This window comes from Dyella terrae, from assembly GCF_022394535.1.
Taxonomy (GTDB): Bacteria; Pseudomonadota; Gammaproteobacteria; order Xanthomonadales; family Rhodanobacteraceae; genus Dyella.
Map to the genome: position 1 here is coordinate 919,836 of NZ_CP089414.1, position 115,343 is coordinate 1,035,178.

The window sequence follows — 115,343 nt, forward strand, 5'->3', positions numbered from 1 at the left end:
CGGACGCGCGGCGAACCAGCCATTGGCCGAGGCGACTTTGATACCGCCGATAGCTGCGCCATTGCCCGGCGCACGATCCAACACCGCCTCGATCTTTTCGCCGGCAAGCTGCGTGCTCTTCACCTGGTCGGGCGACAGCTTCGAAAGCCTGGCCTTCTGCTCAGGGTTGGCCGGCGCGTCAACGCGTTCGGATACCGGGCGGCCCAACTCGTGGGTCATCTCGCGATACAGCTCGCCCGGATCCTTGCCCGCGCGCGCAGCGATTTCCGCCGACATCAGCGCCGAGGCGATACCGTCCTTGTCGGTGCTCCACACGCCACCATCGCGACGCAAGAAGGACGCGCCCGCGCTTTCTTCGCCGCCAAAGCCGAGCGATCCGTCGAACAAACCGTCAACGAACCACTTGAAGCCCACCGGCACTTCGTAAAGGCGGCGGCCGAGCCGCTTCGCCACCCGATCGATCAGTGCGGAGCTGACCAGCGTCTTACCCACGGCGGCGTCGCTGCGCCACTGTGGGCGATGGCGGAACAGGTAATCCACCAGCACGGAAAGATAGTGATTGGGCAGCAGCAGCCCTGTGCTGCGCGTGACGATGCCGTGGCGGTCATGGTCGGTGTCGCAGGCGAAGGCCACGTCGTAGCTGTCCTTCAGACCGATCAGGCGCTGCATGGCGTACGAGGACGAAGGATCCATGCGGATCTTGCCGTCCCAGTCGACGCTCATGAAACGAAAGGTGGGATCCACCACGTCGCTGACCACCGTCAGGTCGATGCCGTAGCGTTCGGCGATCGGCGCCCAGTAATGCACGCCGGAGCCGCCGAGCGGATCGACGCCAAGATGCACACCGCTGGCACGGATCGCATCGAAGTCGATCACGTTTGCCAGATCGGAAACATAGGCGTCGAGATAGTCATGCTCGTGCGTGGTCGATGCACGCAGTGCCTCGGCCAGTGGCACACGACGCACGTCGCGCAAGCCGCCTTCGATCAACGCGTTCGCGCGCTTCTGCACCCAGCCTGTGATGTCCGTATCCGCCGGACCGCCATTGGGCGGGTTGTACTTGAAGCCGCCGCCATCGGGCGGATTGTGGGAGGGCGTCACCACGATGCCATCGGCCAGCCCGCTCGTGCGGCCGCGGTTGTAAGTGAGAATGGCGTGCGAGATCGCCGGTGTCGGCGTGTATTCGCCACCCTTGGAAACCATGGTGTGCACGCCGTTCGCGGCAAGCACTTCCAGCGAGCTTTCCAGCGCGGGTTGCGACAGCGCATGTGTGTCGATGCCGATGAACAGCGGGCCGTCGATACCCTTCCCTGCGCGGTATTCGCAGATGGCCTGGGTAATGGCCAGCACATGCCATTCGTTGAAGCTGTGATCGAACGAACTGCCGCGATGGCCGGACGTGCCGAAGGCCACGCGCTGGCTGGGCACGCCCACATCAGGGCGCAGATCGATGTAAGCGCCACGCAGTCGGGCAACGTCCACCAACTGGGCTTCGGGAGCCGACTTGCCGGCCAGTGAACTGAGGCGACTGCTCATCGGCGCGCCCCGTCCCGGACGACAGAAACAGGCTGGCTCAAGCGGTAAGACGTGGTCATGCGAAAACGCATCCTGAGTCTGCAGAAAGACCCGCATTGACCCTCGCCACACGGCTACGTGTCAATACCGCAAGCGTTTTGCGGTGTGGATATCAGGTGAAATGTGGACTGCAAGGGCGGCCATCGTTCAGCGCAATTGGCTGTCCTTGCTGCCACGGCGGTTATACCCGCTGAATGCGTCTTCCTGGTCGTGCGTGGTTTGGCAGTTGACGCACAGGCGCACGCCCGGCACCGCCTGACGCCGCGCTTCCGGGATCGCTGCGTCGCACTCTTCGCAATGAGTAAGCCCGGGGCCTTTCTGCAGACGGCTGCGTGCACGCTTCACCGCATCTTCCACGGTCGCGTCGATCTGATCCTGCACGGCGCCGTCGCCGGCCCAACCTGTTGCCATGGCTGCCACCTCCCATACTTGCCGTGACCCCGCCAGGGTGCCACCGGCTAAATGTAGGGCCGCAAAGGCTTTTTTCCACCCCTTGGGGCAGTAGAGGCTATCCGCGGTTCAGAACCGTTTGCGCAGGAAGTAGCGTGCGCCACCCACCGGATGGTCCGGAATTTCGCCGAATACGGTGTAACCCAGCTTCTCGTAGAAACCGCGCGCCTGGAACGCAAAGGTGTCGAGCCATGCCCCCACACAACCACGCTCCCGGGCGATCTGCTCGCCGCGCTGCATGAGCGCCGTGCCGACATCCTGGCCACGCATGGATTCCGGGACGGCGAGGAGATCGACGTGCAGCCAGTCGAGCGCGGTTTCGCCCCACAGGCCGCCAACCGTATAGCCATGCTCGTCGCGCAGCGCGATCACCAGCGGCCGGATGTCCAGCGTGGGTACCTTACTCTGGTTATAGGCCAGCAAGGGAGCGGCAATGGCGTCGCGATCGGCGGCATCAGGCTCATCGATGCTGTGCAGGTGCCAGGACATCAACGCGCGGCGTCCGGCGTGGTCGATGCCTGTGGCGGCACTGCCGTGGACCCGTTGATCTCGGCCACGTCGCTGCTGCCATCGAAACCACCACCCAGGGCCTCGATCAGGCGGATGGAAATGTCGGTCTGCTGGCTCTCCAGCAGGGCAAGGCGCTGCTGTGCCACCAGCAACTGCTGGCGGCTGGTGAGTGGCGTCAGCGGACCCCGCAGACCGCCCTGATAGGCCTTCAACGCATCGTCCCAGCTCTTCTGGGCGTCATCCACGGAGCGCTTCTCCAGCACGATCTGCTGACGGACGGAGTTGAGCGCGGAGACCTGATCGGAGACGTCGTTGAGCGCACTGATCAGCAGGCCGTTGTAGCGAGCCACCATGGCGTCGTAGCCCGCGTCCGCTGCTGCCAGGTTCGCACGGCGACGGCCACCATCGAAGATCGGCAGGCTCAGCGCCGGGCCAAACGCGTACTGCCGCGCCTGCAGCGAGAGCACATTGGTGCTCGCGCCTACGGCGATCAGCCCGGCCATGGCCGAAACGCTGATGTTCGGCAGGAATTCCTTCTTGGCGGATTTGACCTCTTTGCTGGATGCTTCGATTTCCCAGCGCGCCGCCACCAGGTCTGCACGGCGACCGAGCAGATCCACCGGCAGCTTGTCGGGCAGCACGGCCGGGCCGTGGTCAGCCATATGCGGACGCTCGATGGCGAGACCGCGATCCGGCCCCTGCCCCAACAGCACCGACAGGCTGCTGCGCGCAGCATCGATAGCACGGTCAGCAGCCACCTTCTGCTGCTCGGCACCCGCCAACTGCGAGTCAGCGAGATGTTCCTGCTGCGGCGTGTCGAGGCCGCCCTTCACCAGCTTGCGCGTGACATCAAGGGTGCGGCTGGAGCGCTCGAGTTCAGCGTCGGCCACGTCTTTCTCGGCAAACGCATAGCTCAGCTGCACATAGGCGCGAGCCACGTTCACCGACAACTCGATGCGTGCGGCGTAAGCATCGATCTCGGCCGCGCGGCTGCGGCCCAACGCGCCTTCCCAGGCGGCTCGCTTGCCGCCCCACAGGTCGAGATCCCATGAGAAATCCGCGGTGAGCGATTTGCTCCAGGCGAACTTGCCGAGCACATACTCGGGATAGAGCGGGTTCTTCTTCGACAGGTCGGCGCCGGTGATTGATGCATCAAAACCCGCCTGCGGCTTGCGGCTGGCGTTGACGCTGTCGGCGATAGCCTGTGCTTGCCGTGCGCGCGCCTGCGCCTGGTCCAGGCTGGGGTTGTTCTTCAGTGCCTCTTCAATCAGCGCGGTGAGCTGCGGATCGCCATAGCCCACCCACCAATCCTGCTTCGGCCACGCGGTGGGGCTGAGTTGCACATCGGCCAGGCTGCGCTCGGATTTCAGGTTGCCCGGGTCGGTCATGGTGCCCGTGGTATGCAGGCCGCGACTGGTCGCGCAACCGGCAAGGACGAGGCTGAGCGCAATGGCGGCAGGAAGGGCAATGGAACGCATGGCGGGATATCCGGAAAAGAAGACGCAGAAGTGCGCGGCGCTCGTTGCGGAGAACATCGCGCAACGGACGCGAGCGCTCACTTATATGCCGATTATATCGCTGCGTCTCAAGGGTGCGTAGCGCGGTTTCGCGCGAAAACACCGCCACCAGGCCTCTACTTTTGTCCAATTGCCAGCGCCCTGGCGAGCACGCTCGCACTTGGCGACGCGGCCCTGCCCGCTTAACCTCAAGGGCCGCCCACGATGCTCGCCATTGCCGAGCCCCGCCACATGTCACGCAAGGAACCCACGCGCATGCCCAAAGTTTCGTCTGCCAGCATTGTTTCGACGGATAGCCATTACCTTCATCACATCGAAGCCGGCCATTTCAAACTCGATACCGACGAACCCGTGAAACTCGGCGGGAAAGGCACGGGCCCAGCGCCATTCGACTACTACCTGGCATCACTCGCCGCGTGCACGGCGATCACCCTGCGCATGTATGCCGAGCGCAAGGGCTGGGAGCTTGGCGAGTTCCGTGCGGAGCTCCAGCTCGATCGCGACGATGAGGGACGCTTGCACGTCATGCGCACACTGCACGCCACCGGCCCGTTGACGGACGGACAATGGGATCGCCTGCTGGAGATCGTCGCCAATACACCGGTCACCAAGGCGATGCGCGAAGGCGTGGACATTGCCAGCCGTCGCGGCGACATCTCTCCATCGACCTGAATCGAAAGCACGGAGCGAAATGCAGTCCAATGGCTAGCCCAAGGTGGACGTGCACCGGTAGGTAAGCCGACACCCGACCCGGAGCAAGTGGCGGCGATGCGCGAACACACCGCATCGCCCGTACAATCTCCTGCCCACGTGAGTACAAAGGGTCACGGTCATCATGGGGAAGGTAGTCATGCGGGAAGCTTTAGCGCCACGCACCTGGGGCCGCCATGTGGCTGTTTGCCTCGGCTACGCCCTCACCTACGCGCTGCTAGGCCGCATTTTTGTTTCTCACTGGAACCTACCTACCGGCCTGCGTGTGGCCTGCCTGTTGCTGTTCCCTTATCGCTATTGGCCCGCATTGCTGGTCGGCGAATGCATTCCGGTGGGCTATCAGGCTTGGCATGGCGTCGGCGAGTTCGGCTGGCGCTGGTTCGCGCTGGCCACCCTACCTCCCGTTTTGCCGCTGATGGCCATGACTGCCTGGGTTCGTCGACATGCACGCCTGCTGTTGGATCGTCACCAGATCAATATGCCGATGCTGCTCGGCCTGATTCTCGCCAGCGCCGTGTTAATCGCGCTTGATGATGTCCTGGTGGCCATGGCAGTGCAGATGCCGGCGGGACAGCCAGCTCCGGTGCTCGATGCGCAGACGATCTTCGGCTACTTCATGAGCAATTACCTCGGTGCGCTGGCCATTGCGCCAGCGGCCATCGCTCTCGTTCTCGCCTTGGCGGACCATGCCACGGAAACGCCACGGTGGCGCAACCGGCTCGCCAAGGATGCCGCTGTCGGCGTGCTCATCCCGCTGCTGGTGTTGATGGGGCTGGTCTTCAGCAGCCAAGGCGACAGCATGCAAATATTCCGCATCGCCATGTTCCTTCCCGTAGTGTGGCTCACCTCCCGCCATGGCTGGCAAGGTGCCGCGATAGGCGGCACGCTGGCCAGCGTGGCCGTCACCATGACCTCATCCATTGTGCGTGATCCGGCGGTGATTCAAGCGCAAGCGCTCATCGCTTTCGCCATTACCACGCTGCTCATGCTCGGTTCGCGCATTGTGCAGCAGGCGCAGGTGAACCAGCCTGACCAAACGGATGCCTTGCGCGGCTTCCAGCTGGCCCAGCAAGGGCTATATCTCGAAGAACTTCGATTGCGCCAAGCCGCCGATACCCTCGAACATATCGGCCACACCATTCGCGAGAACCACAGCCGCCTGCTCGGCCGACTTCGGCATGTATTGCCGTCCAACGAAGAACGCACTTACGCGCGACAGGTAGCCCAGGCCCAACATGAAATGCACCGACTAGCCAATGCACTGTATCCGCGCGGATGGCGCGAGCGCGGCGTGCCTGCGACGTTGCGCGAGGGCCCTTTCGCGCAGGCCATCCATATGGCGGGCGCCACATATGCCTGCGAACTCTCGGGCCGCGGCTTGAGCCAGCTCGCGCCCGACGTGCATATGGCGCTTTACCGGCTGGCCTGTGAGGTGCTGGTCCACGTGCTCTCGCGTGGCCCTATGCAGGATATCCAATTACGCCTGCGCGGCGGCCACACCCATGGGCGGCGCTGGGTCGTCATGCGACTCGAGGGAAGGCGCGCGTCGTCCCAGGCGCCGATGCCGGACCGGGATCCCATCCATGCCGTCGACAACGAACCCTGGAAACAGGCCATGACCTTGCTCGGCGCGAGTGGGCTGGGCATTTCATCGATCCGCGACCGCACGCACATCTATGGTGGTGACGTGCATGTTCGCGACCTCGATCCACTGGTCAGCGTGACGCTGCTGCTGCACGACTCCTTGCGGGGCTCACCAGCAAACCGGGGCGCCTCCCGCTAGAGGTGCCGCGCCGGATCGGTGCCGTGATTGTCCATGGCCATCACGAGGCCATAACGCAGCGAAAAGTGGCCACGCCCCACTAACGCATCGATTGAAATAGCGGCGCCTCTACACATCACGCCCTCCCTTGCCTTCCTGAACGGAAGGCCGCTCGCCCACAGGGCGGCCTAAACCCTCTCGCATCCACCCGCATCGGACTCGCTGTATGCGTGACGGCTGGTCGCGCCCCTACCTGTCGAGGCATGGATGAAATACGCATTGATCGTGCTGTGCTGGATGTCCTGCCTACTGGGCATGCCGGCCCTTGCCCAACCCGCCCCGGGTGACATGAACGTGCACTGGGATCCCGGTGCCGCCGATTGCCAGACGCGCCCACCGAAACCGCTGCAGGTGCACCGCTACGACCAGAACACCTACATCCTGCGAGAGAGCCTTTGCCAGACTTACGAAGGGCCCTTCATCTACCTGCTCATCGGCTCGTCGCGTGCGCTGCTCATCGATACCGGCGACGTGACGGACGCCAGCAAAATGCCGCTAGCATCGACCGTATTGGGGCTGCTCCCTGTCACAAACGGCAAGCGCCTCCCGTTGCTCATTGCCCACACGCATGGCCATCTGGACCACCGCAGCGGCGACGGCCAGTTTGCCAGCGCGCCTGACGTTGCCATTGTCGGTACCGACTTGCCGCACGTCATTGATGGCTTCGGCTTTCGCGATTGGCCCAACGACATCGCGCACATTGATCTGGGCAACCGCACGGTCGACGTGATCGCAACGCCCGGCCACTACCCATCACACGTATCGTTCTACGACAACAGCACCGGCCTGGCATTTACTGGCGACTTCCTGCTGCCGGGCCGTCTGATCATCGACGACACCGACGCGGATCGCGCCAGTGCCTTGCGCATCAATCAGTTTCTGCACGATCGCCCCGTCACCTATGTGCTCGGCGGCCACGTCGAACTCGACCGAAGCGGACAGGCTGAACCCATGGGTTCGACCTGGCATCCAGATGAAGCGCCACTCGCGCTCGGCAAGGAGGACCTTGCACAACTTCCGCAGGTACTCGCGGCGTTCAACGGGTTCTACAGCCAGTCCGGCCGTTTCGTCATGTACAGCCAGACACGCATGCTGCAAGTGGCAGGCACGATCGCCATTCTTCTCCTGATCGTCATCGCCCTCTCCCTACGCTGGTGGTTCAGACGCCGACGCCACGCCCGTGCCGGTCACCTTTGAATCTTTCCAACGGAGCGCTTCATGCACCCTTCGCTTCCTGCGACGATGACGGAGATCCACATCAGCACGCCAGGCGCGCCCGATGTGCTGCAACCGATACAGGTGCCCGTACCTGCGCCGAAGCCCGGTGAAGTGTTGATCCACGTACGCGCGGCCGGGGTGAATCGCCCTGACGTGCTGCAACGCGAAGGCAACTACCCCATTCCGCCCGGTGCCAACCCGATTCCCGGCCTGGAAGTTGCCGGCACCGTCGCAGCAGTCGGCGACGGTGTCACCGCACACGCCATCGGTGAAGACGTCTGCGCGCTCACCAATGGCGGAGGCTATGCCGAGTACTGCGTCGTGCCTGCCGGGCAAGTGCTGCCGATCCCCAGGGGCGTTTCCACGCAGCAGGCGGCAGCCATTCCAGAAACGTTTTTCACCGTATGGGCCAACCTGTTTCAACTGGGGCGCGCTCGCCATGGGGAGGTGACGCTCATACATGGAGGCACCAGCGGTATCGGCACCACCGCGCTGATGCTTTGCCGAGAGTTCGGCATACGTGCGTTCGCCACCGCGGGTGGCCAGGAGAAATGCGACGCGATTCGCGAACTGGGCGGCGAGCCGATCAACTACCGGCAAGAGTCGTTTGCGGAGGTGGTGCTGGCGCGTACCGAAGGGCGTGGCGCCGATGTCATCCTCGACATCATGGGCGCGCCATATTTCTCGGACAACCTCACCACACTGGCGCGGGACGGTCGCTTGCTGCTGATCGGCTTCCTGGGCGGCGGCATGGCCGAGCACGTCAACCTTCACGCGATTATGGCCAAGCGCGCCGTTGTCACTGGGTCGGCCATGCGTCCTCGGTCGTCCCAGGAGAAGGCCAGCATCGCGGCATCACTCAGGGAGCATGTGTGGCCGGTACTGGCAGAAGGGCGCTGCCTGCCACTGATTAACGCCACTTATCCGCTGCTACGCGCCGCCGATGCTCATCGGCACATGGAGAGCAGCCAGCACATTGGCAAGATCGTGCTTACCCTCTAGCGAGACACCACCCCTTCGCTCAGTAAACCGCGTCCGGCTGCCGATCCGAAGGAAACGGCGTATGCCCATGCATGGTTTCCAGCCATTCGTCCATCTGGCGGCGGGCTTCGCGAATTTGCATTTCCCCGGTCGGATGCCGGCGCAACTGCGCGCGCAGCACTTCGACTTCCTGCTGCAGCAGCGCATTCTGCTCGATCAGCTCGTCGCAGGCGCGACTCAGCAGGTCGTTATCGCGATCCCATTCCATGAAGGCACCGCCTTGTCCCGGGAGGGAAAACTACGTTGCCCGCCACGCCGTTAACGCGTCGTGACACTTTGGCTAAGACTTTCGCGTCGCCATGAGTCGGCACCCCGGCCGGTACAGAACAAGCCCGCCCTGGGCGCTTTCCGGGCCCACCCCATGGGCATGAATGCCATCACATGGGACCACCTACCGGCCCGATTCGATGCCCCTCAACCTCGCCGCTCAGTGGCACACCAGTACGGGTATGTCACAGCTCAGCATGACCTTGTGCGGCACGCTGCCCAGGAGCATGCGCTCCACGCCGTCATGGCCGCGCGACCGCATCACGATGAGATCGCAATGGTGTTTCGCCGCTGCCGCCACAATGGCCACGTACGGGCGAAGGTCACAGGCGATCTCGGTTTCGCATCGCACATGGGCCGCGTCGGCGCGTTTGACCACTTCATCAAGGAACGCTTGCGCCCGCACCTTGGCAGCGTCGGAATAACAGGGCTTGTGCTGCAACAACTCCGACATGAAGGACACCGTGGAAAGTGGCGGCAGCACATGAACGCCAAAAACCGTGGCGCCCAGCGCCGCGGCTAACTGAATGCCGGTGTCGACCGCCTTCAGTGCGGATTCGGAACCATCGACCGGCAGAAGGATGTTCTTGAACATGACCTGGCCTCCCGTGATTTCCCGGCTCCAAGTTTAGTCCCGCGGCGTTTGCGTGACGTGCACGCCTGCCATGCGGCGGATTGCCGCCAAGCCGCCGTTCCACCGGGCCACGCCCTAAGCTGGTAAGCGCACGCTCCGTGACGGGCGCTGCACGGCAGCGGCGTCACGCTGGCTTTCGGCGTCCATGAACGCCCTCTTTCGCCGCGTCTGCGGCTACCAGCGAGGAACCCATGTTCAAACACATCCTCATCCCCATCGATGGCTCCGACGTCTCCCTGCGCGCCGCGAAAACCGGCATCGAGCAGGCCGTACTAACCAAGGGGAAAGTCACCGCGATCCACGTGATCTCGCCGTTCCAGACCATCGCCTATATGGGCGCCATCCTGGCTGCCACCGAGTTTGCCTACGACGAAGAAGCCAAGGCCAACGGCCAGCGTTATCTCGAGCAGGTGAAGGGGCTGGCAGAAGCGGCTGGCGTGCCATTCGAGGGCGTCGCCGAATTCGGCGACCAGCCTTACGAAACGATCGTGCAAGCCTGCAAGGACAAACAGGCCGACCTTATCGTGATGGGCTCGAACGGCTGGCGCGGCATGACACGCCTGCTATTGGGCAGCGAAACGCACAAGGTGCTGCTGCGCGCCAACGTGCCCGTGCTCGTCTGCCACTGACCGAGCTTCGCGCCGCATCCTGCATGCGATCGGTGCCGCGATGGATGTCGCGGCACCGACACTCAGCTTCACAGACTCAGTTTCAGATCCGCCACATACGTCCGTTGCGGAAACGGGTGGTACAGGTAGTACTTCTCGTTGTTGATGTTGTCGATGCCGAACGAAGCCGCCAGATGGTCGTTGATCTGGTAGTGCGCGCGCACGTCGAACACGGTGAACTTGTCGAAGGCACCGAACACGTGCGGCGTGTTGTCGGTGTTGTCCAGCGTCGAGTACTGCCTCCCGCTGTAACGCCCGGCTAGCGTGAATGCCCATGCGGCGTCGGGCCGGTATGTCGCTACAGCCGTCGCGCGCCAACGCGGAACATAGGGAGCGTGCTTGCCTTCCGAAATGGTGCCCGCGGTGCTCGCGAAGCTATCGTTCGAGAGGATGGTCGAGTCCACGAAGGTCACGCTGCCGGATAGCTCCAACCCCTGGATCAGCACGTTGTCCTTCTGCGCCACCAGCTCGATGCCGCGATTGCGCAGCTTGCCCACGTTCATCACATAGGTCACCGGCACCGCCACGTTGGGCAGGGTCGATGTCTGCGAGATCAACGCATTCTTCGTGTTTTCCTGGAACAGCGACAGGCGCAGCATGCCTTGGTCAATCGCGTGCTCCACGGCCAGTTCACCGCTGCGCGCGGTTTCAGGCTTCAGGTCGGGATTGGGCACACTGTAGGTCGAGCCGGTTTGCACCAACTGGTACAGCTCACCCACCGTCGGGAAACGGATGGCCTTGGCCAGCGAACTGGTGATGCGCCAATCGGCTGCGACGTTCCATTGCAGGGTGGCCTTGGGCGAAAAGCCATTCGCCTTTTCCACTGGCTGCTGCACGCCGGTTTTACCGCTGAAGTTGTAGCCGTCGCTGGCCTTCCACCATTCGTAGCGGCCGCCCCATGTCAGCAGCCAGTTCGGCGCGAAGTGCCATGCATCCTGTAGCCACAAGGCCTGCGTCTGCGTCTTGCCGCGGCCGGTCGAGTACAGCGCGGTGAGGGTATCCGGATCCTGCCAATCGCTCAGATTGGTGGTCGGGTTGTTGAGCTTGTACTCGTCCGCATGTGCGCCGATGGACACCTCATGCGCCCCGTCATACCCCTGCGGACGCCAGATACCCGTGGCATCGACCGTGGACCACCGCGTGCCGCCGTAGCTCGCCAATCGGCCATTGGTGGTCAGCCCCGTCCCGGTGGTTACGCCGGCCGGCTGCCATTGGTTATCCCTGAGAAAGTCGTAGTGCGTCACCACGAACGATGCGTCGTAGTTACCCTTGGTATCCGACTTCACCGACAAGCCTTGCATCAGGTGGTCCGCGCTGAGCTGATAGACATTGCTGGCAAAGCCCGCCACCTTGCCGTAAGTCGGATGGCCGGCCGTGTCCGTCAGGTAGGTGTCCGTGCTCGACTGGCCGTGGTTGTGCCAGTAGCCCACCAAATAGGTCGCCTTCCATTGCGGAGTGATGTCGTAAGTGAACTCGCCATTGAGGTCCAGCATGCTCGTGTGCAGCAAGCCACCCGCGCCATAGACGTTCGCCACCTGCCCCAACTTGTTCAGCGCCGGAATGGTGCCGCCGGTGCCGGCAGGCGTTGCACTGCCAGTGATAATGGACAGCGGCTGGCTGAAGCTGTTCATCGCGTTGGCGCCGAAGAACCAGCCGAAGTTGCCGCTGCGCCCGCCCGCCGTGAGGCTCGTCTGGCTGGTGCTGTAGTTGCCGTGCGTGCCGTACAGATCGAAGGACTGCACCGCCTCCGTCTGCTTGATGGTCACCTCGGTCTTATCAGGCATGCGCGTGACAATGTGCATCACGCCGCCCATCGAGTTGCCCGCGTAGGCAGCAGAGAACGGGCCGTACATCATGTCGATGTGGTCGATGGCCTCCGGTGAGGTCATGCCCCAGCGCGGCGCACCGATGGTGTTGTTGTTAGCGATCAACGCCGAGATCGGGATGTCGTCGACATAGACCAGCGTGCGCGCACTGGAGTTGACACCCCACGTGCGGGTAGCCAGCACCGGTTGGGTGTCACCGTAGTTGCGCTTGCGCACGAACAGGCTCGGCAGGTACTTCGCCGCATCCTCCACATCCACGGCATTGATCGTGGCTTCGACGCGCTCGGCAGGCACCGAGGCCAGGGTTGCCGGAAAACCTGGCGCCACCAGTTTCTGCGTGGCAGCGGACACCTTGACCGCACCCAGACTGGTGACCTTTTTGTCCGGCGCTGTCTGATCCGGCGAATCACTGGGACCCGATTGAGCCATGACAATAGAGGAAGCAAGCAGCGTGAGCGGCAATCCAAGGGCCGCTCCGCGCATGAAGGAAAAGCGCATGACATGAATTCCATGATGTCCCGCGACGCGGCGCGGGACTGAGGCACAGGCAAGCACGGGCATACGGGCGTGTCGCCACACCCGTCCCCTGTCTTGCCATCCATTCGGGTGGCGTCGCAGGACGCGCGCCACTCCGCTAGACCGTTATCCCAGCAGGACGAACGGTGGCCCTCGCGGATTCGCGCTTAGTAATGGCTGCGCATGCCACGGCGCCATGGCGCGCATGTCCGGCGTAACGGCCGGTAGAGGAGCAGCAAGAAGAAGGGCGACGACTCCGCCCGAAAGCAGCGGCGTATGCGCCAGCATGGCGCAGTAGCCGCACTGATCCATGTGCAGCGACGGATCGCTGGGCATATCCGGCATGCCAGGCATGGGCATACCAGCCATGTCGGCATGATCGTCGCCATGGTTGGCGCACCAAGCCCCTGCATCTACAGAAACCAAGGCCGGGAGCACACGCGAAACGGTCGGCGCAGCCACGAGCAGCCACATGGCGGCAAGAGCCAGCCATGCAACAAAGCGTCGTGATGTCCTGCGTCGAATCAAGCCTTTCCCCAACCCTTGAGTGGGCTCCAGACATGATCGCACGATCGATAACATCAGGGTACGGGTTGACGGGTGCGGCGTTGCGTCGCCCGCGACCATTACTAGCGAGTTGCCGCGCCCCTCAATGCGCCTCGCAACGCGAAGCATCGAACCCGACGGTCTTCGACGCATGGTCGTAAATCAGCCGATACCGGCCGATCAAATCGGCCCCGAGCAGCATGGCCGGCTCACCATGGAAATCATCCGCCAACATGGGCAGGTCCACGACCTGGGCCGTGGCGTTGGTGAGCGTAAGGCCAGCAAACCGCACCTCGCCCACGGGACCGGTGCGCGGCACCCGCTTGTTCCCGCTCGTGCCGTAGATCGCCGTGTCGTCGTGAAATGTCGACGAGGCGACATCGATGCCCGCCTTGCTCGCAAAACCCGGCGTCAGGCGAGTTTGCCGCGACCCCGAATCGAGCACGGCGATACCTTGAGCGCCGTTCACTGTCACGGGCAACGTCAGCAGTGTGGTGCCTTCGTCGACACCGGCGTGCACGACGTGTGCACCGCCGAGAATCTTCTGCACATCCGTAGGCGTGGGATAGATTGTGACCTGGCGGCACGGAAAGTCGAAAACGACCACGGCCTTGTCCATGAAGTCGTTGCCAAGCACACCTGCCTGTTGACCGCCGTCCTTCCGATCAGGAAGACCGAACGCTTCCGCGCCGTGATAGTGCAAACCGCCGAGTGACACATCGTCAATGCGAAACATCGACACCTTCGCCGACCCGGTCTGCCCGGATAGATCCTGCTCCTTGCCTGCGACCTTGGGCAGGCGCGCCTCATCGGCAAACCACTGGTACACAGCCGGTCCATCAGCACCGGTATCGAGAATGAAGGGATACGGCCCCTTGCCGTTGACGTAGACCGGTACCGTGTCGTGCCCGTTGGGCGATGCACTCAGGGCGACCTGAGGATCAACGGAGCGATCCGCGGAGCGTGCTTGCACACCGCAAACGCTTGTCACGGCCATCGACCACACGCCCAGCGACATCAAGAGGCGACGCATGTATGAACTCCTTCCTGGCGGATGAGAACGGGCGATCTTTTCCTCGTGTGCGCAAGACTGCACATCACAAGGAACGAATCACAACGTTCCACGACGAGCACCGAATGGCGTCCGTCGGACGCGCCAATGTCGCAACGTTTCCGTGTGCGACACAGTGCCGGAAGGAATGGCCTTAGCGGGCTCGCATGCTCAGCTCGACATCATCACCGAACGGCGTGGAGAGATAGCCGTTGGCCGGTGCACGCACATAGGCGAGGTATTCGGGACTGTAGTCGGCATTGTCGGCGACGATGTAGGCACCCGGCCGCAAGCGGCTTTCCAGCAGATGCAGGATCTCGGGGTAAAGCGCCTTGGCGCCGTCTAGCAAAAGCAAGTCAATGTGCTCGGGCAAGTCGACTGCCAAGGTCTGCAACGCATCGCCCTCGCGGATCTCCACCAAGTCGGCAAGGCCGCCCGCCACAAGGTTCTCGCGAGCACGCTTTACCTTGGACGACTCGAACTCGGTCGTGATCAATCGGCCGCCACCGTTGTCGCGCAGCGCCGCCGCCATATGCAAGGTAGAGATACCGAACGACGTGCCGAACTCCACGATGGTTTGAGCGCGACCACCACGCCCCAGCATGTAGAGCAACACACCCGTCTCGCGCGACACAGCCAGCGGCAAGTCTTTCAAGTGTGCATAGAAAGCGCGGTAATCCGTCTTGCTTCGCATAAGGCGCGAGCGCTCTTCGGACGAAAGCTCGGCCACGGCAGGAATCGCTGCCGGCGAAGTCGCGTCAGCCTCGTCGAACAGGCGATCCAACAGCGAAGCCAAGGGCGCATGGGTAAGCGTTGTCATGTAAATCTCCAATAAAAAGTGCGTTTGTCTGGGTGCCGGACTAGAATGCGACGAATTCATCGCGTTTCCTATTCGCATTACGTGGTGCCCATGAACAGTCGCCAGAACTCCCGCCTTTCCACGAGAAAAAAGCCCGTACAGGCTCGTTCGACCGAGCTCGTCGCAGCCATTCTTGAGGCGGCTGCTCAGGTTTTGGCCAAGGAAGGCGCGCACCGCTTCACCACCGCACGCGTCGCAGAGAAAGCCGGCGTCAGCGTCGGCTCGCTGTACCAATACTTTCCCAATAAGGCAGCCATCCTGTTTCGCCTGCAGAGCGACGAATGGCGAGAGACCACGGGCCTGCTGCGCGACATTCTCGAGGACGTGCGCAAGTCGCCGCTCGACCGGCTGCGCACCCTGGTTCACACCTTCATCCACTCCGAATGCGAGGAAGCACGTATGCGCACGGCGCTTAACGACGCCGCCCCGCTCTATCGCGACGCGCCTGAGGCACGCGAGGCCAAGGCTTCGGGAAGCGGCATCATCAACCGCTTTATGCAGGAGGTACTACCCAGAGCGCCAGAGTCGACTCAGGCGCTGGCCAGCGACCTGATTACCAGGACGCTCGGTGCTGCCGGCAAGGAATTCTCGGAACAGCCGCGCACGAAAAGCGAGATCGACGCGTACTCGGAAGCCATGGCGGCCATGTTCTGTGCCTACCTCAAGAGCCTCGACCGAAGCTTGAAGTAAGCACCGCGCCACTCAGGCGCCCTTCTCTGCTTTTGTCCGGCTGCGCGCTGGCGCATTCTTCTTCAGGTGTGCGCGGTTGTAAGCGATGGCGGCACGCACGAGCGCCTTCAATGCGGGCTTGTCGATCGAATCACCCTCGTGCCAATCAATCGCGCGCCACTTGCCGCCATCAAGCCCGGCATTGAACAGCCCGGCGGGATCTTCAAGCTGGGCACCATGCATAAAGGTGATCTTCACCTTTTCCTTGTGCGCATTGGCTACGGCAATCATGCCGTCGCACGACCAGACCGGGCTGCCCATCCACTTCCATTCCTCGATTACCGCCTTATCGGCGGCAAGGATGGTCTCGCGAAGACCTGTCAGGGTCTTGCCGCGCCAATCCTCGATACCCTCAATTAGCTGATCAATGCGTTCTGACGGATTCACCGGATCGATACTCCTGGCATTCAAGCGCAAAAATGTCACAGTCGAGCCAGCCTATACTGCGCGCGATTGGATACCAGATACAAATCCGCCACGGAACAAATGGATCAGCGGGATCGACGCGGGAGACACCGTCGTGATTCCAGGCATCGACGGAACACAGCATCAGCTGCCCACCGGATGCGAACCCGGCACCTCGGGATTTCGCATGCCATTCCTGGCACGGACGCCTATCATGCATAGGCGGATCGATCATCAAGGAAGCGACCACATGACAACGCCATCCCGGAACGACTGGCGACCGCTGCGGAACTGGGAAAAGGTGGCGGTCAGCGTGGTTGCCACGGTGGTGCTCGCGTGGGCGCTGGTTCAAACCTATCAAACGGCTGTCTTCCTCGCTCGATGCAGCCGTACGACGGGCGTGATTATCGAGAACTCCGGGCATCCACTCATACTCTTCACAACGGAGGCCGGCGCGTCCGTTCAGTTCGTCCAGAATGGCGGCGCGGTGGGCAAGCCCGGTGCGCCGATGCCGGTTGCCTATGATCCGAGCGATCCGATGGGCTCGGCGCGCGCGGATACGTTCTTCGCACTATGGGGCTCGATACTCGGGGTTCTACCCATCGGCCTGGGTTGCCTTGCCGTGGTGTTTCTTGGCGGTGAAATCAAAACAACAGGCAGATTTGGTTGATCGCAGCCGGCGAGAAAGCACCCGGCTTAGGCCATGCTCGACACATCACCTTCAACCGCATATACCCGCGCACGACCCTGCTGCTTGGCCTGATAGAGCGCCTTATCCGCTTGCTCAACGAATGCAGCAACCGACAACTCACCGTGTGGCACCGCGCTGATCACGCCGATGGATACGGTTACCTGGCCATCAATGCCACCGACGTGAGGTATGCGGAGCGCGCGTATGGCGCTGTCTATCCGACGCACTAGCTCCGTCGCTTCCTGCAAGCCCGTTGCCGGAAAGATACCAATGAACTCCTCGCCACCCATGCGCCCGGCGAAATCACCGGGGCGCTGCAAGGATGATTGAATGGCCTGCGCCACGCTGCGCAGGCAATCATCGCCCGCCAGATGACCGTAGGTATCGTTGAATGCCTTGAAGTAATCGATGTCCACGACGGCCACAGCCAGCGGCAAGGCCTCACGTTTGCAGCGTCGAAACTCATCTTCCGAACGCGCGTCGACCTGCCGTTTGTTCAGGGATGCCCGTCAGGCCATCCACCCATGCCAGTTGGCGAAGCATGTCCGCCTGATGCTTCAGTGTGAGATGGGCGCGCACTCGGTTACGCGTCGTCTTGGCATTGATCGGCTTGGTGATGAAATCCACGGCGCCAACGTCCCAGCAGGCTCCTTCTTCCTCGGGCTCATTGAGCGACGTCACGAAGATCACCGGAATGTCCGCAGTCGCCGGGTTGCCCTTCAGTGTGCGGCAGACATCCAGGCCACTCAGCGCGGGCATGACGACGTCCAACAGAACCAGATCGGGCTGCGAGGCCTCGCAAAACGCGATGGCATCCGCCCCGTTCGTGGCCATAAAGACGTCGTGGTCGCCCGAGAAGATCTGATGCAATGCGCGAATATTCACTGGCTGATCATCAACGATGAGCAGCTTTGGCCTGGCCATGGCGACGACTGGCCGAGGTTGAGTCGAACCGAAGATGTCATTCATGGGGGCGATCCTTGTTCTCCGCCTCAAGCAATGCATTGCAGATACGTAAGCCGGTCTTCAAGTCCAGCATCGACATGGCATCGTCCAACTGCTGCCGGATATCCGGGTGCGCTGAAGTAAGCTGACCTCGCATCCCTTCGTAATGATCGACGGCGAGCATGTTCGACGCTGCCAAGAGCTCCGCAAATTGGATAAGTGCCTGGCGATCCAGTGTCTGGTCAACGGGCGATTCCCTGGGCTCGGCACGCTCACGCGAGACCCCTCGGATCGACGTCAAGGTGCGTTCGGCCAACTCCCTCAAGTGATCCAGGACACCACTCTCGTTCCACGAGGGCGACTCGGCCAATGCCTCGCGCTCATAGGAGCCCGCAATGGCAGACAGGCGATTGGCTCCGATGGTTGCCGCCGCCCCTTTCAAGGCATGCAGAACCCTGACGGCCTCTTTGGCATCGTTGTTCTTCAGCGCAGCGGCAATATCAGTGAGGGCATCTTGCATCGAACGTTCAAAGCTTTTCAGCGCGGCCTGATAAGACACCTGGCGCCCACCGAAGCGCGCAAGCGCCCCCGCATCGTCGAGGTCTGCATCAACCCAACCTTTCGTCGCCTGCTTCGGCTTGGGCGCAGCAGCCGCGGCCGCGACCAACTCGCGGCCTTTCGTCCAATGAAGAATCGTGCTGACCAGCACGTCGATATCGAATGGCTTACCCAAGTGGTCATTCATGCCGGCCTCAAGGCAGGCAAGGCGATCCGTTTCCAGCACATTGGCCGTCATGGCAATGATAGGTAGCGTCTCCATGCCGGGCGTGCCCCGTATGTGCCGGGTCGCGGTAAAGCCGTCCATCACCGGCATCTGGATATCCATCAGCACGACGTCATACAGATGCACATCCCCCTCGAGCATCTTGAGCGCATCCAGGCCGCTGCTCGCGACATCGACGTCGGCGCCTTCAAATTCCAGTAGCTCCTTCGCGACCTGTTGATTGGTTGCGTTGTCTTCGACAACCAGGATGCTCAGCCCCTCCAGGCGGCCACGCAATTGCTCCCGCCAGCTAGTGTCATGCTGCGCTGCCAGCGCCGGTGTACGGGAGGCCAACGCGTCGGCCACTGCATCGAGCAGCATGGATGACGTCACGGGCTTAACCAGGAAGCCATCCATCACGATGCTTGCCGAGGACATCTGCTGTGCCACCGCCTCGCGTTCGTGCATCGTCACCATCACGATTAATGGGCACTGGTTAGGCGGGCAAATGTCACGGATACGGCGACCTGCTTCCCAACCGTCCATGCCAGGCATCGACCAGTCCATCAGGATTACGTCGTAGATCATGACCTGATCGCCACTGCCAGCCACTTGCCGCAGGGCCTCCGCACCGTTGGCGACGGCATCGCATTGCCATCCAAGCGATGTGGCGATCTCGGCAAGAATGGTGCGCGCACTGGCGTTATCGTCGACCACCAACACCTTGAGTTCGCGTAGCTGCCCAATGACTTCCGCCGATACGCTAACCGGCCGTTCCGTCGTCTGGACGTCCACATTGAAATAAAAGCGGCTACCCACGCCAAGCTGACTCTCGACCTGCAGCTGGCCGCCCATCATTTCGACAAGGCGGCGGCAAATGGCCAAACCGAGCCCACTGCCGCCGAAGCGACGGGTGGTCGACGCCTCGGCTTGCGAGAACCCTTCGAAAATGGACGAAAGCTTTTTGTCGGCGATACCGATGCCGGTGTCCTGGACTTCGAAATGCACACCGACACTACCACCCGTTCGGCGCACCAATCTGGCCTGAAGCCGTACCTCGCCGACCTCGGTGAATTTGACCGCATTACCGGCGAGGTTGATGAGCACCTGCTGCAAGCGCAACGAGTCACCTACCAGCCAGCTCGGGATACCCGGATCGATATCGAAAACCACCTCGATATCCTTGTGACCAACATTCGCGCTGACGATGACGGCAATCTCCCTCAACAACTTGTCGAGGTCGAACTCATGCATCTCCAACGTCAAACGCCCTGCCTCGATCTTGGAGAAATCGAGAATGTCGTTGAGCAAGGCCAGTAGTGTTGTGGCGGCCGTTTCGGTCTTTTGCGTGTAGTCCCGCTGCTTGATATCCAGGGACGTCTTCTGAAGCAACTGCAACATGCCAAGGATGGCATTCATCGGCGTGCGGATTTCGTGACTCATATTCGCGAGGAAGTCACTCTTCGCCTGACTGGCCGCCTCGGCTGCAGCAATGGCATTCACCATGACCGCCTCGGCCAGCCGCTGGTCAGTGGTGTCTTCGACGATAGACCAGATATACGGTTTGTCGTCGATACGGAGCGTCACACCGTTCAGGCGGACCGGCACCCGGTGGCCGTCCTTGCGTATGTAATGCTTGTCATACGGTCCGTACCGCCCCGTCTGCTCCAGCACAGCGATGATGTTCTGCTCCTGCGACAAGTACTCCGACGGGGTCAGGCGCCAGTAGTCCATGTCCATGAGCTCTGCGTCGCTATAACCGGTCAGGTTCCGATACGACTGATTGAACTCGACCAGCTTGCCTGACTCATCCGTCAACGCGATACCCAAAGGGGAAAGCTCAAACAGGCCGCGCAGTTTGCGCTGGTTAACGGCCAGCGCATTTTCGCGCCGCTTCAGTTCCTCCAGGCTGGCCGCCACGCCGAGGTAACCCTCGATCGAGCCGTCCTCGCGCCGCATGGCGCTGATGTTGAGAAGCACCGGAAGGCGCTTACCGCTTTTCTTCACAAAGGTCCATTCGTGGACATCGGGTGCATGCTGCGCCTTGGCGATCAGCACCTCGAAGCCCGCGCGAACCGGGCGGCCAAGTTCCGCCTCCAACTCCTCGGCACGAAGAATGATCTCCGTGTCGTCATGAAACTGCAGAGGCGACCCCTTGCCAACCAACTCGCGTGCGCTGTAGCCGAGCATCGCCTCGGCTGCCGGATTGACCAGAGTGATCTCCCCCTGGACATCCGTGGCAAAGATGGCAAAACCCGCGTTCGACAGGATCGCCTTGTGCAACGAGGAGACCGCTTTCAATTCCTTGGTGCGTTGCTGAACTTGCTGCTCCAGCGTGGCGTTGAGTTCACGCACCTGGCGCTCGGCGGCTTTGCGATCGGTAATGTTGCGCAGCGTAGTGGCCACGCCGACCACCTGTTGCCGCTCGTCGCGAATCGGGGACGCGGAAATTTCGACATACAGCGTCGAGCCATCACGGTGTCGCCGCACGGATTCACCGACCGCTACGCTCTCGCCCGTGGAAGCCCGCCGCAGGATGTCCTTGTCCTCGTCCAGGTACCGTCTTGGCACGATGAGGTCCGCAAGGGACTTGCCCATGACATCCTCAGCGTCATGGCCGAAATGACGCGTAGCCCCGCGATTCCACTCGATGATGGTGCCATCGAGCGCCGTGCCGATGATGGCGTCGTGCGAGTCTTCGACGATGGTGGCCAGTCGCGCCCGCTGCGCCAGCGAGCGCCGCCGCCGCGACGTGGTGTACGCCACCAGCGCCGCGATCACCGCGAGCAAAGCACCACCCAACCCCATCCACACCGTCTGCTCCACCGGGTCCGGCAGCCCCAAGCCCTCGATGAAATCCGGGTTGGGCGCAATGGCCAGACGCCACGTGCGGCCATATATCGAGATGTCGCGGGTGATCTCGTGATCTGCCTGGCCGCGGGCTCGCGTTGGCGTCGAGGTGAACACGCTTTCCGCATCACCGCCACCGGACACGTCGGCGATATTGAGCGACATGCCAGGATAGGAGCGCGCAAAGGTCGCCAGGATCTCGTCGGTGACCAGGGGCGTATAGACCCAGCCGACCAGGTCCGCATCCCGCTGAGCGAGCGGCGGCGTTTGCGACGCTCGATAGATCGGCAGCAGGAACAAGGCCCCGCGATTCTCGGCCCCGGTGGCCTGCACCAGCGTGATAGGCCCGGTGAGGGTCGCGCGCGCGGATGCCATGGAACTCAATGCGGCCGTCCGTCGATTGGGATCGGACGCAATGTCGAGCCCGATCGCCGCTTCGTTGGACGGCTCCGGCTCGATGTACTGAATGATGAATCGGTCGCCCGTCGTGGTGGTCAATTCACGAACATGAAAAGGCGCGTGACGGTCCAGCTGCGCCCTGGCCACGAATCGGGTGAGGTCGCCCTCGCGCACCCTGACGATGTAGCCAAAACCGCGCGAACCTGGAAACTCGGTATCGAAGTCCCGCGACTGCATGGCTCGCGAAAACGTGTCGTGGCTGACATCACTGAAGCCCGCCGCGATGATCGCCGCGCGAACGCCCCGAAGGCCGTAGTCGTAGAGGCGAAACCGCCCCTCCAAATCCCGGGATATCTGATCGGCGGTGAGATTCAACCGCTGCTCGACCGCACGGTGGTTCCTGGCTAACAGTTGCCAACACGCAGCCGCAGTGATGCCCCACGACAGCACCAGTACGGCTGCCGACCAGAATATTGGGCCAAGTTTCCGAGTCACCCTTCCCCCTGCCAGGGCCACCCGCCCCGGGCCAATGCAGGCGCGCATTATGACGCGCTGCCGTGTCCGGGTTCCATGAAGAAAATCTACCTTTGAACCACCCTCTAATCGGCGACCCGGCAGGCACCGCAGGAGCCTGCGCGTGAACAACCGGCCGTGTGAAACCGGCCTCGGTCAGAGGAGGCCTCCGGCACACCTACTCGGCGTTATGGGCCTGGAACTCGTCAAGGTGTCGCTGCAAGTGCGCCTGGTGCAGGCTCGTAATGGTGGCCATGCACCACACGCTATGCGGAACGGAGCGCAGCATCAGCGCCCAGTTCTCCTCATCATTCCGGTAAAACCAATGTCCTGCCTCGCCGTCCCAGGACGACGCCCCCGTCTTCTGCTGAAGCTCCAGCATCAACGCCTTCGCCTTGCCCATGCGATCGAACACCACGCCATAGTTCTGGTAATCGTTGAAGACCAAGCCAGGCTCGCCGAAAAGCGTTTGCAGGCGTTCCTTCAGTTCCTCAATGTTCTCGACACGCATGGGTTCCCTCCCACAGTCAGGTGGCTTCTGACAGGATCTTATCGGGCGTTGCCCTCAAGAGCGACAGGCCGTTGCATGGCGATGTACTGCCAAAACCCTGATTGCTCGCACCCTGCTGACATGATGTTGTCAGCAGCACATCGCCAGACTGGCATTACTTCATCTACTGGAAACGTCACCATGACCGCATCGGATATCACCTTCTACGCTACCGGTGCAGCTTTCGGCATGCCGGAAACCAGCCCGTTCGTGATCAAGACCGAAGTGCAGTTGAAGATGGCCGGCCTGGCCTATCGCAAGGAATTCACCATTCCGCCAAATGCGCCACGAAGCAAAGTGCCTTATGTCGAAGATGAGGGGCATGTCGTGACAGATTCAACCCACATTCGCACGCATATCGAGCACAAGTACCACGTGGATCTGGATGCTGGCCTGGATGCGCGCCAACGTGCGGAGTCATGGGCGATTGAGCGGATGATGGAAGACCATCTTTACTGGGCCATGGTGTGGTTCCGCTGGGTCGATACGGGCAATTTCGCCAAGGGCCCTGCACATTTCGCCGACCGGGCACCTGAGTCGATGCGCGCTCAAATCCGCGAGGAGATGCAGGCGCGCAAGGTCGGTGAACTGCATAGCCACGGGCTGGGTCGGCATACGCCAGAACAGATCGCCGAACTCGGCAAACGCTCGCTCGACGCGCTAGCCACCCTGCTTGGCGACAAACCGTACTTGTTCGGCGAAAAGCCCCATGCCGCAGACGCCATAGCGTTTGGTGTGGTCGCCTCGGTGCTTACGCCGTTCTTCGAGACCCCGTTGCGCTGGGCCGCGGAAAGCCATCCGAATCTGGTCGCTTATGCCGCACGCATGATGCATCGCTACTACCCCGAGCACGAGTGGGAAGTCCCTGCGCAGTCCACCGCGGCTTGAGTCGTTAACCTCTGGAGTTCTGCGGACATGGGGCGTCATCGCTCCATCTCCGGGTTTGGGTCAATCCAGGGCGTATAATGAGCGGTTACCTTTTCCGGGCACGCTCATGGCACTCAATGCCACCATCTATAAAGTCGAGCTACAGATCAGCAACATGGATCGGCATTACTACGCCACCCATGCATTGACGCTGGCGCGACATCCGTCGGAGACGGAGGCGCGCCTGATGGTGCGCCTGCTCGCGTTCGCGCTGTACGCCGACGAGATCGAGCAGTGGATCGAAGTAGGCCAGCCGGACGAAGCACGCATCCGCAAGGCCTGCGGCCGGGCACGGCAAGTGGCGGTGATCAACTACGGCGGCCGCAGTGCGGATATCTGGTGGAACAAGGCGGCCAGCTCGCTCGGCCGCAGCAAGAACCTCGCCGTACTCGACATTCCCGAAGCCACGGTGCAACAACTGACCACCCTGCTCAATCGCGGCATGCGCTTGCAGTGCCTGATCCAGGACGGCGAAATTCAGCTGATGGATGGGGAGACCACGGTCACGGTACAACCGCTTGCCCGTCTCGGCGAATACGCTGCGGCTTGATGACTGGACGACCTGATCGTCGACTAATCACAGGAGCAACGACCTGGGCGGCATGCTCCTCACCTTCAAACTCGCCCTGGCCGCCCGAACCGACCTCCTGCACAGAATCGACTGGCCGTACATGCCGAAGCTGAGCGAGCCGTGGCACGGCCAGTTTCTTTGACGAACCTCAGGGCGCTTAAGCACACCTCAAGCGCCCCGCGGACATCGACCTTGCGTCTACCTTACGGCAGCGTCAGACCGATCGGGTTCGACTTCATCGTCGCCGACAGGGCCGGGAACGGGTCGACGCCGGACATGGTTTTCACATCATCCACAGACACCACCGCACACGTGTAGTTGTCCGCGTTGGTGCAGAGGAATGCTGCCGCACCTACGCCCGGCTCGTACACCGCCTTCCAGGTGTAGGCCGGCACGGCCACGTTGTCCTTGCCAATGGTCGGAATGGTCGTCGGGTCAAAGGCAGGGCCCGTCACTACGTACACCTCGCCCTGCTGGGTCGCGATATTGCGTACGTAGTTCTCGATCTTTTCCCATTCACCCGCATTCAGCTTATGCAGCTGCGGCACCACGTTGGCCATCGAGAACGTTTCGCCCTCGGAGGTCAGCGTCGACGCATCGCCAGCCGGCGTCATGTGGCCGCGGTCGTAGCCGCTGTTGGTGTAGTCCGACGACTGCGAACGATCCGCCGTCGGAATGCCGGTTTCCTGATGCCAGGAACCACTACGGCTGATCGAATTGGCGCCAGCAATCTGCGCGGCGGTCAAATGCTCCGCCGAATACAGCGGCCCCTTGGTCACGCCTGACGCGAAGAGCACGTACTCGGTATGGCACACCTCCGTCGTGCGACTCAGCAACGACGCATCCAGCGTGGGCGCAGAGCCCGCGATGAAGAAGTTGGGACACGTCGTGCCGGCAAACGCACCGCCAGACACGAAGAAACAGACCGCAAGCAGCCAAGAGCCAAAGCGTGGCATGGTGTTCCCCGTCAATATGTGGTTCGCAGGAACCTACTGACGACGGATGTCAGGTCTATGACTTTGCGGTTATGACTGGAATAACTTGCGATTCCTGTGAATCGGATCGCATTTGCCTTGCACCTGGCGTGCAGAAAGGTAGTCAGAGAAGCACGAGCAACCCATCCGCTTGGCACGCTTACATCAGCGCCTCCTTTGGCAACACAAAGGTAAAGCCATCAGCCTCCAACTTGGTCAGCAGCGTATCGAGAGCAGCCGCCGTGCCTTTGCGCTCATGCATCAGGAGGATCGACATGTCCTTCGTCTCTTCAAGACTGAACTGGGCGATCTTCTCTGGCTTGCGATACATATAGTCGTAACTGCTGGCATTCCAGAACACCTGCTGCACGCCCGCCGCGCTGGACGCTTGGGCAACGATCGCCGACGAATGCCCGAACGGCGGCCGGAAAAAGTAAGGGCGTCGCCCCGTGACGCTGGCGATGCGCTCATTGCACGCATCAATCTGATGCAGGGCCTGTTCGTAAGGCAGCGCACTCACGTGCTGATGATCGAGCGTGTGATTGCCGATCAGATGGCCCTCGCGCAACATTTTTCCGAGCGCCGGCGCGGTGTCGCCGTTGATCTTGTTGCAGACGAGGAAAAAAATGGCATGCGCATGATGCTTGCGCAGAATGGCAAGGAACTGACTATCCATGACGTCACCGGCGGGGCCGTCATCGAAAGTCAGCACGGCAAACTTCCGATGGTTTACCCAGTTGCTGAATTGATGCCATGCCGGATAACTCGGCGCGGCGATACCGGTGTGCTTCTCGTTAAGCACAAAGTATGTCGGCGGTGGCGTCCGCAATGCGGCCATCACGAAAACCGTCAGCGCCACGACAGCACTCAACGCCAGCCCGCCGCCGCAGCGGAGTAACGTGTACAGACCTGATCGATACTGAAGTGCCAGAACGTAGTCGAACAAGCGGCCAAACAGCCCGCGAACCCAGAGCGTGGCGGGGCTTTCCACCAGGTCGTAAGTCAACAGTAGCTTCAGTCCTTCCATGGTGCGGATTCTCGTTCGAATGGGCGCATCGTTCCGTGATGCGTACCTGCAGATACTGTGCCAGTGAGTCTCGGAGGCACGAAGCTATCGCGAGACTTTCATTGTGAAATCGCAGCGACCATCGAGAGCCTCGCATTGCCCCCCCAGCGTCGCTGCACGACGCGTGTTGCCACGTCCCCACCCGTACACGCATGCGCTTTTTTGTCACTAAATGACTCAATCGAGCGCCGTGCTCGGGTGAAGCATAGAGCGCTGTCCAGCCATGGGTCAAAAGGTAAAAACAGAAAACGTTGAGATGGCTAGATTTCGATAGCCAGCCGAAAGGTAGCGATGCGCTGGTCACTTCCTTTGGCGTTTTTCAGCAGAACTTGATTCTCGGTCCAGTTCAACAAAGAGCTCGCATGCGATTCTCGTTGAGTGATCGTGCGGCCCTAAGCTCCGCATTAATGCGCTACATCCGCGCCACTGCGACGCACCTTGCCGGCGCGTGCCTCGACAGCCTGCATCAGCTCTGGCAAACGCCCCGCCATAAAAATCGCCTCTGTTACGACAAACAACGGGCCAATCACCAACCCCATCAGGTCGTCCACGAAAGCAGGCTTGCGGCCTTCCCAGTAGTGCCCCACGAACTGAAAAACCCAGCCGACCACGAAGCCGCCAATACCGATGCCAAGCCAAACGGGCCCAGGTAGCCGAGCCGCCCACGCACCAAACCAGGCTGCAAGTGCTAGCAGTGCCGTCATCAGCAACCCAAGCCCCCGGCTAAGCCGCAGGTAGTAAAGCGCCATGAGGGCCACTACCACGATGACCGGAGACAGCGGGAAGCCCGCCACGGCGAACACCGGGCGCGAGAGCAGTACCGCCACGGCCACTACGATCATCGGGATACCCACGAAGTGCGTGGCGATATTGCGCGAGTCGCGGTGGTAAGCCGCATAAGAAACCAACTGGTCTTCGAGTGATTTCATAAGGACTCTCCAGAGACGGTGCTGCCATTGTCCCGGGGTGACATCGCGCCTTGTGTCGGGTAAACGACATAAGACCCACGCTAGCCGGATGAATCCACAGGAGACACCATGCCCAACGCGCAACCACTCAGGGACGACTGGGAACGCACGGTGCGCTCGGGCGCCTGGTTCGCCGCCCTGCCCGTCGAGTTTGCCACAGCACTGCTTGCTGATGCCCGGCCACTAGTCCTCGCCTCCGGCCAGCGGCTCTTCGCACGTGGCGACGCGCCGGACGGCATTTACTGCGTGTTGCGGGGCGTCGTTCGCATCACCGGCATCACGCAAGGCGGTCACGAGGCCTTGCTCGCCATGCTCGAAGCGCCGCAGTGGTTCGGGGAGATCGCCCTGTTTGACGGCGCACCGCGCACGCACGATGCCTGGGCGGAGGGCGAATGCGAACTTCTCCGCATCCCCCAGGAATCCGTGTTGAATGCCGTCGCGCGCCTTCCACAAGGCTGGCGGGAGTTGGGTCGCCTGCTCACCCAAAAACTGCGCATGACCTTCCTGGCCGTCGAGGAAATCACTCTGCTGCCAGCCACGCCTCGCGTAGCCGCCCGACTCATCACCATCGCCAGTGGCTACGGCACGTGGTCTGACCGCAGCAAACGGATCATTGGCGTATCGCAGGAGCAGCTCGGACTCATGCTGTCGCTATCACGGCAAACGGTGAATCAGTCCCTGCGGGAGCTTGAGGTGCTTGGAGCAATCCAGCGGAATCGAGGTGCGATTGAGATTCTGGATATTGAGAAGCTCCGGCAAGCGCGTGAGCACGCTGCGTAACCAACGCGCTGTTCCACGAAACCACCGAGAACATTGGCGCGCACTTGATCAAAGCAGGCCTCACGCACCGACAGGCCGTCGTGCTTATGAGCACCGTCTACATGTTTACGCTGAGCTTCGTAGTGGAAGAACAAGCCGTGTTCCCGCGCCCCGGCGAACGATCGCCCGACTACGACATCGAAGAACGCAAAAAGCAACTTGATGCCGCCAAGTTGCCCTTCATGCGGAAGGCCGGTCCGGTGCTGTTCGATCAGTTTGACCGACGATACAAAGAGAGCATGAAGCTCATTATTGCGGGCGCCGTAGCAACGACGCGCACCACGTGATCATTCAGGCAGAAAGTCGCCTTGCCGCCCTGCATCGTCATATCAGTTTGCGATAAAACCAGGGGTTGTACCGGATGCTGAAAAGCATCCTTTTGTGCATGCTTTTGTTCTTTTTGTAAGCGCGGCTCGCAAGAAACGCATCTTCGCGCTTGCCGGACGTTATCGAATCAATCCGCGATACCGGCGCCCGATAGCCCGCGCCGTGATGGTACACAAGGTCAGCATAGATGCCGTACCACAAGGGGTGTGGATTGCGCTTGTTTGACCGCAACATGGCGCGCCACGGTATCTGGCGAGCGGTCAGATTGTTGAACAGAGCGCCACCCGTGTCGGCCACCTCTGCCCCATGACTATTGGTGTAGGAAGCCACGGACCAGTCCCCGCTTATCTTCTTCCAGAGGCCAACGGTAGTCGCCGCAAAAGATGGATGTGGATGATCGTCCCCGCCATTCTCCAAACGCTGCACCGCCACGAACGGATGCGTCCGCAGCGCTTCCGTCAAAAATTGAGCGACAGGTGCAATAGGAAAGGCATCGCCATCGAGGAAAACAAGGATGTCGTTATCATCTGCCTCGTTGCAAACCAACTGGGCAAGATAGTTCAACTTGTCGGCGTGATTCTGCCCACTGGAGCTCTGCGGCGCATAGCTGCTCTCCAGGTGGAAATCCTTCCTCTTCCGCGACGGTGGCACGCATGCGAACACTTTGTAATCGGCGTCGATATTCTTCTTCAAGAAGAACAGCTGCGGCCTGATCCATCGTTCGGTCCTGTAGTGGACGGTGCAGATGTAGATGGACGGCTTAGTCATCGCGAATGAACCAGGGCGTTACTCAGGGTTGTTGGGTGATGCTGGTCGAGTAGATGCCTTCTTGGCCACTCTCATGTCCAGGTACCACGAAGCAAGAACGATTGGCGCATCGCCCCGTTGACGCAAGAAATGACGGGACCCGCCTCATCAGGTCAGCGTGGCGCACAAAGGGGGCTTTCGCGCCCCTTGCCAGGCATCAGGAAAATAGCCCCATTAAAACCGTGCGCGGGGCGCCGCCACCCCGGAACGGAATACCATAGAGGGCGTGAGGCAGGAGTCACCGCCCGTTGTACAGCAGGGGCAACGATGGCACGGTTTTCATCGACAGGAGAATCCCATGACGCAGCGTCCCTTTGCGATTGCCCTTTGCGTGCTTCTCATTTCGTCGGCACTTCCGCATGAGGCGCAGGCCGCTTCATACAAAAAAACGTACTGCGGCGACGCGGAATTCGTCACGAACGACGGCGCCAGTGACGACGGCGGGAGTATCTACCCCCACCTCCACTGTGACAGCCGCTGGATCACATTCTCCAAGAGTGACAACAACCAAAAGAACTTCTTGAATGGCACTACGTTTCTGAAAGAACAGGCGATACAAGCCTGCCAAGACGAGGCCGTTCAACTGCCCATCAAGCAAGCCATCAACAAAATTTGCTCTGACAACGGCCAGGACTGCGCGGCGGCTTGCACGTAACCATCGGGAAACGGCGGTGCTCGGCATCACCTGAACAGCCCCGGGAAACACTTCCCGGGGCTGCTTTCGTACTCAGAGCTTCCAAACAAAACCGCCGCGGAAACCACTCTCCACGACGTGATGCCCCAACTGGCCGCTGTACGCGAGTGTGACACTGGCGTCGCGGGCAATCGGTACCGACAGCCCCGTATCCAGCACCTTCGTATTGCGGGCGAGCGGCACACCGTCAACCGCGAAGGCGTCGCCTCCGGCAAGGCTCATCCGGGCTGCCGGGCTGATCGACTGGATAGTCCAGGGGAATGATGCCATCGGGGGCAGCTCTGCGACGGGCCAGCCTTCGGCTGTCCAAATTCGTTCCTGACGAATTTGTCGAACCAGTGGGTTCTCACCCAGTCGCTCAATCAGAAACGAAAACGCCCCCATATTGGGGGCGTTTTCGTTTCTGGCGGAGAGAGTGGGATTCGAACCCACGGTAGGCTTACACCTACGGCAGTTTTCAAGACTGCTGCCTTAAACCACTCGGCCATCTCTCCTTGTTTGGTTGTTTTCCATCCAATGGCTTTCGCTACTGGATTCCGGCCTTCGCCGGAATGACAAGATCTGAATCTTATCAGGAATGACTCGCCGTTCCCCGCCCTTTCTTCGACAAGGCAAACACCGCCCACAACATGATGCCCACCGGAACCGCTGCGCCGACCAGCGGAAGCAGCAGTACCGGCGAGCGGATGACCATGGGTACCAACTGGGTGGCAGCGGCGAAGGTGATGATGCCGAAGCGCAGTGCGCGGCTTTGCCGGGCGAACCAGAAGGCGCCGATGACCAGCACAGTGGCGAGGATGCTGAGCACCAGATCCACCGTGGGCATGGGGAACATGGTGATCAGCCCCAGGCGCGTGAGCAGCTCGGTGGCGAGGATGGTCAGCAGCGTGTAGCTGGCAGTGAGTTCAACCTTATCCCAGCGCGTGCTGCTCATGGTCATGGCCTCAGGCTAGCTGTTCTTGGCCGCGCAGGTACGGGCGCAGCACGTCGGGCACGGTGATGGTGCCGTCGGCGTTCTGGTAGTTCTCCATCACGGCGACCAGGGTGCGGCCTACGGCCAGGCCGGAGCCGTTCAAGGTGTGCACCAGCTCCGGCTTGCCGGTGGCGGGGTTGCGCCAGCGGGCCTGCATGCGGCGGGCCTGGAAGTCACCGCAGTTGGAGCACGAAGAGATCTCGCGGTAGGTGTTCTGGCTGGGCAGCCACACTTCCAGGTCGTAGGTCTTGATGGCGGAGAAGCCCATGTCGCCGGTGCACAGCAGCACTTTGCGGTACGGCAGCTGGAGTAGCTGCAGCACCTTTTCGGCGTGGCTGACCATTTCTTCCAGCTGAGCATGCGGTTGATCAGGCGTGGCGATCTGCACCATTTCGACTTTCTCGAACTGGTGCTGACGGATCATGCCGCGCGTGTCGCGGCCGTAGCTGCCGGCTTCGGCGCGGAAGCACATGCTGTGCGCGGTGAGGCGCATGGGTAGTGCGTCGGCTTCGACGATGCTGTCGGCGACGAGGTTGGTCAGCGCGACTTCCGCGGTGGGGATGAGATAGCGCTTCGCCTCATTGACCTCGGTGGAGAACAGGTCGTCCTCGAACTTGGGCAACTGGCCGGTGCCCTTCATCGTTTCCGCGTTGACGATCAGCGGCACGTTGCACTCGAGGTAGCCATGCTCGCCGGTCTGCAGGTCGAGCATGAACTGCGCGAGCCCGCGGTGCAGGTGCGCCAGTTGGCCGCGCAGCACGGTGAAACGTGCGCCGGAAAGCTTGGCGCCGTCGTCGGCATCGAGCCAGCCATGGCGGGCGCCGAGGTCGACGTGGTCTTTCACATCGAAGTCGAACGTGCGCGGTGTACCCCAGCGCAGCTGTTCGGCGTTCTGCGTTTCGTCGCTGCCCAGCGGCACGGACTCATGCGGGATGTTGGGAACGCCCAGCGTGATGTCGGCCAGCTTGGCCTGCACGTCGGCCAGCGCTTGTTCGTTGGCCTTGAGCTTGTCGCCGATGCCGGCAACTTCGGCCATCAACGGGGCGACGTCTTCGCCCTTGGCCTTGGCCTGGCCGATAGCCTTGGACCGCGTGTTGCGCAGGTTTTGTAGCTCCTGCGTCTCGGTAGACAGCTGCTTGCGCTGGCTTTCCAGCGACTCGATGGAGGCCACGTCGAGTTCGTAGCCACGGGCCTCCTTGAGGCGCGCAGCGGTTTCGGCCAAGCGCGAGCGCAGCAGTGCGGGGTCCAGCATGTCGGGTCCAGATAAATGACTTGGAACCTTGGATTATCACCGCGGCAACGCCGGAGGGGCAATGCGGCGCGTGCTCAGACCCCGGAGCATGCCTGCCGCGCAGAAATATGGCAGGCGCTCCGCTTGGAGCAACGCCTTAGGCGGCAGCCCAGGCCACGGCATCCGCGCCGGCCGGCAGCCGCATGGAGCTGGCGGGATCGGTCACCGCACGCCATACGGCCTCGGCCACGTCAGTCGCATAGGTCACCGGGTCGGTCGACTGCGCCCAGCCATTCATGACGCCCTGGGCCAGGCCGACGTACGCCTCAGGGAAACCCGCACTCATGCGGGACCGCGCGTTATCGCCAAAGCGCGTCCCGGGCGCCCGCCCGGGCAGCACCAGCCGAACCCGGATGCCAAAAGGCTCCAGCTCCAACGCCAGCGACTCGGTGAACGCATTCACCGCGGCCTTGCTGGCGGTGTACACGGACAACAGGTGCAAAGGCCTCAGCGTGACCGTGGAGGTAACGTTGACGATGACGCCATTCGCCCGCTCTCGAAACTGCGGCAATACCGCCTGCGTCATGGCGATGGTGCCCAAGGTGTTCGTCTCGAACAGCTCGCGCACGGCGTCCATGGAGGTGCCCTCCAGTGCGTTGAGCAACCCGATGCCAGCATTGTTGACGAGCGCGTCGATGGGGCCGGCGGCGTCGATAAGCCGGCGAATACTTTGCGGATCGGTCACGTCGAGCGGCAACACATGGAGGCGCTCGGAAGGTGGCAGCAGGTCTTCGCGCGGCGTGCGCATGGTCGCGATGACATTCCAGCCGCGATCAAGGAAATCGCGGGCGATCTCAAGGCCAAAACCGGACGAGCAGCCGGTGATCAGGATGGTTTTCACAGAGACTCCAGGCGTGGGGTGAAGAGGAACTGTCCCCACGATAGGCGCCAGCATCCGGACTCACTACCATCGAAAGTCCATCTTTTGTTGGCTATAGTCCAGCAATGACTGACCCGCTCTCGGAAATCGTCACCCTGCTCCAGCCAGAGGCTGCGTTCTCCAAGATCTCCAGCGCTGCCGGCCCTTGGCAGGTGCGCCGCGTCGAGGCTGGGCGGCCGTTCTATGGCGTGATTCTGGAGGGCGCATGCCGCCTCGCCATTGAAGGGCGTGAACCGCTGATTCTCGAAGCGGGGGATTTCCTGCTGATCCCGGCCTCCTCTGGCTTTGCCATGTCGAGCAAATCGCCACCGGCACGCGACGTCGACTCCGTACCGACAATGCTGCCCGGCGGCGAGTACCGGCTCGGCCACCCGGATGGTCCGCCAGACGTTCGCATGCTGGTGGGCTATTGCACGTTTGGATCGCCGGATGCCGCGTTGCTGGTGTCGCTGCTACCGAAACTCGTACATGTTCGCGGCCAGCAACGGCTATCCACGCTGGTGCAACTGGTAATCGAGGAATCACGCACGCAACGCCCTGCCCGCAAGGTCATTCTTTCGCGGCTGCTAGAGGTATTGCTGATCGAGGCCTTGCGATCCACCACAGGCACGACGGCCTCGCCGGGTCTATTGAACGGACTCGCCGATGCGCGACTCGCCGCCGCGATACGGTGCATGCACGAAAGCCCGACCCGCGCATGGACGGTGGCCCAACTGGCGAAGGAAGCGGCGCTGTCGCGCTCGGCGTTCTTCGAGCGCTTCAGCCGTGCCGTAGGCATGCCACCGATGGAGTACCTGCTCGCATGGCGCATGGCGCTCGCGAAACGCCTGCTGCAGCGCGATGGTGTAGGCATCGCCGACGTAGCGGAGCGTATCGGCTACAGCTCGGCGAGTACCTTCAGCGTGGCGTTTACCCGGCACGTCGGCTTGCCACCGGCGCGGTACGCGCGGGAGCACACGGCGGCGCGCGAGTGAACTCGCGACACCGGCCGAGCGATCAATCACCTGTGATTCAAAGCGTGCGCCGCTTGCTCCGCCCCAACCACCACGCCATCACCGCCCCAGCTAGCAACCAGCCAATAACCTGCTCCACCAGCGCCGCCACCGTGAAGTTGGTAGGAAACATGTACCAATTCCAGTACGGCACCATGGTGCTGAGCCAGGCAAACACGCTGGCAGCCAACGCAATGCTCAAGCGAGTCATAAAGCTAAACGCAGCCAACCCCATGACAAAGGCGAGCATCAAGGCCGACAAGGTGTCCGAGGCCCATTCCCGGGGCAACCGGCCGCTCATGTCGGACAGGTCGTCACCCTGCGGCATATAGACCATAAAGGCATAAGGCGATGCTTTGGCCTTGGCCGAATAGGCCGCCATAACCGTCTTGTCACCCATCTTGGCGGGGTCAATCGAGGGCAGAAGGAACACGCCCGCTTGCTCGCCCAGGCCGGGCCGCAAGCTGGCAAGAACAGTGTCTTCTGCTACCGGTTGGCGCATGCCAATGTCGCCCAGGCCCAGCGCCATGTGCGCTACGGCGCCCCAGATGAACATCACGATGCCACCCATCAATGCTGCAACGAGTACTCGCATGACCGTGCCTCCCCGTGATTGATTGTGCGCGGCGATGACTCTATGCCCGTCGTGAAGCGAGCCGCAAGTTGGGCAAAAGGACTAACCCCCGTCCCGCCGTGCTCCATGAAAGGCTAGTGCATCAGCGCGAACGGTCACGACGGAAAGCGGCCATCAAGTCACGTCGAAAAATCCAGGCGAAAGTCGACTGCATGACCACTTGAATACCAAGAAACATCTTCAGGCCGACCCAGAAATCTGCGACAAACCAATACGCAAATGCCGGCGCCAAAGACATAAGCGCCATACGCGACGCGACATACCGATATGCCGAAAGTGGCCCCATCAACTCGCCTCACCATCCATTACTGATTAACGCGACCTTCTACGTATAGGCAAACATGCTTGCCAGAGTTGAACGGGCTGATAGCCACTACCGCTTACGCTCCCGCGCCTCACGACGCGCTTCGCGCAGACTCAGCAGCTTCTCGCGCAGCTGCAGCTCCAGCCCGCGCTCCACTGGCTCGTAGAACACGGTGCCATCGATCGCATCGGGCAGCAGTTGCTGGTCGAGTGCCACGCCGCCTTCGTTGTCGTGGTCGTACTGGTAGCCCTGCCCGTAGCCCAGCCCTTTCATGAGCTTGGTCGGTGCGTTGCGCAGGTGCATGGGCACGTCCAGCGTGCCGGTCTGTTGCACCACAGCGCGGGCGGCGTTGTAGGCCTTGTAGGCGGCGTTGCTCTTGGGTGCGATGGCCAGCCAGATGGCGAGCTGGGCCAGTCCGAGTTCGCCTTCGGGGCTGCCGAGGCGTTCGTAGGTGTCCCATGCGTCTAGTGCCATGCGCCAGGCGCGAGGCTCGGCGAGGCCCACGTCTTCTACGGCCATGCGTGTCATGCGGCGGGCGAGGTAGAGCGGGTCCACGCCACCATCAAGCATGCGGGTGAGCCAGTACACGGCGGCATCCGGATCGGATGAGCGCACGGATTTGTGCAGTGCCGAGATTTGGTCGTAGAACTGCTCGCCACCCTTGTCGAAGCGACGCGTGCGGTCGGCCAGTACCTGCGTGAGCGTGGTTTCGTCGATGCGATGGTTCTCGGCCAGCTCAGAGGCAATTTCCAGCAGGGTGAGGGCGCGGCGCACGTCGCCGTCCGCGGCCTGCGCGATCAGCTTGAGCGACTCGTCGGCCACTTCCAACTGCATGTCGCCAAGGCCACGCTCGCTGTCTTCCAATGCGCGCTTGAGCGCCACGGCGATGTCGTCCACCGTTACTGACTCCAGCACGTGCACGCGGCAGCGGGAGAGCAAAGCGGAGTTGAGTTCGAACGAGGGGTTTTCGGTGGTGGCGCCGATGAAGATGATTACGCCGCGCTCGATGTGCGGCAGAAAAGCATCTTGCTGCGCCTTGTTGAAGCGATGCACCTCGTCCACGAACAGCACGGTGCGGCGACCCTGTGCGAAGTTCACCTCGGCTTCGACCAGCGCCTTGCGCACATCGGGCAGACCCGATAGCACGGCGGAAATGGCGCGGAAATCGGCATCCGCATAGCGCGCCACCAGCAGGGCTAGCGTGGTCTTGCCGCAACCGGGCGGGCCCCACAGGATCATCGAATGCACGCGACCGGCTTCCAGCGCGCGGCGCAGCGCCTTGCCGGGAGCCAGCACGCGTTGCTGGCCCACGATTTCATCCAGGGTGCGTGGCCGCATGCGTTCGGCCAGGGGCTTTAGATCGTCGGACTCGGTAAACAGGCCCGGCGCGTCGAACATATCGCTGCGTGACATGCTGCGCATGATAGGGCATTGGGCCGGCGGGCGGCTCATTCGCGCCCTGCTCTGTAAGCACCAGGGCGCCTGGAAAGAGCCGTCATTCCCGCGAAAGCGGGAATCCAGTGCCTTCGGTTTTTGCCGGACTGAAAGCCGCTGGATTCCCGCTTTCGCGGGAATGACGAGCAAAAAAGTTCTCAGCGTTCCATCAGGACTTGGGTTCGTCCCGCTGCCCCTGCCGCAAGAGGCTGAAGGCCATGGCCGCCACACCCAGCGCACCCAGTGCCAACACTACCCACAGCAAGGGCTTGGTCCAGTCGTAGGGCACCTTGGGCGCTTCCAGTGCCGAGGGGCCGGCTTCATCCGCGCGCGCGCCCAGCTCAGCCAGCGCAGGCTGCCAGTCGTCGCTGTTGGTGCTGCGCAGACGGCTCAACGCCTCATCCACGGGATACTCGCCACGCCGTGCCGAGTAGCTGCCGGCCAGCAAGCGGAACGGCGCATTGCCCTCGGGAATGAACACGTACTGAGGCGGCAGCCAGCCCACGCTGAGGGCTGGCGCACCGGACAGTGGCGTGTCGCTGTGCACGCGGATGCGCCGGGTGCTGGATGGCTGATCCATGTTGGCGGTGTCTTCGCCACCCTTGCCGCCCGTGCGCACCAAATTGAGCGAGGTCACTTCCGACCACGTCTGGTCGCCGTTGTCCTGAATCACATGCACGGTTGCCGCGTTGTTGCCCGCAGGCAGGGTGAGCTTGAACGAGATCAACGGCAGCTCGGCCGGTAGCTCGTATACATAATCACCCGACACCTGCCCGTTTTGCTTCGGCTCCAACCATTGCAATTGCGATGCACGATCGGCGACCGCATCGGTATAGCTACCAACCAGCTTGACGGTGGGTGCATGGCCCGCACCCCAGTCCACTTGGCCGTCACTCAGGTGTACACGGAAATAGCGCTCCGGTTCGCTGCTGGTGGCGTCGATCTTCAGTTGCTCGACCTGATCCTGGTCGCCATGCACGCGGGTCAGGCCCACGTCGCTGGCAAGCATGCTCCACTGCCGCAGATCGTTGCTGCCCTCGACGGTGACGTGGATCTGGAAATCTTCCTGCAGGGTCGACGGGTCCAGTTCGATGCTGTCGATATTCGCGGCCCGGCCAGCATCGATCAGCCAACTGTCCGGGTGCTGTGCGGTGGCGCCGCGATCGTCCTGACTGATGACGATGCCACCGTTGGCGTTGCGCTCCACCTTCACGCTGTCGCTGTTGTTGGCGGTAGCAACCGGCACGGGCAGCAGGCGCGCCGTGGTTTCGAAATCGTGCTTGGCCGGCGGTGACGGCGGCATCGGTGCGAATGGCACGGGTTTGCCCGCCGCATTCACCACGATCACATCGTGCAGGTGGGCCGTTTGACTGGCCGCCGCGTACACCTGCGGCCCCAGCACCACCCGATAGGCCTCGCTGGTGGTTTTCGTGTCGAGCGGAAACGCATAGGCGTATTCCACATTGGTATCCGCCTGGGCAGCAGCCACGGGCAGCATCAAGGCCAGCCCAATCCAACGAACATCAAGGCGCATGCCCGGTTTCCTCCATAGACGATGAACGGCGCGGCGGAGCCGGCGCCAGGTATCCAATGACACTGCACAGCAGGCCGAATGCGATAAACGAGCCGATGCCAAACAGATTGCCCAGCTGACGGCGGTCGACCAGAATCAGCTTGGCCAGCACCACGCCCATGATGATGGCGCCAGCCAGCCAAAATAGACGATGGCCGCGCCGCGATCCCCACACCCAGGCAAACAGGCCCAGCACACTCCACACCACCGTGAGCGACATCTGCGCGAGGCTTGAATCCGCCAGATCGGCGTTCCACGCCACGCCGCCCAGCTGATGCACCGCGCGCAGGGTGAAACTGGTAACCAGTGCCAGCACGATGGAGCCAAGCACCGGACCACGCGCATGCCGGAGCACGGCGGGCAGCGACGGATCGGTGATCCAAGCGGCGAACATCGCAGCGATGGCCAGCAACAGCAACTCCACCGGGTTCAACAGCGGCACGTAGCGCAGCGGCGCAGCATCGCCATCCATGAACAAGGCGAATACACCCGCCAAACCCAGTGCAATCAGCAGCGAATACTTCAGCGGCGGCAACCAGCGCGACAGGCTCTGCGTCATAGGTGGCGCTATCAGGCGCGGACGCCAGTGCGCCGCGACAAATGCCAGCAGCAACGATGTCAGGCTCAGAGCAGCGACCCAGCTGCCGGACAACCAGCGCAGACGATCCAGCGCCACCGCCACGCCAAATCCAGCCAGCAGGACCCAGCGCCACAACCACATCCATTGCGCTGCCGGGCCAGCCCACTCCGCGGAACGTACGCATAGCAGCGTGCGCCAGCCAAGCACGGCAGCTGCGATTACCGCCAACAGGTTCCAGCCGTGCCAGGGTTGCTGGTGGTTGCCGACGACGAGCGCAATGAGCACCAGCATGCACGCCATGAAGGCCACCGGAGTCCACCGCAGCGCAAAGCCCAGTTCCTGCGAACTGCGATACCTGGAAGCTTCCGCTGCACCCCAGGCCGTGACGGCAAGCCATGCGAACCACGCGGCGAACATGTTTGCGTCCGGCACGAAGTTCGAGATTTCTTCCGCGCAGGCAACCACCCACCACAGCATGCCCCAGGCATACAGAACGACCGAAAGCACACGATGCAACACGCGCCCATTGCCCAACCGCGCGAACAGGCCAGCACTGGCGAAGCCCGCGATCACCAGCATCAGCGCACTGATGCATTCGCGGTTGAGCACCGGCCATGCGACGTGAACACCGCCGTGCATGCCGCGATCCACCAACAGTGCGCATGCCGCGAACACTTGCAACGCAATGCCGCTCCACGTTGCCAGCCAGCGCTGCTGACGCAGGCCCAGCCAGATCAAGCCCGCGCCTTCGAGCGCAAAAATGCTGCCAGTGACATCGGCGCTCAGCGCCAACGGCACGGTAAGTGTCGCCAGGGCCACGGCGAGAATCGCCCAGGTGTCGCGGATCAGGCGCATGCCCGGCTGGTGACGGGACAGATAGGCCACGCCCACATAGACCGACGCAGCAACCAAGGTGGAGATGGCCAATGCCTGGCCATCCCATTTCAGCAACGCGCCCTGTAGCAGAAGGCTGATCAGCGGATTGCCGAACATCAGGCAGCCGTCGATCACCAGTCGCCGATCGACAGGCGCGCGCACCACGTGCAGCCACGGTATGAACAGGTAGAACAGGAAGTTGAGGATCAGGAACGGCTCAGTGCTGGCGAACAAGCTGTGGTCGTAGCGCAGCACGCCCCACGCGCTGCCCACGGCAAACGTAGCGATAAAGCCCAGCAGGTTGAGTACGCGCCACGAGCGCTTCCAGGCAATGCCGAGAATGGCGAGGTTCAGCACTGCGTAATAGCTAAACAACGCCACATGGCTGCCATTGCCGGTGGACACCAGGATGGGCGCGGCAAAGCCCGCGATCAAACCCAGTACGGCCAGCGCCAACGCATCCTGCATGACTGCCAACACGCCAATGCCGGCAACCAGCACCACAAGCACCCCAAACGCTGCGCTCGCGGGCAACAAGTCATAGAGGCGGAAGGCGGCAAATACCGTCATCACCAGCACGCCGATGGAACCACCCTGCAGGGACAAAGCGAACACACGCCGCGATTCGCGCTTGTGCCAGCCAAAGAACAGGCCACCCGTGGCAGCCAGCGCCACCATGGATACACGCAGAGCCACCGGCACGTGCAGCATGCCGGCATCGGACGCGTACTTGAGCAGTGCAGCCACGCCGGCAAACAACACCAGCATGCCGATCTTCACCGGCACATTGCCTTCGGTGAACCAGCCCCACACACGCTGCATCAGGCGGTCGAAGCCGGAGGGCTGACGCGGCATGGCGGGCGCCGGTGGCGCGATCGGCCGCGGCGCGGGTTCCAAGGACGGTACCGGTGGCGGAACCTCCACGTCCTGGACGGGCGGACGCGACACCGCCGCGACCGGCGGCGCCACGGGCGGCACTGGCTCGTGCAGCGCCTCGCGGGCCTCCTGGGCGGTCATCCATGGCCGCTCGGCGGGTGCCTGCTCCGGCTGAGCGGCCGGGACAGGCTGTGCCGGCTTGGCCGCCGTCAGTTGCTGGCGGATGCGCCCCAGCTCACGGGACAGCTCCATCTGCCTGCCCCAGAGCAGTCCTACCGCCGCACCACCCACGATGCCGGCCAGGCTGGCTGATGACACCAGCCCGCCCAGCACCGCACCAATCACCATCCATAGAAAGATCATGCCTGTCCATCTCCGCCCACCAGGGGGCGTTACACCCCAAGTGTGCCATGGCCGACTAGGCGCCAAGACGCGAGGGACGCATGCTACGGGCGATGTACGTCACGACTATCAGATATTTCCTACATTTGACGCCGTTCCGCACGCTGTTCCATCCAGTCATACAGCACAGGAAGCAGCAACAAGGTGAGCAGGGTGGAGGTGATCAGGCCACCCACCACCACCGTAGCCAGGGGCCGCTGGGTTTCCGCGCCTACGCCACTGGAGAGCAGCATAGGCACCAGCCCCAGGATGGCCACGCTGGCCGTCATCAATACCGGCCGCAGGCGCAAGGCCGTGCCACGCACCACCGCGTCACGCACGCCCATGCCTTTGGCGCGCTGCTCGTTGAGGAAGCTCACCAGCACGATGCCGTTGAGCATCGCCACGCCAAACACGGCGATAAAGCCAATCGCCGAGGGCACGGACAGGTACTGCCCCGTGACTGCCAACGCCACGATGCCGCCAATGGTGGCGAACGGCACATTGGCGAGGATAAGCGCCGCGTACTTCATCGAGTTAAACGCCGTATAGAGCAGGATAAAGATGAAGAAGATGGTGGCCGGCACGATCAATGACAGGCGCTTCAATGCGCGCTGCTGGTTCTCGAAGGCCCCACCCCACTCGGTGTAGTAGCCGGTGGGCAGCTTTACTTTCTGCGCGATGGCTGCGTTTGCCTCCCGCACGAAGCCGTCGATATCGCGGCCGCGCACGTCCATCTGGATCACCGCATAGCGCTGCAACTGTTCGCGACGGATGAAGGAATACCCTTCGGCCTCTGTCACCTCGGCCACCTGCGAGAGTTGCACGATGGCGCCACCCGGTGATTGGATGGGAATGCGCTGGATGGCCTGCATGGAGCGCTTGTCCGCATCGTCCAGACGCACCGCGATGTCGAAACGCTTCACGCCATCGATCAGCGTGGTGACGGGCTCCCCGCCGATACCGTTGCGCACCACGGTGAGCACGTCATCCGCATTCAGGCCGTAACGCGCCAGCGCCTCGCGATCCACACGGATGCGTATCTGTGGCTTGCCCAGGTTGGCTTCCAGCGCCAGATCCGCTACCCCGGGCACGCCACCCAGCACGTCCTTGATGCGTGCACTCTGGCGATCGAGCTCGCCTAGGTCGTCGCCATAGAGCTTGAGCGCCAGCGTGGCGCGCACGCCCGAGATCAGCTCTTCGATACGCATCTGGATCGGCTGGGTGTAGCTCACTACGGCCGTTGGCAAAGCATCGGACAGTTCACGCTGCATGTCCGTCTCGATGCTCTCCAGCGTTTGCCCCTTGCGCCACTGCTCGCGCGGCTTCAGTGGCGTATACACCTCCATATAGTTCACATCCGCCGTCTCGCCCTTCTCGGCACGGCCGATCATGGCCAGCGTGGTATCCACCTCCGGGAACGACGCCTTGATGCGCTCGGCAACCTGTCGCGAGATCTCGATGGACTCGTCGAGCGACGCGGAAGGAATGGAGGTGATGCGCCACATGATGGCGCCCTCCTTGAGATTGGGCATGAACTCTTTGCCCAGGAACGGGAACAGCGCAAGGCTGCCGAGCAGAGCGCCGCCCGCTATGCCCAACACCAGCCCGCGCCGCCGCAGCGACCAGGCCAGCACGGTGCCATAGAGTTTCTTTCAGGAAAGCCACGAGCCACGTGTCACGCTCTTCCTTCGGCTTGAGCACCAGTGCGGCAAGCACGGGGATCAGCGTCAAGGCGAGCAGCAGCGAACCGGCCATGGCGAAGCTGATGTTGAACGCCATCGGTTTGAACATCTTGCCCTCCAGCCCTTGCAGGCTGAACAGGGGCAGGAACACCACGATGATGATGACGATGGCGAACGTGATAGGCGTGGCCACTTCGCGCGCCGCCGCCAGTACGGCAGCGTTGCGATCTACCGGCAGGCCGTGCGCCTTACGCTCGGCCATGATGCGGAAGGCGTTTTCCACCATTACCACGGCGCCGTCCACCATCATGCCGATGCCGATAGCGAGGCCTGCCAGCGACATCAGGTTGGCCGACAGCCCCGCCTGCTCCATGCAGATAAAAGCAATCAGCATGGCCAGCGGCAAGGCAACGACCACCACCAGCGCGCTGCGGAATTCGCCAAGGAACAGGAACAGCACAATGGCGACAAGGATGGAGCCTTCCACCAGCGCACGCACGGCCGTACCCACCGCCTTATTCACCAGGTCGGTGCGCTCATACACCGGCTTGACCACCACGCCCTCCGGCAACGCTTGCCGCACGGTGTCCAGCTTGGCCTTTACCGCATCGACCACGCTTTTCGCATTTTCGCCGATGCGCGCCAACGCCTGCCCCATCACCACTTCTTTGCCATCGCGGGTGACAGCACCTGTGCGTGGCGCACCGGCTTCTTCCACCGTGGCCACGTCACGTATGTAGACCGGCGTGCCGTCCTCGGTCTTCAGCACGATCTGGCCGATGTCGCGGGCGTTCTGCACCAACCCCAGTCCGCGCACGAGGTATTGCTCGCGCCCCACGTCGACGAAATTGCCGCCAACCTGAGCGTTATTGGCCTGCAAGGCCTCAATGACGTTCTTGAAGCCCAATCCATGCGCGATCAGCTTCATCGAATCGATGCGCACCTGATACTGCTTCTCTTGACCGCCCCACGAGGTGACGTCATCCACACCGGGTGCGGTGCGCAGCATCAGGCGGATGGACCAATCCTGCAGGGTGCGCAGTGCACGGTCATCAGGGGCGCCTTTCAATGCATCGTCAGCGCGCTCCACCGTGTACCAGAACACCTGTCCCAGGCCCGAGGTGTTCGGCCCCATCTCCGGTTTGCCATAGCCGGCAGGCAACCGGTCCCCCACCTGCTGTAGGCGTTCATTGACCAGTTGGCGCGCAAAGTAGATGTCCATGTCGTCGCTGAAATACACGGAGACATAGGACAGGCCAAACAGGCTCACCGAGCGCACTTCTTCCACCTTGGGCAAGCCGGCCAGCGCCGACTCCACCGGCGTGGTGAGCAGTTGCTCCACGTCCTCGGCGGCAAGGCCCGCCGCTTCGGTATAGACATTCACCTGCACCGGCGTCACGTCAGGAAAGGCGTCGATGGGCAGCTTGCGCACGGCTTGGTAACCGAGCACACCAACAACGAGAAACGCGATGATGACAAGCAGCTTGTAACGCAGCGAGAGTTCGACAAGACGTGCGAGCATCATTCTTCTCCCAACTGCGAGCGCAGCAACCGCGCCTTGAGTGCAAAGGCGCCCTTGCTCACATAGGAGGCACCGGGCTTCAGGCCCTGGCGTATCTCCACCCAGCCGTCGCGCGTCTCACCGACGTCCACCGCGGTCGGTTCAAACGCAGCATTTCCGCTGGTGACGAAAACGGTGGATTGGTTTTGCAACAGCACCACCGATTCCGCCGGAACGGCAAGCACAGAGCGACCACCCACCGCGATGCGCGCATCGACCAACTCGCCGGGATGCAGCAAGTCGCGACTGTTGTCCACCGCAATGCGCACGGGCACAGTGCGGGTCTTTTCATCGGTCTGGTGTGAGCGTTGCACCACCTTGCCAGGCAAGCTCTGCCCGTGAATCAGAACGCGCGCCGCATTGCCTTGCGCGACGCGCTCGGCCTCCGCTGGCGGCATGCGCGCCTCCACCCACACGGAGTCTTCTTTCACCAGCGTGAATAACATGCGCCCCGCATCGACCCGCTCACCCACCAGGAACGAGTCGGTGGTGATGCGGCCATCGGTGGGTGCAAGCAGTTCGTAACTTCCATCCGCTTTCGCCGAACCCGCACGCAAGACGCCCTGAATCTGCCCGTCGGACAGACCATAGGCGCGCAGCCGTGCACGAGCCTGATCCCGCTGCACCTGCACTTCGGTATAGCGGCGCCCGGATACCGCCTGCGGCCCCAACGAGGACACGCGCCGCCATTCCTGCTCGGCCACGATGAGCGCACCCTGTGTTTCCGCGACTTGCACACTGGACAACACGACCAGCGGCTGACCCGCTTTCACCACGTCGCCGAGCTTCACCTTGCGCGACAACACCATCGATTCAATGCGTGGTGACACCAGCACAGTCGAATAGGCATCAACCTTCACTTCGCCCGGCGACTTGATCTCGTCGGCAAGCTCGCGGGTGGTCAGTCTTGAAACGACAATGCCTGCCTCCTGCACGGCACGTGCATCGAGCGCGAGCGGATTCCCCGCCTGTTGCGCCGAGACGTTCGCGGCGGTGACGGCCAACGCCAGCGCGCAGGCAGCATAGATGGATAGGCGAATCATGGAGCAGCTTCCTGTGTGCGGCCGTCGAGCCAGTCCGTCAGGCGGCCGGCAGCGGTGAGGTAGTCGAACCAGGCCTGCCAAGCTTGGCTTTCGAGTGCGAGCGCGGAAAGCGCGGTGTCCAGGCTCTGCTTGAGCTGGATGAGGTAGTCGGAGGTGCTGATCTCCCCTGCTCGCCAGAGCTTTTCGAGCAAGGCGGCGCGATCGTCGAAGGCGGCGGCACGCCCTTGGCTGAAAGCCTGTCCCGAGTCGCGCAGTGCGTCATAGCGCGCCTGGGCCTCGCGCAGTGATGCGCGACTCGCCAGTTGCCGGGAGCGCACGGTCGCCGCAGCCGCACCCGCCTCAGCGAGTGCCGCGTCGACCTCGGCGCGGCCGCTGTTGAGTACGGGTAATGGAATGGTCACGCTGAGGCCGATCACCTGATCGGTCGTTACGCCGGTGCGGACGCGGCCACCGGTAAGGCTGACGGTGGGATCGGGGATACGTGCTCGCCTGGCCACATCGATACCAGCCTGTGCAGCCGCCTCATCGGCCCGCGCTTTGAGCAGCTCGGGCCGGTCATCCATTGATAGCGGCACAATGCTGTTCGACAGCGGCGGCAGCCCTGCCGGCAAAGGCGGCGGTGACTTCACCTCATCACCGGCAATGGCTTCGAGCGACGCAAGCGTCGCCGCCTCATTGCCGGCCAGCGACGCCTGCTGGATCTGGGCTTCACCCAAGGCCAGCGCTGCCAGATCGCGCTCAGGACTACTGATGTCACCCACTGCCAGGCGTTCCGCTGCCAGCGCATCAAAACGGCGCATCAGTTCAACACGATGCGCGCCCAGCTCACGCTGACGCCCCGCCAGCGCAGCGCCAGACCAGGCCTTCAACCAGCGCGACGCGACCTCCCTTCGCAGGAGCTCATAGGTCGCCTCGCGACTGCGCCATTCGGCATCCGCCTGCGAGGTGCGCGCACGCCGCTTGCCTGACAGATCCAGTGGTAGCGAAAGGCCAGCGGTGCGTCGGTCAACGTCGGCGTTCTCGGCATCGAGCGACAACGACGGGTTGTAAACAGGTTGCGACGCCGCGCGAACCCGCGCCTGCGCAGCCTCGACGTCGGCACGGGCGGCCTGGACCTCGGGACTCGCGCCCCATATGGCACGCACTGCACCCTGGAGCGGCGAAGCGACGACGGGCGTCGCCGCACCGTCGCCGGGCGAAGCCACAACGGTCGCGGCGCATAACAAGCAGGCAGCCCCCACAAGGGCTGCACGTAGAAAAGACATGGAAAAATCTCCTGAAAACGATCACAGCGAATGCACCCGTGAGGGCGCACGTCAGGCGGTCGTTGTCAGGCGATGGGTGGGCGCAGAAGCGAGCGCGTCGCGTCGGGCACGCGGCCTGCGTCAATGGAGGGGATGGCGAACGATGCCTCAGGCACGCCAACGGCCAGTGCAATGGAAACGGGCAACGTGGCGGCATGCGCACAGGCGCAATGGCAGGACTCGCCTTCGCCCAGCAGGCAGTCGGCGTCGGCCCCCTGTGTCATGGGGGCAGCCTCGGCTGACATGGTTACGGAAGCATACGTCTGCGCCCGGAACGTGTCGCGCTCGCCGCCATCAGCGAGGCACACGGCACCGCTGACCAGCTTGATCAGCAGCACAGCCACCACCAATACCCACAGGCCGCGATGGCGGCGCAGGCGACTCAGCAGTGGCAGGGAACGGGGTGACATAGGCCGAATGCTAAGGAACAAGCCACGTGTTAGACAATTTCATTCGTGGCGTGACACGTTCGTGACGCCACCCGAACGCACCTCGTGCAGGAAATACGCATATTTCTGCACTATGACGGCCATCGCCGTGGCTATCATGTCGCGGCGTAGTCGGGGGTGGAGTCCGCAAGTGGCGCAACGGCTGGGGCGAGCAAGCAAGCAGGTTGTCCAGGAAAGCGCGACGTTCTTCGGCGCCCATCGTTCGCGATGGAATGCGGCGCGGATGGTGGCGCTGCTATGCCTGCTGATCCTGCCGGCGCTGTGCCTGGGCAGCGATAAGGACCCGTGGGCGCCGTTCGATGCACCCTGGTTCGATCGGATCGGGGTCAACGACGGCCTGCCACATTCCATCACCACCACGCTCGAGCAGGATCGGCGCGGACTGATCTGGATCGGCACGCTTTCTGGCCTGGTGCGCTACGACGGCTACCGCATGCAGGTCTTCACGGCCGCGGGCGGCAAGGCCGACATTCCCGACGCCTATGTGCGCTGCCTGCTCACGCTGCCGGACGGCGGCCTGCTGGTGGGCACCAATGCCGGCGGCCTGAGCCGCCTCAATCCGCTCGACAACACTTTCCATAATTACCCGGTGGGTCGTGGTGGCACCAGCGACAGGAAGATCTACGCCATGGCGCCAGACGGCAGCCGCGGTGTATGGATCGCCACGGAACGTGGCATCGACTACCTGGACCTCGCCAACAATCGCATCACGGCGGTGCCGTTGAGCGAGGGCATGTCGCCGCGCAGCTTCAGCATTCTGCAGGATCGCGAGGGCAACCTTTGGGCGGGCAACAACAGCGGCCTGTTCGTCCGTCACGCAGGCGACACTCATTTCGCGCGCGCGGAGCATCCCGCAAATGACAGCAATGTCGATGCAGTGCTGAGCGACGGCATCTGGGCTCTGCTCGAAGACCGCGAGGGTCGGCTGTGGGTGGGCAGCACGCAATCCGGCGCGGCCTATCGGGATGCCGCGGGCCATTGGCACGCCATTGCCGGCTTCAGCGGCTACCAGCGCGATCACGCGCGTCGCGCCACCGTGCGCGCCTTCAACGAAATGGCGAGCGACACGATCTGGATCGCCACGGATGGCGACGGCGTACTCGCCTACGACGTGAACGCAGGCACTTTGCACGCTGTCGCCCATGACACCGCCCGACCCTCCTCACTTCCCGGTGATTCGGTGCGCGACCTGCTGCAGGACAACTCGGGAAATGTATGGGTCGCCACCGACCTTGGCGTGGCACGCTACGACCCCGATGCCCGCAAGGCGTTCGCGCTGCAGCCATCGACCAGCGATGATCGCTCGCTGGCGAACACCAACGTACGCGGCATCTTCGTGGACAGTCGCCAGCGCATATGGCTGGGCATGAGCTCCGGGCGCATCGACGTCATCGACCTTTCGGCCGGCGCCATCCGTCATCTCGAGCTCAACGGCGTGCAGACACGCCGCGACGTGCAGGCATTCACCGAAATGCCGGATGGCACCATCTGGGTCGGCACGCAGGGCTTGGCGAAAATCGACCCCGACACGCTGGCCGTCCACGGCTCGGCCATTCCGGAGATGGACGACAAGCCGGTGTTGCACCTGCTGCCCGATGACGACCACCTGCTGATCGCCACCTACGACGGCGTCTACCGCTACGACACGCATACGCGGGCGTTGGCGCATTTCAACCACGATGCCAACGACACCGGCAGTCTCGCCAGCGACACGGTGCGCCGTATTGCGCGCATCGACGACGACATTTGGTACGTGACCGGACGAGGCATCAGCATCGCGACCAGTCCGCTGCAGACTCGCAACTTCGAAAACCTGCTCCATCGCCCTGGCGACAACACCAGTCTGCCGAACAACCTCGCCAGCTCCATCGCCATGGACCCGCAAGGCAACCTGCTCGTTGGCACTTATGGAGGCCTGGCCATACTGCAGCCGCGCAGCGCGGGTGATCCTTACCGGTTCACCACCATCGGCGTGGCCAATGGACTGCCCAGCGAAAACGTCAACGCCGTACAACCGGACGATTACGGCAATCCGTGGGTGAGCCTGTCCAACGGCCTGGCGATGATCGACGCCAATACCCATACCGTGCACACCCTCGGCGTGCGCGACGGCCTGCGCATCTCCAGCTACGTCTACGCGGCAGCGGCGCGCGCGCCGGGTGGCGAGCTGATGTTCGGCGGGCTGGGCGGGCTCACTGTCGTGCGCCCGTCATGGCAGCCCCGTGACGAACCCGATGCAGCACTGGCCATCACCTATGCGGCGGTCAACGGCGCACCACTGGCCTTTGGCAGGCTGCCCCGGAACGGTGAGTCGCTGGCCATACGCTCGCGCAATCGCAGCCTGCGCGTGGATTTTGCCCTGCTCGATTACGAGGCTCCGCCCGAGACCAGCTACAGCTATCGCATGGAGGGCTTTGACGAGGACTGGATCGACATCCCGCACGGCGGCCTGCCTACGGCGATCTACACCAACCTGCCCCACGGCGACTACAAGCTCCGCTTGCGCGCGCAGACGCACGGCATGCAGCCGCACCTGATCGAGTCGACCGTCGACGTCAGTGTCGAACCGCGCTGGTACGAGACCATCCAGGCACTGGTCGCCGCCGGCATCCTGGCCCTCGTGGCGATTGTCGGCGTCATCCAGTTGCGCACCCTCTATCTGCGCCGACAAGCCAGGCAACTGCAACACCAGATCGATCTGCGCACGCAGGATCTGCTAGTCGCCAACAAGCGACTGGACGAACTGGCCAATACCGATGCGCTCACCGGCGCATGCAATCGGCGACGACTCTTGGAGCTAGCCGAGGAAGTGCGCGCGCAAAGCCCGGACGGCCAAGCCTGCATCGCCCTGCTCGACCTGGACCGCTTCAAGCGAATCAACGATACCTACGGCCACCTCGCCGGCGACGCCGTGATCCGCCACGCCTGCCGGATCATGCAGGAGCAGAGCCGCGACACCGACATTATCGGCCGCTACGGCGGCGAGGAGCTGCTGGCCTGCCTGCCCGCAAGCACCCTGGAACAAGGCATGGTGGCCGCGGAACGCATTCGCAGCGCGCTGGCGGAGCAACCACTGACCCATGACGGGCAGACCATCGTGGTCACGGTCAGCATTGGCGTGGCCGCGTATCGCGCGGGAGAAACCCTGTCGCAATGGCTGACCCGCGCCGACGGTGCGCTGTACGAAGCCAAGCATGGCGGCCGCAATCGCTGCGTCGCCGCATCGTGAGGCGCACGCTCAGTTCAAGTGCCGTGCCGGTACATGGTGTAGCCGGCTACTCGCAGGACACATTCAAGCTCACCGCAACGGCTGACGCAGGCGTCCCGCTCAGTTCTTGATCGGTTGCGTCTGGATCACCGGCGCATCGCCGATCACGTCGGTGCCCGGCGGCGGCACGAAGTTGAAGGTTTCCGGCGAAATGGCCACGTTGCGATGCCAGTCGGAGAAGCGGATGTCGGTGACAGCGCCCAGTTGGTCGCGGAAGACCATGCGTGCCAGGCCGTTGGCATCGAAACCGAGATCGGCGTAGTCGAACTGCGGATCCTTCGCCTTGGAGGTCAGGCGCAGCCAGTTCAGGCCGTCGTGATCACCCTGCTCGACCGCATTGAAGTCCTTGTCCATCTGCTTCACGTCGGTAAGCACGGTCAGCGGACTATGCGACTCCTCCGAGCTCTGCACGCGTACCGTCACCTGCTCCAAATCCGGGTCGTACAGCCACACACGGCTGCCGTCGGCCACGATGGTCTGCTTGGACGGCGCCAATGTTTCCCAGCGGAACTGACGCGGAGCCTCAAGCGCGAGCGTGCCGTTGCTGGGCTTGCCTGCGTTGCCGTTGGCGTCCTTCAGGGTCTGCGAGAAGTTGCCGGTCAGCGAATGCATGCCGTTGGTGAAGGCGTCGAGTTTGCTGCGCGCCGGGCCAGCGGCCATGGCGAAACTGCTGACGGATAGTGCGACAGTGGCTGCAGCCAGGAGAAGCAAGCGTTTCATGGATGCCTTGTAAGTGAGGCGATTGAACGAATTGTGCGACCAGAAGGCTTAACAGTGAATCCCGTCTGACGCCGCGAAGCCTTTAGAGCGTCATTCCGGCGCAGGCCGGAATCCAGTAACCGTAAGGCGCAATCTTCGCCAAAGATGGAGGCATGGCGACAATCGAGCAGCTTCGCCACTGGATTCCGGCCTGCGCCGGAATGACGAGCAAAACCTGTCAGTTCTTCGGCGGCGGCGGAGCCAACACTTCGCGGTTGCCGTTGTGCTGTGGTGCGCTGACCACGCCATCCTGCTCCATCTGCTCGATCAGACGGGCGGCGCGGTTGTAGCCAATACGCAGGTGGCGCTGCACGCCGGAAATCGAAGCACGCCGCGTCTCGGTCACGATGCGAACCGCTCTGTCATAAAGCTGCGCGTCGGCGTCGCCGCCTTCCTCGCCGTCCTGCGGCAGGCCGGAGTCGTTGATGAACTTGCCGTCGCTGGTCGCCTGCACTTCTTCCAGCACGCCCTCGATGTATTGCGGGGAACCCTGTGCCCTGAGCCAGTTCACCACGCCATGCACCTCGTGGTCGTCCACAAAGGCGCCATGCACACGCTCTGGCGTCGCCGTACCCGGCGGCAGGTAGAGCATGTCACCGTGGCCCAGCAGTGCCTCGGCGCCGGACTGGTCAAGGATGGTGCGCGAGTCGATCTTGCTGGACACCTGGAACGCGATGCGGGTCGGGATGTTGGCCTTGATCAAGCCGGTGATCACATCCACCGATGGACGCTGCGTCGCCAGCACCAGATGCACGCCGGCCGCACGCGCTTTCTGCGCGAGGCGCGCAATCAGTTCCTCGACCTTCTTGCCGACGATCATCATCATGTCGGCGAACTCGTCGATGATGATCACGATGTACGGCAGCGGCTCCAGCGGCTCTGCCGCTAGGTTCGGCATCTCAGGATTGGGGCGGAACAACGGATCAAGCAGCGGCTGACCGGCGTTCTCGGCGTCCTTCACCTTCTTGTTGAAGCCGGCAAGGTTGCGCACGCCCACGGCAGCCATGAGCTTGTAGCGGCGCTCCATTTCGGCCACGCACCAGCGCAGCGCGTTGGCGGCTTCCTTCATGTCGGTCACAACCGGCGCGAGCAGATGCGGAATGCCCTCGTAAACCGAAAGCTCCAGCATCTTCGGGTCGATCATGATCATGCGCACGTCTTTGGCGCTGGCCTTGTACAACAGGCTCAACACCATGGCGTTCACGGCAACCGATTTACCCGAGCCGGTGGTACCTGCCACCAGCAGATGCGGCATCTTGGCGAGATCGGCCACTACCGGGCGACCGGCGATGTCCTTGCCCAACGCCAACGCCAGCGGCGACTTCATGGCGTCGTATTTGTCCGAGCGGAGAATTTCGGAGAGATAGACGATCTGCTTGCGTGTATTGGGGATTTCCAGGCCGATCACGTTCTTGCCCGGAATCACGTCAACCACGCGCACGCTGACCACGGACAGGCCGCGCGCGATGTCCTTGTCCAGGCTCGACACCTGCGAACCGCGCACGCCAGCCGCGGGCTCCAGCTCGAAGCGCGTAATGACCGGGCCTGGATAGACGCCGACCACCTTCGCCTCGATGCGGAAATCCTTGAGCTTCAGCTCGACCTGGCGCGACAGCACCTCGAGCGTTTCCTCCGAATAACCCGGACCTTGCTCCGGCGCCTCGTCCAGCAGCGACAGTGGCGGCAGCTCGCCCGGCGCGGCAGCGCCGGTGAACAGCGGGATCTGCGTTTCCAGCTTGGCGCGCTCACTTTTCACCACGGGAGCGGGTGCCGTCTCGATGCGCACGGGTTCGCGCTTGGCCTGTTTGACGGCCTCAGTCTTCTTGACCACTTCGCGCTCGGCCCGCGCCTGACGGGCCGCGAGCACTTCCGGCGCCTCGCGCAGCTTGCCGCCGAACCAGCCAGCCAGTTTGAGCACGCCCTGGCCGGTGACATCCGCCACTTTGAACCACGACAGGCCGGTGGCCAGCGTCACCGCGACCAGGAACAGCGCCAGCAGCAGCAGCGGGGCACCCTTGTCGCCCAGTGCGTGTGTCAGCCCACGGCCAACCCACATGCCAATGATGCCGCCCGCACCCTGCGGGAGGATCGGCTCGTCAATATTGAGATACAGCAGCGCCGGCGCAGTGATAAAGAAGAACACCGAACCAATCAGGCGCAGCGAGGGTTCCCACGGCTGCACGGTGCGCTCGCCGCGATGGCGCAGCACCTGCACGCCCAGCGCCAGCAAGAGCAGCGGGAAGCAGTAGGACACCAGTCCGAAGATGTAGCGCAGGACGTTGGCGATGTTCGCGCCAACCTCGCCACCGAAATTGCGGGCGTGCTCGACGGTGCCGGCATGACCCCAGCTGGGATCCTGGTCGTTGTAGCTGAACAGGCAGACCAGCAGATACAACGCCAGCGGCAGCAGCAGCAACGCGCCAGCTTCGCGCAGACGGCGCTTCAGTTCTTCACTGAGGCCTTCGCGCTCGTTCTTGTCTTTCTTGACGTTGGCGGTACGCGGCACCGTGGTCCTTATCCTGTCTTCAAGCATGAGTCCGGCCGCCAAGGGCGGCCGGACGGTGTTACATCCGCCGAAGCGGCAGGCAAGACCTTAGATCATGCCCTTGAGCGCCGGATGAACCAGCTCGCCGCCGTCGACGTTGATGCCCCCGCGCAGCGGTTCGAACTGGCGCCATTCGTTACCGGCGGCCAGACGCTGCACGTACGGCAGGATAGCGGCAGAAATCGCCACCGACGAGGTCTGCGGCACGGCACCCGGCATATTCGTGACGCAGAAGTGGGTCACGCCGTGCACGTCGTAGGTCGGTTCCTTCCAGGTGGTCGGACGCGAGGTCTCGAAGCAGCCGCCCTGGTCGATGGAAATATCCACCAGCACGCTGCCCTTCTCCATGGTCTTGACCATCTCTTCGGTGACCACGCGCGGCGCCTTGGCGCTGGGGATCAGCACGGCGCCGACCACGAGGTCGGCCGTGGCGACTTCTTCAGCCACGCTCGACTCATAGGCATACAGCGCGGTGACGTTCGGGCCCATGGCCATCATCTCGGCCAGACGATCCTGGCGCTTGTCGAACACCACGACGTTGGCGCCAGCAGCGGCAGCCAACGCGGCAGCGTTACCACCGGCAGCGCCGGCGCCCAGCACCACGACCTTGCCGCGCGGCGTGGAGGCCATGCCGCCCAGCAGCTTGCCCTTGCCGCCCTGCGGACGATGCAGCAGCGTGGTGCCGATCTGGGTAGCGATGCGGCCGGCGATGACCGACATCGGCAGCAGCAGCGGCAGGCCGCCGTTCTCTTCCACCGACTCGAACGCCACGCCGGTCAGGCCGATGTCCAGCAGGCTCTTGGTCAGCGCCGGCTCGGCGGCCAGGTGCAGGTAGCAGAACAGCAGGTGATGCTTCTTGAGCAGGGCCAGGTCGCCAGCGATCGGCTCCTTGACCTTCACGATCAGCTCACCGGCGTCATACAGGGCGGCGGCATCGGCTACGACCTTCACGCCGACCTTGGCATATGCCTCGTCGGAGAAGCCGCTCTTCTCACCGGCGCCGGACTGGATGAACACCTCGTGGCCACGGCGCACCAGATCGGACGCAGCGGCGGGAATGAGGGCAACACGACCTTCAAGGGTCTTGGTTTCGGAAGGAATACCGATACGCATGGGGAGTGGATCCTGATGGGGAAGTGAGGTGGCAACGACGCCGGACCGCAGGTGGCCTGGCAATACCTGTGCCGGCAGCCTTGAATCGTCCCCGCGTCTTCCCCATGCTTCCGGGTTCGGACGCCTCGCTCCGTTCTTGCCAAGCAGCGGCAGGAAACCGCGGCACGCGAGGGAGCGAATGACTCAACAAGTCGCCAGCAAACCCGAAGGATTATAACCATGATGGGCAGGCCGTTTTCACATTCCCGCAACGCCGCGCAACCAGACCACCTTTGCGCAGTTGCAGCAAAGTCAAAGAGATACAGCCCATCCTGCTGAAAACCAGCTGACAGCCCACATATAAGGGCGATCGCCGGAAGGCCATGCGCCCCAGCATGGCCCAAGCGGCGGAATCGGCATTCCACCCTCCACGAAGACCACCGCCAGCAAGGCGGATAGAAGGAACGCATGAACGCACCCACCAAGCACAGCCGCCTGCTGATCCTGGGCAGCGGCCCCGCTGGCTACACCGCCGCCGTCTACGCTGCCCGCGCCAACCTCAAGCCGATGATGATCACCGGCCTGCAGCAGGGCGGCCAGCTGATGACCACTACCGAGGTGGACAACTGGCCGGGCGACGACAAGGGCGTGCAAGGTCCGGAACTGATGCAGCGCATGGCGCAGCACGCCGAGCGTTTCGAGACGCAAATGGTGTTTGACCACATCCACAGCGTGGATCTCAAGCAGCGCCCGTTCCGCCTGAAAGGCGACTCGGGCGAGTACACCTGCGACGCGCTGATCATCACCACTGGCGCAACGGCGAAGTATCTGGGCATCGCCAGCGAGGAGCACTTCAAGGGCAAGGGCGTGTCCGCCTGCGCCACCTGCGACGGGTTCTTCTTCCGCGAGCAGGAAGTGGCCGTGATCGGCGGCGGCAACACCGCCGTGGAAGAGGCGCTGTACCTGTCCAACATCTGCAGCAAGGTCTATCTCGTGCACCGCCGCGACAAGCTGCGTGCCGAAAAGATCATGCAGGACAAGCTGTTCGAGAAGGCCGCCGCCGGCAAGATCGAGCTGGTGTGGAATCACTCCGTGGATGAAGTGCTGGGCGACAACTCCGGCGTGACCGGCGTGCGCGTGAAGGACGTGAACTCGGGCGCGACGCGCGATATCCCCGTGACGGGCTTCTTCGTCGCTATCGGCCACACCCCCAACACGGGCATCTTCGATGGCCAGTTGGACATGCACGACGGCTACATCAAGATCCGCAGCGGCTTGGGCGGCATGGCGACGATGACCTCCGTGCAAGGCGTGTTCGCCGCCGGTGACGTGGCCGACCACGTATACCGCCAGGCCGTCACCTCCGCCGGCTTCGGCTGCATGGCGGCGCTGGACGCGGAGCGCTGGCTGGACCAGCAGGGCCCGGCGAGCTAAGCCCTCCTGCTCGTCATTCCGGCGCAGGCCGGAATCCAGTAGCGACAATGTTCGGTTGTCGCGGCTAACGTCGAAGTTGGCTAAACGTGGCAGCGACAACCGGACATTGCGGAAACTGGATTCCGGCCTGCGCCGGAATGACGGCGATGTAACACTGAGGCAATCTGAACTGACGTGATCGAAGCACGCTTCCACGACAGCATCGAACGCATCCCTGCCGCGGCATGGGATGCGCTTCGTCCGGACGATAACCCGTTCGTCTCGCACGCCTTCCTCGCGCTGCTGGAGCGAACCGGTTGCGTCCGTCCCGACTGGGGCTGGCAAGCCCATCATCTTGGGCTCTATGAAGGCGACGAACTCGTTGCCGCCGCGCCGCTGTACCTGAAAGGCAACTCCCACGGCGAGTTCGTGTTCGACTGGAGCTGGGCGAGCGCCTGGGAGCAAGCCGGCGGCGACTACTACCCCAAGCTGCTCAATGCCGTGCCCTACTCGCCTGTGCCTGGGCCACGCCTACTGGCCGGCCAAAACGCACATACCGGCGAGCGACAGCGCGCCCTGGCGACAGCCATGCGCAGCTTTGCCGAGCGCATGAACCTCTCTTCCGTGCACGCCAACTTCCTGCGTGACGACGAATTGGCTGCCTTCGATGGTCCGTGGCTGGACCGCTCGGACGTGCAGTTTCACTGGCACAACCGTGGCTACGCTGACTTTGCGCAATTCCTCGCCGCACTGAATCACAAGAAGCGGAAAAACATCCGGCAGGAACGCGCCCATGTCGCCCAAGCGGGCCTGGATATCGAGATACGCGGCGGCGACACGCTCAGCCACGAAGAGTGGCGACAGATCCACGCCCTGTACGAAGCCACCTTCGACGCCAAGGGCAACCATGCCGCACTGACGCGGCGCATGTTCGCCGGCATGGGCGACATCCTCGGCGACCGCGTGCAGGTGGCACTCGCCCGCCACGAGGAGCGGATCATCGCCATGGCGCTGTTCCTCAAGAGCAGCGACACGCTATACGGGCGTTACTGGGGCGCGGACGTCGACGTACCAGGCCTGCACTTTGAACTCTGCTACTACCAGGGTATCGAATACGCCATCCGTCACGGCTTGCAGCGCTTCGAGCCCGGCGCGCAGGGAGAACACAAGCTGGCGCGGGGATTCCTTCCCGTGCGAACCCATTCACGGCACTACCTGGTCAACCACAGCTTTCGCGACGCCGTGCGCCAGGCGTTAACCAACGAAGCCGAGGCCATAGACGAATACGCGCAGGACCTGCTGCAACACAGCCCCTACGCGCATACGTCGTCGCCCTGACGCTTTAGCCGAGCGAAATGCCAGCCACCCGGCCCTCGGTATCCAGCTCCACGCCGAACTCGAGGTAGTTGCCGGGACCAAACTCGATTACGTAGTCGTTCCAGGTCTTGTCCTTGTCCTGGCGCCGTCCCTTGAAGATGAAAGACGACGGCTCGCCAAATGGTGACAACTGCTTGGCCAGTCGACCGGACAAACCGGCGGCCATCTTGGCCTTCAGCTTGTCGCCAAACATCGAAGCGTCTTCATTGCCTTTCTGCATTTGCGCGAAGGCCTTGCGTGCGGCTGCCGTCGTCGTCGCATCCTCGCCAGCCGCAGGCTTGCGCGCCGCCGCTGCAATATCCGGATACAACGCTTCGAATGTGGCAGTGACCAGCATCTGGCCCGGCTCCGGATTGTCGCCAACGTTGGTGAAGGCGATGACCTGGATACCCTGCTTCGGGAAATACTGATTCGACGTTGTGAAACCGAACGAACCGCCGGTATGACCAATGCGCGGCTGGTCGTCCAGCGTGTCGATAAACAGGCCAAGGCCGTAGTCGTTGCTACCCTCCACCGGCGTCGCCATCAGCGTGTAGTCGGCGGGACGAATGATCTTGCCGCCGCGAAGCGCGACATTCCAGCGTTCCAGGTCGTCCACGGTGGACACCAGGACACCCGCCGCCCAGCCGACCGTGGCATGGATGGTGGGCGCCGCTTCCAGCTTCCCGTTCGCATGTCGATAACCCTTCGCCATGCCCGACAGCCGAGATTCGTCGTCCACCGTATAGGTATGGGTCATGCCGGCCGGGACCAGCAGGTGCGTCTTTACATAGTGAAGGTACGACTCGTGCGATGTCAGCTCGATCACCCGGCCCAGCAACGCGTAGCCGCTATTGGAATACGACCAACGACTGCCCGGCTGAAAATCCAGCGGCTTGTCCTTGATGCGCGCCATGATCTGATCGAACGTGGTCGGCTTGACCGCCCATTGCTCAACGTCCGGCCCGTCCAGGTACTCCGGCATGCCGCTGGTGTGCGACAGCAACTGCTTCAGCGTGACTTCCTTCGCGTGCGGCGCGTCGGGCAGATAGGTCGCCAGCTTGGCGTTGATATCGAGCTTCCCGACCTCCTGCAGCTGAAGGATAGCCGCCGCCGTGAATTGCTTGGTGATGGAGCCGATCTCGTAATAGGTCGACGTCGTCGCTGGCGTCTTACGCTCGCGATCGCTCAAGCCATAGGCGTGCACATAGAGCGGCTTGCCATCGCGATAGATGGCGATGGTCGCGCCCGGGGTATCCGTGCGCTGCAACACGGTCTGCGCATCGCTGTCGATACGCTTGGCCAACGCGGAATCCATGTCGGGCGACGCAGCCACCACCGTCGGGGCCAGAGCAACCATCCACCACAAGAAGCGACGACGCATGCCAGATCCATGGGCTAGTGAAGGTGGGGCATGCTAACCACATCTCCGTGCCGGTAGCATGTACCAAACATCCTGACTTGGTTTGACCGCCGCCCGATACCCCATGATTCGATTGCCCCTGCTCGACGCGACCAGGCCGGAACACTTCCCTGATCCGCGCAAAGCATTGAACGATCCGAACGGCCTGCTGGCCTTCGGCGGCGATCTGTCGCCACGCCGCCTGCTGGCCGCCTATGCGCAGGGCATCTTCCCCTGGTTCAACGAGGACGAACCACTACTCTGGTGGTCGCCCGACCCGCGCTGCGTGTTCCACACGAATACGCTGACTCCCAACCGCAGCCTGCGGCGGCGCCTTGCCCAGGTAGATTGGGTCATTACCGTCGACCACGCCTTCCACGACGTGGTGGCGGCATGCGCCGCACCGCGGCCCGGCCAGAGCGGCACCTGGATCGTTCCGGCGATGATCTCAGCCTACGAGCAGCTGCACGCGATGGGACACGCGCACAGTGTTGAGGTGTGGGAGCACGACCGTCTGATCGGCGGCATCTACGGCATCGCCGTTGGACGGCTGTTCTGCGGCGAATCCATGTTCAGCCGCGAAAGCGGTGGCTCCCGCGTCGCGTTGATGGCGTTGGCGACGTTGCTGCGGCGCTGGGACTTTCCCTGGATCGATGCGCAGGTCACCAACGCCCATTTGATGCAGCTGGGCGCGGTGGAATATCCGCGCACCGAATTCCTGCGTACCGTGGCGCATCTGTCCCAGCTACCGGGGCAGCCCGGCAACTGGGCGCAATTCACGCCGCTGGCTCAATGGACCCATCAGGCCACCACCAACTGATACGCGCGTCAGGCCGCGATGAAGCCCCACGCCGTCAGCAGATCGTGCACGCCGTTGATGGCGAACTGCACACCCATAGATAGCCCATAGGGCCAGCGCCAAGACCACCCACTCCGGCCTTACATCAAAAAGTACTCAGCGAAATAGGTGCGGTACAAAGCAGCTCGTGTTGCGCGTGACGCGATCGACATCCTCGCGCATGCCAATGCCCACGGCGTTGTTGCCCACGACCCAGGACCCCACCAGCGCATGCCGGCCATCGAACACCGGCAGCGGCGCCAGCGCCTGGTAGATGCATGGCTCGGTCACCGGACCTTCCACCTGTCCAGACTCCAGCACCGTCACCCCGGCACCTTCCCTGCCCCAGTACGGTTTGCGCACCACAGCCCCCGCAACATCCGTGCGATGGCGGCTCGCCGCCAGCAGGTTCGGATGCCCCGGAAAGAACTCCGACAACAGCGGCAGGATGGCCTTGTTCGACAGCACCATCTTCCATGCTGGCTCAAACCAGCGCAGACGCGTCTGCGGCAGGTGCACCGCGAATGGCTCGGACAACATCCATTCCCACGGGTAGAGCTTGAACAGCCGTTCGATCGGCGCGTCATCAAGATCAATAAAGTCTTTGCCTGACCAGCCGAGCTGCTCCACATCCAACGCCGTGGCGCGGTGACCCGCCTGCATGCAGGTATCGACAAGATAATCGCAGGTCAACGCATCTTCACTGCTTTCGTAGCAGGCGGCGAAATGCACATGCGACGCCGGCGGCAGCATGCGCCAGCGCTCGACCAGCGCCTCATGGATGGAGTTGAACTGATCGGCGTCGGACGCCACGTCCTGCAGCCAGTACCACTGCGCCACGGATGCCTCGAACAATGCAGTAGGCGTATCCGCGTTGTATTCCAGCAGTCGCGGCGGCGACGAGCCGTCGTACGACAGATCCATGCGGCCGTAGAGTGCAGGCTCTCGGTCCCACCAGCTGCGCTCGATCAACGTGGCGGCGCGCTCGTCCAACCCAATATCCGCGTAGCGTCCGCCACGCACAACGCGATCGACCGCTTCAAGGCAAAGGCTGTGCAACTCATTTGTGGCTGCTTCCAGCCCGTCGATCTGAGCCTCGTCGAATACGTAGCAGACGTCCTCGCGCCAGTACGGCTGGCCGTCGATGGTGTGGAAGGCAAAACCCTGCGACTCCAACCGCGCCTGCCAATCGGCGCGCGGCGTGCTCGTCACGCGCCGCATCGTCAACCGCCTCGCGCTGATACGCGTCCGCTAGAACCGAATCCACCACGCGATCCCAACTCAACGCCACGCGGCCCACTGACGCCGTCACCACCACCAACCCGACCACCCGCAACCAAGGCGCGCCCCGGACCCGGATCGCCCGCGCCAGCACCGCCTCCGCTCCGATACCAGGGGCCGTAGTAGTGCAAGCCACCGCTATAGGAGCCACCACTCACTGGACCATCGATCTGGCATTGCCCACTCGAGTAGTCGTGCACGCAATCTTCGTAACTGTCGTACCGGTTGCGCTGCACATCCTGCCCACGACCGAGCATGGAGAGACCGACCAGCGTGGCGCCACCTAGCGCGATCAGCGGCACGGCCAGCGAGCGCTTCTGATTACGCGGCGGCACGGGCCGAAACTGCGCATCGTGACGCTGCTGGGGCTTCATGCCGGGCCGAAGTTCGCGCGAGGGCTTCTTGTCGATCGTGCTCATCGCCCGTCACCACGTCATCGCCGCAGCGTTCACCAGACCCACGGCAATCGCGATCACCGCGGCGAAGATCGCCACCGCACGATTGTCTTCTTCGATCTGCGTGGCAAGGTCACGAATCAGCAGGTGAATGGCTTGGTGCGCCAACCATTGCACGATGAGCGCCACCAGTCCCCACAAGGCCAGGTCCAGCAGGTTCACGCTGTGCGACATCGCGCTGACCAGCGGCGCGATGAAACCGATCAGGGCGCCACCGAGACTGATCGCGGCGGCCTGGTTGCCATGGCGAATGAGCGCCATCTCGCGTTGCGGTGTCAGCCAGATGTGCACCGTGCAGAAGATGGCGAGAAAAAGGACACCCAACCCAAAGTACGCTGCAAACGCAGGCAACGTGGAAAGATCCGGCAACACCCTGTTCCCCTTTCGACCCACCCATGCCGGGCGAGGCCGCAGTGTAACGCACCCGTTAGTTCAATCCGGCGCCTGTCCCAGACCGATCGCCTTCAGCTCGTCGTAGTGCTCCATGAATAGCCCCACGACACCGGGATCGAGCTGGCCGCCGGCCGCGTTGCGCAGATAGTCCATGACGTCCATTTCAGGCCACGCCGGTTTGTAGACGCGCGGGAAGCTCAACGCATCCCACACATCGACGACACTGAAGATGCGTGCAGCTAGTGGTATCTCCTCACCGATCAGACCGCGCGGATAGCCCGTGCCATCCCAGCGCTCGTGGTGCGCATAGGGAATGTCGATGGCCGGTCGCAAGAACGCCGTCCGCATGAGCAGATCCCTGCCCAGCACGGGGTGCGTGCGCATCAAGGTCATCTCATCGGGCGTCAACGGTCCGGGCTTGATCAGCACCGCGTCGGGCAAGGCCAGCTTGCCGATGTCATGTAGCAGGGCGCCAAAGCGCACATGCCGAAGTGCGTCGCCATCCAGCCCCACGCGGCGCGCTAGCGCCACCGTCATGCGCATGACGCGCTCAGAATGGTCGCGCGTTTCCTTGTGGCGTACATCCATCGCTGACACCAGCGCACGCAACGATTGCTCATTGCCGGTCAGCAGCAGATGGTTAAGGCGATCCATACGGCGGACGTCGCGGCCAATCAGCCAGTACAGCAGGCCGCCGGTCACCACCACATAGATGCAGCCCTTGATCGTGTGCAGCAGGCTCAGCGTGCGGGTATCCGCCGTTAGCGAAAAAAGCAGGCGATCGGAAAAGAGCACCCACAGCAGGGCCACCGACACGTAGATGGCGACAATGCGAAATTGGGGTTTGACCGTCACCGCGCCTCCCGTCCGCGTCGTCTCCGGTGATCCGGCGCACGCGGGGCACGACGGAGCATAACCAGATCAACATGCCTCATGCTGTTACCGGGTTGGCAACGCTCAGGCGTCTTCGGGCTCGATCAGCACGTCTACCCATTCGCCAGCGCCCAGCGTGCTCAGCCCGGCGGCAATGACGGTGGCTTCCTCGAGTTGCAGCCAGAACGATCCCGCCCGCTCTACTACGGCGCCACGGAAATCCTGCCCATTGAGGCTCCCGCGAACGCGATGCCCGTGGCCGCATTTCCACAGCGGCCTGGCCGGCGTGGACCACTGACTGACCGGATCGAACGGCAGCGGCACCAACCACGGCCGCTGGTCGCTATGTACGGTGGCGCGAAATGCTACGGCGCGATGCCTGTTCATCCCCGTTCCCCTGGCGTTCCCCGACCATGAAGATAACGGAGGCAGGGCGTCCAGTGTGAGGGTGTATCGGCTCATTGATGCCATGAAGACTCAGGCCAGCCCGCTCGAACGCGGACACCCAGCTGCCCAGCGTGCGGAAGTACCAGGGCGCCGCCTGGCCGAAGCCATTGCCGCAACCCACCCAGGAACCCTCGCGCCAGCCATCTGCGTAGGGTTCGGCAGCCAAGAGAGGGTGCAGCGTCTGGACGATCAAGGTGCCACCCGGCTCAAGCAACTCGGGCATGGCAGCGAGCAAGCCATCGACCGACTCCTGCCCGAGCAGGGAGAAGTTGCATACCACCACGTCCGCCCGCTCAGCGAGCGCACCGGCCGCCATGTCCTCGTAGGACAGTACGCGGAAATCACCGTCGCCCTTCGAACGGGCCGACTCGATCAAGGCCGGGATAACGTCTACCCCGATCACCTTTACGCCCAACGCCGTCAGCGTCCGGGCCAGCCAGCCTTCGCCGCAGCCGACATCGATCACCGTACGCGGCGTATGCGCAAGCACGGCATCGACAATGGCCTGGTCGGTCACGAGCTTTCGGCTCTCGATGCGGCCTTCGCGCACGGCCTGTTCCCAGGCCTGCGCATTGCTCTGCCAGGCGTCGAGAATCAGTGCCTCGTCCGCGCTGGCATGCATCCAGGCGTCAACCAGCGCGGCTGGCGTACTTGGACGCCACGTAGTTGTCGAGGATGCCGATGAACTCATGGGCGATGTTGTCGCCACGCAGCGTCATCGCCTTCTGCCCGTCGATAAACACCGGTGCCGACGGCGCCTCGCCGTTGCCCGGCAGCGAAATGCCGATATTGGCGTGCTTGGATTCACCTGGGCCATTTACCACGCAGCCCATCACGGCGAGCGTGAGATTCTCCACGCCGTCGTACTTCACGCGCCACAGCGGCATCTGCTCGCGCACGTGATCCTGCACGGTACGTGCGAGCACCTGGAAGAATTCGCTGGTGGTGCGACCACAACCAGGGCACGCCGTCACCAGCGGGGTGAATGCACGCAGGCCCATGGTCTGCAGCAGTTCCTGCGCCACGATGACTTCGCCCGTGCGCGAGGCGCCCGGCTCCGGTGTGAGCGAAATACGAATAGTGTCGCCAATGCCCTCCTGCAAAAGCACCGCAAGCGCCGCAGCAGAAGCGGTGATGCCCTTGGAGCCCATGCCGGCCTCGGTCAGACCCAAATGCAATGCATAGTCACAGCGCGTGGCGATGTCGCGATACACCGCGATCAACTCCTGCACGCCCGACACCTTGCACGACAGGATGATGCGATCGCGCGGCAGGCCGATATCTTCGGCCCGCTTGGCCGAGTCGAGCGCCGAGCGGATCAGCGCTTCGCGTGCCACGTGCGAGGCATCCCACGGCACGGCGCGCTTGTGGTTCTCGTCCATCAACGTGGCGACCATGCTCTGATCGAGCGAGCCCCAGTTGGCACCGATGCGCACGGGCTTTTCATAGCGCAGTGCCATCTCGATGATGGAGGCGAACTGCGTGTCTTTTTTCTTGCCGAAGCCGACATTGCCCGGATTGATGCGGTACTTCGCCAGCGCCTCGGCGCAGCCGGGCTCGGCTTCCAGCAGCTGATGGCCGTTGTAGTGGAAGTCGCCAATGATCGGCACGTCCACACCCATCATCGCCAGCTTGTCACGGATGCGCGGCACCGCGGCGGCGGCGGCCGGCGTATTCACCGTAATGCGCACCAGTTCGGAACCGGCGCGAGCCAGCTCAGCGATCTGCTTGGCGGTGCTCGCCGGATCTTCCGTATCGGTGTTGGTCATCGACTGCACCACGATGGGTGCACCGCCACCCACCGTGATCTTGCCAATTTTTACGCCAACGCCGGGACGGCGAGAGGCGGGCTGGGCGGGACGCGGAGAAGGAGTCGTGTCGCTCATGTAATGGGATCGCGATGTGGGACGGCAACGGGGCAAGGATACCCGAACCACCGGGCACTCCTCAGCAAGCGTCGCACCGCCCCGCGCGATGCGGCAAAACCGCGCATTGGAGCCATTCCGAGTGCTTGAGCAACGATCATGAAGCCCTGCCCCAACGCACGGAAACAGGAGTGCATCCCCATGCTTCAGACCTCCCGCCAGGACGGCGCCCAACGCATGTCGCCCTCTCCCTCCTGCGCAGGCTGCGGTCATGCCGCCGTCTGTCAGGCCAGCGGCTACGACCGCGCCGAATTGTCAGGTCTGCGTCATATAGCTGAACGCGTCGGACCGATGCGCACAGGCGAATACCTCTATCGACCCATGTCGCCGTTCCGCGCGCTATATGCGGTGCAGATCGGCATGGCCAAGACCGTAGCAGTGGACGTGGCCGGACGCGAACAGGTGCTCGCCTTCCATCTGCCGGGTGAAATGATCGGTCTGGATGCCGTGGAGCGCGAAGTGCACGACAACGCCGTGGTCGCGCTCGGTAAGACGCAGTTCTGCCGTTTCCCCTACTCGGCCGTTCGGCACGTTGCCGCACAGCAGCCGGAGGTGCCTTGGCACCTAGTGCAGTCGGCAAGCCAGCGCATTTCGCGCCTGCAATTGAGCAGCGGCAACTACATGGCCGAGGAACGCTTCGCCGCCTTCCTCGTCGATATGCGCGACCGCCGCGCCATACTGGGCCTGCCATCGGACTACCTGCCGCTGCCGATGTCCCGCGCGGATATCGGCAACCATCTGCGCCTGACCACCGAAACCATCAGCCGCCTGCTCGGCCGTTTCCGCGAACGCGCCTGGATACGCGCCGACCGCACGGGCCTGCACATCCTCGACCTGCCCGCGCTGCGCGAACAGGGCCTGTCGCTACTGATGCACTAGGGCGTTTGCCTCACTCGGCTGCCCTGCGAAGGGCAGTCTTCAGCAAGCGCTGTTGGACACGATCACCCAAAGAAGCCGGCCGGGTCAGCCCCATTCGCTCCAGTGCCTCGTCTTCGCCGCTGGCCACCTGCCCAGGAGCCAGCGCGGCGCGAAAAATTTCCGTCTTGCCGCGCCATGTCACGCTGCGCTTTTTCAACCAGTCGAGCGCCGGCAGCAGGCGCTGCTCCACCTCGGTGAAATCACTCCCAAAGGGAAACGGTGGCAACTGACCCTTGGCCCGCCACGGTGCGAGTGCCTGCTTCAGGTGCTCGGGACGGTTGTTCCGCCACCGCTCGGGAATCTGGAAATCGGCGGCCAGCTTGCCGTGCGCCTTCGCTTCCGCACAGAGGGCGTCAATAAAACGCGCATCGGCAATGGAAAGCATGGCCTCTATGCACTCGCTGTCGGTTTTTCCGCGCAGTTCGGCCACGCCGTATTCGGTGACAAACAAATCGCGCAGATGGCGCGGAATAGTGGTGTGACCGTAGTTCCAGCGGATATTGGTCTCGACGCCACCACGCCCCTGCCGGGTCGCGCGCAACATCAGGATGGAGCGACCTTCCGGCAATTCGTGCGCCATCGCCACGAAGTTGTACTGGCCACCCACGCCACTGACCACCTCGCCGTCTTCGAGCCCGTCAGACACCGCCGAACCCAGCAGCGTCGCCATCATGCAGGTGTTGAAGAAGCGCGCACCGCGACGTTGCAGCGAGGCGAGCATCTGGTGGTCGCCATACAACTGATTGACGTTGGAGACGCGACACATGTCCAGCGCATCCGGATCGGTCGCATCGAGCTCGCCCAGCCATTGATACAGTTCGCGCGACCCAAGAAAGAAGGCCCCGCGCAGGTAGTGTCCACCCGGCGTATCGGATGACAACCTGCCGCAGGCGGCCGCACGCTCCAACGCCATGTTGTCCCAAGCGCGACGTTTGAGGATGCCCGCGCGCTGCAGGTGCATGAAACCATCCATCACCATCTCGCTGGCGCCGTACAGACCCGTGCGCAATGGTGCGAGCCCGCCCATGCGTGACGCCATGGCATGCGTGCCACCGCGCGGATCGAGCGCCACCAGCGCGCGCCGCCATTGCGTGTTGTCCTCCTGACGCCAGCGCAACCCATAGACCAATGCATCGGACAGCGCGCCGATGCCGATCTGCAGACAGCCACTGTCGCGGACCAGCGCACTGGCATGCATGCCCAGCGCATACTCCACCAGATCAATGGGCTGACGGGGCAAGGCAAACAACGGGGGTGCCTTTTCCGTATGTAGCTCGACGTCGAAATAGTCGCGCTCCACTTCGGCGTGACCACTGATATACGGCAGGTCCGGATGGACGACGGCCACGCACAGTGGCCGAGGCTTGCCCGATTGCACCACGCGATCGATGAAGTCGAACGTCAGATCCGGGTTGCACGAAAGGCTGTACCGAACGCCTGCCGGCGTCTCGCGGCGCGCCACCAGTTGCACGAGCAGGTTGATGTCCTGCACGGCAAGGTCTCGCGCGACATGCGTGTAGTTCTGGCTGATGTAATTGCGCTGTGCGCTGCCCGAACGCAACAGCGCACCCGATTGCATATAGAACTCATGCACCGCGACGTTGGACGGCAGTTGGTTGCGCGCCTGATCGATCGCGTACTCCGGATCGACGGCGTCCGCGCCGAAATGGCGCTCCACGAAAGGCACAACGAAACGCGCCTCCAAGCCGGGCGCCGGGTGCGGACGCCTAAGAGACAGTGCGGTGTAGAGCGCTAGCGAGCGAGACGTGTCCGCCCTGGTCAGGCGATAGAGCGCATTGAGCAGGTCATGCGGCTTGCCAAGCCCCAAGGGGGCCGCCACGCGCAAGTCCGGACCAATCCTCTCGGCGATCTGTTGTGCGCATGCTTCGGTGTCGGTATGACATTGCTCTGGCGACATGGATCCACATGGCAGGGGCGATATTGCGTATTGGTGACACGCCTGAAGTGAATACGGCTTGAAGAAGCCCCGAACCCATGTCCTACACTCAGCCCATGAGCCACCATGCCGCCCCCGTCCATGCCCGCTTGCTCGCCGAACAGGCATTGAGTCGAGCCGCGGGCGCGCCCCTGTTGACGGGCAATCGCGCCGAACTGCTGATCGATGCCGCCGCGCACTACGACGCGTGGCTGACCGCGATCCGTGGAGCAAAGGAGCGCGTGCTGCTGGAGAACTACATCATCCGCGATGACGCTATCGGCCAGGCTTTTCGCGAGGCCCTGGTCGAATGCGCAAAACGCGGCGTGTTCGTGGCCGTAGTCTACGACTGGCTAGGCTGCAAGGGACAGTCGCGGGATCGTTTCTGGGCGCCGTTGCGTGCCGCTGGCGGCCAGGTGCGCGCATTCAACCCGCCCCAGTTCGGGCAGCCGTTCGGCTGGATAAGCCGCGACCACCGCAAGCTGCTGGTGGTCGACGGCACGCAAGGGTTTCTCTCCGGCGTATGCATCAGCGAGAAGTGGCTGGGCGATCCCGCCAAGAGCATTGCCCCATGGCGCGACACCGGAGTCGCCTTGCTCGGCCCCGCAGTGGCTGAGCTGGAACATGCCTTCGCCGAAAGTTGGGCCAACATCGGCACGCCGCTCTCACCGTTTGCCGCGGCAGCGGGCGACGACACCGGCAACGTGGCGCTACGGGTGATCGCCACACAGCCGGCCACCGCCGGCATGTACCGCCTGGATCAGCTCATCGCCGCCATGGCACGCAAGACGCTATGGCTCACCGATGCGTACTTCATCGGCGTAGCCCCTTACGTGCAGGCGTTGGCCGCAGCGGCGCGCGACGGCGTGGATGTCCGCCTGCTGGTACCCGGCAGCAGCGACATCCCGGTCGTGGCTGGCATGTCACGCGCGGGTTACCGCCCCCTACTCAAGGCGGGCATCCGCGTGTTCGAGTGGAACGGCTCCATGCTGCACGCCAAAACCGCCGTCGCGGATGGGTTGTGGGCACGCGTGGGCTCCTCCAACCTCAACCTCGCCAGTTGGCTGAGCAATCGCGAGATCGATGTGGCGGTCGAAGACACCGGCTTTGCGCAACAGCTCGCCGAGCAATACGAGCGCGACCTGGAAAACGCCACGGAGATCGTGCTTGCGCCGGGACGCTGGCGCCGCCATGCCGACCACGTGCAAACCAGTGCTGACCGACCGCCTCGCACCCGCCACGTAGGCGGCAGCTCCGGACGCGCCGCGGCCGGTGCGCTGCGTATCGCCAACACCATGGGCGCAGCTCTCACCGATCGACGCGTGCTGGGCGATACCGCGACAGGGCCGCTGTTGACCGGCGCTATCGTGCTGAGCCTGCTGGCGGTCGTGGCCGTTTTTTGGCCTGCGGTCATCGGCTGGCCCCTGGCCATACTGGCGGCCTGGCTCGCCATGAACTTCGGCGCCAGGGCATGGCGTCTGCGCAGGCGCTTCAAGCGGCGCGCCGCTGAACTCGACGATGCAGGGTAGCTGCCAACACCCAATGAATACAGTGAGATAGGCGCTATGCCTTAGGCCGCGACTGCGCTTGATGGGGCAAGCGAATGTAATCCCTGCATTCCCCATGCTAGGCTCGCCCCTTCATGCGCTCGTCCGACGACTACAGCCCCGACCAGGCCGGCCCGCCGCCGCGCCAGATCCTGACGCCCAGTTCGCTCAACCGACTGGTGCGGGATCTGCTGGAAGACGCACTGCCGCTGATCTGGATTGAAGGCGAGCTGTCGAACGTTGCTCGGCCAGCTTCAGGGCATCTGTATTTCACCCTGAAAGACGCCAACGCCCAGGTGCGTTGCGCCATGTTTCGCCCCAAGACCACCTGGCTGAAATTCCGCCCCGGCGACGGCATGCATGTACTGGTGCGAGCCCGCGTGGGGCTGTACGAGCCACGCGGCGAATTCCAGTTGGTCGCCGAGCATATGGAGCCGGCTGGCGAAGGCGCCCTGCAACGCGAGTTTGAACAACTCAAGGCGCGCCTGGATGCGGAGGGGCTGTTCGATCCCGCCCGCAAGCGCGCCCTGCCCCGCTATGCGCGACGCATCGGCGTCATTACCTCAGCCACCGGCGCGGCTATTCGCGACGTGCTCAGCGTGATGTCCCGCCGCTGGCCGCTCGCCGACGTGGAGGTGCTGCCGGTCCCCGTGCAAGGTCGCGAGGCGCCGCCGGCGATCGTGCAGATGCTGCGCCGGGCATCGGCGAGCGGACGCTACGACGTACTGCTACTGACGCGCGGCGGCGGATCGCTGGAAGACCTCTGGGCCTTCAACGATGAGCACGTCGCCCGGGCCATCCACGCCAGCGCAGTGCCCGTGGTGTCCGCCGTGGGTCACGAAATCGACTTCAGCATTGCCGACTTCGTGGCCGACCTGCGCGCGCCCACACCATCCGCCGCCGCTGAACTGCTGGTGCCGGATGCCCATGCATTGCAACGTCACCTGCACCAGTTGCAACAACGACTGGTGACGCTGGAACAACGACGACTGCAATCGCGCAGCCAACGCGTGGACCATCTTTTCGCGCGCCTGCAAGCCCAGCGACCGCAAGCACGACTGGCCCGCGACCGCGAACGCCTGACCCACTTGCATCGGCGCCTGCTGGGCGTGCAACGCGAGCAGGCGCAGATTCGTCGAAGCCAGTTGGAGCGCACGCACGCGAAGCTTCTCGCGCAGCATCCGAAGCTACGGCTGACGCTGTTACAGCGGCGCTCGGCCGAATTGATGCAACGCCTGCGTCATGCCATCGAGCGCAAGATGGAGCGCGATCAGCTCATGCTCCGACAGACGGGGCGTGCATTGCATACCATCAGCCCACTGGCCACGCTGGAGCGCGGTTACTCCATCCTTTTCGACAAGGACGGCAAAGTGCTGCGGTCGGCCACTGGCATCAACGAAGGCACACCCGTGCGAGCACGACTCGCCGATGGCGAGCTGCCACTAGTGGTCACCAAGAAGGACGCCTAGCGTCCCGTCACGCCTCACGCGCCCTGAACGATCCATATCGCATCCTTCGCGCTTCAATGCGAGGAGCGAGGCATGAAGGCAGCGCAACTGTTCGTGAAAGCACTGGAAGCCGAAGGCGTGCACAGCATCTTCGGCGTACCCGGCGAAGAGAACCTGGATTTCGTCGAAGCATTGCGCGAATCCTCCATCCGTCTCATCGTCACCCGTCACGAGCAGGCCGCGGGCTTCATGGCCGCCACGTGGGGACGACTCACCGGCGAAGCCGGCGTTGCCCTGTCCACCCTTGGCCCCGGCGCCACCAACCTGGTGACCGCGGCAGCGTATGCACAGCTGGGCGCCATGCCCATGCTGATGATCACCGGCCAGAAGCCGATCCGTGAGCACAAGCAGGGTCTGTTCCAACTGGTCGACGTGGTCGACATGATGCAGCCGCTGACCAAGTACACGCGGCAGATCGTGTCCGCCCCGACCATTCCGGCGCGCGTGCGTGAAGCCTTTCGCCGCGCCGAAGAAGAACGCCCCGGCGCCGTACATCTGGAGCTTCCCGAAGATATCGCCCGCGACACAGTCGACGAGGCCATCCTGCTTCCCACCGAATACGCCCGCCGCCCCGCGCCCGACGATGCGGCACTGGTGCAGGCCGCCGAAGCAATCACCCGCGCGAAGCATCCCATCCTGATGATCGGCGCTGCCGCAAACCGGCAGCGGACCACCGTCGCCTTGCGCGACTTCGTCGACAAGCTGGGCATTCCGTTCTTCACCACACAGATGGGCAAGGGCGTGATCGACGAAGATCACCCGTTGTGGCTGGGCAATGCCGCGCTATCGGATGGCGACTTCGTGCATCGCGCCATCGATGCCGCCGACGTGATCATCAACGCCGGCCATGACGTGGTGGAAAAGCCGCCGTTCCTCATGCGCAAGGGCCGACGCACAGTGATCCACATCAACTTCTCCAGCGCGGAAGTGGATGCGGTGTACTTCCCGCAGATCGAAGTCGTCGGCGACATCGCCCACACCATCGAACGCCTTACCGACGCACTGCAGCCGCAGGAGCATTGGAACTTCGATTACTTCAATCGCGTGCGAAACGCTTTCCACAAACAGCTGCAGGACCACGCGCGCGACGACCGCTTCCCCATGCACCCGGTGCGCATCGTTGACGACACGCGCCGCTTTATGCCCGACGACGGCATGCTGTGTCTGGACAACGGCATGTACAAGATCTGGTACGCGCGCTATTACCGCGCACGTCAACCCAACACTATTCTGCTCGACAACGCACTGGCCACCATGGGTGCCGGCCTGCCCTCGGCCATGGCCGCAAAAATGGTGTACCCGGAGCGCAAGGTGCTCGCCATCTGCGGCGACGGCGGCTTCATGATGAACGCACAGGAGCTGGAAACCGCAGTGCGCTTGAAGCTCGACCTGGTGATTCTGCTGGTGCGCGACGATGCCTACGGAATGATCCGCTGGAAGCAGGCGGAGATGGGTTATCCCGATTACGGCATGCTGTTTGGCAACCCCGACTTTGTCCTCTTTGCCGAAGCCCACGGCGCGCATGGGCATCGCCCCGCGAGCGCCGACGAATTCCTGCCAACGCTGGAGCGCGCTTTCAACGCGGGCGGCGTGCACCTTATCGACCTTGCGATCGACTACTCGGACAATCACCGCATTCTCAACGAAGAAATCCCGCGGCTCAGTGCAGCCGTCTGAGCTAACGTGCCGGAGTCACCCATGCTTGCCAAGCGTTACCCCTATTACCTCGCCAACCAGCCGCAGACGTCCAAGGAAACGATGGACGTCCTGGACAAGTACAGCGGCAAGGTCGCCACCAAGGTGGCCGTGCCCGATGCCAAGGCCGTCGAGAAGGCCATTGCCGCCGCAGTAAAGGCGACAATCCCCATGCGCGAATTCAAGCCCTGGGCCCGACAGGAGGTATTGCAGCATTGCGTGCAACGCTTCAAAGAGCGCCGCGAGGAACTGGCCTATGCACTGTGCGTCGAAGCAGGCAAGCCGATCAAAGATTCCGACGGTGAAGTCACGCGCCTGATCGAGACCTTCTCCATTGCGGCGGAAGAAGCCGTACGCATCAACGGCGAAACGATCAATCTCGATATCGCCAAACGCCTCGACGGCTACCACGGTTACACCAAGCGCGTGCCGCTGGGCCCGGTGTCGTTCATCACACCGTTCAATTTTCCGTTGAACCTGGTGGCGCACAAGGTTGCGCCCGCTATCGCCGCCGGATGTCCGTTCGTGCTGAAGCCAGCGGAGCGCACGCCCATCGGAGCACTCATCATTGGCGAGGTGCTGGCGGAAACCGATCTGCCCAAAGGCGCGTTCTCCATCCTCAACCTGGATGGCAAGCATGCCGGCCCACTGGTGGAAGATCCGCGCTTCAAGCTGCTCTCCTTCACCGGCAGCCAGATCGGCTGGGATTTGAAGGCGCGCGCCGGCCACAAGAAGGTGACGCTGGAGCTCGGCGGCAACGCCGCGTGCATCATCGACGCCGACCAGGGGCCGCATCTCGATCATGTGATCGACCGCCTCGTATTTGGCGCGTTCTATCAATCCGGCCAGAGCTGCATCAGCGTGCAGCGCATCTACGTGCACGAATCGCTGTATGACGAACTGAAGAAGCGGCTGGTTGCGGCCGTGAAGAAGCTCAAGGCCGGCGACCCGAAGAAGAAGGACACCTTCCTCGGCCCGATGATCGACGAGGCCGCCGCCGAACGCCTGCACGGCTGGATCGAGGAAGCACGCAAGGGTGGCGGCAACGTGCTGTGCGGTGGCAAACGCAAAGCCGCCATGCTGGAAGCCACGTTGATGGAGAACGTACCCACCAGCGCCAAGGCACATCGCATGGAAGCCTTCGGCCCGTTCGCCCTGCTCACACCGTTCCGCAACTTCGACGAAGTCGTGGCCATGGTCAACGACTCCGACTATGGCCTGCAGGCCGGCATCTTCACCGACAGCCTCTCCAACGCCATGCGTGCGTGGAATGAGCTGGACCAGGGCGGCGTAGTGGTCAATGACGTGCCCAGCTTCCGTGTCGACAACATGCCCTACGGCGGCGTGAAGCTCTCCGGCATCGGCCGCGAAGGTGTGCGCTGGGCCATCGAGGACATGACCGAGCTACGTCTCATGGTGATGCGCGAGCGCTGATTTCGACAATCGACTCCATGGGAATCACCCATGGAGTCAGGCTTTCAAGTGAATCGGCTCGTCAGTCGGTCATCATGTCGGGATCACCCTCAGGCAAGATTCCGTCATGACTGGTGCGGTCACCTTGGCGAGCCACACCTCGGCCATTGAGCGTGAAGTCCGTGGACCCCGTGGTGATCGTGGCGCCGCAGCTCGTCGTATCGCCGATACGTGCGATGGCGCGGCCATCGCTGGTGGCCTCGGGGTCACCACTGGCCACTGTACCGGTGCCGTGCATAGGGCATTCGTGGCGATGGCCAACTAAAACAATGGCGCGCATGGCGTGATTCCTCTATGAAATGTGCATGTCATGTGGGGCGTAGCCCATGGTGGGTGTCACGGCGTTATCGCCAACCGCCCGGCGGAAACATGTCCTGCACGCCGTACCCTTTCATGTTGACTTCCTGCTGCATCGCCTTGGCCTTTTCCTCGTAGGAGTCGGGATCGGGCGGCTCTATCGCCAGCGTCAAAGCCTGATTGTCGCCCGTCCAAAAACGGCGATAGCGCAGGTAACCCTCTAGCAGAAGATACGGTGAGACCACCTTCGCGTGGACGGCCTGGTTCACCCTGTCCCACGGTCGGAAGCCCGCGACCGAGTCGTGCAGGTACGTGCTAAATAGCTGCGCTTCCGCATCGCTCACGGCGGGGTAAGCGCGTATGCGTTGCAGCACCTCACGCGCCTCGGGCGCCAGACGGCGCACGGTGCCCAGGTCGTTATGCACAAACATGCCCCACGGTGAGGACGCCGTGCGGGCCATTGCATACATCTGTTTCCAAATACTGTTGGTGTTATCCAGTGCCGCGATATCGTTACGCAACAGCGCGTTCGCACCCTCCAGGGCGTCGATATCTTCCGCGTTGGCACGTCGCCGCCACGGCAGTTGTGCGTACCGGTCGCGCACCTGATAACGCCACGCCAAGTAGGCCAACAGCCAATTGCCCATCTGGCGTGCCTCGCCGCTGAAGGTGCCGTGAAAGTTTTGGTAGGCCGCCTTGATCTTGTCGTGCACTAAAAAGGGGTTATAGGCGCTGGTTTGTGAAACTGCGTTACTAGTATCCATGGGTGACCCCGCCGCCTGTGCCGCTCTCAGCATGATCGACAACGACACCTGCGACAGCTTCTCGCTATCCCGTTCGTCTAAGCTGCCTTGGAGCGTGCCGCGCCCCTGGTCGTCCGGCGCGTAGCCCCCGCCCACATCCGAATGCATGCCGGGGAATGCAAACTCTTGGCAGTTGGCGGGCAGACCCCCACCGGTGCGCAACAGCTCCACCGGAAACGCGGCGCGGTTCTCATGCATGGCCGCCAAGTGCAGGCAGTTTTTCACCGCCGCCGGCATGCGCAGCCACTGCGGTTGCGCCCATGACATATGGCCGTTGGTCAGGTTATACGTGCTGGCCGGTGCATTCGGCACGCCCACGGAGGCCACCGTATCAAACAAGCCCACAAAGCGAATCGTCAACGGCAAGCCACACAGCATGCCGTTCGCGGCCAGCTCGCACAGCCATGCTACGAACACGTGCGCTTGCGCGGAGCCGCGCGAAAACCCGTACACCTCTAGCAAAATCTCTACCGGCTTGGGCCGCGGCGAGAGCGCAATCATCTGCTCGATGCGGCGCATCTGTACCTGATAGAAACTGGTCGCCCGCTCGCGGTTCGTGCTCAGGCCATCCATCAGCAAACCGCCCACCATGGAGCGCTTCACCCCCCCGAAGCGCGTCCTCGTCATCGGGGCCGGCATACGGTGACCATTCCTCGTGTACCGCCGGCCCCAACCCGGGCACGATCAATGACGGGTTGCTCGTCCGGACGTCCGCCAAGCCCGGCGACAATCCCCGGGAACCGTTGCGGCACAGCGCCTTAATGGTCTTCTCATCGAACACGGTCGCCAATTGTCCCGGCGAGGCGGCGCGCACCACCGTATTCAATAGCTGCAGCAGCGCCAGATGTATGCGCCCCTCGCCGCCCTGGCCCGCAGCGTTGCCTAACGCCGTTGCGGTGTTCTCGCCGATGGCGCGGCAGGGAGTGCCTAGCCCTTCGACATAGATACGGTAATAGCCCTGCTCGGGTTTATCGGGAAAAGCCGCGTGCAGGCGGGCCACGTTGCTTTGCTTGCGCCGAACAAGCTGTGAGCCTGCCTTGCCTCCCTCGTCGTCGTCTTTATTGTTGCCGGTGCCATCCATGAAGACAGCAATATTCAACGGCACCTCGCAGTGCTCCGTGCGTGGAATACGCGAGGGAAACACATGAACGATGCCCGGCGTCGCTCCAAGGGGATGCATGCCAATTTTCAGGTCCATTTAGGTTCCATCCTTACATCTCGTGCATATCGGGGTGAGAAAACGACTGCGGGCAATGCTGCATCGGCTGCCACACGTCCCACGGCTCTTTCTGAGGGATATCGTTATCCGGGTCGGGATAACCCGGCGGCCAGTAGCCCTTGTCGGTGGACACCACTCGCACCGACCCGTCGCGCATGAAATGCACGTACATATGCGCGGGGTAGTCGTATCGCGCGACCGGCACGTTGGCTTCGTGCCAAACCCCACCGCAGTCCCGCCAGTTGTCCTCGCTCCAGCGCACCCGCACCATTAAGCCGGGCGTCCAGTGCGCCGGCAGGAGGGCGCAGCACACGATGCTTCCCCCTTTGCCCGCCTGAAAGCCTTCCGTGCCATCGACGGTGAAATCCTGCACGCTCAGGTGATCCGGCAGATGGTCGATGCCCGTGAGCATCACCTCTTCTTTCGGCTCGGCGGGCGGCGACCACTGACACGCGGTCAAGCCCATCACCACAAGCAGGAGAAGCCCAGCCCGCGCGCAGACGCGACCGCATCGCGGCGTCGAGGCCATCAATGGCTCTTTGATACACATCACGCCACCGCGTGCTTTGCGGACCACACCCGCGCGCGCTCAAGCTGTCGATCGTCCGTACCTTGTTGCACCAGTGCGATGAACTCGCTTGAGGACAACGCCGCGCCATGCGTCCGCCACACGGCCTCATTCACGACAACTTGCAAGCCGCCGTGCTGGATGTGTTGTTCCAGCAACCAGTCATGCGCTTGCTGTGTCCATGCATGTTGTTGTCCCAGATTGCCGCGCTGGGCCAGACCTGGGCGATGGGCCAGCGTGGCGTGAAGCAATTCGTGATAGCGACTGTTGCGGAGAAAGCTGTCGAGCTGGCTCGGGGAAACGCGCAGCGGCAATGCAGATATGGCGCCGTTCGGTGGACCGGGCGGGCTGAGCTCTAAGAACGTTTTGTCCGGTGCCACGAAGGACCAGCGGACAATGGGCCCTAGCAGGCCACGACACTGTTCCGCCGTAACCACGCCAGCAAGCACTTCGAACACGCGCATATCGGCGTAGCGCAGAAAGTAGTGTCGTGGGTTGTCGTGGGTGGTTTCGAGGTAGCGAAGCTGCGACAAGTGATCGCGCAGGCTCTCTAGAGGGCCGCGATACGTGAGCAAGCTTGTCGCAAAGCGCCGGCTGTCCTCGGCGTTGATCAAGCTATTGGCGAAGGCCAGCGCCGCCGGGGTTTCCGGCAGCAGAATCGGCCCCACGCTAGCGGCGTCTTGCCCTAGGTCGCTATAAAGATAGGCGGTGTCAGCAAGCGCCAGCGTATCGAGCGTTAGGCCGTGTTGCCGTAGCAGCGCACCGTCAAGAAGGTATGCGTTATTCATACCGGCACCAGCCCGCCGCCCGACGCGGCCGCGTGTAGAAAGCATTCGAGACAGAAGTCGCCCGGTTGCGCCACATGGGGCACGCCGTGGATGCCCCACACATTGCCCTTGCCGCCCTCCCTGACGATGGGGCCCTTTAGACGAATGGCCAAGCCTTCGAGGGTGACGCCGCTGTCGTCAATGGTGATGCTGCCACCCGGGCCGCGTATCGTCGCCACTTCACCGGCTTGCAACTCATAGTGCTGGGTTTGTCGCTGGATGCTCTGCCCCGCGCTAAGCTTGTGATGACCTTGCACGCTCTGTTCAACGTGCCCGCCCACGTCACTGATATGGTTTGCGGTGGTCTGGTCGCGGCGGTTGTTACCCACCGACTCGACGCGGTCCTTCGCGACGTTGACGGTGTAATTGCGCTCGATGGTAAGGAACGCATCCTGCCCCACGGTGTGACGGCGGTCCTTGCCGATAGTGACTTGTTCGTTGTCGCCCACACTCTCCGTGCGGTCGCGACCGATGCTGATGGTTTCGTCACGCGCGACGTTTTCTTTGCGGTCGTTACCGATCTGCGTGGTTTCGTCGTTCTTGACGGTGATATTTTGGTCACGCTCCGCGTGGACTATTATTTCTTCAGCGCCGCTCTGGTCTTCGAACGCCAACTCGTTGTAGCCTTTCCCTTTGTGGGTCTGGCTTTTGATGGTCATCCGCGTCTTGTAGCGCGGTAATTCGTAGGGCGGCGGATTGGTCGCCGGGTACGTGCGGCCGATGATAATCGGCTGGTCGCAATCGCCATCGATATAGCCGACGATCACCTCCTGCCCGATGCGTGGTATCGCCATATGGCCCCACGCCACACCGGCCCAGTTCTGGCTCACGCGTACCCAGCAGGAGCTGTATTCGTCGCGATTGCCGTACTGATCCCATACAAACTGGACCCGTACGCGCCCGAATTCATCGCAAAAAATCTCTTCATTTTTTGGACCGACGACGAAGGCCATCTGCGGGCCGTCGATGTGTGGCTTGGGGATAATCGGCGGCTTCCACTCGACACGGTCGGGAATGATCTCGGCGGTGTAGCTGTAGTGGGTGCCTACCGTGGCCTCGGCGCTGTCTTCTTCCTGGCTGGTGGCTTGGGTGCCGGTGTGCACCATGAGCGTCGTGCGCCATCCGCTGTTCCACGCGTTGCGCGGATGGCCGTCCAAATCAAAGGCATACCCCGGTTGAAGTCTAGGGTCATTGCCTGAAATTTTTGCGACTTGCGCGTCCCGTCGAAGCGACAGCAGGCGTGTCTGCGTAAAAGGCTTGCCAGCCTCATCTACCTTATAACGCCCCGGCCAGTCGAAGCGCTCGTAATCCGTGGCTTGATGACTCAGGTTGTTGCCGGTGCTGGTGTGGCGCTGACCGTACTGCGGGTGTTTGAAGCTGTAATCCGCCTGACTCTGAATCGCCGTTCGTACATTTTCGGTATAACGCAGGGAATCGATACAGGGCTCGGCCTGATCGCCGCCCGGCGTGGCGTTGTAGGTGACGGGGCCACCGGGGATCACGCCGTGGGTGTAAAGCATGTCACCCTGAATCAGCTTGTGGCCTTGGGCGCTGTGCTCGAAGGCGTAGTAAAGACCTTCCTCCCCGCTGAGGCGGGCGAAGAAATCCAAGTCACTCTCCCCGGGTTGGACGCAGAACTCTCTGGGCAGGTGTTCTTTCGCAAGCGCTTGTTCGATGTCGGTGATACCGCTGCGCTTGAGCACGGTTTGCAGAATTTGCGGAACGGTTTGTTGCTGAAAGATGCGCCAATCGCTGCGAAGGCCGGCGCGTGCGAGTTGTGGCTCCACAAGGACGCGATAACGCGTCCGGCGAAAACCTGTCGTGCCCTGTTCGACGCTGGAAATGATGCCGTGGACATAACGCACGGCTTGCTCGCCGTGCCAGATCGTGAGTAAGGCAGGCTGGTCCAGCAGGCGGCCGAAGTCGAGGGCGGGGTTTTCGGAGCTGAGGTCAACGGTCAGCTTGAAGGGGGAGGACAGGGATTCCTCGAGACGAAACTCAACCACTTGAACGGCGAGGCCGCTGGATGGTTGAAAGGTGAAACGAACATCGGCACTACGGGACATCGTGGAACATCCTCCGTGGCATGCACATACGCCCGGCGTGACTGCCGGGCGCAAAGCCGGGTGACGGTAGCGATGAGACCCAGGCAACATCTATCGGATCGGTCTGAATGTTGCGAAACGTGATGCCTATCGACGTCCCAAGGTCCGGAGAAATGCACCCGCCTCGACACCTAACGCATGAAAAAACGCTCGACGCCATGGTCACGTCCGGCGCTTAGGACGGGATTTGCCATCTCGTCATTTCCCGCTACAGCGTTGAAACACATGCTTCTTTTCCTGTCATGTCTCTGTCTTGCGCGAGTGATTAGCTTGCGCAAGACCGACCATAAGGGCATGTCATGCAGACCGAAGCCGCAGTCGTCTCCACCGCAACAGCACGACCAGGAAGCGGTCGAATTTTCGCCCTGATATTCGGCGTCATCCTGCTGGTAGGCGCGGGCTATGCCGGACTGCATCTGATGCAGGATCTATCCAGCATCCACGTGCAATCCATCGCGCCCTTCGTTCTGCTGGGTGTGGCGCTGCTGATCGCCCTGGCATTCGAATTCGTCAACGGCTTCCACGACACCGCCAATGCGGTGGCGACGGTGATCTACACCAACTCGATGCCGGCCAACATGGCGGTGATCTGGTCGGGCACCTTCAACTTTCTCGGCGTGCTCACTTCATCAGGCGCGGTGGCGTTCACCGTGGTATCGCTGCTGCCGGTGGAGCTGATTCTGCAGGTTGGCGGGCAAGCGGGCTTCGCCATGGTGTTTGCCTTGTTGATCGCGGCCATTCTGTGGAATCTCGGCACCTGGTATTTCGGTCTGCCCAATTCCTCCTCGCACACGTTGATCGGTTCGATCATCGGCGTGGGTCTGGCCAACCAGCTCATCTCCACGCGCAGTGGCACCAGCGGCGTGAACTGGGACGCCGCCATGGGCGTGTTCAGGGGGCTGGTGTTCTCCCCCATTGCTGGCTTCCTGCTCGCTGGCCTGCTGATGCTGTTGCTGAAGCAACTGGTAAAGATTCCCGCCCTGTACCGCGCCCCCGAAGGCAAGACGCCGCCGCCGTGGCCCATCCGCGCCCTGCTGGTGCTCACCTGCACCGGCGTGAGCTTCAGCCACGGCTCGAACGACGGGCAGAAAGGCATGGGCCTGATCATGCTGATTCTGATCGGCACCGTGCCCACGGCGTACGCGCTGAATGGCGCGGTATCCGGCGGCGAGGTGAAGACCTTCCACCAGGTTTCCGTCGACACGCAACGCGTGCTTGGCGGCATCGCAGGCAGCGTGACGTTCGATGGTGACCCGCGCGCCATCGTTACCGCCGCCGTGCAGCAGCATACGGCGCAACCAACGACGGCACCGGCACTCGCCCAACTCATCGGGCAGATCGATCATGAAGTCGGCAACCGCCCCTCACTCAAATCCGTGCCGCCCGATCAGATGGGTAACGTGCGCAATGACATCTACCTGGCTAACGCCGCCATTCCGCTGGTGCTGGCGCAACCGGGGCTCAGCAAGGAACAGACCGCCACGCTGACCGCCTGGCGTGGCCTGGGCACTCAGGCCATCCAGTTCATTCCGCCGTGGGTGAAGGTGGCCGTCGCGCTCGCACTGGGCCTGGGCACCATGGTTGGCTGGAAGCGCATCGTGGTGACGGTAGGCGAGAAGATCGGCAAGGAGCACCTGACCTATGCGCAGGGCGCCTCGGCCGAACTGGTGGCAATGGGGCTGATCCAAGCCGCTGACATGTTCCACCTGCCGGTCAGTACCACCCACGTGCTTACTTCGGGTGTCGCCGGCACCATGGCCGCCAACGGTTCCGGACTGCAATGGTCCACCGTGCGCAATCTGCTGATGGCCTGGGTACTGACCCTGCCTGCCTCTATCCTGCTGGCCGGCGGCCTGTACATTGTCCTCCGCCAAGTCTTCTAAGCGTTAACGCTGGCGGGGCGGACGCGATCGGCCGCCCCGGTTCGGTTGTATGGTGGTCTTCACGCGTCACATCTGGCGTCGCGATCACGGCTATTGTTCAATCATGAGGCCCGCCACGGCGGGCTGTAGCCGTCGCGTCCTTTCAAGGAGCTTGCCGGATGCACGTGAAAACCGTTCTGTGGCTGGGCGCACTGACGCTTGCCACGTCCGCGTGGGCGCAAAACGGCCCCACGCCGCCCACGACGGTGTCCGCACCGGCAGCCGCCGTGCAATTGCAGACCGTTACTGTGCACGGCCAACAACCAGGGCCGGCGCTATGGGAGGTGCGTCGCGGCGACCACACGCTATGGATCGTCGGTACGCTCACGCCGCTGCCCAAGCATGCCGAGTGGCAATGGGCAAAGCTGGAGCAGGCCCTGGCCCGCTCCTCCGAACTACTGGAAGCACCGTCCGCGCGCCTGCAGATGCCACACAGCCTGTTTGCGCGCCTCGCCTTGCAACCATCGGCCAAACTGAATCCCGGTGGCGCGACCCTGACGCGACTGCTGCCGCCCGACATGTATGAGCGCTGGGTTGCGCTGCGCCACCAATACCTGGGTGACGACGACGCTCTGGAGTACATGCGCCCGATCATCGTGGCCCAGCAGCTGTACGAGAAGGCGCTAGCCGCGAGCGACCTGAGCAACGACGTCGACGTGTCCGACATGGTGGAGAAGCTCGCGCGCCACCACGGCACCCGCATCATCGGCGTGCGCTATCAACTGATCGTCACCCGCGCCCCGCCCACCACCTCCGCCGACAGCGACCAGCAACAAGGGATCGACTGCCTCAACGAGACCATGCAACTGGTCGAGCACGACCTGCCCAAGCTGACTCAGCGCGCCAACGCCTGGTCCACTGGCGACATGAGCACACTGCAAAGCCTGATGCCGCAGAAGAGTTACGAACCGTGCATCGTATCGTCGATCAACGGCGACTTCGAAAAGCAACTGCACATCCCCGACCTGCCCCAGCGCATCGAGGCGGCATGGATGGAGGCTGCGGAAGAAGCCATCCTGCGCAACCGAAACACGGTGGCGATCCTTTCGATGGACCAGTTGCTGTCTACCGACGGCTACCTGGCCAAGCTCAAGCAGCGTGGCTATATCGTTCGTGCACCGGACGGCGTACAGCAGTAGCGCACGCAAGGCACCAACAAAAAAGGCCGCACCTCTCGTCGAGGCGCGGCCTTTTTCATGGAACAAACGGGATTTACTTCGCGCCGTAGAGCGTCGCGGCATCCGCCTTGAAGGACTCCGCACTGCCCGGACGGCTGTAGAACATGTGGCCACCCGGATAGACCGACAGCTTCACACGCTGCGCCTGTCCAAACGTCGGCATCTGGTCGATGATCAGCTGCGAGGTGAAGAAGGGGCACGACAAGTCGTTGTAACCGTGCACGATCAGCACCTTCATGTTCGGGTCGTTGCCGATGGCCTTGCGCAGATCCGCTACCGGCTTGTCATCCGCGTTTCCGCGATCCCACGCTTTGTTGACCGCGTACGACAAGGCCTCGTAGTGCGCGTCCGTCTTCCAGCCCACTTCGCGCGTCACGAAATCCACCATGGCGCTGGTCGTCGGCGCCAGCAGCGCTTCGAGGATCGGGTCGCCGGACTGGCGCTCTGCCGAACCCGGGAACGGATCGAACGCGGTGACGTTGGAGTCGTACACGCTGCCGATCTTCTTGTCGGAACGATGCACTTCACGCAGGTACGTGCCGATGTCGACGCGCCCGTCCAGACGCGACACCACCGCCGGATCTAGGCCGGTATAGGCCGACACCTTCTGCACCATGCGACCGATGGCGCCCGGATCGGAACGGCCGGACAGGTAATCGGTGACGAACTGCGTGCGAACGTACTTCTCCACGTCGGCCATGGCGGCCGGCGTGAGCTTGCCCTCGCTTTCCAGATGCGCGGCCGTCATGGACGGCAGGTTGATCATCCACGGCAGCGGTGACAGCGCATCGCCATCGCCAATGGCGGCGGGGTCGAGGTACGGCGACACCATCACCAAGCCATTCACGCCCACACCCATGTGCGTTTGCAGTTCATAGGCAATACGCGGTGCGCGGTAACCGCCGTAGCTTTCGCCCATCACGTACTTGGGCGCGCGCAGACGGCCATGCTTGACCAGCCAGTCATACACCACGCGTGACAGGTACTTGATATCCGCTTCGTTGGAGTAGAAATCCTTCTTGGTCTGCTCGTCGTCTTCCAGCGAGCGCGAGAAACCCGTGCCCACCGGATCGATAAACACCAGGTCGCTCATGTCGAGCCAGGTGTTGGGGTTGTCTTTGGTGATGGCGGCGTCAGATGGCGCATCGCCGTCCACACCGAACTGGATGCGCTTGGGGCCGATGGCGCCCATGTTGAGGTACACCGATGACGCACCCGGGCCACCGTTGAAGGCGAAGGTCACCGGCCGGTGCGGATCGCTCCCCGGCACCACGTACGAGGTGTAGACCACGTCGGCGATCTTCTTGCCCTTGGCGTCGCGCACTGGGATGGTGCCCACCGTCGCCTCGTAGGACACCGTGCGGCCGCCCACGCGCACGCTCTGCTTGATCGTCTTGTCCGCAGGCAGCGGTGGCAGTTCAGCATCGGCCTTCTTATCAGCGGCCTCCGCGGCCGGCTTGGCGTCCTTGCCCTCCGCCGCATGGGCAGCCCAGGGGGGCTACCGCGACGCCCAGTACAAACACCGCCGCGCACCACACGGCTCCACGCCCCACACGGGCGAAACGACCCAGAACGGGTAGATCAGATTTCATCGGCACTCTCACGCATAGACCCATGGGAATAGCCCGGCGGCACGCACGGGCGAACGGCCATAGATGCGGCAAGCGGCACGACGTCACCAGTGCCGTAAGGCACGGTCAAGGGCTTGCGATGGGTGCTGGCGCTATACCTGTGCTGATGCCATGGGAGCGTCAGCGCGTGGCCGCGCACCCACTATCACCAGCCACAGCATGAAAGCCACCTCGCCGAACTGCAGCGGGAACGCAACATTGGAAACGGCATCTTCGTAAGCAGGCAGCAGCAGTCCCGACACGCACAAGGCCAGGTAAGCGGCCCCATTGAGGATCAGCCAGTACCCCAAAAAACGCGGCAGGAAGCGGGAGCGAATGACCAGCAGGGCTAGCGGGAACAGCCACAGTCCCCAGAACATTTCCGCACAGGTGATCATTTCACCGTGCAAGCGCAGGAACAGCGAAGCCAACGCATTGCGCTGAGACACGTCGAACGACGCCAGCCAATCGCCACCCTGTACCATCATCAGGGCCGCCACGTCGTTGAGCACGTTGAAGAGGTACAGCGGCGTATCCATGAAGCCGAGCACGAACATCAGTGCAGCCAAGGTCTTGTTCACGCCTTTAAACAGGTGATACAGCGCAAAGGTCAGAAACAGACTGATCGTCCCCGTGACCACGTCACTGAAGATGCCCAACCGAAATAGCATGTCGTGTGCCGCGATGTTGTGCACGGTCGCCGCTGCATCGCCATGGACGAACAATGCGCCCGGAATGTAGACGAGGCGGAACGGCCCCACCAGCGTCAGTGCCAGGTAAATCAGCCCGGCGATTCGCGCGTCACGTTTGAGCGTACTCATGAGCCCTTCCCCTCGATGTTCCAGGTTTCGATGACGCGCCCCTATCAAGTCTCCGCCAGCACCATCCGATGCGGGTTCTCCATACGCCCTCCTGGCTGTCGCGACGAGCGCGAACGAGATCGATGACCGCGCTACTGTCGCCTGCACGGCTTACCCCTCGCAAGAATGACTAATGGGGCAGAAGCCCCGCCGGACGGGCTGCATCTGACGCCCATGAGTCACCGCCCCACGGGCGCCCGCAGCCGGTTACATCTGTTCCCGCCATTGAAAATAGCGGCGCTGGGCGATGCCGAGCAGGTCGTGGTCTTCCTTCGTATCACCGTAGGCATACACCACGGGATAACTCGCCAGATCATAGGCATCGCGTACGCGACGCGATTTCTCGGCGTTCACGCACTGCTCGCCACGATAGCGGCCCGTAAGGCGGCCTTCGTACGACTCCAGCCGCGAACACAGCAGTTCGAGCCCGTGCTCCCTACACCAGTGGGACAGATAGACGTCCAAAGCGCCGGAGACAACGACAATCCGATCGCCCTGCTCCCGGTGCCACTGGATGCGCTCCAGCGCCTGCGTGCGCAGCACGCCGGGAAGCTCCTTGCGGGCGAACTGCTCACCCAGCGCGAAAGCGTCCGCTTCCGGCACACCACGAAAACCGACTTGCACAGCGCAGCGACGCATCAGGCTGGGAGACACCCAGCCAAGCTTGTAGCCAAGCACCATCGGTGCAAGCAAGGCTGTACCCATGACGCGGCGGCGCGGCGAAATGGCAAACTCGATAAAGGGGCGAAACATCTCCCGCGTTGTAATGGTTCCATCGAAATCGAACAAAGCGAGATTCATGAAGCTCCCTGGCAGCCTGTCGCGCGGGCATCTCCTGCACGCGCGGCGCGCGTCGACACACGGATGCCGGCAGTCAAGTGCCGTCAGGCAGCGGTTCCGGCATCCGAAACGCGCATACGGGCAACGTCGCGCAATGGCGGCACACCAAAATGACGACTGTATTCACGACTGAACTGCGACGGGCTTTCATAGCCCACGCGATGCGCCGCCGTGGCGACATCGCACTGATCGGCCAACAGCAGGCGGCGCGCCTCCTGCAGCCGCAACTGCTTCTGATATTGCAACGGACTCATGGCCGTGATGGCGCGAAAATGATGGTGCAGCGACGACGCACTCATATTCACCCGCATCGCCAACTCGTCGATGCGCAAGGGCTCGTCGTAGTGGCGGCGCAACCATTCGATCGCACGCGAAATCTGGTGGCCCTGGCTGCCGGACGTGGCGATCTGCGCCAGCCGCGCGCCTTGCTCGCCGGTCAGCAGGCGATACAGTAGTTCGCGCTCAATGAGCGGACCCAGCATGGCGAGGTCATGCGGCGTGTCGAGCAGTCGCACCAGTCGTAGCAGGGGATCGAGCAACCCACCATCCAGCGGACTCATCGAAAGACCGGGCGCCGAGACCGCCGCGCCCCGATGCCCTTGCACCTCGGGCAGCAGTTCGCGAATGCGCTGCAGATCGAGCCGGTAGGTCAGGCACAGGCATGGCTCGTCGATCGAGGCCCGCACCACCTGGGCCGACACGGGCACATCCACTGCCGTCATCATGTACGACGCCGGCTCGTGCAGAAAGGACTGCTGGCCCAGCAGGATCTGTTTGGCGCCCTGCAGGGCCAGACCCAGACCGGGCTCGTACATCGCGCACGTCGGCACGCCGGTCGAGTTGGCCCGATACAGAACCAGCGCCGGCCAAGCGGTGCCGCACACGCCTTCGGCCGGCGCCAATCGTTCAACCCGTGCTGTCAATTCCTCGCCATCCAGCGCCAGGCGCGCTGGGACGTCGAGACGGGAAAGCTTTTCGTTCATGGACTTGCCACCTTTTTATGCAGGACAAGCTTGCCCGTTCCTCCGCCGCATGGGGAGTCTTTTGCAGCAGACACTGCAGAATCAGGCAATCATTTCGCAGGATCCGGCTACCCGGCGACCCTGTCCGGCACCCATACTTCGCGGCCTCGCCGTTCCATCCCCAAGGAGTCACGCCATGACGTTTCCTACCCGCGGCTATGCCGCTCAGTCCGCCACCACGCCGCTGGTGCCGTTTCAGTTCGAGCGCCGCGCCGCCCGCCCGGATGACGTGGTGATCGACGTCCTGTATTGCGGCGTCTGCCACTCCGACATCCACCAGGCCCGCAACGAGTGGAACAGCAGCACGTTCCCGATGGTGCCCGGCCACGAAATCGTCGGCCGCGTCAGCGCAGTGGGCAGCGAGGTCACGAAGTTCAAGGTCGGCGACACCGTCGGCGTCGGCTGCATGGTCGACTCCTGCCAGCATTGCGCCTCGTGCCATGCCGGGCTTGAGCAGTACTGCGAGCAAGGCGCCACCTGGACCTACAACGACAAGGACCGCCAGGATGGTTCACTGACCTTCGGCGGCTATTCCGAGCGCGTCGTGGTGTCGGACAAGTTTGTGGTGTCCATCTCCGACAAGCTGGACCTGAAGGCTGCCGCGCCGCTGCTGTGCGCCGGCATCACCACCTGGTCGCCGCTGCGTCACTGGAACGTGCGCAAGGGCAGCAAGGTCGCTGTGATCGGCCTCGGCGGCCTGGGCCACATGGGCCTGAAGTTCGCTAAGGCGATGGGCGCTGACGTCACCTTGTTCACCCGCTCGCCGGGCAAGGAAGAGGAAGCGCGTCGCCTGGGTGCCGACCACGTGGTGCTTTCCACCGACGAGCAGCAGATGGCGGCCGTGGCACGCCAGTTCGAGTTCATCCTCGACACGGTGCCGAACCCGCACGATCTGAATCCGTACCTCAACACGCTCGCGATCAACGGCGTGCTGTGCCTGGTCGGTCAGCTACAGCCGCTCGACCCGCCGGTGCAGGCCGTGTCGGTACTGCTGGGCCGCCGCTCCATCTCCGGTTCCGCCATCGGCGGCATCGCCGAGACGCAGGAAATGCTGGATTTCTGCGCTGAGCACAACATCGTCAGCGACATCGAAGTGATCGACATGAAGGACATCAACGTCGCCTACGAGCGCGTGATCAAGAGCGACGTGCGCTATCGCTTCGTGATCGACATCGCGTCGTTGAAAGCGGCCTGATGAAACATCCCGGGCGGACTAGTCCGCCCGGATGCCTCAAAACCGGCTCTTACACAGCCGGTTTTGTTTTTGCACCAAGGTGTCGGCTCGCCTCGTGCGCTTCGCGCAGACGCTGGGCATGTGCCTTGAGCAGATCGCCACGCGTGACGATGCCCACCATCCGGCCATCGCGCGACACCACCGGCAAGCGACCCACGTCGGCCTCAACCATGTGATCGGCGGCTTCGCGCAAGGTGTGATCCTCGCGCACCACGATGGGCGGGCGCCCCAGCAACGACTGCACCGCGGCATCGATGGGCGCAGCCGTGCGCAGTAGATCCCGACGAGTTACCACACCCAGTAGACGACCCTCGCCATCGATCACCGGGAAGCCCTGGTGGTTGGCTGGTGCCGCTTCCGTGGCCAGCCATGCCCGCACCTCGCCCACCGTCTCCGATGCCCGCAGGCTCACCACCTGGCGACTACAGGCTTCGCCAACGGAGATGCGCTCCAGGTAATCCGCTGCGTATTCGGCCGGCACGCGAACGCCGCGACGGGCGATCTTCTCCGTCATGATGGTGTTGCGCATCATCAAGCCGGAAACGAGATACGCAGCGGCGCACGCGCCAAGCAAGGGCAACAGGCCATGCGGTTGCTGAGTAGTTTCGAAGGCAAATACCACCGACGTGAGGAAGGCGCGAGACGCACCGGCAAAGATGGCGGCCATGCACACCAGCGCAGCCACGCGCGCATCCACATGCAACCACGGCAGCCAGTTCACGCACAGCAAGCCCAGCACGCCACCAAGGGCGCTGCCGATGGTGAACAGTGGCGCCAACGTGCCACCAGACGTGCCGCTACCCAAGGCAACCGACCACGACAGCAGCTTCATCAGGCACAGCGCCAGCATGCCGGCGAAACCGATCTGCCCGGCAATCAGCGCCGCGATATTGGTGTAGCCCACACCCAGCGTGGCCGGCATGAAGTAACCCACCACACCCACCACCACGCCACCGATGGCTGGCCACCACATCCAATGGATCGGCAGCTTTTCGAAACCATCCTCGATGGCATAGGTGAGCTTGGTAATACCCACGCTCGCCACACCGGTGATGATGCCCATGACGATATAGGCCACCACGGCGCCAAGTGCCGGCGTAGCGATATCGGGCATCGGGAACATGGGCTCGTTCCCCTCCAGCATGTAGCGAACGGCCGTGCCGATGACCGCCGCAAGCGCCACGGGAATCAATGAGCGCGCGCGGCGTTCAAACAACAGCAGCTCGATGACCAGCAGCACCGAGGAAATCGGCGCGGAGAACACCGCCGCCATGCCCGCCGCGGCGCCAGCGGCAAGCAACGTCTTGCGTTCGTCGGCGGTGACGTGCAGCAACTGGCCAACCAGCGAGCCCAGCGCGCCACCGGTTGCGATGATCGGACCCTCCGCACCAAAGGGACCACCCGTGCCGATGGCAATGGCGGAGGAGACCGGCTTGAGCCAGGTGATGCGCGGCGGGATGCGGCTTTCGTTGAGCAGCACCTGCTCCATCGCCTCGGGAATGCCGTGGCCACGGATAGCGCGTGAACCCCAGCGCGCCATGCCCCCGACGATCAGACCACCAACCACCGGTACGGCGATGACCCACAGCCCCAGATGGTTACCTGCGGGACTGCTGAACTCGGTGCTGATACGCCCATAGAAGGCGAGATTGGTCACCAGTCCGATCAAACCGGTCAATACACGGGCGACCAAAGCCACGACCGAACCCAGCACCATCGCCAGAAAACAGATCCACAACACCCGCCGCCCCAGCGGCCGGAAACGGCGTGGCATGTGGGCATCGCTGAGTGTGGGGTCCAACGACGGGGCGAGCGGAAGCGCCGCACGCGAGTGCGGGTCGGAAGACTTATCGGGGTGCATCAGGAAGGCCGGTAGGCAGGAAATCCGCGCAAGGTTACGCGGATATGAGCTCAGTAGCTGGCTGGAAAATGAACGGAAAATCTCGCGCTAGAGACCCAGCGGCGGCGCCTTCGGTGCGTTCCATCCCATCACGCTGTAAACGCGGTAACGCAGGATGCCCAAGTACTCGTGCAGCGTGGCATCCATGAGGAAGAAATCCCACGAATCGGGGGCGACTTCACGACGAGCATTGACCCAGTCGCCCGCGACCGGCTGCGGCACGATGCCGAAGTGGGCGAAGTACAACAGCGAGCGGCGCAAATGGATGCTCGATGTCACCAGCACGATGTGCTGGGGCGCGTAGCTGGCAAGCATGGGGCGAGTGAACTGCGCGTTCTGCCACGTGCTCATGCTGCGGGACTCGAGCGAGATATCCGCCTCGGGAATGCCGAGCGCGCGCAGCGCCCTGCCGTAGACCACGGCCTCCGCCTCGCCATGCGCTTGCGAGTCACCACCACTGGCTACCAGACGACACTCCTTTCCCGCCGCCTTGCACGCGCTATACAACTGTGCGGCCCGCAACAAACGCCCGTCGACGAAGAACGATGGCTGCAATGGCTGGTCTTCCACCACCGCCGTGCCCGCACCGAGCACCACGATGGCATTGCGCGGCGCCCAGGCAATAGATGGGCTCACCTCATAACCGTGCTGCAGGCTGTCCGACAGCAACCTGGGTAGCGCACCGCAACCAATGCCAAAGAACAACAGCACGGTCAATGCCAGCAGTGCGCGCCCCATCTTTCGCCAACGACGGCGATACAGCAGCACAGACACCAGCAACAGCACGAACAGGACAGTCAGCATGCGGATTCCCCGCTCCATGGAAGGCATGGCATCTTAGGGCCTTACGCCGCGGCGAGGCGATAGCTCATAACCTTGTCATCTGTCGGCCTATGGACACGGCCGGCATTAGGCGAGTGGACAACGGAGCAACACGGGAAACCGGTTCATGACCACACTTGTTTTTGTGCACGGCTGGAGCGTGACCAACACATCGACGTATGGCGCGCTGCCGCGGCAATTGCAGGCACAAGCTGCTGCGGAAGGCATTGCATTGAACGTGACCGACATCTGGCTATCCGAGTACGTGAGCTTCGACGACGCGGTCACCATGCCCGACGTGGTGCGCGCCTTCGACCATGCCCTGCGCGATCTACATTTGCACGACGCCAGCTTTGCCTGCATTACCCATTCCACCGGTGGCCCGGTGGTGCGCGAGTGGCTGCGCGCCCAGCGCGAGCGCCCTCATGCCTTCAGCACGATCCGCCTGACGCATCTGATGATGTTGGCGCCCGCCAATTTCGGCTCCGCACTCGCCCAGCTCGGCAAGGGCATGCTGGCACGCGTGCAGGCATGGGCCGGCGGCGTGGAGCCTGGACGGCGCATCCTCGATTGGCTGGAACTGGGCAGCCCCGAATCGCTGTCGCTCAATCTCGATCACATCCACGGTGGCGATCCCAGCGAGCGGAACCAGTTCCTGTTCGTGCTTACTGGCGACCGCCCGGACCGCGCACTCTACGATCACATCAACACCTACACCGGTGAAGATGGCTCCGACGGTGTCGTTCGCATGGCGGCAGCCAACCTCAACGCGCAGCACGCGGTGCTCGCCAGGGAAAGTGGCGGTGCCCCTGACACGCTCGCACTCAACGTCACCACGGCACCGCGCACGGCGTTCAAGCTGATACCTGGGGCATCTCACTCCGGTACCGACCAGGGCATCATGGCGTCAGCGCCAGTCGCCACCGTGGATGCCCTGCTCCGCTGTATGCGAGTACATGATGCGAAGGGCTATCGGAGCCTTTGTGATGCGTTCGATGACGAGAACGCGCAGCGCGATGCACGTCGGGTCGAACTGGAAACGGCAGGCCCCTTCCCCGCGCGCGTACACATCCACGATCCGCGCAGCATGCTGGTCGTACGCCTCACCGACGAAGCTGGCGAGCCACTGGTGGGCGCGCGGTGGCTGCTGAAAGCGGGAACGCCACCGAACCCCGACTGGATGCCGCAGGGCTTCATGCTCGATCGACAGGCCAACAGCCGCCACGGCCACGTGATCACGTTCCTGCTCAACCACGCCATGCTGGCTGGCGCGCCGCGCGTGGCAGATCCCAACAACAGCCGTCGCACGCTGCGCGCGGCCACCAGCAGCCATCGCCCTTACAGCGCCGCCATCGAACCCGGCGACCTGAGCGGCCTCGTGCACCATGCGATCGCCACGACCGCTGCAAAGGATGATCTTCTCCAGATCCTCGCCCCGCACCAGACCACCGTGCTGGATGTTGTGCTACCGCGTTTGGTACGGGAGGGGGTGTTCCGGCTCACCCGGTCGCCCAAGCCGAGGGACTTCAGTCATCCTGAGGCCGGCGCCATCGTCCCCTGACGAAAGTGATAGCCGCTCGTCCTAGCTGACAGCTCCCACGCCCCATGCCATAGTCGCAAGAATTTACGCGCATCCACGGATGGCAGGCGCGGCAGGCCGGCGATCGGCTAGCCAACACAGGGAGGCAATATGGTGAAGTGGATTTTGCTGGTGATACTCGCTGGCGCGGCGTGGTGGCATTTCGACTACAGCCATCGCATGACAGAAAGGCAGATCAATGCCGCCTACGCAGACCACGTAGATGCCTTTCGTCGCTTCGATGCCGACGCGATCTGCGCGCACATGAGCGAGGACTTTGTCGGCGACGAGACGCTGCGGCAAGGTGAACAGAGCGTGCAGCGGCATTATGGCAAGGAAGATTTGTGCAAACAGATGCGGCGAAACCTCGACCTGATGAAGCGACTTAGCGCGGCCAGCGGCGGCCTGATCGAACTGGACATTGAGCTGGAGATCAAAAGCATTGAGCTGACGGTGAACCGCAAGCTCGCAACGGTGGAAACCGTGTACACCGCCCGGCTTGGCGACATGACCTTGGCACGCGAGCGCACCACCGAGCACCTGATTCGTCGCAATGGACGCATCCTGAGCACTGATGCGGAATCTAAGGTGTGGGCTTATTCGCCCCAGTAACCCCGCTATACCGGGGATTAACCCCACCCCGCTCTGCCATGCGTTCCATCGACATGTATCCGTCGATAAAACCCATGCACCATGCCCGCTGCTCCACGGCCATTTCATGCCCCATCGCGCGTTGACGCTTACCGCCAAGGCCGGTTTGCCTTAACCTCGCCGCCCATGGATGCCCCTGTGGACGACGACGCGACGCTGATGCTTGCCTATGCTCGGGGCGAGTCGGCGGCGTTCGACACGCTGTACGCGCGCCACCGCGGGGCCCTGTATCGTTTTCTGCTGCGCACCGCGCGTGATCCGCAACTGGCCGAAGAGCTTTTCCAGGACACCTGGAGCCGGGTTATCGCCTCGCGCACGCGCTATACGCCGCAGGCGAAATTCACCACTTGGCTACTGCAGATCGCGCATAACCTGTTGATTGACAACCATCGGCGTAAGCGCCCGGTGGCTACCGGCGACGAGGCGGAGCGCGTTTTCGAACAAGCCGCGGCCCACGAACACGAGCAGCCAGAACATGTGTTGTCGGAGTTCGAGCGTCGGCGGCGCCTGCAAATGGCCATCGAGCAGCTGCCAGATGAGCAGCGCACCGCCGTGTTGCTGCGACTGGAGAACGACCTGAGCGTAGAGGAGATCGCCGAAATCACCGGCGTGGGGCGCGAAACCGCCAAGTCGCGACTGCGCTATGCCATGAACCGTTTGCGCGAGCAGTTGGCCGAATGAGCACGCACGACCACGACAACGACGCGCTGCCGGGCGAAGACGAGCTGAAGGCGCTCTATCGCAGCCTGCCGCGCAAGGAGCCGTCGCCCGCACTCGATCGCGCGATCAAACGCGCGGCAGCGGACGCCGTGCGCCCCGCGCAACGCCACTCCGTGCCGCGCTGGCCCGTCGCCGTTGCCAGCGTCGCCATGCTTGTGGTGGCTGCCGGCCTGGGCTGGCGCATGATGTTGCAGCCGTCGAACGTGCCTCAGATACCGAGCGCGAGCAGCGTGCCGGCAAGCGCGGCACCTGCCCCGGCACCGATGCCCGCGCAACCCGCAACGCCTCCCGCACCTCCGGCGCCCGACATCGTGACTGCGCCCGAACCCGCTGCGGCCCCCGCCCCCAAGATGGCCCGGCGCGCGGCGCCATCCCCGTTGTCCGAACAGGACAACATTCGCTCTGCCATGAAACCGAAGATTGTGGTGCCTGTCGCCATGCCGGCACCCGCCCCGCCGCCAGCGGTGACCGAGGCATCCACCATGCCCGTGGAACCGTCGCCACAGGAAAGCATCGCCGCCGCACCTGCCCCGGCGCCACCTCCGCCTGCACCACCCTCGCCGATAGCGGCGGCGCCCTCCGCCATGGCCAATTCCGCGCCGACTGCGGTCGTCGGGGGTCTGTCCGAGCGACAGGCCTATCGCGCTACCGCCATGAAGGTGATGGCGGCGCCCGCACCCATGCCCGCAGCGGACGCCACTGCCGCCAATCCGTCGGATACACCGGTTCAGGAGCTGGACAAGATCCGCCAGCTGTTCGCCCTGCATCGCCGTGACGAGGCCCTGCAGCGACTCGCGGCCTTCCAGAAGACGCACCCGGACATGGCCTTGCCCGACGACCTGCGAGCGCAGCTACCTGATCATGAGTGACACGCTGCATACCCTCGCCAGTGCATGCCAGCACAGTGAGGACATCAAGAAAAGCCGCTTCCTCGCCCAGGCCGCCCCGGTGCAGACGCCCGAACAGGCACTCGCTTTTGTGCGACAGGTGGGCGACCTAGCCGCCACACACAATTGCTGGGCCTATCGCATTGGCCAGGATTACCGCTTCAACGACGATGGCGAACCCGGCGGTACGGCGGGTCGGCCGATCCTGCAGGCCATCGAGGGCCAGGGCATTGACCTCGCCGTGGTGGTGGTGACGCGATGGTATGGCGGCATCAAGCTCGGCGCAGGCGGCCTGGTGCGCGCCTATGGCGGCACGGCAGCCGAGTGCCTGCGTCGCGCCGAGCGCGTGCCCATCGTGGCCATGGCGCGACTGGGCCTGCGCTGCGACTTCGCAGAACTGGCATTGCTCAAGGCACGCCTGCGGGAGCTGGAGGCTGAGATTACGCGCGAGGACTTTGGCGCCGAGGGCGTGGACCTTGAGATCTTATTGCCGGCCCATCGCGTGGACGAAGCCCAGGCGCGCGTCACAGATATCAGTCGCGGGCGACACGCGGCGCGGCGCCTGGATTGAATCGCTCTCGATCCGCCCCACCTTGGTGGAGTTCCACGATGCTTCCTCGACCTCCGGATAGAGATCACCGAGGCCAGGGATCGGATGCCCCTTCCACTGCACGCGAGACTCCATGAGCGATACCGCCGCCACGCCACGCCCCGCTCGCCGCATCGGCGCACTCGCGCGCCTCTGGCCTTTCGTGAAACCCCATCGCGGGCTGGCCCTGGGCTGGCTGGTGTTCCTGGGCATCTCCTCCGGCGCCACCCTGGTGTTGCCGATGGCGGTGCGACACATGATCGATCAGGGCTTCGTCCACTCCAGCGCGGCCGCCATCAACACCACCTTCCTCGGCCTGTTCGGCGTGGCACTGGTGATGGCCTTCGCCACCGCGGCACGCTATTACTGCATCACTTTGCTGGGCGAGCGAGCTCTGGCAGCGATGCGCTCGAAGCTCTACGCGCACGTGATCCGGTTGGACGTGGGCTTCTTCGAGCGTAGCCGCGTGGGTGAACTGATCTCCCGACTAGGCACCGACACAGAGGTGATTCAGGCATTGCTTGGCTCGGGCATTTCGGTCGCGCTACGCAGCGTGGTGATGCTGATGGGCGCCAGCGCCATGATGATCTGGACCAGTCCGCGCCTCGCCGGCCTGACGGCGCTAGTAATCCCCGCGGTGATGCTGCCGATTCTCCTGTTTGGCCGCCGCGTGCAGAAACTTTCGCGCGCCAGCCAGGATCGTCTTGCCGACACCGCCGCCATCGCCAACGAAACCCTCAACGCCGCCCAGGCGGTGAAGGCGTATGCACGCGAGGACATCGAAAGCACGCGCTACGCGAGCGCCATCACCCGCGCACTCGCCACGGCGCGCAAACGTATCGGCATGCGCTCGATGCTGACTGCCACGGTGATCGTGCTGTTCTTTGGCGCGATCACGCTGGTGTTGTGGGCTGGTGCGCGTGACGTGATCGCGGGCACGCTGGGTGCGGGCGTACTCAGCCAGTTCGTGCTGTACGCCATCTTTGCTGCCGGCTCGCTCGCTGGCCTGTCCGAAGTGTGGGGCGACGTGCTGCGCGCCGCCGGCGCCATGGAGCGCATCGGCGAGCTATTCGAGGAACGCGCAGAGATCACCAGCCCGACCAAGCCGACCCCGCTACCGAAACCAGTGCAGGGCGAGCTGCGGTTCGAGAACCTGGGCTTCCACTATCCGACGCGTCCCGACGCACCGGCGCTCTACGACTTCGACCTGACCATCCGGCCCGGCGAAACCGTTGCTTTGGTTGGCCCCTCCGGCGCGGGCAAGAGCACCGTATTCGCCCTGTTGCTGCGTTTCTACGATCCGCAGACCGGTCGTATCACGCTGGACGGTGTCGACCTTCGTGCACTCACGTTGCCGGAGCTGCGCGGCGCCATCGCGCTAGTGCCGCAGGAAACGGTGATCTTCGGTGGCACCGCTGCCGACAACATCCGCTTTGGCCGGCAGGACGCCGATGACGACGAAGTGCGCGATGCCGCCCGCGCCGCGGAGGCGCACGATTTCATCAACGCCATGAGCAGAGGCTACGCTGAGGAGCTAGGCGAACGCGGTGTGCGCCTCTCCGGCGGCCAGCGGCAGCGCATTGCGATTGCCCGCGCCATTCTTCGCGACGCACCGCTATTGTTGCTGGACGAGGCCACCTCCGCCCTCGACGCGCAATCCGAAGCTGCCATCCAGCAAGCGCTGGAACGACTGGAAAAGGGCCGCACCACCCTGGTCATCGCCCACCGCCTCGCCACCGTGCAGCGCGCCGACCGCATCGTGGTGCTGGACGGCGGACGCATCGTCGCGCAAGGCACACACCAGAGCCTGCTTGCCGAAGGCGGGCTCTACGCGGAACTGGCTCGACTGCAGTTCACGGCTTGATGGAACTCACTCGATCGAGCGCTTACGCGGTGCGTGGGCGCTCGACTTGTCATCTATCGATACGCCACCCACGCGACCTCCGCGATAGAAGGCCAGCACGTAACGCCAGAAGCGCCCTGCCGACGCCACCAGGGTGTACCAACCCAGCGGCGTCGGCTGGATGGCCACCTTGAGCGCACGCGCGTAATCGAGCACCAGGCCGGGCGTCCACGCCATGGCTTCTGCCCGCTTTCTCAATTGGGCTGCCACCCACAAATCAGGGTTGACCATGGTGCGCAGAAATCCGCGCTTTGCAGACGACCCTTCCAGCGCCGCCTCCAGGCAATGCGCCACGCTGCTGGAACAGTTGCGGTTGGTCAGGTTGTATGTCGTGTCTTGGCGGTAGCGCATCCAGAACGCCCGCAGGCGTTGGCGGTCGAAGTGATCGAAACGCACCTCGGTGTTCGATTCGCACCAGCCGGCGGCTTCCGCCTCGTAGCTCGGCTGGAACTTGCCGGCCACGTTATTGGCTACCGTGGCGCGCAGCATGCTGGCGAAATCGCCCGTGGAGCGGTCGATTTCAACCGCCGGGTAGTGGCTGACATAGATATCCGGCGCACTCCCCAGCGCCGCATGCCCCGTCGAGATCACGCCCTTGGCATCCACTGCGGCGATGTAGCGATCCACCAGCGGCTGCGGCACCGCATTGTCGACGGAACCCGATGGCGTCCATACGTAGACCACCAGATCGCTGGCGACATCATCCAATGGTTCGGGCGTGAACCCCGCATCACTCACCGCCGCGTCACGCATGAGCAGCCAGGAGAGCACCGCGTGGTCCGGCAATTTCTTCAATCGCCACGCCTGCCGGAGCAGGCCACACCCGGTAAGGAAGAAGCCCATACCAATGCAATACGGCACGGTGCCCGTGTAGAACGTCGGGTAAGGCTCGAACATGAAAGCGGCAAAGCCTACCTCCAGCAAGCCCGTGCACAGCGACAACCGCCATCCGCGAAAACGCACCACCACGGCAGCCGCGATGCGGAAGATCCCATCCGCCAGAAAAGCGAGCCCGAACGCCATGGCGAGGATCACGCTGGCGGCATGATGCTGGTCGATGATCAGCAGGCCCAGGATCAGAAATACCACGCCACGCGCCTTGCGCAGTGCAGATGGTGTGCCCTGTCGCGGCGCGGATACCGCCAGCGTGACTACGGCCTCCACCAGCAGCAGGTAACCAAACACGTGCAGCGGGAAATACAGCACGTTGTCTAGCGCATCGATGAAGATCGCCACGCCAAGTGCAGCCCATAGCGCGCCGCCGACGGCGAGGATCAACCAGCGCCGCCGAATAAAATCGCTACCTAACAGAAGCAAGCCCAGTTGCACCATATGACGGCTCCGTCATTCATTGCGCCGGTGGGAACACAACCTTCTGCGCCCGATACCCTCAGGTTTCGCTGCGCGACACCGCCATGAACACCGCAAACACAGCGCACCCTAATGCGATCACGCCCGGCAGACCGAACAGCGCGCTCATCCCCATGGCCACACCGGCCAGTGCCGGGCCGACCAATGCACCCAGGCCCCACGCCAGCCCCATGACGGCGTACACGCCCACCAGATCACCGCCCTGGAAGTGACTACCCACCATCGCCAGCATGACGGTGTAAATACCGACGAACAGACCGCCCCAGACGAATACGACGGCGAACGCCAACCATGTTTCCCGCAGAGCAAACGGCCAGAACAGGGCGGCTGCGGCGGAAATCGACGCGAGCGCCAACACCAACCGACGCTTGCTCACCTTGTCCGCCAACCACCCGATGGGCAATTGCAGCACGATGGCCCCTAGCATCAGCACAGAGATCAGCTGCATGGCGCGCGCCGCCGTCCAACCCAACTGCGTGGCGTAGAGCGAAATGAAAGACAGGCCCGCCGTCTCCACACCCGCATTGAGCACGGTGGTAGCGATGGCGATGGGCGCAAGGCGCAGGTAACGCATAGGGTGCGCGTGCTCAGGCTTGCTGCGCCCCGGTGCAATGACCCAGGGCGGCAGGACGAACCCGACCGCGGCCAGCGCAATGACGGCGCCTGCCAAATAAGCGGCCGTGTCGACACCCAACACCGAAAGCAAGGCCGGCCCCAGCACCATACCCAGCGACAACGCAGCCGTATAGACGGCCATGGTGCGTCCACGGGCCTGCTCCGTCGTGAGCACGTTGGTCCAGGTCTCGGACATGACGAACAAGGTCTCCGCCGCCATGCCCAGCACGATGCGTAACGGAAACCACCATGCCACGTCGGTCACACGAGTGAATGCGGCCAGCACGACGGCGGTGACGACCAGCGCGGCCACGGCCAGTGCCCGCGCGCCGAAGCGGGCCGCCAGTGCAGGCATGGCCGGGGCGATCAGCAGCACGCCTAAGGCATGCATCGCGGCGTTCACACCGATATAGGTGCCAGAGTGCCCGCCAGCGGCAAGGCTCATCGCGATCAGTGGCGCGGAAAGGCTGTAACTGAGGCCGAAGATGGTGGCCGCCACAATCACGGCGGCCGTGGAGAGAAGGCGCGGCCAGCGACTCAGGACCTGCGCCGCAGGCACCGCCACTTGGTGCGGCGCATTCACGCCCTCACTCCCGCCAGAAAGGCCAAGGCTGGCCGGTATGCTTGCCGATCGTTCCGCTCGCCCATGGGATTGGCTCGCTGGGTGTGGATGACGCGCAAGTCTTCAGCTTAAAACGACATCTCCCCGATTGCCAACGACCGGATCCGCCCTATCAGCGTAGCGGTGCCAACGCCCTCGCCAGCGCCCGCACTTCATGCTCGTCCGTGCGAATCTCGCCACCGGCCATATCGGGCAGTTGCTGGTTCGTCCATCGCATACCTGAGGGAAGGCCGGCCTTGGCGGACGCGTGAAATTCCGTCGCACCGGTTGCGTGGACCAAGTCCGCGATATTCGATGCATGGACACCTGCGCCCGGCATCACCGCGATGCGCCCAGCCGCTTGTTCGACCAAGTGACGGATCGCCACCGCCCCCTCCACCGCAGACGCGGCACCGCCCGAGGTAAGCAAGCGCTCGGCACCTAGCGAGATCACATCCTCTAGCGCCTGCGCGGCACTCCTGGCCATATCGAAAGCGCGGTGGAACGTCACGCCCATGCCACCGGCTGCTGACAACAACGGCTTGCAGCGCGGCACATCGACACGTCCATCGGCATCGAGGACACCGAACACCACACCATCGCAACCAAGCGACAGGCACGTCTCGATATCGCGATGCATGGTGGTCAGTTCATCGTCGTTGTAGAGGAAATCCCCTGCCCGCGGGCGGATAAGCACATAGACGGGAATGCTCAACCGCTCACGGACCTGCGCGATCTGCGCCGCCGACGGCGTCAGCCCACCCAGCTCAAGACCCGTGCATAGTTCGACGCGATCCGCTCCACCTGCTTGCGCAGCCAGGGCGGAGGCGAGCGAATTGGCTGCGATCTCGAGCAAAGGTTTCGTCATCAGTAGACGCTCTTCGATGGCAGCAGGCCATCTTGCTTCTTCGCGTCACACACGGCGTACGAAAAGCCGGGTTGGATAGCGAACGCGCCGACCTCACCCTCGCGATTCATGGCGAGGAAGCCCACCTGCAAATCCTTCGATGCCGCGGGACGGCGCTTGACGATGCGCATCACGGCCTCGCGACATGCGTCCTGCGGTGAACGCCCTTGCCGCATCAGCTCCACTACCAGGAAGCTACCCACATTGCGGATCACTTCCTCGCCCACGCCCGTCGACGTGGCCGCGCCAACATCGCCATCCACATAGAGGCCGGCACCAATGATCGGGCTATCACCCACGCGGCCGCGCAATTTCCACGCCATGCCGCTGGTGGTGCAGGCGCCCGCCAGTCGTCCGTTGGCATCGATGGCAAGCATGCCGATGGTGTCGTGGTTATCCTTGCCGCCAGGCATGCCGGTCTTGCCGTAGTCGCGTACTTCGCTGTTCGCCGAGGGCTGATAGTGGGCCGTCTTCAGCCACTCCTTCCACGCCGCCTCGGATTCGGGCGTGAGCAGTTCTTCTTTCTTGAAGCCCTGCTCGATCGCGAACTGCAGTGCACCATCGCCGACCAATAGCACGTGCGGCGTTCGCTCCATGACACGGCGCGCCACCTGGATGGGATGAGCAATATGCTCCAGCGCCGCCACGGCGCCGCAGCTGCCATCGGCGTCCATGATGCTGGCGTCCAGCGACACGTGTCCGTCACGATCCGGATAACCGGCACGGCCCACGCTGTGATTCTTCAGGTCGGCCTCCGGGATCATGACGCCCGCTTCGACGGCATCCAGCGAGCCGCCACCCTTGGACAGCACGCCCCATGCTGCCTGGTTGGCGGCAACGCCGAAGTCCCACGTCGACACCACCCGCGGCGCAGTGCCGCTTGTTTTTGCACCCTTGGTTTCCGCCAATGCGTTGGCTCCGCCCGCCAATGCCACGGCCGAGGCACCAAGCAGGGATGCCTTCAGAAAATCTCTACGATCAGCCATCGTGCGCTCACCCAAAAATGAAAGAAGCCCCGCGCTTTACGGCGCGGGGCTTCTTTTAGATCGATGACCGACGCAGGCGCCGGCTCACCGAAATCAACCAGCGATCTCGACGCCCGAAGCCTGGGCGCCCTTCGGCCCCGTGGTGACTTCGAACTGCACGCGCTGACCTTCCTGCAGGCTACGAAAGCCCTTAGCGTTGATCGCCGAAAAGTGGACGAACACGTCCTCCCCACCGTCCTCGGGCGCGATGAAGCCGAAACCCTTGGCATCGTTGAACCACTTGACCGTACCGAAACGCATTGCGTGAACCTCTGAATCATGGACTGGATGCACCACGGATAGCGATGAACCACCTTGACCCCTTGGTCCGCCGCCCCTGGCACCAGAGAAGTATCAACATGTTTTATGCCAAAGCGCAATACGGCGGATGCACTGGCACGTTAAAACCCCCACCGGCTGCTCAGCTTTTGAGCAAAACGCCGAGGATGCGAGGTACCTCTGCCGTAGCCGCCGCCAGGTGGGCGAAGATTTCTTCGATGCTGATTTCCGCTTCGTCCCCGCAGCCCGCGGCAAAGTTGGCCACCAGCGCAAGGCAGGCGTAATCCATCTCCAGTTCGCGGGCGAGTACGGCCTCAGGCATGCCGGTCATGCCGACCAAATCGCAGCCGTCGCGCTTCATGCGTGCGATCTCCGCCCGAGTTTCCAGTCGCGGCCCCTGGGTGGCGCCGTAGCAGCCACCATCAATCGCGGCGATACCTGCCGCGCCGGCCGCATCGATCAACTCGCGGCGGAGCGACTCGGTGTAGGGCTCGCTGAAATCGATATGACGGACCTCGGCACCCTCCACATCGCAAAAACTCGTGTAGCGACCATGCGTGTAATCGATGACCTGATCCGGCACGACGATAACGCGCGGCCCCATGTCAGCCCGAATGCCACCTACCGCATTCACGCCAATCACTTTGCGCGCACCCAGCGAGTGCAGCGCCCAGAGGTTCGCGCGGTAGTTCACCCGGTGCGGCGGAATCGTGTGGCTTTCGCCATGACGCGCGAGGAAGGCCACCTTGCGGCCGGCGAAGTCACCGGTAACCACGTCACCCGATGCAGGGCCATACGGCGTGTCGATACGGTGGCGCGAGGTGTTCTCGAGCCCGGGGAAGTTGTACAAGCCGCTGCCGCCGATAACAGCCAGGTCGATAGTCACGATGCGTTCCTGTTTACGAATTAAATGTCGTTGGTGGTGACGGCCAGCCGCTCGGCGAATCCCTGCAGGTGGCGACCCAGCGCCTCCCGTGTCCGCTCATCGGTCAGCCGGCCTTCGATAATCTTGGTATGCGCCTGGAACACCAGCACATCGCCCTGCGGCTCGGTGCGAGCGCCTGCGCGGCGCAGCACCAGGCGAAGCTGGTCCTGCGCACGCACGGTGCCGGTGATACCCGGACTCGCACCAATGATGCAGATGGTCTTGCCCGTCAATGCGGCAACCTTGCGCCCCTTGCCGGCGCGCGACGCCCAGTCCACAGCGTTCTTCAGCACGCCGGTAATGCCACCGTTGTACTCGGGGCAGGCGAACAGCAGGCCATCCGCACGCTCGATGGCCTCTTTGAATTCAGCGACCGGCGCAGGATCACCCTGCTCTTCCACGTCCTGATTGAACAGCGGCAGATCATGCAGGCCATGAGTGACGATGTTCATCCGCGCCGGCGCCAGTTCCTGGGCGGCATGCAGCAGTGCGGTGTTGAACGAGGCCTGCCGCAGGCTGCCGGAAATCCCTAAAACATTCATAGGCCACTCCTGTTGTGCAACGCCCCAAAGGAGCACGCCAGCTTTACTTCAGTGCGTAGATGCCCGGCAGGTTGCGACCCTGCTCGTGGTAGTCCATGCCAAAGCCAAACACATAACGATCCGGCAACTCGACGCCATTGAAGTCCGATGCAACGCCGTCCACCAGTCGATCATGCTGTTTGATGCACAAGCTGGCGATCAGCACGCGGCGCGCACCACGACGCAAGCAGTCGTCGCGGACAGCCTTCAGGGTGTGGCCTTCGTCGAGGATGTCGTCCACCAGCAATACAGTGCGCCCAGCCAGGTCCGCCGCAGGCTCGCGCAGCCAGTGCAGCTCACTGCCCGATGTCGCGCCGCGATAGCGGGTGGCATGCACATAGTCGAATTCAACATCAGTGCGGATCGCCAACGCGAGATGGCCCGCGAAGATCAGTGCGCCATTCATCACGGTGAGGAAGACCGCGCGCTCGCCATCCAGCGATGCATCGATATCGCGCCCCATGGCGGCGATGACCGTTTCCAGCGATGCGCGGTCGAACAACAAGTCAGCGTCAGCGAGCGCAGTTGCTAGCGAGGGAGTAGAAGCAGTCATGCCGGAGTTTGTCCTTCCGCGGTATGCAGCGCCGCGATGCGCGCGATGAAACGTTCGCGCTGGGGGTTGTCGTTGAGGCCGTCCCAGGTGGACGCGACCGCGCCACGCAGCGAGGCAATGCGCTCAGGGGAGGCGGCAGCCCGTCCTTGCACGGCGGCGATCGCCTCGTCCACCACGTCGGGGAAGCAGGCAAGTACGAGATCGCAACCCGCGTCGAGGTGCGCGCTCACGCGCGCCGCTGCGCCGCCGGCCGCTCCGGCCGCTGCCATGCTGATGTCGTCGCTGATCACTGCGCCGGTGAAGCCCAGTTCGCTGCGCAGGATTTCCTTGATCCAGCGCGACGAGAAACCCGCCGGCTGGTCGTCGATTTCGGGATAGATCACGTGCGCCACCATCACGGCCTCCGCATGCGCGGCCAGCGCTTCGGCGAATGGCACCAAGTCGTCGCGCCGGATCACATCCAACGGACGCGGATCCACCGCCGTCGCCTTGTGCGTGTCCACGGCCACCGAGCCATGGCCGGGGAAGTGCTTCAACACGGCCGCCATGCCACCCAAGTGCATGCCGCGCACATAGGCCTGCGAAAGCTCCGCGGTGACGGTCGGATCGGCATGGAATGCACGCAGGCCGATGGCCGCGTTGCCACGCGCCAGATCCACCACAGGGGCGAAGCTGAAATCGACACCGCTTGCGCGCAGTTCGCTGGACATCACCCAGGCGTGCTCCTCCGCCAAGCGGATCGCATCTTCCGGGTCGCGGTCGTATACGGCACCGATGGTAGAGAGCGGCGGCAAGCGGGTGAAGCCGTCACGAAATCGCTGGACGGGGCCGCCTTCCTGGTCCACGGCGATAAGCATCTCTTCGCCACCGACGTCGCGAATATCATCGATCAGCGCCATCAACTGGTCGCGCGAACTGTAGTTGCGCGAAAACAGCACCACACCCGAAACACCACGCGCCTTCAGCCACGCGTGCTCAGACGGCGCCAGCGTGGTACCGGCCAGGCCGATCATCAGCATGACTGCGGGTCTCCTGCTGCCTCGCGCTCTTCCTGTGTCCAGTGCGCATAAGGGTGAGCGATGAGGTTGACGTTGTAGTAGCGAGCCAGATGACTGACCTCGCGCGCCAGCCATGATGGCCGCGGAAACGATGCATCGACCGAAGGCAGTTCGACCTCGGCCACCACGAGGCCGGCGTTCTCGCCGAAAAATTCGTCGATCTCGAACAGCACGCCGTCCACGATCACGTGATGGCGGATTTTCTCGACCACACCGTCGCACAGCTCAGCGAGCATTTGCTCGGCATCGGCGATGGGCACGGGATACTCGAACTCGGCCCGCTCGATGCCCAACTGCGCCGATTTGATATTGAGCCAGGCGCGCTCACCGGTGCGGCGCACGCGCACCGAAGCGCGCGCGGTGCCGTCGTGCAGCGCCTGCGCACTGACCAGATAGCCCTGGGCGATGCGCTCGCTTTCGCTGACGGCGTCGCGCCAACCATCGTGACCCAGGAGGAATTTGCGTTCGATTTCGATGCCCATGCTTCGCCCGATGATTGGGGGATTGTGTGACGGAGTAGTGAAGGTCGCCGGGCGGCTCAGCGCTCGAACAAGGCGATCGACTCCACGTGCGCCGTGTGGGGGAACATATCCATCACCCCTGCGGCACTCAAGCGGAATCCATGCTTCTCCACCAGGATGCCGGCATCGCGGGCCAGTGAGCCCGGATGGCACGACACGTAGACGATGCGGCGCGTTTCCTTATGCGGGAGATACTCCAGTACCTTGTCGGCACCAGCACGCGGCGGATCGAGCAGCAGCTTGTCCCACGGCTGCTTGGCCCAATGCGCATGACGCTGGTCCTCGAACAGGTTGGCGACTTCAAACCGTGCATGGGTGATGCCGTTACGCGCGGCGTTCTCCGCAGCGCGCTCGACCAGGCCATGCTCGCCCTCCACGCCGACGACCTCCGCCACGCGACGCCCGATGGGCAGCGTGAAGTTGCCGAGGCCGCAGAACAGATCGAGCACGCGATCCGTCGGTTGCGGATCGAGCAGCTCCATGGCGCGCGCCATCATGCGGCGATTCATGCCCGCATTCACCTGCACGAAGTCGAGCGGGCGGAATTCCAGCTCCACGTCCTCGAACGCCGCATCGCCACTCGGGATGCGGAACGCCAGGCGCGGCGCCTCCGGCCACAAAGGATGCACACTGGTCACGCCGCCCGGCTGCAGGTAGATGGCAAAGCCATGCTGCTTGCCGAACTCGATCAGCGCGGATTGATCGCGCTCGCTCAGCGGCGCCATGTGGCGAAACACCAGCGCGACGACGTCGTCGCCGGCCGCGAACTCGATCTGCGGAATATCCGCCGCCGCATCCATGCCGCTCACGAGCTCAGCCAGCAGGCCGATCTTGGGGCCCAGCGCCGGATGCACGACCTCGCAGTGCGTGATGTCGGCTACAAAGCGCGGATTGCTTTCCTCACGGAAGCCCACCAGCACGCGTCCCTTCTTGGCCACGGAGCGCACCGACAGGCGACCTTTGCGGCGATAGCCCCAGGGCTCATCCGTCAGTGGCGGCAACCACGTGGCCGGCGTCACCTTGCCGATGCGCTCGAAGTTGTCCTTCAGCACACGCTGCTTCACTTCGATCTGGGAGACGGCATCGAGATGCTGCAGCGAACAGCCGCCGCACTGTCCGAAATGACGGCAACGCGGTTCGACGCGATGCGGCGATCGGGTCAACAGCTCCACCACCTCGGCTTCGTCGTAATGACGATGCCGTTTGCGGATGCGCAGCTTGACGTCTTCGCCCAGCAGCGCGCCGCTGACGAAGACGGCCTTGCCGTCGATGCGGGCTACGCCTTTGCCGTCATGGCTAAGATCGGTGATGGTGGCTTCGAGTTCGTTCATCGTGAGTGCTGTCTTCCAGAAACGCGCACGCCCGGATCATGGGGACCCGGGCGCGGTGATCGGGCTGGTGCCCGGTTGTTGGCCCGCATCGCGGCGGAACCATGAACGGGCCAGGGGTGGGCGTACGGCTTACTTCTGCTTCCAGGCGCCCGAGGCATCCTGATAATACCAGCCCGCACGCGCCCGCTCGATCCAACCCTTGGCAAACGTGGCGCGGATTTGCGATTCCCATTCGGGGTGATTGTTGGCATTGGCCACTTCGCGATACAGGGCGTTGCGATCCCGGTTCTCGTCGGCCACCGAAGCGCTCACCCCAGCACGCTGATCCAGTGGCACCTTGCCGGCGTCACGCACCGCCACCAGGCCATCCTGCGTGAAACCCACCGCGCCACTGTTGAACAAAGGTGTCAGGGTGTCGCGGAAGCGCGCCTGCATGCGCCCGTGAATGGCATCCGTTGTCGCGGTCTGGATAAGCAGGTTCGGCGCGTCGGCCGCATAGGCGGCTGGAATCAGCAGATCCAGCAGCATGGCGGACGGTTGCCCGCTCTTCTTCACCGGCGGGGCAGACTCATTGCTCTTGGCGGGCGACGAAGGCGCCGCATTGTCCAACACGGTGCCGATGAACTGGTCGGCCGCTTTCTGAGCCGCCGCCTCAGGGAAATACACGTTGATGGTGACGCACCCCACCAATGCGACCAACAGCATGGTCAGCAATCCATAGACGAGCTTGCGCATCTTCGACTCCTTCGGGGATGGGGTGTGGCTGGAGGCACCTGATTCGACTCAGGGCGCCCCTAGTGGACTTCCGGTCCGTTGCCTTCAATGGCGGCTTTCAACCGGCGAACGAGGGTCGGCCAATCGACCTGGGTCTGGTGACCGATCACCTGCAGGCGCGGCAGTCCGCTGCCCTCGACGATAGTGTAGCCGTCGGCATCGTCATCGAGACCGCCCATACGGCATACGGAGGCCTGCAGGGTGCAATTGAGGCCGATGCGCTTGTACCCGAACGTCTTGAAGAGCTTGAGAACAGCGCCCTGCAAACCCGCCGCCGCGCCACCGCCACCGACACTGGTGAGGTTGTTCACGGCGCGCTGGCTGATGCGACCACCGCTGCCGGCGAGCAGGTTGGCCTTGAAAGCCACCGGATTCCAATTCACCAAGCGTAGCTCGTTGATGGAGCCGTCCATGCGGCCAGTGATGTTGCCGAAATCGAACACGCTGGTCATCGCGCCAAGATCAAGCTGGCGCAGTTGCACGTCACTGGTCAGCACGGGGCTGGGGCCGAAAGGACTCTGCAATGTCAGGCGCGTGATATCGACGAAGCCGTCGAACACATTGATCGAGAGGCCACCCTCGAGCTCAAAGCGATCATCAACCCAACGCAAGGCAGGAATGGCGCCACCCAGGGTGCCGGGGAACTCCGGCCACCCCATGGCACGCGAGAACGCCGCCATGTCGATGCCCGCGAAAGCCAGCGACGTTTCCAGTCGACGCCCCTTGGACGCGGCCGGACGCCATTCCAGGTCGCCCACGTGCACACGGCCATTGAGCAGAGGGATGTCGACCGAGTGTTGCAGGCTAAGCGCGCCGCTCCGGCTCTGCCAGCGCGTCTGCGCCGCGCCATGCGGCATGCGATAGACCTGCAGGGCCTGCCAGCTCAGCGTGGTCGCAGGTCGATCGGTATTGGCATTCCAGTCGAGACCACCGCGCAGCCCCTTCACGCCCAGGCGCCCCTCCCCATCCGCGACATCGAGCCCGTCGGTATCAAAGGCGAAACTGCGCAGGCCATCCGCACCGAGATCCAGGTTGCCGCTCAACTGACCTTCGATACGCACGTCGCGTAAACCCAGCGTGGTGAGCCACGCCTGGCCGTAGCGCTGGTAGGCGGCAGGGAAGCGCGACTGCAAGCGATCGAGCTTGAGCTGCTGGAGGTCACCCTTCGCATTGAAGGCCATCGAGCCTTCCAGTTGCAGCGCGTCGGCATCCGCCACGCGCAGGCGGTTGAAATCGACGGCGCCATTTCGTATCGCCGCAGCGAGGCTCAACTGAACCGTGTGATCCGGTAGCCGGGCGAAAATGGGACCGAGCAACAACTCGCCGCCGCGCAAACCCGCATCGAGATCGATGCGAGACGGCGCGCTGGTCGTATCGATATTGAGACGCCCGTTGCCATTGACCGATTGCCCCGCCAATGCACCGCCTGGCGTGTCAAAGCCACCACCGCTCAGCGCGAATTGCCCGGAGGCCTGCAACCCCTTGTCCTGCAGATCCAGCGCCATGTCTGCATCGAGCTTGCCGCCGGTGACGCGGCCCGACCACACCGTGCTGAGCACGCCTTGCAGCCAAGCAAGCGGCACACCCTTGAGGCTGATCTGAGCATGCGTGGGCTGGTCGAGCGGAAGAGCGGTGCTGGCCTGGATCGCCCCCTGCGATATGTCGATCTCCAGCGTGTTGGCGGCCTCGTCGATCACCATCGACACCTTGGCATTACTCAGCGCACCGCCTTGCGCACCAGACAACTGGGCGACGCCATCAAACAACCAACGCATGTGGGTGTCTCGCTGCAGAGTGCCCTGCAGATCCACACCAATGCGTTTCCAACCCATCGATGGGACATCGGCCTTGGCGGCCTTCAGACCAAGCTTGAGCCCGCCCTGCCCGTCCTCACCGATCCGCGATTGCACACCCTGCATTTTGAGGCCGGGCACGGTCACCGTCTTGGCGCCCAGCGCCACGTCCGCGCGGACCGGCAACGACAATCCCACCCCAAAAAGGATGAGCAGGCTGAGCAACAGGTGGCTTGAGTTGGCACGCATGACGCGCCATTCTGCCAAAATCAGCTGAACGACATGGACACGTCATGCAACACCCGTCTTCCAAGACCCCTACGGGCCATCGGGGCATGCCCGACGCGGTCCGCGCTTTGGTGGCCGACGACGACCCGAGCAGCCGGTTTTTCCTGGTGGAAGCCTTGCGCAGCCTTGGCCTGGACGCCCAGGCCTGCCATGACGGCCCCTCAGCCATCGCCATCGCCCGCCAGGAGGCCTTCGACCTGCTTCTGCTGGACTGCCGGATGCCCGGCGCTGGCGCGGAAGAAGTACTCGCCGCACTCCGTAGCGATCCAGACGCACGTTCCAGCGATTGCACCGCCGTCGCGACCAGCGCCGAAATGGACGTGAAGGAACGGCAACGCCTGCTGTCCTCCGAGTTCAGCGAGGTCCTGCAGAAGCCCTGCAACCTGGCGGACCTGCGCCGCATCCTGGCCCTGGTGCAAGCGGGCGCGACCACCTCGCCGCTGCTGGATGACGCACAGGCGATCGCCACCATGGGCGATGCGGAAGTGGTAAAGGCTATGCGCACACTCTTGCGCGTGGAGTTGACCGGCCTTTACCAGGATCTCGACGCCCTTGCGAACAACCCCGAGGCACTGGCTGACCGCCTGCATCGATTGCGTTCGTCCTGCGGCTTCTGCGGCGCAGCGGCCCTGGGCATGCAGACGACCGTGTTGCAGCGTCACCTGAAGCTCGGGCACTCGGGGACATCCGTGCCGCTGTCGCGCTTCCGTCGCTCCCTGCTGGCCACCATCGAGGCGCTGGCTGCCGAAGATCCGGCCTAAGAGCCAGACTTAGCGCCGCGATATCGCGGCGCCGAGCACGTGCCACGCGCGCAGCTCGCCGCCTCCCAGATGGAAACGGATCACCTCCCGCATCATGACCCGCAACGCCGACAAGCCGGCAGCATCCGGCATCACGTCGGCGACCAGCGCGAGCAGGTCGGCGCCTCGCAACGCATGGGGCGTACCTGGACGACACGGCGCCGGCCCTTGCTCGACCACGTAGCGATAGTGCTGCGCAGGCTCCACAGGCTCACCCGACTCCGCTTCGAACTCCAACTGAAGTGCGTAACCTACCGCTTCCAACAGGTCGCGCTCGAAACGCCTCAGACTCCAGGCCAGTGGTTCGCCCTGGGCGAGGCGCGGCAAGGTGCGGGCATAAGCATCGAACAGCTCGGGTAGCGGGTCTTGCCGCCCGGTTAGCCTGACCGACAATTCGTTGAGATAGAGGCCGGCGAGCCCCGCATCCCCCACTAGGCGCAGCGGCGCCCCCACGCCCTCGGCCGACTGCAGTGTCGCCAGCTCACCACGCAACATCAGGTCCAGCGACAAGCGCTGAAAAGGCTCCAACTGCGCGCGCTGCAGCCGCGCACGTTCGCGCCTCACCCCGCGCGCAACCACCCCAAGCCGCCCGTGTTCTCTCGTCAGGCACTCGAGCAGCAGCGACGTCTCACGGTAGGGCCGCGAGTGAAGAACGTATGCCGGTTGTTGTTCGATGCGCATGGCGTGAGCGGCGCGCCCAGGTCATTCCGTTGTCGCGAGTGGAGGTTTCGCCGGCCCGCCTGGCGCAGGCGCGATCAATCCGTGTAACCGAACTTCTTCAGCATGGTCTCGTCGTCGACCCAACCTTCACGCACCTTTACCCAAAGACGCAGGAACACCTTGCGCTCGAAGGCTCGCTCCATGTGGCGACGCGCCGACGTGCCGATGGCCTTGAGCTGGGCACCACCGTTGCCGATCACAATGGCTTTCTGACCGTCGCGTTCGACCCAGATGATGGCGTGGATCTCCGCGACACCGTCCTCGCGATCCTTGAACTGCTCGATCTCTACCGTAGTGGCGTAGGGAAGCTCTTGATCCAACCGGAGCATCAACTGTTCGCGCACCATCTCCGCGGCCAGGAAGCGCTCGCTGCGATCGGTGACCTCATCCTCACCGTACACCGGCGGTTGCACCGGCAAGCGCTTGAGGATGCCAGCCTCCAGTTCCTTGAGGCCCTTTTCCTTGAGGGCGCTGACATAGTAAATGTCATCGAAGCTGTGGCGAGTCATCAGCTCGGCCACAAACGGAAGCATGGTCGACTTGTCTTTCGCGAGGTCGACCTTGTTGATCACCAGCAGGCGCGGCACCTTCTGCTCGACGAGTGCGTCGTAGAGCGCCTCATCTTCGTCAGTCCAGCGGCCAGCCTCGATCACCTGCACAACCACGTCGACTTCACTGATGGCCGAGCGTGCCGCCCGATTCAGGCTACGGTTCATGGCGCGCTTGGCGCCTCGATGCAGGCCCGGGGTATCCACATACATGATCTGCCCCGCCTCGCTGGTGGCGATACCCAGGATGCGGTGGCGCGTCGTCTGCGGGCGCGGGCTCACGATGGACAGGCGGAAGCCGATCAATGCATTGAGCAGAGTCGACTTGCCCACATTGGGGCGGCCAGCCAGGGCTACGGTGCCACAGCGGAAATCGTCGTGCGGAAGTTCGGCCGGTGCGCCGAGATTGAGTTGGTCGTTGTCATTCATGAATTCAGTTCCTGCAATAGGCGCAGCACGGTTTCGGCAGCGTCCTGTTCGGCGGCTCGGCGACTGGTGCCGCGCCCATCGGCGCGAATCGGCGCGGGTTCATTGATTTCGCAGGACACGTCAAAAGTCTTGGCGTGGTCTTCGCCATGGCTATCGATCAGATCGTACTGCGGCAAGGGCCAGCCGCGCGCCTGTAAGAGCTCCTGCAGGCGCGTCTTGGCGTCCTTGGAGGACCGCGGAATGGCCGCCACCAGTGGCTCGAACAGCCCGCGCACCACCGCGCGGCAGGCATCGAACCCGGCGTCGAGATACACCGCGGCTATCAGCGCCTCAAAGGCGTCAGCCAGGATGGACTCGCGGCGAAAACCACCGCTCTTCAATTCGCCAGAGCCAAGTTTCAGCTCGTCACCCAGCTCCAGCTCCCGGGCGATGACCGCCAACGCCTGGCCATTTACCAACTGCGCCCGCAACCGGGACATTTCGCCCTCGCTGGCGTTGGGATGGGCTTCGTACAGCAGTTCGGCCACGACGACGCCCAACAGGGCGTCACCGAGGAATTCCATCCTCTCATTGTTCGGCCGACCGGCACTGCGATGAGTCAGTGCCAGCTGCGCAAGAGAGGGGTCAAGAAATCGATAGTCGAGCTTGGTCAAATCCAGAGCCTGTGCTTAACCGTCGACATTGCCCTGCAACTCTACGCTCTTTTCGAAGTGCACCAGGAAGTCGACGTTGTACATAAAGGGAATACGCTTGTCGTAGCTGACGCTCAGCTGCGTTGCGTTGCCGTTGCGCTTGAAGCTGATGTCCTGCGGCGTAATGGTGTCATCACTTACGTACTGGAAATCCAGCTTCTTCATCAAGGCGCTCTTAACTTCTCCGGGCGTCCTGGCCGTGCCTTCCGACGCCAACTGGCCCATGGCCTTGCTCACGCCCATGAACTCTGTATAGGCAGGCACCAGCTTCATCGCCATATAGCCAAAAAAGCTCACCACCATGAGCACGATAAGAAACCCCATCAGGGTGATGCCCGTCTGCTTCGATTTCATAGTCCCCTCGCTATGCCGCCTTGCGGCGATTTCCGGCTGACTGGCATGGCGCCACCGAGACGCTCCGGCAGCGACTTGGCGCGCTTATTGTCGCGCCAAGTCCGCAAGGACGTCACCGGGCGCATACCCATGGCCGTCACGCTTTTAGTGAATGACCGTGCCCATGCGATGGAACGCGACGCCCGAACCAGTCCAGCTGAGCCAGATCAGGAACGCCTTGCCGGCGAGATTCTGCTCCGGCAGGCAACCCCACCAGCGGCTGTCCGTGCTGTTGTAACGGTTGTCGCCCATCGCCAGGTAGCAGCCCTGCGGCACCACCAGCGGCACGTGCGGATTCGGCAACGGCGGTGGCACGGCATAGTTGGGCATGCGCGCGGTGAGATGATTCACCACGCCACCTTCGCCGTTGGGCAGGTGCTCGTTCCACACAGTGGCACCCATTTCCAACATCAGACGGGATTCGGCGCGCTTGGGGTCGCCCTCGTACGGACCGACCAGATCAGCGGCTACCGGCTGGCCATTCACGATCAGCTGGTCGCCGTGCATTTCCACCCGGTCACCCGGCAGGCCGATCACTCGCTTGATCCAGTTCTGGTTGGGCACCGGTGCATGCGGGTCCACGCAACTCTGGTCACCGCTGCGCACCAACTTGCCGCCGTCCTCGCACAGATAACCGGGAAAGCGGAATACCACCACGTCGCCACGCTTGGGCTCGCCCAGGCTCACAAACTTGTTGTTGAAAGCCGGCATGCGCAGGCCGTAGGCAAACTTGTTCACCAGGATGAAGTCGCCAACATCCAGCGTCGGCATCATCGAACCGGACGGAATGCGGAACGGCTCGGCCACGAACGAACGCAGCACCAATACCACCAGCACCACCGGGAACAACGAGCGGGCCCAGTCAACCGCGACCGGTTCGTGCATGTCCTTGCCCGAAGCCTCTGCTTTGGCCTTGCGCTGCTTATAGAAGAACAGGCGGTCCAGGCCCCATATGACACCGAACAACACGGTGAGGCCAAGCAGAATCGCCGAGAAATCAAAATCCATTGAAAGCTCCTCAGGAGCAGGGAACGGGGTTGCTGCAGTCAAACCGTATCGGAAAAGGCAGCGGAATACCTGCCCTGTCCGCTACTTTTCCGGGACCGGCTTTACTTGTCCACCTTCAGCACGGCAAGGAAGGCTTCTTGCGGAATCTCCACGCGGCCTACCTGCTTCATGCGCTTTTTGCCTTCCTTCTGCTTCTCCAGCAGCTTCTTCTTTCGGCTCACATCGCCGCCGTAGCACTTGGCCAACACGTTCTTACGCAAAGCCTTCACCGTGGAACGGGCGACGATCTGGGCGCCGATGGCGGCCTGGATCGCCACGTCGAACTGCTGGCGCGGGATCAGGTCCTTCATGCGCTCAACCAGGTCACGGCCGCGACGCTCGGCGTGGACACGGTGCACGATCAGGCTTAGCGCATCCACGCGGTCG

The 115,343-nt window shown here is 63.2% G+C and carries 105 protein-coding genes, 1 tRNA gene and 1 pseudogene (2 of these 107 cut by a window edge); 32 read left to right on the forward strand and 75 right to left on the reverse strand.

Annotation, left to right across the window (positions count from 1 at the left end):
• From pgm to DYST_RS03710, 4 genes are all read right to left on the reverse strand, one after another.
• A protein-coding gene (gene pgm, locus DYST_RS03695; RefSeq protein ID WP_239950144.1) for a phosphoglucomutase (alpha-D-glucose-1,6-bisphosphate-dependent) crosses the window boundary here: on the reverse strand, positions 1–1,536 show its 5' portion. 117 nt of this gene lie to the left of the window's left edge; the window shows 1,536 of its 1,653 coding nt (coding positions 1–1,536); its start codon is at positions 1,534–1,536; its stop codon lies off the left edge, out of view.
• A gap of 186 nt (positions 1,537–1,722) precedes the next feature.
• The gene (locus tag DYST_RS03700; protein WP_239950145.1) at positions 1,723–1,986 is read right to left on the reverse strand and encodes a DksA/TraR family C4-type zinc finger protein; all 264 of its coding nucleotides are present in this window, start codon (positions 1,984–1,986) and stop codon (positions 1,723–1,725) included.
• Positions 1,987–2,094: 108 nt separating this feature from the next.
• Positions 2,095–2,514: a GNAT family N-acetyltransferase gene (locus DYST_RS03705; RefSeq protein WP_239950147.1), complete on the reverse strand. Its 420-nt coding sequence runs from the start codon at positions 2,512–2,514 to the stop codon at positions 2,095–2,097.
• Complete coding sequence (locus DYST_RS03710) at positions 2,514–4,013, reverse strand: efflux transporter outer membrane subunit (RefSeq protein WP_239950149.1); 1,500 nt, start codon at positions 4,011–4,013, stop codon at positions 2,514–2,516. The genes DYST_RS03705 and DYST_RS03710 overlap by 1 nt, the downstream gene beginning before the upstream one ends.
• Before the next feature lie 294 nt (positions 4,014–4,307).
• Here DYST_RS03710 and DYST_RS03715 point away from each other — a divergent pair, with 294 nt between their 5' ends.
• The 4 genes from DYST_RS03715 to DYST_RS03730 all read left to right on the forward strand — a co-directional run bounded on the left by DYST_RS03715 (position 4,308) and on the right by DYST_RS03730 (position 8,805).
• Positions 4,308–4,724, forward strand: a complete 417-nt coding sequence (locus DYST_RS03715) for an OsmC family protein (protein WP_239950151.1) — start codon at positions 4,308–4,310, stop codon at positions 4,722–4,724.
• Between the two features lie 178 nt (positions 4,725–4,902).
• Positions 4,903–6,546, forward strand: a complete 1,644-nt coding sequence (locus tag DYST_RS03720) for an MASE1 domain-containing protein (protein WP_239950153.1) — start codon at positions 4,903–4,905, stop codon at positions 6,544–6,546.
• A gap of 246 nt (positions 6,547–6,792) precedes the next feature.
• Complete coding sequence (locus DYST_RS03725) at positions 6,793–7,782, forward strand: MBL fold metallo-hydrolase (RefSeq protein ID WP_239950155.1); 990 nt, start codon at positions 6,793–6,795, stop codon at positions 7,780–7,782.
• A gap of 21 nt (positions 7,783–7,803) precedes the next feature.
• Positions 7,804–8,805 (forward strand): NAD(P)H-quinone oxidoreductase, encoded by a 1,002-nt coding sequence (locus tag DYST_RS03730; protein ID WP_239950157.1) that lies wholly within the window; start codon positions 7,804–7,806, stop codon positions 8,803–8,805.
• Between the two features lie 19 nt (positions 8,806–8,824).
• Here DYST_RS03730 and DYST_RS03735 read toward each other — a convergent pair whose 3' ends face one another.
• On the reverse strand, positions 8,825–9,052 hold the full coding sequence (locus DYST_RS03735; RefSeq protein ID WP_102305201.1) for a hypothetical protein: 228 nt from the start codon (positions 9,050–9,052) through the stop codon (positions 8,825–8,827).
• Positions 9,053–9,271: 219 nt separating this feature from the next.
• Positions 9,272–9,706, reverse strand: coding sequence for a universal stress protein (locus DYST_RS03740; RefSeq protein WP_102305216.1), 435 nt, complete (start codon positions 9,704–9,706; stop codon positions 9,272–9,274).
• Between the two features lie 230 nt (positions 9,707–9,936).
• On the opposite strand from DYST_RS03740, the gene DYST_RS03745 reads away from it, so the two are divergent.
• Positions 9,937–10,374 carry a universal stress protein gene (locus DYST_RS03745; RefSeq protein WP_239950159.1) on the forward strand — a complete coding sequence of 146 codons (438 nt, stop codon included), beginning with the start codon at positions 9,937–9,939 and terminating at the stop codon, positions 10,372–10,374.
• 68 nt (positions 10,375–10,442) lie between these two features.
• On the opposite strand, the gene DYST_RS03750 is transcribed toward DYST_RS03745, so the two are convergent.
• The 4 genes from DYST_RS03750 to DYST_RS03765 form a co-directional block, all read right to left on the reverse strand.
• On the reverse strand, positions 10,443–12,737 hold the full coding sequence (locus tag DYST_RS03750; protein ID WP_239950161.1) for a TonB-dependent receptor: 2,295 nt from the start codon (positions 12,735–12,737) through the stop codon (positions 10,443–10,445).
• Between the two features lie 144 nt (positions 12,738–12,881).
• Positions 12,882–13,454, reverse strand: coding sequence for a DUF2946 domain-containing protein (locus tag DYST_RS03755; protein ID WP_343214853.1), 573 nt, complete (start codon positions 13,452–13,454; stop codon positions 12,882–12,884).
• Positions 13,405–14,334, reverse strand: a complete 930-nt coding sequence (locus DYST_RS03760) for a retroviral-like aspartic protease family protein (RefSeq protein WP_239950165.1) — start codon at positions 14,332–14,334, stop codon at positions 13,405–13,407. Before DYST_RS03760 ends, DYST_RS03755 begins: the two co-directional genes overlap by 50 nt.
• A 172-nt stretch (positions 14,335–14,506) precedes the next feature.
• Positions 14,507–15,172 carry an O-methyltransferase gene (locus DYST_RS03765; RefSeq protein ID WP_239950167.1) on the reverse strand — a complete coding sequence of 222 codons (666 nt, stop codon included), beginning with the start codon at positions 15,170–15,172 and terminating at the stop codon, positions 14,507–14,509.
• A gap of 90 nt (positions 15,173–15,262) precedes the next feature.
• Between DYST_RS03765 and DYST_RS03770 the strand changes: the two genes are divergently transcribed.
• The gene (locus DYST_RS03770) at positions 15,263–15,901 is read left to right on the forward strand and encodes a TetR family transcriptional regulator (protein ID WP_239950169.1); all 639 of its coding nucleotides are present in this window, start codon (positions 15,263–15,265) and stop codon (positions 15,899–15,901) included.
• 12 nt (positions 15,902–15,913) lie between these two features.
• Here the strand turns inward: DYST_RS03770 and DYST_RS03775 are convergent, their stop codons facing one another.
• Positions 15,914–16,366 (reverse strand): DUF1801 domain-containing protein, encoded by a 453-nt coding sequence (locus DYST_RS03775; protein ID WP_239950171.1) that lies wholly within the window; start codon positions 16,364–16,366, stop codon positions 15,914–15,916.
• A 229-nt stretch (positions 16,367–16,595) separates the two neighbouring features.
• Here DYST_RS03775 and DYST_RS03780 point away from each other — a divergent pair, with 229 nt between their 5' ends.
• On the forward strand, positions 16,596–17,015 hold the full coding sequence (locus DYST_RS03780; protein ID WP_239950173.1) for a DUF3592 domain-containing protein: 420 nt from the start codon (positions 16,596–16,598) through the stop codon (positions 17,013–17,015).
• Between the two features lie 26 nt (positions 17,016–17,041).
• On the opposite strand, the gene DYST_RS03785 is transcribed toward DYST_RS03780, so the two are convergent.
• The 4 genes from DYST_RS03785 to DYST_RS03800 form a co-directional block, all read right to left on the reverse strand.
• Positions 17,042–17,473 (reverse strand): diguanylate cyclase, encoded by a 432-nt coding sequence (locus DYST_RS03785; RefSeq protein ID WP_239950175.1) that lies wholly within the window; start codon positions 17,471–17,473, stop codon positions 17,042–17,044.
• Positions 17,474–17,498: 25 nt separating this feature from the next.
• The gene (locus DYST_RS03790; protein ID WP_239950176.1) at positions 17,499–18,005 is read right to left on the reverse strand and encodes a response regulator; all 507 of its coding nucleotides are present in this window, start codon (positions 18,003–18,005) and stop codon (positions 17,499–17,501) included.
• Positions 17,998–22,488 (reverse strand): PAS domain-containing hybrid sensor histidine kinase/response regulator, encoded by a 4,491-nt coding sequence (locus DYST_RS03795; protein ID WP_239950178.1) that lies wholly within the window; start codon positions 22,486–22,488, stop codon positions 17,998–18,000. Before DYST_RS03795 ends, DYST_RS03790 begins: the two co-directional genes overlap by 8 nt.
• Before the next feature lie 196 nt (positions 22,489–22,684).
• Positions 22,685–23,017, reverse strand: a complete 333-nt coding sequence (locus DYST_RS03800; RefSeq protein WP_102305193.1) for a hypothetical protein — start codon at positions 23,015–23,017, stop codon at positions 22,685–22,687.
• 180 nt (positions 23,018–23,197) lie between these two features.
• Between DYST_RS03800 and DYST_RS03805 the strand changes: the two genes are divergently transcribed.
• Together DYST_RS03805 and DYST_RS03810 are read left to right on the forward strand one after the other, a co-directional pair.
• Positions 23,198–23,944 (forward strand): glutathione S-transferase family protein, encoded by a 747-nt coding sequence (locus DYST_RS03805; protein WP_239950180.1) that lies wholly within the window; start codon positions 23,198–23,200, stop codon positions 23,942–23,944.
• 106 nt (positions 23,945–24,050) lie between these two features.
• A complete protein-coding gene (locus tag DYST_RS03810; protein WP_239950182.1) occupies positions 24,051–24,533 on the forward strand; it encodes a YaeQ family protein in 483 nt (160 codons plus the stop codon).
• A gap of 224 nt (positions 24,534–24,757) precedes the next feature.
• On the opposite strand, the gene DYST_RS03815 is transcribed toward DYST_RS03810, so the two are convergent.
• From DYST_RS03815 to DYST_RS03825, 3 genes are all read right to left on the reverse strand, one after another.
• A complete protein-coding gene (locus DYST_RS03815; protein ID WP_239950184.1) occupies positions 24,758–25,510 on the reverse strand; it encodes a DNA/RNA non-specific endonuclease in 753 nt (250 codons plus the stop codon).
• 178 nt (positions 25,511–25,688) lie between these two features.
• On the reverse strand, positions 25,689–26,519 hold the full coding sequence (locus DYST_RS03820) for a polysaccharide deacetylase family protein (protein ID WP_239950186.1): 831 nt from the start codon (positions 26,517–26,519) through the stop codon (positions 25,689–25,691).
• Between the two features lie 479 nt (positions 26,520–26,998).
• Positions 26,999–27,523 carry a DUF962 domain-containing protein gene (locus tag DYST_RS03825; RefSeq protein ID WP_239950188.1) on the reverse strand — a complete coding sequence of 175 codons (525 nt, stop codon included), beginning with the start codon at positions 27,521–27,523 and terminating at the stop codon, positions 26,999–27,001.
• A gap of 108 nt (positions 27,524–27,631) precedes the next feature.
• Here DYST_RS03825 and DYST_RS03830 point away from each other — a divergent pair, with 108 nt between their 5' ends.
• Positions 27,632–28,342 carry a Crp/Fnr family transcriptional regulator gene (locus DYST_RS03830; RefSeq protein ID WP_239950189.1) on the forward strand — a complete coding sequence of 237 codons (711 nt, stop codon included), beginning with the start codon at positions 27,632–27,634 and terminating at the stop codon, positions 28,340–28,342.
• Positions 28,343–28,374: 32 nt separating this feature from the next.
• Positions 28,375–28,668 carry a TetR/AcrR family transcriptional regulator C-terminal domain-containing protein gene (locus DYST_RS03835; protein ID WP_275666968.1) on the forward strand — a complete coding sequence of 98 codons (294 nt, stop codon included), beginning with the start codon at positions 28,375–28,377 and terminating at the stop codon, positions 28,666–28,668.
• Positions 28,669–28,705: 37 nt separating this feature from the next.
• Here DYST_RS03835 and DYST_RS03840 read toward each other — a convergent pair whose 3' ends face one another.
• The gene (locus tag DYST_RS03840; RefSeq protein ID WP_239950191.1) at positions 28,706–29,401 is read right to left on the reverse strand and encodes a hypothetical protein; all 696 of its coding nucleotides are present in this window, start codon (positions 29,399–29,401) and stop codon (positions 28,706–28,708) included.
• Between the two features lie 412 nt (positions 29,402–29,813).
• Here DYST_RS03840 and DYST_RS03845 point away from each other — a divergent pair, with 412 nt between their 5' ends.
• Complete coding sequence (locus DYST_RS03845; protein WP_239950193.1) at positions 29,814–30,170, forward strand: hypothetical protein; 357 nt, start codon at positions 29,814–29,816, stop codon at positions 30,168–30,170.
• Positions 30,171–30,242: 72 nt separating this feature from the next.
• Here DYST_RS03845 and DYST_RS03850 read toward each other — a convergent pair whose 3' ends face one another.
• From DYST_RS03850 to DYST_RS03870, 5 genes are all read right to left on the reverse strand, one after another.
• Positions 30,243–30,479 (reverse strand): hypothetical protein, encoded by a 237-nt coding sequence (locus tag DYST_RS03850; protein ID WP_239950194.1) that lies wholly within the window; start codon positions 30,477–30,479, stop codon positions 30,243–30,245.
• 134 nt (positions 30,480–30,613) lie between these two features.
• Positions 30,614–30,703: transfer RNA gene (locus DYST_RS03855), tRNA-Ser, on the reverse strand.
• Between the two features lie 77 nt (positions 30,704–30,780).
• The gene (locus DYST_RS03860) at positions 30,781–31,143 is read right to left on the reverse strand and encodes an LrgA (RefSeq protein ID WP_239950195.1); all 363 of its coding nucleotides are present in this window, start codon (positions 31,141–31,143) and stop codon (positions 30,781–30,783) included.
• A gap of 10 nt (positions 31,144–31,153) precedes the next feature.
• Positions 31,154–32,434: a serine--tRNA ligase gene (gene serS / locus DYST_RS03865; protein ID WP_239950197.1), complete on the reverse strand. Its 1,281-nt coding sequence runs from the start codon at positions 32,432–32,434 to the stop codon at positions 31,154–31,156.
• 136 nt (positions 32,435–32,570) lie between these two features.
• Positions 32,571–33,314 carry an SDR family oxidoreductase gene (locus DYST_RS03870; RefSeq protein WP_239950199.1) on the reverse strand — a complete coding sequence of 248 codons (744 nt, stop codon included), beginning with the start codon at positions 33,312–33,314 and terminating at the stop codon, positions 32,571–32,573.
• A gap of 104 nt (positions 33,315–33,418) precedes the next feature.
• Here DYST_RS03870 and DYST_RS03875 point away from each other — a divergent pair, with 104 nt between their 5' ends.
• Positions 33,419–34,327, forward strand: coding sequence for an AraC family transcriptional regulator (locus DYST_RS03875; RefSeq protein ID WP_239950201.1), 909 nt, complete (start codon positions 33,419–33,421; stop codon positions 34,325–34,327).
• A gap of 37 nt (positions 34,328–34,364) precedes the next feature.
• Here DYST_RS03875 and DYST_RS03880 read toward each other — a convergent pair whose 3' ends face one another.
• From DYST_RS03880 to DYST_RS03915, 8 genes and pseudogenes are all read right to left on the reverse strand, one after another.
• A complete protein-coding gene (locus tag DYST_RS03880; RefSeq protein WP_239950203.1) occupies positions 34,365–34,940 on the reverse strand; it encodes a hypothetical protein in 576 nt (191 codons plus the stop codon).
• Between the two features lie 412 nt (positions 34,941–35,352).
• On the reverse strand, positions 35,353–36,705 hold the full coding sequence (locus DYST_RS03885) for a replication-associated recombination protein A (RefSeq protein ID WP_428993959.1): 1,353 nt from the start codon (positions 36,703–36,705) through the stop codon (positions 35,353–35,355).
• Positions 36,706–36,886: 181 nt separating this feature from the next.
• Positions 36,887–38,251 (reverse strand): DUF3999 family protein, encoded by a 1,365-nt coding sequence (locus tag DYST_RS03890; RefSeq protein ID WP_239950206.1) that lies wholly within the window; start codon positions 38,249–38,251, stop codon positions 36,887–36,889.
• On the reverse strand, positions 38,241–40,985 hold the full coding sequence (locus DYST_RS03895; RefSeq protein ID WP_239950208.1) for a DUF2339 domain-containing protein: 2,745 nt from the start codon (positions 40,983–40,985) through the stop codon (positions 38,241–38,243). The genes DYST_RS03890 and DYST_RS03895 overlap by 11 nt, the downstream gene beginning before the upstream one ends.
• Positions 40,986–41,104: 119 nt before the next feature.
• Positions 41,105–44,210 (reverse strand): annotated as a pseudogene (locus tag DYST_RS24140) (efflux RND transporter permease subunit).
• The gene (locus DYST_RS03905) at positions 44,210–45,292 is read right to left on the reverse strand and encodes an efflux RND transporter periplasmic adaptor subunit (protein ID WP_239950210.1); all 1,083 of its coding nucleotides are present in this window, start codon (positions 45,290–45,292) and stop codon (positions 44,210–44,212) included. The pseudogene DYST_RS24140 and the gene DYST_RS03905 overlap by 1 nt, the downstream one beginning before the upstream one ends.
• Positions 45,289–46,557 (reverse strand): TolC family protein, encoded by a 1,269-nt coding sequence (locus DYST_RS03910; protein WP_239950212.1) that lies wholly within the window; start codon positions 46,555–46,557, stop codon positions 45,289–45,291. Before DYST_RS03910 ends, DYST_RS03905 begins: the two co-directional genes overlap by 4 nt.
• 65 nt (positions 46,558–46,622) lie before the next feature.
• Positions 46,623–47,006 (reverse strand): hypothetical protein, encoded by a 384-nt coding sequence (locus DYST_RS03915; RefSeq protein ID WP_239950214.1) that lies wholly within the window; start codon positions 47,004–47,006, stop codon positions 46,623–46,625.
• Between the two features lie 169 nt (positions 47,007–47,175).
• On the opposite strand from DYST_RS03915, the gene DYST_RS03920 reads away from it, so the two are divergent.
• Positions 47,176–50,274 carry a diguanylate cyclase gene (locus DYST_RS03920; protein WP_239950216.1) on the forward strand — a complete coding sequence of 1,033 codons (3,099 nt, stop codon included), beginning with the start codon at positions 47,176–47,178 and terminating at the stop codon, positions 50,272–50,274.
• A gap of 99 nt (positions 50,275–50,373) precedes the next feature.
• On the opposite strand, the gene lolA is transcribed toward DYST_RS03920, so the two are convergent.
• The 3 genes from lolA to ald all read right to left on the reverse strand — a co-directional run bounded on the left by lolA (position 50,374) and on the right by ald (position 54,730).
• Entirely contained in the window at positions 50,374–51,033 is a 660-nt protein-coding gene (lolA, locus tag DYST_RS03925; protein WP_239950218.1) for an outer membrane lipoprotein chaperone LolA, read from the reverse strand.
• Positions 51,034–51,250: 217 nt separating this feature from the next.
• Positions 51,251–53,578, reverse strand: a complete 2,328-nt coding sequence (locus DYST_RS03930) for a DNA translocase FtsK (protein WP_239950220.1) — start codon at positions 53,576–53,578, stop codon at positions 51,251–51,253.
• 87 nt (positions 53,579–53,665) lie between these two features.
• Positions 53,666–54,730 carry an alanine dehydrogenase gene (gene ald, locus DYST_RS03935; protein ID WP_102302721.1) on the reverse strand — a complete coding sequence of 355 codons (1,065 nt, stop codon included), beginning with the start codon at positions 54,728–54,730 and terminating at the stop codon, positions 53,666–53,668.
• Between the two features lie 447 nt (positions 54,731–55,177).
• On the opposite strand from ald, the gene trxB reads away from it, so the two are divergent.
• Both trxB and DYST_RS03945 read left to right on the forward strand, forming a co-directional pair.
• Positions 55,178–56,143: a thioredoxin-disulfide reductase gene (trxB, locus tag DYST_RS03940; protein ID WP_102302720.1), complete on the forward strand. Its 966-nt coding sequence runs from the start codon at positions 55,178–55,180 to the stop codon at positions 56,141–56,143.
• Between the two features lie 174 nt (positions 56,144–56,317).
• Positions 56,318–57,460, forward strand: a complete 1,143-nt coding sequence (locus DYST_RS03945) for a GNAT family N-acetyltransferase (protein ID WP_239950222.1) — start codon at positions 56,318–56,320, stop codon at positions 57,458–57,460.
• A gap of 4 nt (positions 57,461–57,464) precedes the next feature.
• Here the strand turns inward: DYST_RS03945 and DYST_RS03950 are convergent, their stop codons facing one another.
• The gene (locus DYST_RS03950; RefSeq protein WP_239950224.1) at positions 57,465–58,862 is read right to left on the reverse strand and encodes a serine hydrolase domain-containing protein; all 1,398 of its coding nucleotides are present in this window, start codon (positions 58,860–58,862) and stop codon (positions 57,465–57,467) included.
• 103 nt (positions 58,863–58,965) lie between these two features.
• On the opposite strand from DYST_RS03950, the gene aat reads away from it, so the two are divergent.
• A complete protein-coding gene (gene aat, locus DYST_RS03955) occupies positions 58,966–59,700 on the forward strand; it encodes a leucyl/phenylalanyl-tRNA--protein transferase (RefSeq protein WP_239950226.1) in 735 nt (244 codons plus the stop codon).
• A gap of 135 nt (positions 59,701–59,835) precedes the next feature.
• On the opposite strand, the gene DYST_RS03960 is transcribed toward aat, so the two are convergent.
• The 7 genes from DYST_RS03960 to ispG form a co-directional block, all read right to left on the reverse strand.
• Positions 59,836–60,939 (reverse strand): glutathionylspermidine synthase family protein, encoded by a 1,104-nt coding sequence (locus DYST_RS03960; protein WP_239950228.1) that lies wholly within the window; start codon positions 60,937–60,939, stop codon positions 59,836–59,838.
• Positions 60,940–60,941: 2 nt separating this feature from the next.
• Positions 60,942–61,418 carry a hypothetical protein gene (locus tag DYST_RS03965; RefSeq protein WP_239950230.1) on the reverse strand — a complete coding sequence of 159 codons (477 nt, stop codon included), beginning with the start codon at positions 61,416–61,418 and terminating at the stop codon, positions 60,942–60,944.
• A 6-nt stretch (positions 61,419–61,424) separates the two neighbouring features.
• Complete coding sequence (locus DYST_RS03970) at positions 61,425–61,826, reverse strand: DUF350 domain-containing protein (RefSeq protein ID WP_146010479.1); 402 nt, start codon at positions 61,824–61,826, stop codon at positions 61,425–61,427.
• A gap of 60 nt (positions 61,827–61,886) precedes the next feature.
• Positions 61,887–62,702 carry an HD-GYP domain-containing protein gene (locus DYST_RS03975; RefSeq protein WP_239950232.1) on the reverse strand — a complete coding sequence of 272 codons (816 nt, stop codon included), beginning with the start codon at positions 62,700–62,702 and terminating at the stop codon, positions 61,887–61,889.
• A gap of 102 nt (positions 62,703–62,804) precedes the next feature.
• On the reverse strand, positions 62,805–63,107 hold the full coding sequence (locus DYST_RS03980) for a DUF1905 domain-containing protein (protein WP_102302712.1): 303 nt from the start codon (positions 63,105–63,107) through the stop codon (positions 62,805–62,807).
• Positions 63,064–63,789, reverse strand: a complete 726-nt coding sequence (locus DYST_RS03985; protein ID WP_239950234.1) for a class I SAM-dependent methyltransferase — start codon at positions 63,787–63,789, stop codon at positions 63,064–63,066. The genes DYST_RS03980 and DYST_RS03985 overlap by 44 nt, the downstream gene beginning before the upstream one ends.
• A 7-nt stretch (positions 63,790–63,796) precedes the next feature.
• On the reverse strand, positions 63,797–65,053 hold the full coding sequence (gene ispG, locus DYST_RS03990; protein WP_239950236.1) for a flavodoxin-dependent (E)-4-hydroxy-3-methylbut-2-enyl-diphosphate synthase: 1,257 nt from the start codon (positions 65,051–65,053) through the stop codon (positions 63,797–63,799).
• A gap of 180 nt (positions 65,054–65,233) precedes the next feature.
• Here ispG and DYST_RS03995 point away from each other — a divergent pair, with 180 nt between their 5' ends.
• On the forward strand, positions 65,234–65,971 hold the full coding sequence (locus DYST_RS03995) for a helix-turn-helix domain-containing protein (RefSeq protein WP_239950238.1): 738 nt from the start codon (positions 65,234–65,236) through the stop codon (positions 65,969–65,971).
• Positions 65,972–65,981: 10 nt separating this feature from the next.
• Here DYST_RS03995 and DYST_RS04000 read toward each other — a convergent pair whose 3' ends face one another.
• Positions 65,982–67,928, reverse strand: a complete 1,947-nt coding sequence (locus tag DYST_RS04000) for an acetyl-CoA hydrolase/transferase C-terminal domain-containing protein (RefSeq protein WP_239950240.1) — start codon at positions 67,926–67,928, stop codon at positions 65,982–65,984.
• A 77-nt stretch (positions 67,929–68,005) separates the two neighbouring features.
• Here DYST_RS04000 and DYST_RS04005 point away from each other — a divergent pair, with 77 nt between their 5' ends.
• From DYST_RS04005 to DYST_RS04020, 4 genes are all read left to right on the forward strand, one after another.
• Positions 68,006–69,475 (forward strand): phospholipase D-like domain-containing protein, encoded by a 1,470-nt coding sequence (locus DYST_RS04005; RefSeq protein ID WP_239950242.1) that lies wholly within the window; start codon positions 68,006–68,008, stop codon positions 69,473–69,475.
• A 113-nt stretch (positions 69,476–69,588) separates the two neighbouring features.
• Positions 69,589–70,962: an exodeoxyribonuclease VII large subunit gene (xseA, locus tag DYST_RS04010; RefSeq protein WP_239950243.1), complete on the forward strand. Its 1,374-nt coding sequence runs from the start codon at positions 69,589–69,591 to the stop codon at positions 70,960–70,962.
• Positions 70,963–71,034: 72 nt separating this feature from the next.
• Complete coding sequence (locus DYST_RS04015; RefSeq protein WP_239950245.1) at positions 71,035–72,678, forward strand: acetolactate synthase large subunit; 1,644 nt, start codon at positions 71,035–71,037, stop codon at positions 72,676–72,678.
• A gap of 21 nt (positions 72,679–72,699) precedes the next feature.
• Entirely contained in the window at positions 72,700–74,130 is a 1,431-nt protein-coding gene (locus DYST_RS04020) for an aldehyde dehydrogenase family protein (RefSeq protein ID WP_239950247.1), read from the forward strand.
• A 61-nt stretch (positions 74,131–74,191) separates the two neighbouring features.
• Here DYST_RS04020 and DYST_RS04025 read toward each other — a convergent pair whose 3' ends face one another.
• The 6 genes from DYST_RS04025 to DYST_RS04050 form a co-directional block, all read right to left on the reverse strand.
• The gene (locus DYST_RS04025) at positions 74,192–74,449 is read right to left on the reverse strand and encodes a PAAR domain-containing protein (protein WP_239950249.1); all 258 of its coding nucleotides are present in this window, start codon (positions 74,447–74,449) and stop codon (positions 74,192–74,194) included.
• 64 nt (positions 74,450–74,513) lie between these two features.
• On the reverse strand, positions 74,514–75,686 hold the full coding sequence (locus DYST_RS04030; protein WP_239950251.1) for a phospholipase effector Tle1 domain-containing protein: 1,173 nt from the start codon (positions 75,684–75,686) through the stop codon (positions 74,514–74,516).
• Entirely contained in the window at positions 75,601–76,467 is an 867-nt protein-coding gene (locus DYST_RS04035) for a DUF2235 domain-containing protein (RefSeq protein WP_239950253.1), read from the reverse strand. The genes DYST_RS04030 and DYST_RS04035 overlap by 86 nt, the downstream gene beginning before the upstream one ends.
• A gap of 13 nt (positions 76,468–76,480) precedes the next feature.
• The gene (locus DYST_RS04040; protein WP_239950255.1) at positions 76,481–77,017 is read right to left on the reverse strand and encodes a DUF3304 domain-containing protein; all 537 of its coding nucleotides are present in this window, start codon (positions 77,015–77,017) and stop codon (positions 76,481–76,483) included.
• 20 nt (positions 77,018–77,037) lie between these two features.
• Positions 77,038–77,844 carry a DUF4123 domain-containing protein gene (locus DYST_RS04045; RefSeq protein WP_239950257.1) on the reverse strand — a complete coding sequence of 269 codons (807 nt, stop codon included), beginning with the start codon at positions 77,842–77,844 and terminating at the stop codon, positions 77,038–77,040.
• Positions 77,841–79,949, reverse strand: coding sequence for a type VI secretion system Vgr family protein (locus tag DYST_RS04050; protein ID WP_239950259.1), 2,109 nt, complete (start codon positions 79,947–79,949; stop codon positions 77,841–77,843). Before DYST_RS04050 ends, DYST_RS04045 begins: the two co-directional genes overlap by 4 nt.
• Before the next feature lie 338 nt (positions 79,950–80,287).
• Here DYST_RS04050 and DYST_RS04055 point away from each other — a divergent pair, with 338 nt between their 5' ends.
• Positions 80,288–81,871, forward strand: a complete 1,584-nt coding sequence (locus DYST_RS04055) for an inorganic phosphate transporter (RefSeq protein ID WP_239950261.1) — start codon at positions 80,288–80,290, stop codon at positions 81,869–81,871.
• A 158-nt stretch (positions 81,872–82,029) separates the two neighbouring features.
• Positions 82,030–83,049 (forward strand): TraB/GumN family protein, encoded by a 1,020-nt coding sequence (locus tag DYST_RS04060; protein WP_239950262.1) that lies wholly within the window; start codon positions 82,030–82,032, stop codon positions 83,047–83,049.
• Positions 83,050–83,122: 73 nt separating this feature from the next.
• On the opposite strand, the gene DYST_RS04065 is transcribed toward DYST_RS04060, so the two are convergent.
• The 4 genes from DYST_RS04065 to DYST_RS04080 form a co-directional block, all read right to left on the reverse strand.
• Positions 83,123–84,460, reverse strand: a complete 1,338-nt coding sequence (locus DYST_RS04065; protein WP_239950264.1) for a S10 family peptidase — start codon at positions 84,458–84,460, stop codon at positions 83,123–83,125.
• Between the two features lie 351 nt (positions 84,461–84,811).
• Positions 84,812–85,519 carry a DUF4386 domain-containing protein gene (locus DYST_RS04070; RefSeq protein WP_239950266.1) on the reverse strand — a complete coding sequence of 236 codons (708 nt, stop codon included), beginning with the start codon at positions 85,517–85,519 and terminating at the stop codon, positions 84,812–84,814.
• A 246-nt stretch (positions 85,520–85,765) separates the two neighbouring features.
• The gene (locus DYST_RS04075) at positions 85,766–86,359 is read right to left on the reverse strand and encodes an HAD family hydrolase (protein ID WP_239950268.1); all 594 of its coding nucleotides are present in this window, start codon (positions 86,357–86,359) and stop codon (positions 85,766–85,768) included.
• An 83-nt stretch (positions 86,360–86,442) separates the two neighbouring features.
• Positions 86,443–87,381: an AraC family transcriptional regulator gene (locus DYST_RS04080; protein WP_239950270.1), complete on the reverse strand. Its 939-nt coding sequence runs from the start codon at positions 87,379–87,381 to the stop codon at positions 86,443–86,445.
• Positions 87,382–87,556: 175 nt separating this feature from the next.
• Between DYST_RS04080 and DYST_RS04085 the strand changes: the two genes are divergently transcribed.
• Positions 87,557–88,615 (forward strand): NAD(P)-dependent alcohol dehydrogenase, encoded by a 1,059-nt coding sequence (locus DYST_RS04085; RefSeq protein ID WP_239950272.1) that lies wholly within the window; start codon positions 87,557–87,559, stop codon positions 88,613–88,615.
• Between the two features lie 49 nt (positions 88,616–88,664).
• Here the strand turns inward: DYST_RS04085 and DYST_RS04090 are convergent, their stop codons facing one another.
• Positions 88,665–90,428: a chloride channel protein gene (locus DYST_RS04090; protein WP_239950275.1), complete on the reverse strand. Its 1,764-nt coding sequence runs from the start codon at positions 90,426–90,428 to the stop codon at positions 88,665–88,667.
• A 174-nt stretch (positions 90,429–90,602) separates the two neighbouring features.
• Positions 90,603–91,358, reverse strand: a complete 756-nt coding sequence (locus DYST_RS04095; RefSeq protein ID WP_239950277.1) for a YdcF family protein — start codon at positions 91,356–91,358, stop codon at positions 90,603–90,605.
• 145 nt (positions 91,359–91,503) lie between these two features.
• Between DYST_RS04095 and DYST_RS04100 the strand changes: the two genes are divergently transcribed.
• From DYST_RS04100 to DYST_RS04125, 6 genes are all read left to right on the forward strand, one after another.
• On the forward strand, positions 91,504–92,937 hold the full coding sequence (locus DYST_RS04100) for a phospholipase (protein ID WP_239950278.1): 1,434 nt from the start codon (positions 91,504–91,506) through the stop codon (positions 92,935–92,937).
• Positions 92,938–93,066: 129 nt separating this feature from the next.
• On the forward strand, positions 93,067–93,567 hold the full coding sequence (locus DYST_RS04105; protein WP_239950280.1) for a hypothetical protein: 501 nt from the start codon (positions 93,067–93,069) through the stop codon (positions 93,565–93,567).
• Between the two features lie 165 nt (positions 93,568–93,732).
• A complete protein-coding gene (locus DYST_RS04110; RefSeq protein WP_102302695.1) occupies positions 93,733–94,287 on the forward strand; it encodes an RNA polymerase sigma factor in 555 nt (184 codons plus the stop codon).
• On the forward strand, positions 94,284–95,195 hold the full coding sequence (locus DYST_RS04115) for a hypothetical protein (protein WP_239950282.1): 912 nt from the start codon (positions 94,284–94,286) through the stop codon (positions 95,193–95,195). The genes DYST_RS04110 and DYST_RS04115 overlap by 4 nt, the downstream gene beginning before the upstream one ends.
• Complete coding sequence (locus DYST_RS04120; protein WP_239950284.1) at positions 95,188–95,784, forward strand: IMPACT family protein; 597 nt, start codon at positions 95,188–95,190, stop codon at positions 95,782–95,784. Before DYST_RS04115 ends, DYST_RS04120 begins: the two co-directional genes overlap by 8 nt.
• 112 nt (positions 95,785–95,896) lie before the next feature.
• Positions 95,897–97,666 (forward strand): ABC transporter transmembrane domain-containing protein, encoded by a 1,770-nt coding sequence (locus tag DYST_RS04125; protein WP_102302691.1) that lies wholly within the window; start codon positions 95,897–95,899, stop codon positions 97,664–97,666.
• A gap of 6 nt (positions 97,667–97,672) precedes the next feature.
• Here the strand turns inward: DYST_RS04125 and DYST_RS04130 are convergent, their stop codons facing one another.
• From DYST_RS04130 to DYST_RS04190, 13 genes are all read right to left on the reverse strand, one after another.
• On the reverse strand, positions 97,673–99,037 hold the full coding sequence (locus DYST_RS04130; RefSeq protein ID WP_239950286.1) for an HdeD family acid-resistance protein: 1,365 nt from the start codon (positions 99,035–99,037) through the stop codon (positions 97,673–97,675).
• Between the two features lie 58 nt (positions 99,038–99,095).
• Complete coding sequence (locus DYST_RS04135) at positions 99,096–100,274, reverse strand: MFS transporter (RefSeq protein ID WP_239950288.1); 1,179 nt, start codon at positions 100,272–100,274, stop codon at positions 99,096–99,098.
• A 151-nt stretch (positions 100,275–100,425) separates the two neighbouring features.
• A complete protein-coding gene (locus DYST_RS04140) occupies positions 100,426–101,160 on the reverse strand; it encodes a copper homeostasis protein CutC (RefSeq protein ID WP_239950290.1) in 735 nt (244 codons plus the stop codon).
• Complete coding sequence (locus DYST_RS04145; protein ID WP_102302688.1) at positions 101,160–102,185, reverse strand: N(4)-(beta-N-acetylglucosaminyl)-L-asparaginase; 1,026 nt, start codon at positions 102,183–102,185, stop codon at positions 101,160–101,162. The genes DYST_RS04140 and DYST_RS04145 overlap by 1 nt, the downstream gene beginning before the upstream one ends.
• A 93-nt stretch (positions 102,186–102,278) precedes the next feature.
• Positions 102,279–102,485: a cold-shock protein gene (locus tag DYST_RS04150; protein ID WP_102302687.1), complete on the reverse strand. Its 207-nt coding sequence runs from the start codon at positions 102,483–102,485 to the stop codon at positions 102,279–102,281.
• Positions 102,486–102,645: 160 nt separating this feature from the next.
• Positions 102,646–103,389, reverse strand: coding sequence for an S-methyl-5'-thioinosine phosphorylase (locus DYST_RS04155; protein ID WP_102302686.1), 744 nt, complete (start codon positions 103,387–103,389; stop codon positions 102,646–102,648).
• A 20-nt stretch (positions 103,390–103,409) separates the two neighbouring features.
• Positions 103,410–103,970, reverse strand: coding sequence for an NADPH-dependent FMN reductase (locus DYST_RS04160; protein ID WP_239950292.1), 561 nt, complete (start codon positions 103,968–103,970; stop codon positions 103,410–103,412).
• A gap of 43 nt (positions 103,971–104,013) precedes the next feature.
• Positions 104,014–104,562, reverse strand: a complete 549-nt coding sequence (locus DYST_RS04165; protein ID WP_239950294.1) for a hypoxanthine-guanine phosphoribosyltransferase — start codon at positions 104,560–104,562, stop codon at positions 104,014–104,016.
• Entirely contained in the window at positions 104,559–105,581 is a 1,023-nt protein-coding gene (nagZ, locus tag DYST_RS04170; protein WP_239950296.1) for a beta-N-acetylhexosaminidase, read from the reverse strand. The genes DYST_RS04165 and nagZ overlap by 4 nt, the downstream gene beginning before the upstream one ends.
• Positions 105,575–106,102 carry a CYTH domain-containing protein gene (locus tag DYST_RS04175; protein WP_102302682.1) on the reverse strand — a complete coding sequence of 176 codons (528 nt, stop codon included), beginning with the start codon at positions 106,100–106,102 and terminating at the stop codon, positions 105,575–105,577. Before DYST_RS04175 ends, nagZ begins: the two co-directional genes overlap by 7 nt.
• Before the next feature lie 56 nt (positions 106,103–106,158).
• A complete protein-coding gene (gene rlmD / locus DYST_RS04180) occupies positions 106,159–107,472 on the reverse strand; it encodes a 23S rRNA (uracil(1939)-C(5))-methyltransferase RlmD (RefSeq protein WP_102302681.1) in 1,314 nt (437 codons plus the stop codon).
• Between the two features lie 129 nt (positions 107,473–107,601).
• Positions 107,602–108,207, reverse strand: a complete 606-nt coding sequence (locus tag DYST_RS04185; protein WP_239950298.1) for a YdbL family protein — start codon at positions 108,205–108,207, stop codon at positions 107,602–107,604.
• Positions 108,208–108,266: 59 nt separating this feature from the next.
• Positions 108,267–110,288 (reverse strand): DUF748 domain-containing protein, encoded by a 2,022-nt coding sequence (locus tag DYST_RS04190; RefSeq protein WP_239950300.1) that lies wholly within the window; start codon positions 110,286–110,288, stop codon positions 108,267–108,269.
• Positions 110,289–110,374: 86 nt separating this feature from the next.
• Here DYST_RS04190 and DYST_RS04195 point away from each other — a divergent pair, with 86 nt between their 5' ends.
• Positions 110,375–111,088, forward strand: a complete 714-nt coding sequence (locus DYST_RS04195) for a response regulator (protein ID WP_239950302.1) — start codon at positions 110,375–110,377, stop codon at positions 111,086–111,088.
• A gap of 9 nt (positions 111,089–111,097) precedes the next feature.
• On the opposite strand, the gene recO is transcribed toward DYST_RS04195, so the two are convergent.
• The 6 genes from recO to lepA all read right to left on the reverse strand — a co-directional run.
• The gene (gene recO / locus DYST_RS04200) at positions 111,098–111,808 is read right to left on the reverse strand and encodes a DNA repair protein RecO (RefSeq protein WP_239950304.1); all 711 of its coding nucleotides are present in this window, start codon (positions 111,806–111,808) and stop codon (positions 111,098–111,100) included.
• A 74-nt stretch (positions 111,809–111,882) separates the two neighbouring features.
• Positions 111,883–112,824 (reverse strand): GTPase Era, encoded by a 942-nt coding sequence (gene era / locus DYST_RS04205; RefSeq protein ID WP_102302676.1) that lies wholly within the window; start codon positions 112,822–112,824, stop codon positions 111,883–111,885.
• Positions 112,821–113,477, reverse strand: coding sequence for a ribonuclease III (gene rnc / locus DYST_RS04210; RefSeq protein ID WP_239950306.1), 657 nt, complete (start codon positions 113,475–113,477; stop codon positions 112,821–112,823). Before rnc ends, era begins: the two co-directional genes overlap by 4 nt.
• A 15-nt stretch (positions 113,478–113,492) precedes the next feature.
• On the reverse strand, positions 113,493–113,870 hold the full coding sequence (locus DYST_RS04215) for a DUF4845 domain-containing protein (protein WP_102302674.1): 378 nt from the start codon (positions 113,868–113,870) through the stop codon (positions 113,493–113,495).
• 144 nt (positions 113,871–114,014) lie between these two features.
• Positions 114,015–114,917, reverse strand: coding sequence for a signal peptidase I (gene lepB / locus DYST_RS04220; RefSeq protein WP_102302673.1), 903 nt, complete (start codon positions 114,915–114,917; stop codon positions 114,015–114,017).
• A gap of 101 nt (positions 114,918–115,018) precedes the next feature.
• Positions 115,019–115,343, reverse strand: partial view of a translation elongation factor 4 gene (gene lepA, locus DYST_RS04225; RefSeq protein ID WP_102302672.1) — the 3' portion only. Its footprint extends 1,466 nt past the window's final position; only the last 325 of its 1,791 coding nucleotides appear in the window; its start codon lies beyond the right edge, outside the window; its stop codon occupies positions 115,019–115,021.

Bases quoted from the DNA above. Each gene is read 5' to 3' on its own strand.
- DYST_RS03760 (WP_239950165.1), bottom strand. From the start codon at position 14,334: ATGCGTCGCCTCTTGATGTCGCTGGGCGTGTGGTCGATGGCCGTGACA.
- DYST_RS03765 (WP_239950167.1), bottom strand. From the start codon at position 15,172: ATGACAACGCTTACCCATGCGCCCTTGGCTTCGCTGTTGGATCGCCTG.
- DYST_RS03880 (WP_239950203.1), bottom strand. From the start codon at position 34,940: ATGCGAGTACTCGTTGCAGCATTGATGGGTGGCATCGTGATGTTCATC.
- DYST_RS04015 (WP_239950245.1), top strand. From the start codon at position 71,035: ATGAAGGCAGCGCAACTGTTCGTGAAAGCACTGGAAGCCGAAGGCGTG.
- DYST_RS03830 (WP_239950189.1), top strand. From the start codon at position 27,632: ATGCCCAACGCGCAACCACTCAGGGACGACTGGGAACGCACGGTGCGC.
- DYST_RS04050 (WP_239950259.1), bottom strand. From the start codon at position 79,949: ATGTCCCGTAGTGCCGATGTTCGTTTCACCTTTCAACCATCCAGCGGC.
- DYST_RS03850 (WP_239950194.1), bottom strand. From the start codon at position 30,479: ATGGCATCATTCCCCTGGACTATCCAGTCGATCAGCCCGGCAGCCCGG.
- DYST_RS03950 (WP_239950224.1), bottom strand. From the start codon at position 58,862: ATGCGTCGTCGCTTCTTGTGGTGGATGGTTGCTCTGGCCCCGACGGTG.
- DYST_RS03845 (WP_239950193.1), top strand. From the start codon at position 29,814: ATGACGCAGCGTCCCTTTGCGATTGCCCTTTGCGTGCTTCTCATTTCG.
- DYST_RS03915 (WP_239950214.1), bottom strand. From the start codon at position 47,006: ATGTCACCCCGTTCCCTGCCACTGCTGAGTCGCCTGCGCCGCCATCGC.
- DYST_RS03980 (WP_102302712.1), bottom strand. From the start codon at position 63,107: ATGAACAGGCATCGCGCCGTAGCATTTCGCGCCACCGTACATAGCGAC.
- DYST_RS03735 (WP_102305201.1), bottom strand. From the start codon at position 9,052: ATGGAATGGGATCGCGATAACGACCTGCTGAGTCGCGCCTGCGACGAG.
- DYST_RS03750 (WP_239950161.1), bottom strand. From the start codon at position 12,737: ATGCGCTTTTCCTTCATGCGCGGAGCGGCCCTTGGATTGCCGCTCACG.
- DYST_RS03730 (WP_239950157.1), top strand. From the start codon at position 7,804: ATGCACCCTTCGCTTCCTGCGACGATGACGGAGATCCACATCAGCACG.
- recO (WP_239950304.1), bottom strand. From the start codon at position 111,808: ATGCGCATCGAACAACAACCGGCATACGTTCTTCACTCGCGGCCCTAC.
- DYST_RS04130 (WP_239950286.1), bottom strand. From the start codon at position 99,037: ATGGTGCAACTGGGCTTGCTTCTGTTAGGTAGCGATTTTATTCGGCGG.
- DYST_RS04060 (WP_239950262.1), top strand. From the start codon at position 82,030: ATGCACGTGAAAACCGTTCTGTGGCTGGGCGCACTGACGCTTGCCACG.
- DYST_RS04140 (WP_239950290.1), bottom strand. From the start codon at position 101,160: ATGACGAAACCTTTGCTCGAGATCGCAGCCAATTCGCTCGCCTCCGCC.
- DYST_RS03780 (WP_239950173.1), top strand. From the start codon at position 16,596: ATGACAACGCCATCCCGGAACGACTGGCGACCGCTGCGGAACTGGGAA.
- DYST_RS03790 (WP_239950176.1), bottom strand. From the start codon at position 18,005: ATGAATGACATCTTCGGTTCGACTCAACCTCGGCCAGTCGTCGCCATG.
- DYST_RS03810 (WP_239950182.1), top strand. From the start codon at position 24,051: ATGGCACTCAATGCCACCATCTATAAAGTCGAGCTACAGATCAGCAAC.
- DYST_RS03860 (WP_239950195.1), bottom strand. From the start codon at position 31,143: ATGAGCAGCACGCGCTGGGATAAGGTTGAACTCACTGCCAGCTACACG.
- nagZ (WP_239950296.1), bottom strand. From the start codon at position 105,581: ATGCTGATGATCGGCCTGGCCGGTACCACGCTGGCGCCGTCTGAGCAC.
- DYST_RS04185 (WP_239950298.1), bottom strand. From the start codon at position 108,207: ATGCGCAAGCTCGTCTATGGATTGCTGACCATGCTGTTGGTCGCATTG.
- lolA (WP_239950218.1), bottom strand. From the start codon at position 51,033: ATGAAACGCTTGCTTCTCCTGGCTGCAGCCACTGTCGCACTATCCGTC.
- DYST_RS03960 (WP_239950228.1), bottom strand. From the start codon at position 60,939: ATGCGGCGCGTGACGAGCACGCCGCGCGCCGATTGGCAGGCGCGGTTG.
- DYST_RS04195 (WP_239950302.1), top strand. From the start codon at position 110,375: ATGCCCGACGCGGTCCGCGCTTTGGTGGCCGACGACGACCCGAGCAGC.
- DYST_RS04190 (WP_239950300.1), bottom strand. From the start codon at position 110,288: ATGCGTGCCAACTCAAGCCACCTGTTGCTCAGCCTGCTCATCCTTTTT.
- DYST_RS04005 (WP_239950242.1), top strand. From the start codon at position 68,006: ATGTCCTACACTCAGCCCATGAGCCACCATGCCGCCCCCGTCCATGCC.
- DYST_RS03895 (WP_239950208.1), bottom strand. From the start codon at position 40,985: ATGATCTTTCTATGGATGGTGATTGGTGCGGTGCTGGGCGGGCTGGTG.
- DYST_RS04070 (WP_239950266.1), bottom strand. From the start codon at position 85,519: ATGAGTACGCTCAAACGTGACGCGCGAATCGCCGGGCTGATTTACCTG.
- DYST_RS04075 (WP_239950268.1), bottom strand. From the start codon at position 86,359: ATGAATCTCGCTTTGTTCGATTTCGATGGAACCATTACAACGCGGGAG.
- aat (WP_239950226.1), top strand. From the start codon at position 58,966: ATGATTCGATTGCCCCTGCTCGACGCGACCAGGCCGGAACACTTCCCT.
- DYST_RS03800 (WP_102305193.1), bottom strand. From the start codon at position 23,017: ATGCGTGTCGAGAACATTGAGGAACTGAAGGAACGCCTGCAAACGCTT.
- DYST_RS04100 (WP_239950278.1), top strand. From the start codon at position 91,504: ATGACCACACTTGTTTTTGTGCACGGCTGGAGCGTGACCAACACATCG.
- DYST_RS04035 (WP_239950253.1), bottom strand. From the start codon at position 76,467: ATGGACCTGAAAATTGGCATGCATCCCCTTGGAGCGACGCCGGGCATC.
- DYST_RS03985 (WP_239950234.1), bottom strand. From the start codon at position 63,789: ATGCATGCCAGCGCGGACGAGGCACTGATTCTCGACGCCTGGCAGAGC.
- DYST_RS04085 (WP_239950272.1), top strand. From the start codon at position 87,557: ATGACGTTTCCTACCCGCGGCTATGCCGCTCAGTCCGCCACCACGCCG.
- DYST_RS04110 (WP_102302695.1), top strand. From the start codon at position 93,733: ATGGATGCCCCTGTGGACGACGACGCGACGCTGATGCTTGCCTATGCT.
- DYST_RS04150 (WP_102302687.1), bottom strand. From the start codon at position 102,485: ATGCGTTTCGGTACGGTCAAGTGGTTCAACGATGCCAAGGGTTTCGGC.
- DYST_RS04160 (WP_239950292.1), bottom strand. From the start codon at position 103,970: ATGAATGTTTTAGGGATTTCCGGCAGCCTGCGGCAGGCCTCGTTCAAC.
- DYST_RS03805 (WP_239950180.1), top strand. From the start codon at position 23,198: ATGACCGCATCGGATATCACCTTCTACGCTACCGGTGCAGCTTTCGGC.
- xseA (WP_239950243.1), top strand. From the start codon at position 69,589: ATGCGCTCGTCCGACGACTACAGCCCCGACCAGGCCGGCCCGCCGCCG.
- DYST_RS04080 (WP_239950270.1), bottom strand. From the start codon at position 87,381: ATGAACGAAAAGCTTTCCCGTCTCGACGTCCCAGCGCGCCTGGCGCTG.
- era (WP_102302676.1), bottom strand. From the start codon at position 112,824: ATGAATGACAACGACCAACTCAATCTCGGCGCACCGGCCGAACTTCCG.
- DYST_RS03965 (WP_239950230.1), bottom strand. From the start codon at position 61,418: ATGAGCACGATCGACAAGAAGCCCTCGCGCGAACTTCGGCCCGGCATG.
- DYST_RS03705 (WP_239950147.1), bottom strand. From the start codon at position 2,514: ATGTCCTGGCACCTGCACAGCATCGATGAGCCTGATGCCGCCGATCGC.
- DYST_RS03755 (WP_343214853.1), bottom strand. From the start codon at position 13,454: ATGCGTCGAAGACCGTCGGGTTCGATGCTTCGCGTTGCGAGGCGCATT.
- DYST_RS04055 (WP_239950261.1), top strand. From the start codon at position 80,288: ATGCAGACCGAAGCCGCAGTCGTCTCCACCGCAACAGCACGACCAGGA.
- DYST_RS03875 (WP_239950201.1), top strand. From the start codon at position 33,419: ATGACTGACCCGCTCTCGGAAATCGTCACCCTGCTCCAGCCAGAGGCT.
- DYST_RS04115 (WP_239950282.1), top strand. From the start codon at position 94,284: ATGAGCACGCACGACCACGACAACGACGCGCTGCCGGGCGAAGACGAG.
- DYST_RS03715 (WP_239950151.1), top strand. From the start codon at position 4,308: ATGCCCAAAGTTTCGTCTGCCAGCATTGTTTCGACGGATAGCCATTAC.
- DYST_RS03720 (WP_239950153.1), top strand. From the start codon at position 4,903: ATGCGGGAAGCTTTAGCGCCACGCACCTGGGGCCGCCATGTGGCTGTT.
- DYST_RS04020 (WP_239950247.1), top strand. From the start codon at position 72,700: ATGCTTGCCAAGCGTTACCCCTATTACCTCGCCAACCAGCCGCAGACG.
- DYST_RS03890 (WP_239950206.1), bottom strand. From the start codon at position 38,251: ATGCGCCTTGATGTTCGTTGGATTGGGCTGGCCTTGATGCTGCCCGTG.
- DYST_RS03745 (WP_239950159.1), top strand. From the start codon at position 9,937: ATGTTCAAACACATCCTCATCCCCATCGATGGCTCCGACGTCTCCCTG.
- ispG (WP_239950236.1), bottom strand. From the start codon at position 65,053: ATGAGCGACACGACTCCTTCTCCGCGTCCCGCCCAGCCCGCCTCTCGC.
- serS (WP_239950197.1), bottom strand. From the start codon at position 32,434: ATGCTGGACCCCGCACTGCTGCGCTCGCGCTTGGCCGAAACCGCTGCG.
- DYST_RS03710 (WP_239950149.1), bottom strand. From the start codon at position 4,013: ATGCGTTCCATTGCCCTTCCTGCCGCCATTGCGCTCAGCCTCGTCCTT.
- DYST_RS04215 (WP_102302674.1), bottom strand. From the start codon at position 113,870: ATGAAATCGAAGCAGACGGGCATCACCCTGATGGGGTTTCTTATCGTG.
- DYST_RS03885 (WP_428993959.1), bottom strand. From the start codon at position 36,705: ATGCGCAGCATGTCACGCAGCGATATGTTCGACGCGCCGGGCCTGTTT.
- DYST_RS03815 (WP_239950184.1), bottom strand. From the start codon at position 25,510: ATGCCACGCTTTGGCTCTTGGCTGCTTGCGGTCTGTTTCTTCGTGTCT.
- DYST_RS03995 (WP_239950238.1), top strand. From the start codon at position 65,234: ATGCTTCAGACCTCCCGCCAGGACGGCGCCCAACGCATGTCGCCCTCT.
- DYST_RS03905 (WP_239950210.1), bottom strand. From the start codon at position 45,292: ATGATTCGCCTATCCATCTATGCTGCCTGCGCGCTGGCGTTGGCCGTC.
- DYST_RS04095 (WP_239950277.1), bottom strand. From the start codon at position 91,358: ATGCTGACTGTCCTGTTCGTGCTGTTGCTGGTGTCTGTGCTGCTGTAT.
- DYST_RS04045 (WP_239950257.1), bottom strand. From the start codon at position 77,844: ATGAATAACGCATACCTTCTTGACGGTGCGCTGCTACGGCAACACGGC.
- DYST_RS04000 (WP_239950240.1), bottom strand. From the start codon at position 67,928: ATGTCGCCAGAGCAATGTCATACCGACACCGAAGCATGCGCACAACAG.
- DYST_RS03910 (WP_239950212.1), bottom strand. From the start codon at position 46,557: ATGTCTTTTCTACGTGCAGCCCTTGTGGGGGCTGCCTGCTTGTTATGC.
- DYST_RS04120 (WP_239950284.1), top strand. From the start codon at position 95,188: ATGAGTGACACGCTGCATACCCTCGCCAGTGCATGCCAGCACAGTGAG.
- DYST_RS03770 (WP_239950169.1), top strand. From the start codon at position 15,263: ATGAACAGTCGCCAGAACTCCCGCCTTTCCACGAGAAAAAAGCCCGTA.
- lepB (WP_102302673.1), bottom strand. From the start codon at position 114,917: ATGGATTTTGATTTCTCGGCGATTCTGCTTGGCCTCACCGTGTTGTTC.
- DYST_RS03825 (WP_239950188.1), bottom strand. From the start codon at position 27,523: ATGAAATCACTCGAAGACCAGTTGGTTTCTTATGCGGCTTACCACCGC.
- DYST_RS04145 (WP_102302688.1), bottom strand. From the start codon at position 102,185: ATGGCTGATCGTAGAGATTTTCTGAAGGCATCCCTGCTTGGTGCCTCG.
- DYST_RS04025 (WP_239950249.1), bottom strand. From the start codon at position 74,449: ATGCGCGCCATTGTTTTAGTTGGCCATCGCCACGAATGCCCTATGCAC.
- DYST_RS04090 (WP_239950275.1), bottom strand. From the start codon at position 90,428: ATGCCACGCCGTTTCCGGCCGCTGGGGCGGCGGGTGTTGTGGATCTGT.
- ald (WP_102302721.1), bottom strand. From the start codon at position 54,730: ATGCGTATCGGTATTCCTTCCGAAACCAAGACCCTTGAAGGTCGTGTT.
- DYST_RS03740 (WP_102305216.1), bottom strand. From the start codon at position 9,706: ATGTTCAAGAACATCCTTCTGCCGGTCGATGGTTCCGAATCCGCACTG.
- DYST_RS03725 (WP_239950155.1), top strand. From the start codon at position 6,793: ATGAAATACGCATTGATCGTGCTGTGCTGGATGTCCTGCCTACTGGGC.
- rlmD (WP_102302681.1), bottom strand. From the start codon at position 107,472: ATGAACGAACTCGAAGCCACCATCACCGATCTTAGCCATGACGGCAAA.
- DYST_RS04175 (WP_102302682.1), bottom strand. From the start codon at position 106,102: ATGGGCATCGAAATCGAACGCAAATTCCTCCTGGGTCACGATGGTTGG.
- trxB (WP_102302720.1), top strand. From the start codon at position 55,178: ATGAACGCACCCACCAAGCACAGCCGCCTGCTGATCCTGGGCAGCGGC.
- DYST_RS04125 (WP_102302691.1), top strand. From the start codon at position 95,897: ATGAGCGATACCGCCGCCACGCCACGCCCCGCTCGCCGCATCGGCGCA.
- DYST_RS03700 (WP_239950145.1), bottom strand. From the start codon at position 1,986: ATGGCAACAGGTTGGGCCGGCGACGGCGCCGTGCAGGATCAGATCGAC.
- DYST_RS04105 (WP_239950280.1), top strand. From the start codon at position 93,067: ATGGTGAAGTGGATTTTGCTGGTGATACTCGCTGGCGCGGCGTGGTGG.
- DYST_RS04165 (WP_239950294.1), bottom strand. From the start codon at position 104,562: ATGACTGCTTCTACTCCCTCGCTAGCAACTGCGCTCGCTGACGCTGAC.
- DYST_RS04040 (WP_239950255.1), bottom strand. From the start codon at position 77,017: ATGGCCTCGACGCCGCGATGCGGTCGCGTCTGCGCGCGGGCTGGGCTT.